The 83,095-nt window shown below is 54.6% G+C and carries 79 protein-coding genes (1 of these 79 running past the window's edge); 20 read left to right on the top strand and 59 right to left on the bottom strand.

The genetic code is table 11. The features are described 5' to 3' along the window. The first annotated feature begins 123 nt into the window (after window positions 1-123). Window positions 124-1,044 carry a ketopantoate reductase family protein gene (locus tag ACT3TY_RS03170; RefSeq protein WP_444627311.1) on the top strand — a complete coding sequence of 307 codons (921 nt, stop codon included), beginning with the start codon at window positions 124-126 and terminating at the stop codon, window positions 1,042-1,044. Between the two features lie 190 nt (window positions 1,045-1,234). Here the strand turns inward: ACT3TY_RS03170 and ACT3TY_RS03165 are convergent, their stop codons facing one another. The 4 genes from ACT3TY_RS03165 to ACT3TY_RS03150 form a co-directional block, all read right to left on the bottom strand. After that, entirely contained in the window at window positions 1,235-1,861 is a 627-nt protein-coding gene (locus tag ACT3TY_RS03165; RefSeq protein WP_444627307.1) for a glutathione S-transferase family protein, read from the bottom strand. A 79-nt stretch (window positions 1,862-1,940) separates the two neighbouring features. Further along, a complete protein-coding gene (gene mmsB, locus ACT3TY_RS03160; protein WP_441677108.1) occupies window positions 1,941-2,843 on the bottom strand; it encodes a 3-hydroxyisobutyrate dehydrogenase in 903 nt (300 codons plus the stop codon). Between the two features lie 153 nt (window positions 2,844-2,996). Beyond that, window positions 2,997-4,112, bottom strand: a complete 1,116-nt coding sequence (locus tag ACT3TY_RS03155) for an enoyl-CoA hydratase/isomerase family protein (protein WP_444627306.1) — start codon at window positions 4,110-4,112, stop codon at window positions 2,997-2,999. Between the two features lie 60 nt (window positions 4,113-4,172). Next, window positions 4,173-5,327 (bottom strand): acyl-CoA dehydrogenase family protein, encoded by a 1,155-nt coding sequence (locus ACT3TY_RS03150; RefSeq protein WP_441677106.1) that lies wholly within the window; start codon window positions 5,325-5,327, stop codon window positions 4,173-4,175. A 239-nt stretch (window positions 5,328-5,566) separates the two neighbouring features. On the opposite strand from ACT3TY_RS03150, the gene ACT3TY_RS03145 reads away from it, so the two are divergent. The 9 genes from ACT3TY_RS03145 to ACT3TY_RS03105 all read left to right on the top strand — a co-directional run bounded on the left by ACT3TY_RS03145 (window position 5,567) and on the right by ACT3TY_RS03105 (window position 15,982). Further along, entirely contained in the window at window positions 5,567-5,998 is a 432-nt protein-coding gene (locus ACT3TY_RS03145; RefSeq protein ID WP_441677105.1) for a MerR family transcriptional regulator, read from the top strand. 134 nt (window positions 5,999-6,132) lie between these two features. Next, on the top strand, window positions 6,133-7,302 hold the full coding sequence (locus tag ACT3TY_RS03140) for an isovaleryl-CoA dehydrogenase (protein WP_441677104.1): 1,170 nt from the start codon (window positions 6,133-6,135) through the stop codon (window positions 7,300-7,302). A 9-nt stretch (window positions 7,303-7,311) separates the two neighbouring features. Continuing rightward, window positions 7,312-8,919 (top strand): carboxyl transferase domain-containing protein, encoded by a 1,608-nt coding sequence (locus tag ACT3TY_RS03135; RefSeq protein ID WP_441677103.1) that lies wholly within the window; start codon window positions 7,312-7,314, stop codon window positions 8,917-8,919. Window positions 8,920-8,930: 11 nt separating this feature from the next. Next, the gene (locus tag ACT3TY_RS03130) at window positions 8,931-9,755 is read left to right on the top strand and encodes an enoyl-CoA hydratase/isomerase family protein (RefSeq protein WP_441677102.1); all 825 of its coding nucleotides are present in this window, start codon (window positions 8,931-8,933) and stop codon (window positions 9,753-9,755) included. Then, window positions 9,752-11,842 carry an acetyl/propionyl/methylcrotonyl-CoA carboxylase subunit alpha gene (locus ACT3TY_RS03125; protein ID WP_441677101.1) on the top strand — a complete coding sequence of 697 codons (2,091 nt, stop codon included), beginning with the start codon at window positions 9,752-9,754 and terminating at the stop codon, window positions 11,840-11,842. Before ACT3TY_RS03130 ends, ACT3TY_RS03125 begins: the two co-directional genes overlap by 4 nt. An 11-nt stretch (window positions 11,843-11,853) precedes the next feature. After that, entirely contained in the window at window positions 11,854-12,777 is a 924-nt protein-coding gene (locus ACT3TY_RS03120) for a hydroxymethylglutaryl-CoA lyase (protein WP_441677100.1), read from the top strand. 53 nt (window positions 12,778-12,830) lie between these two features. Further along, the gene (locus tag ACT3TY_RS03115) at window positions 12,831-14,555 is read left to right on the top strand and encodes an AMP-binding protein (protein WP_441677099.1); all 1,725 of its coding nucleotides are present in this window, start codon (window positions 12,831-12,833) and stop codon (window positions 14,553-14,555) included. A gap of 2 nt (window positions 14,556-14,557) precedes the next feature. Continuing rightward, a complete protein-coding gene (locus ACT3TY_RS03110) occupies window positions 14,558-15,376 on the top strand; it encodes a class I SAM-dependent methyltransferase (RefSeq protein WP_444627310.1) in 819 nt (272 codons plus the stop codon). 33 nt (window positions 15,377-15,409) lie between these two features. Next, on the top strand, window positions 15,410-15,982 hold the full coding sequence (locus tag ACT3TY_RS03105; RefSeq protein WP_192526406.1) for a hypothetical protein: 573 nt from the start codon (window positions 15,410-15,412) through the stop codon (window positions 15,980-15,982). Between the two features lie 32 nt (window positions 15,983-16,014). Here the strand turns inward: ACT3TY_RS03105 and ACT3TY_RS03100 are convergent, their stop codons facing one another. Continuing rightward, a complete protein-coding gene (locus tag ACT3TY_RS03100) occupies window positions 16,015-17,901 on the bottom strand; it encodes a monovalent cation:proton antiporter-2 (CPA2) family protein (protein ID WP_444627305.1) in 1,887 nt (628 codons plus the stop codon). A 225-nt stretch (window positions 17,902-18,126) separates the two neighbouring features. Here ACT3TY_RS03100 and ACT3TY_RS03095 point away from each other — a divergent pair, with 225 nt between their 5' ends. From ACT3TY_RS03095 to ACT3TY_RS03085, 3 genes are read left to right on the top strand one after another with little or no spacing between them, the layout of a single operon-like run. Beyond that, the gene (locus tag ACT3TY_RS03095) at window positions 18,127-18,399 is read left to right on the top strand and encodes a Trp family transcriptional regulator (RefSeq protein ID WP_441677097.1); all 273 of its coding nucleotides are present in this window, start codon (window positions 18,127-18,129) and stop codon (window positions 18,397-18,399) included. Between the two features lie 3 nt (window positions 18,400-18,402). Beyond that, complete coding sequence (locus ACT3TY_RS03090) at window positions 18,403-19,815, top strand: anthranilate synthase component I family protein (protein ID WP_441677096.1); 1,413 nt, start codon at window positions 18,403-18,405, stop codon at window positions 19,813-19,815. Beyond that, window positions 19,812-20,471 (top strand): anthranilate synthase component II, encoded by a 660-nt coding sequence (locus ACT3TY_RS03085; protein WP_441677095.1) that lies wholly within the window; start codon window positions 19,812-19,814, stop codon window positions 20,469-20,471. Before ACT3TY_RS03090 ends, ACT3TY_RS03085 begins: the two co-directional genes overlap by 4 nt. A 77-nt stretch (window positions 20,472-20,548) precedes the next feature. On the opposite strand, the gene ACT3TY_RS03080 is transcribed toward ACT3TY_RS03085, so the two are convergent. From ACT3TY_RS03080 to cysM, 8 genes are all read right to left on the bottom strand, one after another. Beyond that, window positions 20,549-20,863 carry a hypothetical protein gene (locus ACT3TY_RS03080; protein ID WP_441677094.1) on the bottom strand — a complete coding sequence of 105 codons (315 nt, stop codon included), beginning with the start codon at window positions 20,861-20,863 and terminating at the stop codon, window positions 20,549-20,551. A 162-nt stretch (window positions 20,864-21,025) separates the two neighbouring features. After that, window positions 21,026-22,060 carry a 23S rRNA pseudouridine(2604) synthase RluF gene (gene rluF, locus ACT3TY_RS03075; protein WP_441677093.1) on the bottom strand — a complete coding sequence of 345 codons (1,035 nt, stop codon included), beginning with the start codon at window positions 22,058-22,060 and terminating at the stop codon, window positions 21,026-21,028. Window positions 22,061-22,096: 36 nt separating this feature from the next. Next, window positions 22,097-22,642 (bottom strand): DUF924 family protein, encoded by a 546-nt coding sequence (locus ACT3TY_RS03070; RefSeq protein ID WP_441677092.1) that lies wholly within the window; start codon window positions 22,640-22,642, stop codon window positions 22,097-22,099. Window positions 22,643-22,716: 74 nt separating this feature from the next. Then, window positions 22,717-25,365: a phosphoenolpyruvate carboxylase gene (ppc, locus tag ACT3TY_RS03065; protein WP_172116416.1), complete on the bottom strand. Its 2,649-nt coding sequence runs from the start codon at window positions 25,363-25,365 to the stop codon at window positions 22,717-22,719. 51 nt (window positions 25,366-25,416) lie between these two features. Next, window positions 25,417-26,238 (bottom strand): nucleoside triphosphate pyrophosphohydrolase, encoded by an 822-nt coding sequence (gene mazG, locus ACT3TY_RS03060; RefSeq protein ID WP_441677091.1) that lies wholly within the window; start codon window positions 26,236-26,238, stop codon window positions 25,417-25,419. A gap of 14 nt (window positions 26,239-26,252) precedes the next feature. Beyond that, a complete protein-coding gene (relA, locus tag ACT3TY_RS03055) occupies window positions 26,253-28,514 on the bottom strand; it encodes a GTP diphosphokinase (RefSeq protein ID WP_444627304.1) in 2,262 nt (753 codons plus the stop codon). A gap of 68 nt (window positions 28,515-28,582) precedes the next feature. Continuing rightward, the gene (rlmD, locus tag ACT3TY_RS03050) at window positions 28,583-29,977 is read right to left on the bottom strand and encodes a 23S rRNA (uracil(1939)-C(5))-methyltransferase RlmD (protein WP_444627303.1); all 1,395 of its coding nucleotides are present in this window, start codon (window positions 29,975-29,977) and stop codon (window positions 28,583-28,585) included. After that, window positions 29,978-30,874: a cysteine synthase CysM gene (cysM, locus tag ACT3TY_RS03045; RefSeq protein ID WP_444627302.1), complete on the bottom strand. Its 897-nt coding sequence runs from the start codon at window positions 30,872-30,874 to the stop codon at window positions 29,978-29,980. It lies immediately after the preceding gene. A 91-nt stretch (window positions 30,875-30,965) separates the two neighbouring features. Between cysM and ACT3TY_RS03040 the strand changes: the two genes are divergently transcribed. Further along, window positions 30,966-33,686: an ATP-binding protein gene (locus ACT3TY_RS03040; protein WP_444627301.1), complete on the top strand. Its 2,721-nt coding sequence runs from the start codon at window positions 30,966-30,968 to the stop codon at window positions 33,684-33,686. Here ACT3TY_RS03040 and acpS read toward each other — a convergent pair. From acpS to rpoE, 12 genes are all read right to left on the bottom strand, one after another. Beyond that, window positions 33,670-34,047, bottom strand: coding sequence for a holo-ACP synthase (gene acpS, locus ACT3TY_RS03035; RefSeq protein WP_193053713.1), 378 nt, complete (start codon window positions 34,045-34,047; stop codon window positions 33,670-33,672). The two genes, ACT3TY_RS03040 and acpS, sit on opposite strands and share 17 nt — an antisense overlap. A gap of 3 nt (window positions 34,048-34,050) precedes the next feature. Then, a complete protein-coding gene (pdxJ, locus tag ACT3TY_RS03030; RefSeq protein WP_172116409.1) occupies window positions 34,051-34,887 on the bottom strand; it encodes a pyridoxine 5'-phosphate synthase in 837 nt (278 codons plus the stop codon). Between the two features lie 35 nt (window positions 34,888-34,922). Continuing rightward, on the bottom strand, window positions 34,923-35,615 hold the full coding sequence (recO, locus tag ACT3TY_RS03025) for a DNA repair protein RecO (protein ID WP_444627300.1): 693 nt from the start codon (window positions 35,613-35,615) through the stop codon (window positions 34,923-34,925). An 8-nt stretch (window positions 35,616-35,623) separates the two neighbouring features. After that, window positions 35,624-36,523 carry a GTPase Era gene (gene era, locus ACT3TY_RS03020; RefSeq protein ID WP_172116407.1) on the bottom strand — a complete coding sequence of 300 codons (900 nt, stop codon included), beginning with the start codon at window positions 36,521-36,523 and terminating at the stop codon, window positions 35,624-35,626. Beyond that, on the bottom strand, window positions 36,520-37,212 hold the full coding sequence (gene rnc / locus ACT3TY_RS03015; protein ID WP_087109215.1) for a ribonuclease III: 693 nt from the start codon (window positions 37,210-37,212) through the stop codon (window positions 36,520-36,522). The genes era and rnc overlap by 4 nt, the downstream gene beginning before the upstream one ends. A gap of 65 nt (window positions 37,213-37,277) precedes the next feature. Beyond that, on the bottom strand, window positions 37,278-38,081 hold the full coding sequence (lepB, locus tag ACT3TY_RS03010) for a signal peptidase I (protein ID WP_172116406.1): 804 nt from the start codon (window positions 38,079-38,081) through the stop codon (window positions 37,278-37,280). A 14-nt stretch (window positions 38,082-38,095) separates the two neighbouring features. Further along, window positions 38,096-39,913: a translation elongation factor 4 gene (gene lepA, locus ACT3TY_RS03005; RefSeq protein ID WP_172116405.1), complete on the bottom strand. Its 1,818-nt coding sequence runs from the start codon at window positions 39,911-39,913 to the stop codon at window positions 38,096-38,098. Between the two features lie 194 nt (window positions 39,914-40,107). Then, window positions 40,108-41,523, bottom strand: a complete 1,416-nt coding sequence (locus ACT3TY_RS03000) for a DegQ family serine endoprotease (protein ID WP_444627299.1) — start codon at window positions 41,521-41,523, stop codon at window positions 40,108-40,110. A gap of 66 nt (window positions 41,524-41,589) precedes the next feature. Further along, complete coding sequence (locus tag ACT3TY_RS02995) at window positions 41,590-42,033, bottom strand: SoxR reducing system RseC family protein (protein ID WP_441677083.1); 444 nt, start codon at window positions 42,031-42,033, stop codon at window positions 41,590-41,592. 67 nt (window positions 42,034-42,100) lie between these two features. Then, window positions 42,101-43,048, bottom strand: a complete 948-nt coding sequence (locus ACT3TY_RS02990) for a MucB/RseB C-terminal domain-containing protein (RefSeq protein ID WP_441677082.1) — start codon at window positions 43,046-43,048, stop codon at window positions 42,101-42,103. 166 nt (window positions 43,049-43,214) lie between these two features. Beyond that, window positions 43,215-43,949 (bottom strand): sigma-E factor negative regulatory protein, encoded by a 735-nt coding sequence (locus ACT3TY_RS02985; RefSeq protein ID WP_442353359.1) that lies wholly within the window; start codon window positions 43,947-43,949, stop codon window positions 43,215-43,217. 356 nt (window positions 43,950-44,305) lie between these two features. Then, window positions 44,306-44,905: an RNA polymerase sigma factor RpoE gene (gene rpoE / locus ACT3TY_RS02980; RefSeq protein ID WP_172116400.1), complete on the bottom strand. Its 600-nt coding sequence runs from the start codon at window positions 44,903-44,905 to the stop codon at window positions 44,306-44,308. Between the two features lie 330 nt (window positions 44,906-45,235). Between rpoE and ACT3TY_RS02975 the strand changes: the two genes are divergently transcribed. Next, entirely contained in the window at window positions 45,236-46,312 is a 1,077-nt protein-coding gene (locus ACT3TY_RS02975; protein ID WP_444627298.1) for a 3-deoxy-7-phosphoheptulonate synthase, read from the top strand. A gap of 70 nt (window positions 46,313-46,382) precedes the next feature. Here the strand turns inward: ACT3TY_RS02975 and dinG are convergent, their stop codons facing one another. Beyond that, window positions 46,383-48,512 carry an ATP-dependent DNA helicase DinG gene (gene dinG / locus ACT3TY_RS02970; RefSeq protein WP_444627297.1) on the bottom strand — a complete coding sequence of 710 codons (2,130 nt, stop codon included), beginning with the start codon at window positions 48,510-48,512 and terminating at the stop codon, window positions 46,383-46,385. Window positions 48,513-48,517: 5 nt separating this feature from the next. After that, complete coding sequence (rhlB, locus tag ACT3TY_RS02965; protein WP_444627296.1) at window positions 48,518-49,792, bottom strand: ATP-dependent RNA helicase RhlB; 1,275 nt, start codon at window positions 49,790-49,792, stop codon at window positions 48,518-48,520. 145 nt (window positions 49,793-49,937) lie between these two features. Here rhlB and ACT3TY_RS02960 point away from each other — a divergent pair, with 145 nt between their 5' ends. Further along, window positions 49,938-50,186 (top strand): hypothetical protein, encoded by a 249-nt coding sequence (locus ACT3TY_RS02960; protein ID WP_172116396.1) that lies wholly within the window; start codon window positions 49,938-49,940, stop codon window positions 50,184-50,186. Continuing rightward, the gene (gene xthA / locus ACT3TY_RS02955; RefSeq protein ID WP_444627295.1) at window positions 50,186-51,025 is read left to right on the top strand and encodes an exodeoxyribonuclease III; all 840 of its coding nucleotides are present in this window, start codon (window positions 50,186-50,188) and stop codon (window positions 51,023-51,025) included. The genes ACT3TY_RS02960 and xthA overlap by 1 nt, the downstream gene beginning before the upstream one ends. Here the strand turns inward: xthA and ACT3TY_RS02950 are convergent. From ACT3TY_RS02950 to ACT3TY_RS02885, 14 genes are all read right to left on the bottom strand, one after another. Further along, a complete protein-coding gene (locus ACT3TY_RS02950) occupies window positions 51,018-52,082 on the bottom strand; it encodes a hypothetical protein (RefSeq protein WP_444627294.1) in 1,065 nt (354 codons plus the stop codon). The two genes, xthA and ACT3TY_RS02950, sit on opposite strands and share 8 nt — an antisense overlap. A gap of 4 nt (window positions 52,083-52,086) precedes the next feature. Beyond that, window positions 52,087-52,845 carry an energy transducer TonB gene (locus tag ACT3TY_RS02945; RefSeq protein WP_444627293.1) on the bottom strand — a complete coding sequence of 253 codons (759 nt, stop codon included), beginning with the start codon at window positions 52,843-52,845 and terminating at the stop codon, window positions 52,087-52,089. Next, window positions 52,842-53,249, bottom strand: coding sequence for an ExbD/TolR family protein (locus tag ACT3TY_RS02940; protein ID WP_172116392.1), 408 nt, complete (start codon window positions 53,247-53,249; stop codon window positions 52,842-52,844). Before ACT3TY_RS02940 ends, ACT3TY_RS02945 begins: the two co-directional genes overlap by 4 nt. After that, window positions 53,242-53,784: a MotA/TolQ/ExbB proton channel family protein gene (locus ACT3TY_RS02935; RefSeq protein WP_444627292.1), complete on the bottom strand. Its 543-nt coding sequence runs from the start codon at window positions 53,782-53,784 to the stop codon at window positions 53,242-53,244. The genes ACT3TY_RS02940 and ACT3TY_RS02935 overlap by 8 nt, the downstream gene beginning before the upstream one ends. 1 nt (window position 53,785) lies before the next feature. After that, entirely contained in the window at window positions 53,786-55,150 is a 1,365-nt protein-coding gene (locus ACT3TY_RS02930) for a MotA/TolQ/ExbB proton channel family protein (RefSeq protein ID WP_441677075.1), read from the bottom strand. Further along, on the bottom strand, window positions 55,147-55,932 hold the full coding sequence (locus tag ACT3TY_RS02925; RefSeq protein ID WP_441677074.1) for a DUF3450 family protein: 786 nt from the start codon (window positions 55,930-55,932) through the stop codon (window positions 55,147-55,149). The genes ACT3TY_RS02930 and ACT3TY_RS02925 overlap by 4 nt, the downstream gene beginning before the upstream one ends. A gap of 271 nt (window positions 55,933-56,203) precedes the next feature. Further along, window positions 56,204-56,617 carry an NUDIX hydrolase gene (locus ACT3TY_RS02920; protein ID WP_192526379.1) on the bottom strand — a complete coding sequence of 138 codons (414 nt, stop codon included), beginning with the start codon at window positions 56,615-56,617 and terminating at the stop codon, window positions 56,204-56,206. 38 nt (window positions 56,618-56,655) lie between these two features. Beyond that, window positions 56,656-57,627: a class 1b ribonucleoside-diphosphate reductase subunit beta gene (gene nrdF, locus ACT3TY_RS02915; RefSeq protein WP_087109253.1), complete on the bottom strand. Its 972-nt coding sequence runs from the start codon at window positions 57,625-57,627 to the stop codon at window positions 56,656-56,658. An 85-nt stretch (window positions 57,628-57,712) separates the two neighbouring features. After that, window positions 57,713-59,896, bottom strand: a complete 2,184-nt coding sequence (gene nrdE, locus ACT3TY_RS02910) for a class 1b ribonucleoside-diphosphate reductase subunit alpha (protein ID WP_253926942.1) — start codon at window positions 59,894-59,896, stop codon at window positions 57,713-57,715. Then, window positions 59,878-60,315: a class Ib ribonucleoside-diphosphate reductase assembly flavoprotein NrdI gene (gene nrdI / locus ACT3TY_RS02905; protein WP_172116387.1), complete on the bottom strand. Its 438-nt coding sequence runs from the start codon at window positions 60,313-60,315 to the stop codon at window positions 59,878-59,880. The genes nrdE and nrdI overlap by 19 nt, the downstream gene beginning before the upstream one ends. A gap of 7 nt (window positions 60,316-60,322) precedes the next feature. Further along, window positions 60,323-60,544 carry a glutaredoxin-like protein NrdH gene (nrdH, locus tag ACT3TY_RS02900; protein ID WP_087109257.1) on the bottom strand — a complete coding sequence of 74 codons (222 nt, stop codon included), beginning with the start codon at window positions 60,542-60,544 and terminating at the stop codon, window positions 60,323-60,325. A gap of 252 nt (window positions 60,545-60,796) precedes the next feature. Next, on the bottom strand, window positions 60,797-61,408 hold the full coding sequence (locus ACT3TY_RS02895; RefSeq protein WP_172116386.1) for a superoxide dismutase: 612 nt from the start codon (window positions 61,406-61,408) through the stop codon (window positions 60,797-60,799). A gap of 200 nt (window positions 61,409-61,608) precedes the next feature. Next, a complete protein-coding gene (locus ACT3TY_RS02890; RefSeq protein WP_444627291.1) occupies window positions 61,609-62,541 on the bottom strand; it encodes an electron transfer flavoprotein subunit alpha/FixB family protein in 933 nt (310 codons plus the stop codon). A gap of 56 nt (window positions 62,542-62,597) precedes the next feature. Beyond that, on the bottom strand, window positions 62,598-63,347 hold the full coding sequence (locus ACT3TY_RS02885; RefSeq protein WP_172116384.1) for an electron transfer flavoprotein subunit beta/FixA family protein: 750 nt from the start codon (window positions 63,345-63,347) through the stop codon (window positions 62,598-62,600). 392 nt (window positions 63,348-63,739) lie between these two features. On the opposite strand from ACT3TY_RS02885, the gene ACT3TY_RS02880 reads away from it, so the two are divergent. Continuing rightward, window positions 63,740-65,404 carry an electron transfer flavoprotein-ubiquinone oxidoreductase gene (locus ACT3TY_RS02880; protein WP_172116383.1) on the top strand — a complete coding sequence of 555 codons (1,665 nt, stop codon included), beginning with the start codon at window positions 63,740-63,742 and terminating at the stop codon, window positions 65,402-65,404. 47 nt (window positions 65,405-65,451) lie between these two features. Here the strand turns inward: ACT3TY_RS02880 and ACT3TY_RS02875 are convergent, their stop codons facing one another. From ACT3TY_RS02875 to ACT3TY_RS02805, 15 genes are all read right to left on the bottom strand, one after another. Beyond that, window positions 65,452-67,659 carry an ATP-dependent helicase gene (locus ACT3TY_RS02875; protein ID WP_444627290.1) on the bottom strand — a complete coding sequence of 736 codons (2,208 nt, stop codon included), beginning with the start codon at window positions 67,657-67,659 and terminating at the stop codon, window positions 65,452-65,454. Beyond that, complete coding sequence (locus ACT3TY_RS02870; protein WP_444627289.1) at window positions 67,656-68,240, bottom strand: DUF1285 domain-containing protein; 585 nt, start codon at window positions 68,238-68,240, stop codon at window positions 67,656-67,658. Before ACT3TY_RS02870 ends, ACT3TY_RS02875 begins: the two co-directional genes overlap by 4 nt. A 25-nt stretch (window positions 68,241-68,265) precedes the next feature. Next, complete coding sequence (locus ACT3TY_RS02865; RefSeq protein WP_441677069.1) at window positions 68,266-69,105, bottom strand: TatD family hydrolase; 840 nt, start codon at window positions 69,103-69,105, stop codon at window positions 68,266-68,268. 45 nt (window positions 69,106-69,150) lie between these two features. Next, window positions 69,151-69,483: a PilZ domain-containing protein gene (locus tag ACT3TY_RS02860; RefSeq protein WP_193053761.1), complete on the bottom strand. Its 333-nt coding sequence runs from the start codon at window positions 69,481-69,483 to the stop codon at window positions 69,151-69,153. A gap of 90 nt (window positions 69,484-69,573) precedes the next feature. Continuing rightward, window positions 69,574-70,560: a DNA polymerase III subunit delta' gene (locus ACT3TY_RS02855; RefSeq protein WP_444627288.1), complete on the bottom strand. Its 987-nt coding sequence runs from the start codon at window positions 70,558-70,560 to the stop codon at window positions 69,574-69,576. Beyond that, window positions 70,551-71,204 carry a dTMP kinase gene (tmk, locus tag ACT3TY_RS02850; RefSeq protein WP_444627287.1) on the bottom strand — a complete coding sequence of 218 codons (654 nt, stop codon included), beginning with the start codon at window positions 71,202-71,204 and terminating at the stop codon, window positions 70,551-70,553. The genes ACT3TY_RS02855 and tmk overlap by 10 nt, the downstream gene beginning before the upstream one ends. Before the next feature lie 63 nt (window positions 71,205-71,267). Beyond that, window positions 71,268-72,272, bottom strand: coding sequence for an endolytic transglycosylase MltG (gene mltG, locus ACT3TY_RS02845; protein ID WP_444627286.1), 1,005 nt, complete (start codon window positions 72,270-72,272; stop codon window positions 71,268-71,270). Window positions 72,273-72,281: 9 nt separating this feature from the next. Continuing rightward, window positions 72,282-73,109, bottom strand: coding sequence for an aminodeoxychorismate lyase (pabC, locus tag ACT3TY_RS02840; RefSeq protein ID WP_444627285.1), 828 nt, complete (start codon window positions 73,107-73,109; stop codon window positions 72,282-72,284). A 6-nt stretch (window positions 73,110-73,115) separates the two neighbouring features. After that, window positions 73,116-74,354, bottom strand: a complete 1,239-nt coding sequence (gene fabF, locus ACT3TY_RS02835) for a beta-ketoacyl-ACP synthase II (RefSeq protein ID WP_444627284.1) — start codon at window positions 74,352-74,354, stop codon at window positions 73,116-73,118. Between the two features lie 191 nt (window positions 74,355-74,545). Beyond that, the gene (gene acpP, locus ACT3TY_RS02830; protein WP_008956801.1) at window positions 74,546-74,779 is read right to left on the bottom strand and encodes an acyl carrier protein; all 234 of its coding nucleotides are present in this window, start codon (window positions 74,777-74,779) and stop codon (window positions 74,546-74,548) included. A 124-nt stretch (window positions 74,780-74,903) separates the two neighbouring features. Beyond that, window positions 74,904-75,647 carry a 3-oxoacyl-ACP reductase FabG gene (gene fabG, locus ACT3TY_RS02825; RefSeq protein WP_193056301.1) on the bottom strand — a complete coding sequence of 248 codons (744 nt, stop codon included), beginning with the start codon at window positions 75,645-75,647 and terminating at the stop codon, window positions 74,904-74,906. 68 nt (window positions 75,648-75,715) lie between these two features. Next, on the bottom strand, window positions 75,716-76,675 hold the full coding sequence (gene fabD / locus ACT3TY_RS02820; RefSeq protein ID WP_444627283.1) for an ACP S-malonyltransferase: 960 nt from the start codon (window positions 76,673-76,675) through the stop codon (window positions 75,716-75,718). Window positions 76,676-76,871: 196 nt separating this feature from the next. Then, window positions 76,872-77,891, bottom strand: coding sequence for a phosphate acyltransferase PlsX (gene plsX / locus ACT3TY_RS02815; RefSeq protein WP_444627282.1), 1,020 nt, complete (start codon window positions 77,889-77,891; stop codon window positions 76,872-76,874). Window positions 77,892-77,934: 43 nt separating this feature from the next. Continuing rightward, entirely contained in the window at window positions 77,935-78,105 is a 171-nt protein-coding gene (gene rpmF, locus ACT3TY_RS02810) for a 50S ribosomal protein L32 (protein ID WP_087109291.1), read from the bottom strand. 36 nt (window positions 78,106-78,141) lie between these two features. Beyond that, window positions 78,142-78,672, bottom strand: a complete 531-nt coding sequence (locus ACT3TY_RS02805) for a YceD family protein (RefSeq protein ID WP_087109293.1) — start codon at window positions 78,670-78,672, stop codon at window positions 78,142-78,144. Window positions 78,673-78,840: 168 nt separating this feature from the next. Here ACT3TY_RS02805 and ACT3TY_RS02800 point away from each other — a divergent pair, with 168 nt between their 5' ends. Next, window positions 78,841-79,440: a Maf family protein gene (locus ACT3TY_RS02800; RefSeq protein WP_172116369.1), complete on the top strand. Its 600-nt coding sequence runs from the start codon at window positions 78,841-78,843 to the stop codon at window positions 79,438-79,440. Between the two features lie 8 nt (window positions 79,441-79,448). Here ACT3TY_RS02800 and sppA read toward each other — a convergent pair whose 3' ends face one another. From sppA to ACT3TY_RS02785, 3 genes are all read right to left on the bottom strand, one after another. Continuing rightward, window positions 79,449-80,573, bottom strand: a complete 1,125-nt coding sequence (sppA, locus tag ACT3TY_RS02795) for a signal peptide peptidase SppA (RefSeq protein ID WP_444627281.1) — start codon at window positions 80,571-80,573, stop codon at window positions 79,449-79,451. A gap of 63 nt (window positions 80,574-80,636) precedes the next feature. Next, window positions 80,637-81,287, bottom strand: coding sequence for an HAD family hydrolase (locus ACT3TY_RS02790; RefSeq protein ID WP_172116367.1), 651 nt, complete (start codon window positions 81,285-81,287; stop codon window positions 80,637-80,639). A 32-nt stretch (window positions 81,288-81,319) separates the two neighbouring features. Next, window positions 81,320-82,261 (bottom strand): RluA family pseudouridine synthase, encoded by a 942-nt coding sequence (locus ACT3TY_RS02785; RefSeq protein ID WP_087109302.1) that lies wholly within the window; start codon window positions 82,259-82,261, stop codon window positions 81,320-81,322. A gap of 673 nt (window positions 82,262-82,934) precedes the next feature. On the opposite strand from ACT3TY_RS02785, the gene rne reads away from it, so the two are divergent. Continuing rightward, a protein-coding gene (gene rne, locus ACT3TY_RS02780; RefSeq protein ID WP_441677063.1) for a ribonuclease E crosses the window boundary here: on the top strand, window positions 82,935-83,095 show its beginning. Its footprint extends 3,055 nt past the window's final position; only the first 161 of its 3,216 coding nucleotides appear in the window; its start codon is at window positions 82,935-82,937; its stop codon lies off the right edge, out of view.

Below are 83,095 nucleotides of genomic sequence, written 5' to 3'. Positions count from 1 at the left end.
GCAGATTGCACGCCCTCACGTCACTAGAAATTAGCCTTACATACCATCACTTTTACTCGCCTTCATTTCCTTACAACAAAAAGGGTAAGCTGAACAGCAACACCGCCCCTGAGTACGCACTTGATGACCTCACACTGGATACTAGGCCCAGGCGCCATCGGTCGCCTGTTAGCCCATTCGCTCTCTCCTCTTGCTGACGTCACCTTAGTCGGCCGCCGTGCGCTACCTGAGCAGCAAACAATAACCACATCCGAAGGCGAGGTGCGTAGCCAGCATTTAAACGTGGTAACCACCTCGCAACTAGTAGCCAAGGCGCCAGCGCCGCCTGCTTTTTTACATATCACTACCAAGGCGATGGCTGCTGAAGCAGCGTTGGAAAGCGTGGCGGGCGTTATTTCCGCAACTACCCCACTGGTGTTGTGGCAGAACGGTTTTTTGGCTCAGCCGAGGCTGACTGAACGTTGGCAGGGGCCGGTGTTGTGTGCGACTACGACGGAAGGTGCTTATCTAACCGGTGATGATGACGTGGTGCATGCGGGGCGTGGGCATACGTTTGTGGGGGATCTGGAGAATCGCTACGGTGCGTTGGCACAGCAGTTAGCGCATCAGCTAAGCCAAGCGGGGCTTGCGGCTACGGCGGTGGATGATATTCGCAGCCGCCTATGGCAGAAGCTGGCGGTGAATGCGGCGATTAATCCGTTGGTGGCGTTAAATGGGATTCGTAATGGCGAGTTGCGTGGCGCCGCTTACGCAGGCCGCGTTGAGGCGGTTGTTGAGGAAGTGGCGGCGATTATGTTGGCCGAAGGTATTCAAGCGCCCAGCGGGGGGAGCGGTTTGGACGCGTGGTTGGCGTTGGTGTGGAATGTTATTGAGAAGACGGCGAATAACAAGGCATCGATGTTGCAGGATGTGGAGGCCAGGCGGCTTACCGAGCGTGGTGCGATTTTGGGGCCGCTGATTGAGAGTGGCGAACGGTATGGGGTGGGTTGTGAAGTGTTGCTCGGGTTGGATCGTGAGTTGGCGGTGTTGGAGGCGGGGTTTTAGGCTTGCTCAGGCTTGGGGCGGCTGCGCCGCCCTTTCGCGCCGGGCCGCCGCTGCGGGTGCCGCGTTTCTCGCTGCGCTCGCTACTTGTTACCACGCGCTACACGTTTGAAATTTCAAATATTTCAGATTTTGTAGCGCGGTGTAAGCGTTAGCGCACCCGCGAAGGGTGCGGCTATTCGTATGAGGCGGTTTAGGTAACCGGGATCATCACCACATCGCGGAACACGGGGCGCTCGGTTAGCTGCTGATACCAGCGTTCCAAACGGGGGCGCGGTTGCCAAGTGAGGCCGATGTTCCATAGGTTATAAACGAAGGGCGCAACGGCAATGTCGCCCAGGCCAAACGCTTCGCCTGAAAACCATGCCTGGTTGGCGAGTGCGTTATCCAGCAGTTCAAACAGCTTTTCACAGGCTTGCATGCCTGCTTCAATGGCGGCGTTATCGCGCTGCGCTTCGGGCGTTCTCACATAGCCCATTAAAATTACTCGGTGCGCAGGGGAAAGCGTGCTGTTGGCCCAGTCCATCCATTTTTCTGCCTGGGCGCGCTTGGCAGGCTGCTCAATCCACAGCTTCCCTTGGCCATACTGCGCCGCCAGGTAGCGGATGATGGTGTTGGATTCCCACAATAGGCAGTCGGTGGCATCGTCCTTGAGTAACGGCACCAACCCATTGGGGTTCATGGCCTGGTATTCGGGCGTGTTGTTGACCCCGAACTGGAGCCCCGCCTGAATTTGTTCAAACGGTAGTTCCAGCTCGTTAAGCACCCAGCGCACTTTTTTAACATTGGTAGAGTTATCGCGGCCCCAAAGCGTAATCATAACGTTCCTTATTGGTTGGTTTTTTAAGAGTTTACCTGATCATGCCATGAGATAAAGGTAGCTTGGGTGTGGGGCGGCTTCACCCTTCACCCTCTTTATCCTGATAGAACTGTATCAGGCTTGAGAAGTCGAGCTGGCCGTTGCCGTTTGCCTTGTGCTGAGTAAACAGCGTGCGGGCGGCGGAACCCATGGGCACGGGGGAAGCGCTTTGCTGGCTGATATCCATGGCAAGGCCCAGGTCTTTCATCATCAGGTCCACCAGGAACCCGCCCTGATACGCGTTGGCAGCGGGCACATTCTCCATAACGCCTGGGTAGGGGTTGTAAACATTGAGCACCCAGTTGCCGCCGGAGCTTTTTCGCATAATGTCAGAAAGCACCGCAGGGTCGAGGCCATTTTTGACGCCCATGTTGATCGCTTCGCAGGTACCCGCCATCAACACCGAAAGCAGCATGTTGTTACACGCCTTGGCCACTTGCCCTGCCCCATGGTCGCCCGCGTGGAAAATGTTTCTGCCCATTACGCCTAGCACAGGCGTCACTTTTTCAAACTGGGCCTTTGACCCGCCGACAATAAACGTCAGCGTGCCCGCCAGCGCACCGCTCACCCCACCCGATACCGGAGCATCGACAAAGTCGATCCCCCGCTGTTCGCCAATGGCCGCAACGCTGCGCGCCGTGTCGGCATCAATGGTGGAGCAGTCAATCACCAAAGCGCCTGGTTTGATCACCTCGAACAACGCCTCATCGCCATCAACGTAAAGTGCCTTCACGTGCTTGCCTGCAGGCAACATGGAGATAACAAAGTCAGCCTCGGCGGCGGCTTCACGCGCCGAGCCTGCCACTTCACAGCCGTGATCTTTAGCGGCTTCAAGCGCTTGTTTAGAAAGGTCATACGCACGCACGGTATGCCCCTCTTTCGCCAGGTTAGCCGCCATCGGGCCGCCCATATTGCCTAAACCAATAAATGCCACAGTAGCCATAACGATTGTCCTTGTTGTTAATAACAAACGGTTAATAACAAACAGTTAATAAAAGCAGCTAATAACAAACGGCGAGTAACGAGCTACTGGTAATAACCGTTGATCATGAAATGTTGGCAGTGACCGTTTTAACACCCCGGCGGTACGGCTTATTTACTTCAGGTCCGCAAGCGGGCTATCGGGCCACGGTGATGCTAACAGCGCATCCATAAAGTGATCTTCCACTTCCCCTACCGCTGCATACGTCCAGCCTGGCAAGCCATCTTTATCCACCAGTAATGCGCGCACGCCTTCGGGAAACTCCCGGTGGCGACAGCACTGCACAGAAAGCGCCAGCTCTGCCTGGAACACCTCGGCAAGCGACATGTGCTTGGCACGCGTTAGCTGCTCATGGATAAGCCGAATGGAGACCGGACTACCATGCGCCAGCGTCTTTTGTGCTTTGCTAAACCATTTATCCTCACTTTCTACCGCCAGTACGGCGGCCACCCTTTGCTCGACGGTATCGTGGTCCATCAGCTCGCGAATTAATGGCGCGAAGTGTCGTATGGGTGTTTCCAGCGCGGTAAACTCTGCTTTAGAGGCTTGTTCAAGCTCGCGCAGCGCTTGATTGACCACGCCGTGGGCATCGGTCTTTTCACCGCTTCCCCAAGTGGCACTGGTTAGTTGCTGAAGCAATTCTTCCCGGCGATGGCTGGCAATGCCACGGTCGGCAAGGCCCAGGTAAAGGGCATCTGATGCATTGATCTGCGCACCGGTCATGGCCAGAAAACGCCCCATACCGTTCGGCAGGCGGTTTAAAAACCAGCTGGCACCCACATCCGGATAAAGGCCAATCGTCACTTCCGGCATGGCCAGCCGGGAGGTTTCAGTGACCACGCGATGGCTACTGGCGCTGAGCAGGCCCATACCGCCGCCCATTACAATGCCGCTGCCCCAGCAAATAATTGGTTTGCGATAAGTGTGTAGCCGGTAATCCAGGCGGTACTCTCTTTCAAAAAAGCGCTCGGGAAAGCTCGGGTCAGCTTCCCCGTTAATCGCTTTATACAGCGTGACCACATCACCACCGGCGCAAAAGGCTTTTTCACCAGCGCTATCCAGCAGGATGGCGACAACCCGCTCGTCCGCCTCCCAGGCATCCAGCTGCGGCAGAATGGCGTCGATCATGCCCAGCGTTAACGCGTTGAGCGAACGCTCAGCGTTAAGCTTGATTTCAACCACCGTGTGGCCATCCTGGGTGGCGTGTTCGGTAAACAGTACGCTACTCATTCAGCATCCTTACGTATCGGCTCGAATGGCGACCGCGATCATGTCGGCAACCCTGTTTTTTTACAGCTCAGCGGCACCTTCGGCGAGTACCCGGCGCGAAATGATCAGGCGCATGATTTCATTGGTGCCTTCCAGAATGCGGTGTACGCGGGTATCGCGCACATAGCGTTCCATGGGGTACTCCTTAATGTAGCCATTGCCGCCATAAAGCTGTAGCGCCTCATCACACACTTTAAAGCCTACATCGGTGGCAAAGCGCTTGGCCATGGCGCAGTAGGTGGTAGCGTCAGCATGACCGGCATCCAGTTTGGCAGCGGCCATTCTCACCAGTTGGCGGGCGGCTACCAGCTCGGTGACCATATCCGCCAGGCGAAATTGTAACGCTTGAAAATCCGCTAAACGCTTGCCGAACTGCTGGCGTTCCAGCAGATAGTCACGCGCTTTATTCAGCGCCTGCTGGGCGGTGCCAATAGAACAGGTGGCGATATTAATTCGCCCGCCGTCCAGCCCCTTCATGGCAATTTTAAAGCCGTCGCCTTCGTTACCCAGCAGATGATTCGCAGGCACGCGCACGTCTTCAAAGGTAATCATTCGGGTGGGCTGGCTGTTCCAACCCATCTTGTCTTCCTTGCGCCCATAGCTGATGCCTTCGGCCTTGGCATCTACTGCAAATGCCGAGACTCCACCCGCGCCTTCGCTACCGGTACGCGCCATCACCACCAGAAAATCAGTGCTGCCCGCGCCAGAAATAAATATTTTGCTGCCGTTGAGTACATACACATCGCCCTCACGCCTGGCCGAGGTTTTAAGCGAGGCCGCATTGGAGCCCGCATTGGGTTCTGTTAAACAGTACGAACCCAGAAGCTCACCAGTTGCAAGCTTTGCGCCCCACTGCTTAACCGCCTCTGGCTGGCCGAAGTCCGCGAGCATCCAGGTCACCATGTTATGGATGGTGAGATACGCCGTGGTGGAGGTACAGCCCATTGAAAGCTGCTCGAAGATAATGCTGGCATCCAGCCGTGAGAGACCAAGCCCGCCCACGCTTTCCGGCGCGTAAAGCGAGCAGAAGCCCAGCTCGCCAGCCTTACGAATAACGTCTACGGGAAAAATAGCTTCGGCGTCCCATTGTGCAGCATGGGGCTCAAGCTCATTTTGGGCGAAGGCTCGCGCCAACTCGGCAAAGGCTACCTGGTCTTCACTCAACTCAAAGTTCATGGCCAATCTCCGCTGAAAAGCCTTTGTCACCCCTCGCTGCCACGCATTACCCAATGGCGCCAGCATCGGCTGATCAAATTTATTTGTTAACGTGTACGTCAACTTATCGCCTAAATTATCGCTGTGCAACCACTCTGCTAGCGTTAACCCTACAATAGAGACTTTACGTTAACGTAAACTTGTTTTAGCCTCAGGGTAAGCGCTTCGTAAAAGCAAACCTTTAAAAAAAGAGAACGACGATGAGCAAAACCTACTCGATCAGCGACCTAGCCAACGAGTTTGATATCACCACGCGCAGCATTCGCTTTTATGAAGATCAGGAGCTGCTTTACCCAGCACGGCGGGGCCAAACGCGTATTTACAGCAGCCAGGACCGCGTACGGCTTAAATTGACCTTACGAGGTAAACGGTTAGGGCTTTCACTGGCGGAGATTCGTGAGCTGTTTGAGCTGTGGGATGAAACCCGCACAGGGAGTGAAAAGCAGCTTTTACTGATGCTGAACAAAATCAGCGAACGACGGGCCGCTCTTGAGCAACAAATGAAAGATATCGCCATGATGCAGCTGGAGCTTGAGAACGCCGAAATTCGCTGCCGCCAAGCGTTAGATGAGCTTCATGACAAAGAGGCGTTTGACGAAAAACACACCGAAGCGCCCTCGCCCACCTCCTGACGTTTCATAAACTCTGCCCCGTCGTACCAGACTGGCTCATCATACAAACGCTAGCGGCGCCTCATTACCTACTCAACAACTATTTTCAATAAACGATTTCTAATAAACGATCTCTAATAAACAGGTGATTGACCATGCATTCTCTCTACTCAGAACTGAATTTCGGTCTTGATGACGAAATGAACATGCTGCGCGAGCAGGTCAATGCCTTCGCCGCCAACGAAATTGCCCCGCGCGCTGCGGAAATCGACCGTAATAATGAATTCCCCAACGACTTATGGAAGAAGTTTGGCGACATGGGCCTTTTAGGCATCACTGTGTCTGAAGAGGATGGCGGCAGCGGCATGGGCTACCTTGCCCACTGTATCGCCATGGAAGAGATCTCCCGGGCGAGCGCCTCTGTCGCGCTGTCTTACGGCGCGCACTCTAACCTGTGTGTGAACCAGATCAAGCGCAACGCCTCCGCCGAACAGAAAGCCAAGTATCTGCCCAAATTGATCAGCGGCGAGCACGTTGGCGCGCTTGCCATGTCCGAACCCGGCGCTGGCTCCGATGTGGTTTCCATGCAGCTGCGGGCTAAAAAAGTCGGCGATAACTACATTTTAAACGGCAACAAAATGTGGATCACCAACGGCCCCGATGCCGATGTGCTGGTGGTCTACGCCAAGACGGATCCAGACGCTGGGTCCAAAGGCATTACCACTTTCCTGATCGAAAAAGGCATGCCGGGGTTCTCCACGGCGCAAAAGCTCGACAAGCTGGGCATGCGCGGCTCCAACACCTGCGAGTTGGTGTTTCAGGATTGCGAGGTCCCCGCTGAAAACGTGCTGGGTGAAGAAGGCAAAGGTGTGCGCGTACTGATGAGCGGGCTGGACTACGAGCGCACCGTGCTGGCTGCCGGGCCGGTCGGCATTATGCAGGCTGCCATGGATGTCGTAATGCCGTATATCCATGAGCGCAAACAGTTTAATCAGTCGATCGGTGAGTTCCAGCTGGTGCAGGGCAAAATCGCGGATATGTACACCACGCTGAACGCCTGCCGCGCCTACCTGTATGCCGTCGCGGCCGCGTGTGATCGCGACCAGACCTCGCGCAAGGATGCCGCTGGCGTCATTCTCTACTGTGCCGAGAAAGCCACTCAGGTAGCGCTGGATTCCATTCAGTTGTTGGGCGGTAACGGTTATATCAATGAATACCCCACCGGGCGCCTGCTGCGCGATGCGAAGCTGTATGAAATCGGCGCGGGCACCAGTGAAATTCGGCGGATGTTGATTGGCCGCGAACTCTTCACCGAAAGCCAGTAGAGGCGCGCCATGAGCATTCTCAGCACTCAAATTAATCCGCGTAGCGATCTCTTTCAGACCAATGAGCAGTCGATGCGCGGCGTGGTTACCCAGCTGCATGAACTCACCGCTGCCGTTGCCCAGGGTGGCGGCGTTAAATCTCGTGAGCGCCATGAGAGCCGTGGCAAACTGTTTGTGCGTGATCGCATCGATCACCTGATCGACGAAGGCTCGCCTTTCCTAGAATTTTCAGCGCTTGCCGCCCACAAGGTGTATGAAAGCGACGTACCAGCCGCCGGTGTGGTGACTGGCATTGGGCGCGTTTCGGGCGTTGAATGCGTGATTGTGGCCAACGATGCCACAGTAAAAGGCGGCACCTACTTTCCGCTGACGGTAAAAAAACATATTCGCGCTCAGGAAATCGCCCGCAAGCATCGCCTGCCGTGTCTTTATCTGGTCGATTCTGGCGGTGCCTTTCTACCCCGTCAGGATGAAGTCTTCCCTGACCGCGACCACTTCGGACGCATTTTTTACAACCAGGCCACCCTGTCGGCCGAAGGCATTCCGCAAATTGCCGTGGTGATGGGTTCCTGCACGGCAGGCGGCGCGTATGTGCCCGCCATGGCCGACGAATCGATCATCGTTAAAGAGCAAGGCACCATCTTTCTGGGCGGCCCGCCGCTGGTCAAAGCGGCCACCGGTGAAAGCATCAGCGCCGAGGCGTTGGGTGGTGCGGACGTGCATGCCAAAGTCAGTGGTGTGGCAGACCATTATGCCGAAAACGATATGCATGCCCTGCAGCTTGCCCGGGCCTGTGTTTCGCGCCTGAACTGGCAAAAGCGCGGCAAGCTTGCCATGCAGGCACCCGAGCCACCCAAGCTCGACCCGCTGGAGCTTTACGGCATTGTGGGCACCGACCTTAAAAAGCCCTTTGATGTTCGCGAAGTTATCGGGCGCATTGTCGACGGCTCTGATTTTGATGAGTTCAAACGCTACTACGGCGACACCTTAGTCACCGGGTTTGCGCATATTCATGGCCATCCGGTGGGTATTGTGGCCAATAACGGTGTGCTGTTTTCAGAGAGCGCCGTCAAAGGCGCCCACTTTATTGAGCTGTGCGCCCAGCGCAAGATTCCGCTGGTTTTCCTGCAGAACATCACCGGCTTTATGGTGGGTTCCAGGTACGAGCATGAAGGTATCGCCAAGCACGGCGCCAAGCTGGTCACCGCCGTGGCGTGCGCTAAGGTGCCCAAGTTCACCGTGCTGATTGGCGGAAGCTTCGGGGCGGGCAACTACGGTATGTGCGGCCGCGCTTATGACCCTAACCTGCTATTCATGTGGCCCAACGCGCGTATTTCCGTGATGGGTGGCGAGCAGGCCGCCGGTGTACTGGCCCAGGTTAAGCGCGAGCAGTATGAGCGCGAAGGCAGCGAATGGACTAAAGAGGCCGAAGAAGCGTTCAAGCAGCCCACCCGCGAACAGTATGAGCACCAGGGCCACCCTTACTACGCCAGTGCCCGGCTATGGGATGACGGCGTGATCGACCCGCTACAAACCCGCGATGTACTGGGTTTAGCGCTGGCCGCGGCCATGAATGCTGAGATTGAAGAGACACGCTTCGGCGTGTTCCGGATGTAAGGGGCTCTATCATGACGAATTCAACGTTAACTATTGATGCAAGCGTTGCCCGCTTAACCCTTAATCGCCCCGACGTTCATAACGCCTTTGATGACCAGCTGATTGCCGAGCTGAACGCACACCTTGACCAGCTTCAACCGCTGATTGAAAGCGGAGAGGTTCGCGTGGTGGTGCTGGGTTCTGAAGGCAACAGCTTCTCAGCGGGCGCGGATTTGAACTGGATGAAGTGCATGGTCGATTACGACTTTGAAGACAATCTGGCCGATTCGCGCAAACTCGCCGCCCTAATGCACAGCCTGGATACGCTGCCCTGCCCCACGCTGTGCCGGGTTCAGGGTGCAGCCTTTGGCGGCGCCGTAGGCTTGGCCGCCTGCTGCGATATCGTTATTGCCTCCGATAAAGCCAGGTTCTGCCTTTCAGAAGTCAAGATTGGCCTCTCGCCTGCGGTCATTAGCCCCTATGTACACCGCGCACTCGGCGCGCGTCAGATGCGCCGTTACGGGTTGAGCGCTGAAGTCATTGATGCGCCCACCGCACTCAGTCTGGGCCTGGCCCATCAGGTCGTTGAACACGGCGCACTGGATAGCGCGGTAGATGCCATGCTGGAAACCCTGCTCGCCGGTTCACCGCAGGCGCAGCAGGCTACCAAAGCGCTGCTACAAACGGTCAGCCAGTCGCCTGATTCTGACGCCACGCGCGAACAAACCTGCCAGGTGATTGCCAAGCTGCGGGTTAGCCAGGAAGGCCAGGAAGGTCTGGCTGGATTTTTTGAAAAGCGTCGCCCCGCCTGGGCCGAAACGCCTCTATCCGGCCATGCCAAGGAGCGCCGCTCATGAGCCACCTAACGTCGTCTGAACCTAACGTGCGTACCACGCCCTTTGACACGTTGCTGATCGCCAACCGGGGTGAAATTGCCTGCCGGGTAATGCGCACCGCACGCCGCATGGGGCTTAAAACCGTTGCCGTGTATTCTGATGCCGATGCCAACGCCCGCCATGTGCGTGAAGCCGATGAAGCCATTCGTATTGGCCCCGCCGCTGCGAGGGAAAGCTATTTAAATATCGAAGCGGTGATTGACGCCGCCAAGCGCACCGGCAGTGGCGCCATTCACCCTGGCTACGGCTTTCTTTCGGAAAACGGCGCCTTTGTAAAAGCGCTCGAAGAAGCGGGCATTACCTTTATCGGGCCACCCGCGTCAGCCATTGCCGCCATGGGGGATAAATCGGCCGCCAAAGCGCGCATGGCCAATGCCAATGTACCGCTGGTGCCGGGCTACCACGGCGATAATCAGGATGATAATTTACTCCGGGCCGAGGCTGATAACATCGGTTACCCGGTCATGCTCAAAGCCAGCGCCGGTGGTGGTGGCAAAGGTATGCGCGTGGTCGAAAACAGCGAGGCCTTCCAAGCGGCGCTGGAAGGCTGTCGCCGCGAGTCTAAAGCTGCCTTCGGCGATGATCGTATGCTGATAGAAAAATATCTGGTGCAGCCACGCCACGTGGAAGTACAGGTGTTTTGTGATCGCCAGGGCCACGGCGTGTACCTGTTCGAGCGCGACTGCAGCGTTCAACGCCGCCACCAAAAAGTCCTCGAAGAAGCCCCAGCCCCCGGCATGACGCCGGAACTACGCACAGCGATGGGTAATGCTGCTGTGCGTGCCGCTCAGGAAATTGGCTATGTGGGCGCAGGCACGGTTGAGTTTCTATTGGATGCTTCGCCAGGCCAAGGCGAGGCGTTCTACTTTATGGAGATGAACACTCGTCTGCAGGTCGAGCACCCGGTGACGGAAATGATCACCGGCCAGGATCTGGTCGAGTGGCAGCTGCGCGTGGCGATGGGTGAATCGCTGCCTAGCACACAGGAAGATTTAACGATCACCGGGCATAGCTTTGAAGCACGCCTTTATGCCGAAGATCCTGACCAGGGCTTTTTACCCGCCACGGGCCAGTTGACTCGCTTTGCGCTCGATTTAGCGGGCACCGACTTAAAGGCTGAGCAGGTGCGCCTGGATAGCGGTGTGGAAAGCGGTGATACGGTTTCCATGCACTACGACCCCATGCTTGCCAAGCTGATTGTGCATGGCAGTGACCGGGATGCCGCCCTGGCTACGCTTAACCGTGCGCTAGCGGCGCTTGATATACAGGGGGTGGTCACCAACCGGGCTTTTTTGCAGCGCCTAGCGACTCACCCCGCGTTTAAGAACGTAGAGCTGGATACGCGGTTTATCGAGCGCCACGAGGCTACCCTGTTTGCCGCGCACCACTACCAGCCTGAAGAGTATGCCAGCGCCGCGTTACTGGCGTTACACCAGCTGGCTCAGGAGTGCGAAAGCAACTCGCCCTGGGATCGTCATGATGGATTTCGGCTTAACGCGCCGCGCACGGTGCGTATTGCCTTGCATGATCCCAAGCACTCTCAAGCGCCCGAGGATGCAAGCCCCTTAGTGGTAGTAGAAGGCAAGCGACACCCGGGCGACTCAGAGTGGCACCTAACCATTAATGGCCACGCCGTTAATGGGCAAACCTTTAGCGCCAGCCTTCAACCGCTTACCGGCAATGCCGTGGCAATTACCCTTAACGGGCATCGCCGCCGCCTGCAGGCCCAGCGCGATGGCAATGTGTTAATCATGGTCGACCCGCAGGGCGAAACCCGCCTTTACTGGCAGCGCATCGATGCGATTGATCACGGCCAGCATGAAGTGCAGGCAAGCTTTACCGCCCCCATGCATGGCACGGTGGTAGCGCTATTGGTTGAAGCCGGGACGAGCGTTGAAAAAGGCATTCCCCTGATGGTTATGGAAGCCATGAAGATGGAACACACCATAACCGCGCCGACTAACGGCCGCGTGGAAGGCTTCCGCTTTCAGGCAGGCGATACCGTTAGCCAAGGCGATGTATTACTCGACTTCGCCCTTGGCGAATAAGGAGCTTTACCATGGCACTGCGCCCATCCAGCCTCCCCCAGCGCGTACGCCTGTTCGAAATGGCCCCCCGAGACGGCCTGCAAAACGAGCCGGGGGCCATGGTGCCTACCGCAACTAAAATCGAGCTGATTGAGCGGCTTGCCAATGCCGGTATCCACCATATTGAAGCGGCAAGCTTTGTATCGCCCAAATGGGTGCCGCAAATGGGCGATGCGGCCGACGTAATGCACGGCATTAAGCGCACTCCCGGCGTGGTTTACTCGGCCCTTACCCCTAACCTCAAGGGGCTTGAAAATGCGCTGGCTGCAGGTGTTGATGAAGTCGCGGTATTTGGCGCGGCCTCTGAGGCGTTTTCGCAGAAGAACATCAACTGCTCGATTGCTGAATCCCTTGAGCGCTTCGAGCCTGTGCTCAAGCGTGCCCAGGAAGCCAATGTGCGTGTGCGCGGCTACGTTTCCTGCGTGCTGGGCTGCCCTTATGAAGGCGATATTCCTGCTGAGAAAGTCGCTCAGGTGGCCAAGGCCCTTTATGACATGGGCTGCTATGAAATTTCCCTCGGCGACACCATCGGGGTGGGTACGCCGCTGGCGGCCAAACGAATGATTGAAGCCGTATCCGTGCAGGTGCCGATCGATCAACTGGCGGCACATTTTCACGACACCTACGGTATGGCTATTGCCAACCTTTACGCGGTGATGGAAGAAGGCATTAGCGTGATTGATGCCGCGACCGGCGGTTTGGGCGGATGCCCTTATGCCAAAGGTGCCTCCGGCAACGTCGCCACTGAAGACGTGCTCTACCTGTTGGAAGGTTTAGGCATTGAAACGGGGATTGATTTGCAGGCCGTGCTGGATACCGGCAACTGGATTACCCAGGCCCTGGGCCGCAAGCCGACCTCAAACGTTGCCCTGGCCAGAGGCGGACACTCAACCTAACGCCAATCAGCGCGGCCTGTTCGATCAGACAATAAAAAATACGGAGAGACATCATGGCGCTACATGACCCCAGCCTATCTACCCAAGCCCTGCCCAGCTATGCCAGCAGTACCGCTGACAAACCGCTGATTGGCATGACTATCGGCGATAAATTTGACCAAATCGCCGCGCAATATCCCGATAACGACGCTCTGATTGTGCTGCACCAGAACATTCATTGGCGATATCGCGAGCTTCACGAAGAGGTGAACCGCTGCGCCCGCGCGTTGCTTGCCATTGGCGTGAAGTGTGGTGATCGGGTCGGTATGTGGGCGCCTAACTGCAGCGAGTGGACATTAACCCAGTTCGCCACAGCCAAAATCGGCGCTATTTTAGTCAACATCAACCCGGCCTACCGCACTCATGAACTTGAGTACGCGCTTAACCAATCCGGCGCGCGTTTTTTGGTCAGCGCGGATAGCTTTAAAAACTCTAATTATCGCGACATGCTCTATGAACTGGCGCCGGAGCTTAAAACCAGTACGGAAGGCGCGCTTAAATCGCTAAAACTGCCCCAGCTTGAGTGCGTGATTAACTTAAGCGCCGACAAGCATCCCGGCACGTGGCGCTGGTCAGATTTGATGCTGGAGTCGGCCAAGGTTAGCCAAACCGACGTCAACGACCTGCAAAGCACGCTTCAGTTTGATGACCCGATCAATATTCAATACACCTCGGGCACCACTGGCTTTCCTAAAGGGGCCACGCTTTCCCACCACAATATTCTTAATAACGGCTTTTTTGTGGCCGAAAGCATGGGTTTTACCAGCGAAGATCGCTTGGTCATCCCGGTGCCGCTTTATCACTGCTTCGGCATGGTCATGGGCAACCTGGGCTGTATGACCCATGGCGCGGCGATGATTTACCCCGATGAAGGCTTTGACCCCGGTAAAGTACTCAAAGCCGTACACGAGCAAAAAGCCACTGCGCTTTATGGCGTGCCCACCATGTTTATCGCCGAGCTGGACCACCCCGAGTTTGCCAGCACCGACCTCTCCTCACTGCGTACCGGCATCATGGCAGGCTCGATTTGCCCGGCCGAAATCATGAAACAAGTCATCAACAAGATGAACATGAAGGGCGTACAGATCGCCTACGGAATGACTGAAACCAGCCCGGTCTCTACCCAAACGGGTGCCAATGACACTATTGAAAAGCGGGTTTCCACCGTGGGCCGTACCCAGCCGCACCTGGAAAGCAAAATCGTTGATCCCGGCAATGGTGCCATCTTACCTCGCGGTGAAATCGGCGAGCTGTGTACCCGGGGCTATAGCGTCATGCTTAAATACTGGAACAACGAGCAAGCTACGCGTGAGGCCATCGACGAATCCGGCTGGATGCATACCGGCGACCTGGCCACCATGGATGAAGAGGGTTATATCCAGATCGTAGGGCGCATTAAAGACATGGTGATTCGCGGGGGCGAAAACGTCTACCCCAAAGAAATCGAAGAGTTTCTGTATACCCACCCGGCGATTTCCGATGTGCAGGTCACCGGCGTACCCGACAAAAAGTATGGTGAGGAGTTGGTTGCCTGGGTAAAACCCAACGCCACGGCGGATGAGATTAGCGGTGAAGATCTGCGTGAGTTTTGTAAAGGCAAGATCACCCACTTCAAGATCCCCCGCTACTTTAAATTCGTCGATGAATTCCCCATGACCGTGACCGGCAAAATCCAGAAATTCAAGATGCGCGAAATCTCGATTCAGGAATTGGGGTTGGGCGACGAGTCATCATTGTGACAATGTCTTTAGCGGCGCATTATCAGCAAGGGCTACGCGATGCCGAGGTGCTAGCGCAGATTCAACACCATTACCCTGCGGGGCCTACTCTGCATCAGTTAGCACCGCTGGACCAACTTCATATAGGCGGCGTAACGGCCTCCGCCCGGCTGCTCGCCCTGCTGGACCCGGCCCTTCATCTACGGGTATTGGATATTGGCGCGGGGCTGGGAGGATTAATGCGCCAAGGGTCGGCGTTAGGTTTTCACATGACCGGCTTGGACATCACCCACCGTTTTAACACACTTAATAAAACGCTTAGCACGCTGACATCTTCTCAGAGCGCCTCGCTAAATTGGGTAACCGGTGATGCTTGCGCCCTTCCCTTTGCCGATAACAGCTTTGATGCGCTTGTGTTTCAGCACAGCCTGCTGAACATGCCCAACGTTAACGAGGCACTTACCGAGAGCTACCGTGTACTGCGCCCCGGTGGGCAGTTGGTAATGCACGAAGTCGTTAGCGGCCAAAATGCAGAGGCCTTGCGCTACCCTATTCCCTGGGCGGCAACGCCCGTTCACTCCTGCCTGCTTAGCCATGAAGCGCTCATTGAACAATTAAGCTGCTGTGGTTTTATTGTCGAGCATAACGTTGACTGGAGTGATAGAGCGCTTGAGTGGCGTGAACGCCAGCGAATAAAGGAGCAAACGACTCAGGCATCTGCCTTGTCTCCCCAATGGATCTTTGGTGAGCGCTTTATGGAAATGGGCAGAAATCTGGTGTTTAACCTCCAAAACCACGCAATTAATTTGGTAGAAGTTAAAGCCTCTTGCTATGCTGGTTGAGATAACAATCAAGACCAAGGATGAGGAACATCAATGAAACGCTTGACTGGGGTACTCCTGTACAGCGTTGTTGGTTCAACCCTACCTTTACTCACCGCTGCCGCCAATGATACGTTGCCGGTGATCGCGTATGCCTCACCCAACAGTGAACTCCTGCAACTGGACAATGGTGTGGTGCTGGAAGGCAGCGACTTAAGCAGCCTGGACACCTACACGTCAGGCTTTCGAGTGACCGCTGGTTTTAGCCCTTGGCAACTCCCTCAATTGGATATTGGCGCTGAAATCGCCTACCGCGAAAGCGAAGAAGTCCCGATTGCCTCCAGCATGTCGCCAATGATTATGGATACGCTTAGTTTAGGCGGTGCCATTGTAGCGGGCGTACGTATGGGCGCTTTTAGCATGTACGCTAAATCTGGCCTGACCGAGTGGCGCGGCGACACCCATGAGCTTCAGGGTGCAGACGAAGGCGGCACTGCTTGGCTTCAAGGCTTTGGTGCCACCATGACGCTTAACCAGATGGTCACGCGCTTGGAATATGAGCGCGTAGATGCGCCGACGTTAAGCCACCTCAATCAACTCAGCGCCTCGCTGCATTTGCCGTTTTAGTCGTTACCTCTCAGTACGTTTGCGTTATTAACCTACCGCTGGTCTTCTACAGGTGCTGTCCAAACCGGCACATCCTCACGTTTGGGTTCCTGCCAGTCTTGTTGCATAGCACTATTAAGTGACTCCTCCAATTTCATAAATAGCTCACCATAACGCGGGCTAAAGCTGATGCCGCCTTCGATCTCTTTCCAAGCCTCAAATAGCTCGTCTTCATGGGCTTCTTCATTTTGTACAAATGACCAGGTCATTTGCTTGGCCCGCATGGGATGTACGCCCATGGCCGATAGTGCATGGCCACCAAGCTCCAATGCGGAATGATACGTTTCACTCACCACATCATCGGCCCCGGCTTCACGCAGTTGATAACCATGCCCACGGTCAAAGGCGCGTGCCAGCACCCACACGTTGGGATAATAGTGTTTTACGTGTTGAATCATCTGTACAGCACGCTCACGATCATCAATGGCGACCACCAAAAGGCGGGTGCTTTCAATGCCCGCCCTTTCCAAGAGATCAGAACGGCTGGCATCGCCAAAGTAGCTTTTAATATTGATTCGACGAGAGTTTTCGATCTGCTCCAGCTCAAGGTCAAGCACTACCATCGGGATATTATTGGCCCGCAGCAGGCGGCAGATGATTTGCCCAAAGCGTCCTACTCCCGCAATGATAACGGGCGCCTGTTCCTCAATGGCATCGGCGTCTCGGCCCTCTTTTGCAACCAGATAATGCGGCAGCACCAAGCGGTCATAAGCAATAAACAGAAGCGGCGTTAAAAACATTGAAAGTGCGACGACCAGTGAGAGTATCTGCGCGGTGTCTGCCGGTATCACGCTGCTTTGTACGCTGTAGGTCAGCAGTACAAACCCAAACTCGCCCGCTTGGGCCAGGCTTAGCGCAAAGAGCCAAAAGTTGCTTCCCTTGATCTTAAACAACCAGGCAAGCGCCAATAACACGACCGCTTTAACAACAATAACTGCAATACCCAACGACACGACGGTGGCCCACTCGGCCGCCAGCACATCGAAATTAATGCCCGCACCAACAGTGATGAAGAATAGCCCCAGCAGTAAACCTTTAAAGGGCTCGATATTGGCTTCCAGCTCATGCTTAAACTCACTGTTGGCAAGCACGACACCGGCCAAAAATGCCCCCAGTGCTGGCGATAAATTCACTAGGCTCATAAGTGCTGCAATACCGATAACCACCATCAGCGCCGTGGCGGTAAATACTTCGCGAAGCCCTGCGCCCACCACATAACGAAAGAGCAACGGCCCCAGGTAGTACCCACCAAGTATCACCGCAGCAATGGAGCCGACCACCACGAGCGCATGGGTCCAGCCAGTCAGGTGCGCGACCAAATTGAAGCTACCATGGTCGGGCTCACCACCTGGTGCCCCCATTAATTCGGGCAGAGCTAAAAGCGGAATAAGCGCCAACATGGGAATAACCGCTATATCCTGAAAAAGCAAAACCGAGAACGCGCTACGCCCGCCCTCGGTTTTCGCCAGGCCTTTTTCATTGAGGGTTTGCAACACAATAGCGGTAGAAGAGATCGCAAAAATCAACCCGACGGTTAGCGCGGTTTGCCATACCAGGCCTAACCACCAGGCAATCAGCGTACCTGCCGCTGCGGTAATGATTACTTGCAAGCCACCAAGGCCGACCAGGCGAACCCGCATCGCCCAAAGGCTTTTGGGGTCAAGCTCCATACCGACCAGAAACAGCATCATGACTACACCAATCTCGGCAAAGTGCTGAATGGTGTTGGTTTCCTGCCCAACCAAGCCAAATACCGGGCCAATGGTAACCCCGGCGATAAGATAGCCCAACACTGACCCCAAACCCAGCCGCTTGGCCAGTGGCACCGCAATGACTGCCGCCAAAAGGTAGATAAATGCTTGAATAAAATAGGCCGTCATACCGCACTCCTTAAACAAGATATCGTTATATTAGACGATGAGCGCCCGTTAATGCTTCGCACTTGATATGCCAGTACCCTGCCCTTGCTGCACCAAATTACTCGTAGGGCTATTCCATCGAACGACTTGCTCTTTGAGTGACTTGCCCCTCGAACGACTTGACTTCTTCGCCAACCAATATATCGTACTAGTACGCTAGTACGGCATTCAACTATTGGTGCGCGCATGTCTATATCCCGTTCTACCGATGATGTTTACCAAACTGAATTGATTAATTTCCTTGTGGCCATTGATAGCTCTGAGGCCATGAATGAAGCACTTGAAAGCCTTCTGACGCCTGCAGAGTACCAGGAAATCAGCAAACGCCTGCAGATTTTTAATTTACTGCGTGATGGCGTACCACACCGCAAAATTGCTGAATTGCTGGGAGTCGGCATTGCGACGGTTTCTCGCGGCTCGCGCGCGCTAGGTACTTCTCACTCATTACTGGATCGCTGAATCATGACTATCCACGCTCAATCAGATGCTGGCCCGCGTCCGTTTACTCTGTCGCGTAAGCCCCACTACGTAACGCTTGCCGCAGACTGTGACTTTTTTGGCCTATTCAAAAAAATAGAGAAGCAGTTCAATACCTGTTACATGCTTGAATCGCTGGGTGAAGACAGCCACATCGCCCGTCATTCAATCATTGGATTTGATCCTGAATATACCATTTACGCGAATGGCCAAACGCTGACCATCGAGGATCGTGCCGGCAAGGCCGAGCACTACCCAAGCGATAATCCTTATGAATTACTGCGCAGCCTGATCCCGCAAAATATTATTTCGCGCAAGTATGCCGGCGGGCTAAGCGGCTATTTAGGCTACGATGCGATGCAGTATTTCGAGCCTACGCTTTCCTTAAAAGCCAATGATGACTTCGATACGTTTCGCTTTGGGCTTTATAAAGATGGGCTTATCCTCGATAAGATGACCGGCGAGGTAACCTACTTCTATTACGACCATAGCCGCTCTGATTTCCTGCAAACGCTTATCGACGCTGAGGATATCGAGAGCGACGACCTGAAAATTACCGCGCTTGGCGACACCATGAGCCAAGCAGAACACGCCGCAGCGGTCGCCAAGGTCAAGCAGGATATTATCGACGGCAAGGTGTTCCAGTGTGAAGTCGGGTTTAAAAAGCGCTTTCGTATCGAGGGCGATACGGTCGCTCTGTACGACCAGCTGCGCACGATTAACCCTTCTCCTCAGATGTACTACATGAAGTTTGGTGGTCAGAAGCTGATCGGTGCAAGTCCCGAGCTTCTCTTCCGCTTGCGCCAGGGTGAAATGGAAACTTTCCCGCTGGCAGGCACCACCACCCGAGGCCAAACGCCCCAGGAAGATACTCAGCTGGCCCGTACCCTGCTTAACGATCCTAAAGAGATTGCCGAGCACAATATGATCGTTGATCTACATCGCAATGATATTGGTCGGGTTGCCCAGTTTGGCACCGTAAAAGTGCGCAGCCTGATGGACATTAAGCGCTTTAGCCATGTTCAGCATATTTCCAGCGAAATCGTCGGCATTATTGCCGAGGGCGAAGACATGTTTAGCGCCTTGGCCAGCAACTTCCCTGCGGGCACGCTTACCGGTGCGCCCAAAATTGAAGCCATGAAAATTATCGATGACTTGGAAAACGATGGCCGAGGCCCTTACGGCGGCGCGGTTGGCCAGTTTTCGTTTAACGGTGACTGCACTTTTGCGATCCCGATTCGTACCGTGTTTGTCAACGGCGAGCGGGCCTATGTGCAGACCTGTGGTGGCAACGTGTTTGATAGTAACGCCGCCGATGAGTATGAAGAAATACGCCGTAAATTTGCCGGCACGCGTAAAGCCTTAGCCCCCTTTATGGATTCGGAGAGCCTGGCATGAAAGTGTTAATCATCGATAACTACGATTCGTTCACCTACAACCTGTACCAATTTATTGGCGAGATTCTCACCACAGAAAAAAACCGTGGCGCGGTCAATGATTTTGAGATTGTGGTAAAGCGCAACGACCAGATTCAATTTACCGATATTGTGGCGATGGCGCCGGACCGTATTATTATTTCGCCGGGGCCTGGCTCGCCAGACGACCCACGCTACTTCGGCGTCTGCGCAGAGGTCATCAAAGAGCTGGGGAAGACCACACCGCTGTTAGGTGTCTGCCTCGGGATGCAGGGGATTGTTCATGTGTTTGGCGGCCAAGTGGTGAAAGCACCGCTCCCCATGCACGGCAAGATCAGTCCCGTTACGCATACTCAGCAGTCGGTATTTAAAGGCGTGCCGGACCAGCTTGAGGTGATGCGCTACCACTCGCTAATTGCTGATGCAGGCTCGCTACCCGAGTGCCTGGAAGTGACCGCTGCGGTGGGTAGCCTGAAGGCGGCCCACTTTGAACAGCGAGAGCACTGGGAAGCCGCTGGGGAGTTCGAGCTGATGGGCGTCAAACACCGCGACTATCCGATCCACGGCATTCAGTTTCACCCCGAATCCTTTGCCACCGAAGGGGGTAAAGAGCTGATTGCCAACTTCTTGCTGGCATAATTCATCTTAAAATACGCCACAAAAAAAGCGGGAGGCCGTTTAATGACGTCTCCCGCTTTTTAATGTTGGCGAGTGGTTTAACGCCCCTTACCTTCATCGCCTAATGTAAATGAGGGCGGATCACTGGCTGGAAAGGTGTCATCAACCGTGTCGTCCACCCCTCCTTCCGTCCAGTCGCCATTGACGTTTTCAGCAGAGTAAACCGTGTAATTTTCAGCCAGTATCCATTGACCATCACACTCTTTCAGGTCATGCCGTTCGACCCAGATACGGCTTCCCCCTGCCTTGAGTATCTCAACTTTTGTTTCAGCACTATCATCTGAAACCGTGCCTAGCGCACTACCGTCCTGGGTATAAACGGTGGCATCTTGAAGATTATGCTCTGCCATCATAAGGTCCTCCAATGATATCCAAGTATCAATACCTTAGTTGGCACTTTCACGAAGGGACAAGGTGTTTTCAGCAACTTTACCTTATCGCAATTTTTTGATTCCCAAGTCTCCTTCGCTTATTTTGAATGTTTCCTGGCTAATCCATGCAAGCGCTTAAAAAGCCTAGCGTTTCGTTTTGGGGCGCGGCGCTTTTCCTCGCGCGGCTGGTTTACCTGCCCCGGGCTGTCCTTTACCGAAAGACTTACTACTACGCTTGCCTTGGGCTGCAGGTTTGCCCCCTGCTGCGGTTTTTGCGTTAGGGTGAGCTTTGGAAGTACCGGGCTTGCCCTTGGTGTTTGAGCGCGATTTACTGCCCGCCGCTTTGCCAGCGCTATCGGATTTTGCCCCCGTTCCCGGTTTTCCCTTACGTGGACGTTGCCCAGTAGGTGCCCGAGGCTTGGCTTTCGGCTTAGCCGGTTTAGGAGGCGCTGCACTACTGTCAGCGCTCTCCGTCAGGGCAATGATGGTCTCCACCTCTTTGGGCGTTAAATCACGCCAGTCACCCAGTGCCAACCCCTTCAAAGACACATTCATGATCCGCGTGCGTATTAATTGGGTAACGTCATAACCGAAGTATTCGCACATCCGGCGTATCTGACGATTTAACCCCTGTACTAGCGTGACAGTGAACACAAAAGTGGACACTTTCTTCACTTGGCACTTCTTGGTGACCTGGCCAAGAATCGGCACACCCTTTTGCATCCCCTCAACAAATTCCTCCGTAATCGGCTTGTTAACCGTTACCTGGTACTCTTTTTCGTGATTGTTGTTGGCACGGAGAATTTTATTAACCAGATCCCCATTATTGGTTAAAAAGATCAGCCCTTGAGAGTCTTTATCCAGCCGACCAATGGGGAAAATACGTGCCCCATGCTTTACAAACTCAACAATATTGTCTTTTTCACTCGATTCAGTCGTGCTCACAATACCGACAGGCTTATTGAGCGCAATCAGAATAAAGTCTTCTTCCTCCTGGGGCTCAATTTCCTGACCATTCACCTTTACACGATCACCAGCCATTACCTGGTCACCGGTTGTCGCACGACGGCCATTGATCCAGACATTGCCCTGCTCTACATAGCGGTCTGCCTCACGGCGCGAGCAAAGGCCGCTTTCACTAATATACTTATTGATTCGAGTCGATTTTCGTAATGACATAACACGCCGTAAGGCTAAAAGTGGATAAAAGCGCCGCTAGAAAGAGGAGCCAGGCTGTTCTAGAAAGGCGACTTCTTCATCGCTGGACGTTCTCCCCAATAGCATATTGCGATGAGGGTAACGACCAAAGCGGTCAATAATCGCCTTATGACGAACTTCAAAATCAAGATTGTTTTCAAGCCCAGGCTGGTCGAACAGCACCATTGCCTGGGCATGAATCGTTTTCGATTCACTATGCATATAGGGCATATATAAAAAGCTGCGCTCTTCAGGCGTTAACGCCATGTCGGCACCTGCTGCCACGGCTTCCTGGGCGAGAGCAAGCGCGAGCGCATCAAACGCAAACGCGCGGGCATTATCGCGGTACATATTGCGCGAAAACTGATCAAGCACAATAATTTCGGCCAGACGCCCCTGCGGTGTATCCCGCCATGTATAACATTCGCACTGGGCAACATGGCCGTGCAGCTCTCCAAAACGCGCCATGATAGCGGCGTCCATCTCGGCGTCTTTCTTAAACCACTGCGCCGGGGTTAGTTCATTAAACCAGAACTGCAACACCGCTTGAGCATCCAAATTCATTGCCGCCTCCTAAGAACATACATAAATGCCGCCAGCCGTACTGGCGGTATACGCACTTCTAATGTTGCCGCTAATTAACCCGTATTGCGCAGCCCCGCCGAGATACCTGCCATGGTCACCATTAGCGCCCGGGAAAGGTCGCCGCTGATCGCACCATCGGCGTCGCGGTTACGCTGTAAAAGCTCAGCCTGCAACCCGTGCAGCGGGTCAATGTAGGGGTTACGTACATCAATGGCCTGGCGGATCAGTGGCGTCTTCTCAAGCAACTCATCCTGCTCGAGTATTTCCAGCACCACGTTTTCCAACCGCTCAAAACGCTCGCGAAGCTTTTTGCCCAGGGCTTTTAAGGATGGCTCATCCACTAGCCGGTGCTCATAGTAAGCCGCAATGGCCACATCGGCTTTGGCCAGTAACATTTCCAACATATCCAGATAAGTGCCAAAAAATGGCCATTGATCGCGCATGTCCTGGAGCAGCTCGCGTCCGCCGGGCTCTTCCAGGCGCTGCAGGAACGCTTCGCCACTGCCTAGCCATGCGGGCAGCATTAGGCGAATTTGGGTCCAGGCGAAAATCCACGGAATCGCACGCAGCGTTTCAACGCCACCGTCCTGGCGCCGCTTGGTGGGGCGTGACCCCAGCGGCAACCTACCGAGCGCCCCCTCTGGCGTTACCGCACGGAAGTAAGGCACAAAGTCAGGGTCCTCGCGCACCACGCCCACGTAACCGACGTGCGCAATGTGGGCGAGCTTATCCATCTCTTCGCGCCAGCGGGGGTCAGGCGCCGGTGGCGGTAGCAAGGTAGCCTCAAGCACCGCGCAAGCGTAAATCTCCATTGACCGCAGCGCGATATCCGGCTGGCCAAACTTGAAGCGAATCATTTCTCCCTGCTCGGTCACCCGCAAACTGCCGTTTACCGAGCCCGGCGGCTGCGACAAGATCGCTGCGTGAGCGGGGCCGCCCCCACGACCGACGGTGCCGCCGCGGCCGTGGAACAGGGTCAGGTCAACACCGTGTTTTTCACACACATTCACCAGCGCTTCCTGAGCCCGATACTGCGCCCAGGCCGCCGCCAGTTGCCCGGCATCCTTGGCAGAGTCGGAGTAGCCGATCATGATTTCCTGGCGGTCATTAATCAGTGCTCGGTAACCAGGCAGCGACAGGAGCTGTTCGATAACCGCACCCGCGTGATCCAGGTCGTTGAGGGTTTCAAACAGGGGTGCAATGGGCAGCGTGACTTGGCCACCCACCTCTTTCATTAACAGCGCAACGGTCAACACATCTGACGGTTCGCCCGCCATGGAAATAATGTAGGTACCCAGTGCCTCTGAATGCTCCTGGGCGATGACCTTAAAGGTATCCAGCACTTCACGACACTCGGCAGAACACTCCCAACGGCGCGGGATCAGGGGTCGACTAGACGCCAGCTCTTCCAGTAGGAATGCCTGGCGCTGAGCTTCGTTCCACTCCTGGTAGTGCCCCAGGCCTAATGTGCTGGTGAGTTCTTCGATCACTTGGGCGTGGCGGCTGGCTTCTTGACGTAAATCCAGCTTGGTCAGCGTGACTCCAAACACGGCGACGCGGCGCAACGTATCGAGCAAGGCGCCATTGGCAATGGTGTCCAAACCCACATCGCATAAAGAGCGGTAGCAAGCCAGCAGCGGCGCATAAAGTTGGTCGCGGGTTTCAATAATCGGCCCGCCGTCGTAATTGCGGCCATCCAGCTTCGCCTTGGCCCAGTCCCGGGTTGCTTCCACCTTGGCTAAAAGGCGTTTAAGCAGTTCGCGGTACGGCTCGGCGACATCGCCCACTTCCGCTTTTAGTGCGCTATTGGCCTTCCACATGGAAAGCTCGGTTTTAAGCTGTTCCAGGTCGCGTAGGTAAAGGTCTGCGGCCATCCAGCGCCCCAGAAGTAGCACTTCCCGGGTGATCCGTGAAGTAACATTAGGGTTGCCGTCCCGGTCGCCTCCCATCCATGAAGCATAGCGAATGGGTGCGGCATCCAGCGGAAGGCGCTCACCGGCAGTATCCAGCAGTAAATTATCCAGATCACGATGGAAGTCAGGCACGGCTTGCCATAGCGAGTTCTCGATAACCGCAAACCCCCATTTGGCTTCATCAACCGGGGTTGGCCGCTCATGGCGAATTTCATCGGTATGCCATGCCTGGCTAATCAGTTCTTCTAACCGCCCGTGAGCGCGCTTACCGCGCTCAGGATAGTCGCCAGAACCTTCGATGGCGGTTAGGCACTCATCAATTGCGTCGTATTTTTGGATTAGCGTACGGCGAATAACTTCTGTCGGATGGGCAGTAAGCACCAGCTCCACCCGCATATTGGCGAGTGTTTCGACCAGCTTACGCGGTGAATTACCTGCCAGTTGGGCCCGCTCAAGCAGCCCGTTGAGAGTCGGCTGGGTGCCGGGTTTGTAGTCTTCTACACGGCGAAAACGTGCGCGATAGTGCTGCTCGGCAATATTGGCAAGATTCAAGAACTGGTTAAAAGCACGTGTAACGGGTAGCAGGTCACGCTCAGGTAACTGGCGTAAATACTCAATAAGTGCGCGCTGCTGGAGTGAGTCACCTTGACGACCTTGCTTGGCATGCGCTCGGATCGTCTCAATTTTATCTACAAATGCCTGTCCCAGGTCGTCCGCTATGGTGCGTCCCAGACTATCTCCTAAAATGCGTACGTTATCGCGCAGCGATTCGTGCAGGTCGTGACTCATTGGCAAGGCCTCCTAGCGGGGTCGCGTCATTATTAATGATCAATTTATGCTTTATTCTTGATGTTTAGCCGCCTGCCAGTGAGCTTCCATCTCGTCCAGCGAGGCTTCCGTTATCGGTCGATGGGCCGCGTTTAAGGCATGCTCAACATAGCGAAAACGGCGTTCAAATTTACGATTGGTACCGCGCAAGCACTGTTCAGGATCAGCACCTAGGCTGCGGGCTAAATTGGTGACCGCAAACAATAAATCACCGACTTCTTCCTGAGCATGGCGTGTATCTCCTGTCGCCAGTGCTTCTTCTACCTCATCCAGCTCTTCACGGATTTTATCCAGAACGCCCTGCGTATCAGGCCAATCAAAACCTGCCCGGGCCGCGCGCTTTGAAAGCTTGTTCGCACGGCTTAACGCGGGCAACGTACAAGGTACGTCATCAAGTACCGAAGGCGCCTCAATGACACGTTGGGCGCGCTCTTCCGCCTTAAGTGACTCCCAGCGCTGATTAATCTGTTGGGTCTGTAGCGCTTCAGCGCTAACACCTGGCGGCCTACGCGAGCCAAGCGTACCCTCCGGAAACACATGCGGGTGCCTGCGCAGCATTTTAGTCGTCAACGTATGTACGATATCGTGAAAATCAAAGCGCTGCTCTTCTGCACCAAACTGAGCGTAATAGATGACTTGGAAGAGTAAATCACCAAGCTCCCCCGGCAGCTCATCAAAGGCTCGCCGCTCAATGGCATCGGCAACCTCGTAGGCTTCTTCCAGCGTATGGGGAACGATGCTGTCCCAGCCTTGCTTAATATCCCACGGGCACCCTTGCTCGGGGTCGCGCAGTACCTGCATTAATGTCAGCAGGTCATCCAGATCATAGCGCATCAAGCCGCTCCATATTAGGCACCTTTTTCAGGGTCTGCGTTTCGCAGGCGGCGCACTTCGGTCACATTGGGCAGTTGCTGAATACGTGAGAAGAGCCGCCCCAAAGATTCAAGTCCATCCACTTCTAACGTAATCCTCAGGCGAGCGATGCCTTCGTTGGTATCCGTTAGCGTATTCACCGCCAGCACATTGACTTTCTCATTGCCTAGAAGGCCCGTCACATCGCGCAGGAGGCCCGAGCGGTCCCAGGCCTGGATTTCGATAGTGACCGGATAACGCGTATGAGCGCGCTCGCCCCACTCTACTTCAATGATACGTTGGGGCTCTTCCATACGCAGTTGGAGGATATTGTTGCAGTCCTGACGGTGTACGGTAACCCCTCGCCCTTGGGTGATAAACCCCACAATCGGCTCGCCCGGAACGGGGCGGCAGCAGTTAGCCATGCTGGTTTTAAGATTGCCCACGCCAAGCACGGTAATGTCACTTTTAGAGGGTTTGCTCGGCTGCTTGCGCGGTTTGGCAAGTAAACGTTCCAGCTGTTCCTGATCGTCAGTCTCGCCAAATAACTGCTGGGCCTGGTGTAGTACCTGCCCAATACGCAGGTCGCCTGCCCCGATAGCGGCATACATATCATCAGCGTTTTGATAATTAACCGCGTCGGCCAATTTGGGGAGATCCAACTGGTCGACATCAAGACGGCGCATTTCTCGCTCAAAAAGTACCCGGCCCTCTTCCAGGTTTTGGCCTCTGGCCTGATGCTTAAACCATGCCTGAATTTTGGCGCGCGCTCGTGACGTGCGCACATAGCCAAGATTAGGATTGAGCCAGTCGCGGCTTGGCCCGGCTTTGGTGGCGGTAAGAATTTCCACCTGCTGGCCCGTTTTAAGCTCATAGGTCAGCGGAACAATGCGCCCGTTAATTTTGGCGCCCCGGCAGCGGTGGCCAATTTCGGTATGAACCCGATACGCAAAATCAATCGGAGTGGCAATACGCGGCAAGTCGATCACATGACCGTCAGGCGTAAAGACATAGTTGCGGTCGGGGGCCACGTCACTTGAAAGCCCTTCGCGCAGATCACCAAAATCACCCACTTCGTCCTGCCACTCAAGCACTTGACGCAGCCAGGCAATTTTTTCTTCGTAGCTACGGCTTTTCGCGTTGGTATCGTGCCCTTTATAACGCCAGTGGGCACATACCCCGAGTTCTGCGTCGTCATGCATGGCGAACGTCCGGATTTGAATTTCGAGGACTTTATTCTCAGGCCCGACCACTGCGGTATGAAGCGATTGATAGCCGTTCTTTTTAGGGTTGGCGATATAGTCGTCAAATTCGTCTGGAACATGGTGCCAGCGCGAATGCACAATGCCTAATACGGTGTAGCAGTCGGTGACTTCTGGCACCAAAATACGCACCGCACGAACGTCGTGTACATCAGAAAAATCGATCCCTTTGCGCTTCATTTTACGCCAGATCGAGTAAATATGTTTGGCTCGGCCACTCACGTCATGATGGGTAATATGCTGAGCTTCCATCAACGTTTTAATCGTTTCGACCACGTCGCGGATATAGTGCTCTCTATCCAGGCGCTTCTCAGCAAGCAGCTTGGCGATCGCCTTGTACTCATCTTCGTGCAAATAGCGAAACGACAGGTCTTCAAGTTCCCACTTGATTTGCCCCACCCCTAAGCGATGCGCGAGAGGCGCATAAATGTCGGCGACTTCGCGGGCTACCTGCAGACATTTTTCAAGCGGAGCATCCTTGACCTGACGCAGCGCACAGGTGCGCTCGGCGATTTTAATAAGCGCAACGCGAACATCGCTCACCATGTTGACCAGCATTTTACGCAGGTTTTCCTGCTGATTATGCTGGGCCATACCGTGGTTGGGAGCGAGTGGATAGCTGATGGCGGCCATTTGCAGGACGCCATCAATTAACCTGGCAACCTCACTGCCAAATCGCTTGGAAACGGCCTCCAGACTCAACAGACCTTCGCGCACGGCGCGATAGAGCACTGCCGCTTCCAGGGTCGCCTGGTCAAGCGTTAGATCTGCCAAAATGTCTGCCATTTCAAGCCCCATACGAAAGCTTGAACCAGGAGATAACCATTCACGATGAGTACGAGGCGCCTCACGTTCGAGTTGCTCTGCCAGTTCGCAGGCTTCAATAAGGCGCTCAGGATCACTTAGACGCACATCTTCTTGCAGGCGCGTTAACCATTGTTGTATGTCTACCCTGCCGCTATCCATTAGCGGCTGGTCTTCACGCACTTTCACCATGACTCTTACTCATCCCTTCAGGGTATTCATCTTGACGGCGAATACCGTGGCTTGATGCGATAGGCGGACTAGCCTTCGTACTCGAAAAGCATAAGCGATTCCATATGTGCAGTGTGCAGGAACATATCCGCCACTGCTACTTGCTTAATACGATAGCCTGCACGAACCAGATGCGCCGCATCACGGGCAAGCGTTGCCGGGTCACACGACACATACGCAAGCCTGGGTACAGGATAACGGCCCAGTGCCTTGCACACTGTTTCTGCACCGTTACGCGGTGGGTCCAGCACCAGTGCGTCCAAGTGCTGCTGAGTTTTCAACAAGGCTTCAACCGCTGTGCTATCGCTTAAATCAGCCTGTTGAGCACTTACCTCTAGCCGGTTACGCGCTGCATTACTGCTGATGCGCGCCACCATTGAAGCGCTGCCTTCAACGGCATGTACTTTGGCACCGCTTGAGGCGATGGGCAGGCTAAAGTTACCCATTCCGGCAAACAGGTCCATAACATGCTGGCCAGGCGCAGGAGCCAGCCATTTCACCACGTGCGCCACCATTTGTTGATTGACGTCAGCATTGACCTGTAAAAAATCACCGGGAGCAAAGGTGAGCGTGAGCGGTGGTTGGCCTTCTATCTGCAGGGTCTCTTCCAGCACCGGTTCAGCGCTGTACCAGTGTAGGCAGGCAGACTCGCGGCCCAGCCACGCGCCAAGCGCAACCCCTTGCTGCCTGGCAAATGCCTGCCAGCGCTCGGCATCCAGCGCATGTGCTTTCAACTGGCGAACCAACAGCACGCATTCCGACGCAGTCGCCAAGAGTTCGATGTGGCCCACCAGACGCGGCGCCTCAAGCGTTGCTAACAAGGCCCTCAAGGGAGGCAAAAGCGCTTGCAAGGGCTCCACCAATACGTGGCACTGATGAATATCGACTAACCGATGACTATGGGCTGCGCGAAACCCCAGCAGCACGTTACCCTGCCCATCTATTTTTACGCCGAGTCGCGCTCGGCGGCGATAGTGCTCCGTACTGCCATGAAGCAGATGGGGAGTGCCAAGCTCAATACCCTGGCGAGCAAACAGCTCGCACAGTACGTCTTGTTTATGCGTGCGCTGCGCCTCAATCGCCATATGTTGCAATTGGCAACCACCGCACTGGCCAAAATAAACGCAGGGGGGCTCAACGCGCTGTTGCGAACGGTCCAGCAGCGCTTTTACATGCGCTTCATCAAAACGTTTGCGGTTGACATGCACGGCAGCGTCAACACGCTCGCCGGGAAGCGCCCGGTCAATAAACACGGTTTTACCTGTGGCGTCATGCGCAACTCCCCGGCCATCATGCGCCAATCGCTCAACCACCAGCGCATCACTAGTATCAGAAGCGCTTGTTGACTTAGCAGCGGGCTTGCGTACCAGCCCTGACTTGCCTGATGCAGCGCGCGATGGACGCCGCTTACCCAGCATGGCCATTTATAGCTCCGGGCCGAATAGGCCCATTGAGAGGTAACGATCCCCCCGATCACACACAACAAACACGATGACCGCGTTTTCGACCTGTTCCGCAATACGCAACGCACCCGCCAGGCTGCCGCCCGATGAAACACCCGCCAGAATCCCCTCTTCACGGGCCAAACGGCGCATGTTGCTTTCAGCCTCTTGCTGGCTAACATCCAGCGTAATATCTACCCGCGGAGCTTCAAAAATCTCGGGCAGGTACGCCTGCGGCCAACGGCGAATACCGGGAATGCTGGCGCCATCGGAGGGCTGCAAGCCGACAATCTGAATAGCGCCGTTCTGCTCTTTAAGGTAGCGAGATACGCCCATGATAGTGCCGGTGGTGCCCATGGAGCTTACAAAATGGGTAACCTCCCCCTGGGTTTGCTGCCATATTTCAGGCCCCGTTGTACGGTAGTGCGCCAAGGGATTGTCCGGATTGGAAAACTGGTTCAGCGGCTTGCCTTCGCCCCGTTCAATCATGGCATCGGCAATATCCCGGGCCTCCTCCATACCACCGGCCTTACTGGCAGAAATCAGCGTGGCGCCGTAAGCCACCATGGCCTGCTTACGCTCCTCGGAGGCATTTTCAGGCATCACCAGGACCATGGTGTAGCCTTTGATAGCCGCCGCCATGGCGAGCGCAATACCGGTATTTCCCGAGGTTGCCTCGATCAGGGTATCGCCTGGCTTTATTTCTCCACGCGCTTCCGCTTCATTCAACATCGAAAGCGCGGGACGATCCTTTACCGAACCAGCGGGATTGTTGCCTTCAAGCTTCGCCAACAGCGTATTGTTGCGCCCAGCAGTGATCCGCTTCAAACGCACCAAGGGAGTGTTGCCAACCACATCCTCTAGCATGGGATAATTCATCACACGTTCCTTATCATTACCGTTATGCTGCATTATATCGGTGCTGTCGTACGCTGGACAGGCAACCACATTGAATCAACGAGTTTCTTCCATGTCTTTAAACACGCGTTTGCTGTTCGCGCTACTCGGCTTTCCGCTTCTGGTGTACGCCATGATGGCTATTTTGCTCATGGTGCAAAGTGATACGGCTGAACGTGCGGCGCTTCACGAGCGACTTAAAGATGCCGGTGAGCTATTAACCCCCAGTTTCCAGCTCGCCATGGCAGACGCAGACTTTCAGCGTATGGAAAGGCTTTCTCGACGGCTGTTGGACCGCTATGGGCTTAGTTCTGTCAGCCTCTTCGATGAGCAAGGTAACCGTTTGTTCGTGCTAGGCCGCTCCACCCCGCCTCAGCTACGTTTAACAGCGCCCAGCGCTCCCCTGATAGAAGAAGAAGAGCATATTTGGCGACTTCTAGTCCCTCTTGATAGCGTGCTCCCCAACATAAACCCGACCGGGGTGGGCTGGCTTGAAGCCGAGGCAAACGCCCGCCCTTTGACGCTTGAACGTTACAAACTGTTGGCCAGTTTAAGCCTGGGCGGCATGCTATTAGGGCTACTGCTTTTTCTGGGTGCCTTTGCTGTCAGTCGGTATATTTCCCGGCCTATTGAAGAAGCTAACCAGGCCTTATATCGCTTATCTCGTGGCGACTATCGGCTGCATTTAACGCCTGCACGGCCAAGCGAACTTCGCCAACTAGCCGTTCATGTGAATAGCCTGGCTGAGCACTTTCAGCAGTCGCAGCGCGATATGCAGACCCAGATTGAGCAAGCGACCAGCGAATTGCAGGAATCAATGGAAACCATTGAAGAGCAAAATATCAAGCTCGACCTGGCCCACCGCAGCGCGCTCCGTGCGAATGCCGTTAAATCCGAATTTTTAGCCAATATGAGCCATGAGATACGCACGCCACTCAATGGCATTATCGGTTTTTGCCGGTTACTGAGCCGCTCCAGGTTGGATAACCGCCAACAGGGGTGGTTAGAGCACGTTCACCGTGCCTGCGACAACCTGCTAATGCTCGTCAATGACGTGCTCGATTTTTCCAAGCTTGAAGCAAATCGTCTCACACTTGAAGAAGTCGACATTGATATTGTATCGCTTTTGGATGAAGTAATTGGCCTGCATGCGCCTGAGGCGCAACGTAAACATCTGCACCTGGTGGCAATGATTTACGATGATGTGCCTACGCCGCTTAGCGGCGACCCGCTGCGTATTCATCAGGTGCTTAGTAACCTGGTCGGCAATGCACTCAAGTTTACCCACGAAGGCGACGTTATTGTTCGTGTGATGCTCGACACCCAGGAAGGCCAGCACGTGGTACTGCGTATCAGTGTTAGTGATACCGGCATTGGTTTGAGTGAAGAGCATCAAAAACAGCTTTTTAGCGCTTTTTCCCAGGCAAAACCCAGCCATTCACGCCAATTTGGCGGTAGCGGGCTGGGCTTATCGATTTGCCGCCAGTTGATTGAGCGAATGGGCGGCACTATCAGCGTGGAAAGCGAGGTAGGCCACGGCTCAACGTTCTCCTTTACCCTTCCACTTTTGGCTAACCAAAGCGGCGAACGCCCCGCAGAGCTTACTCTGAAAAGCCCGGTCGTACGTCTTTATGAAACCCATACGCCTACTCGCAATACGCTTGAGTACTTGCTAGAGCGCTGGGGGGCTATTCCCGTCGCCTTTACCGCTAATGAGCCCGAAGACCTACTGATGTTATGCCTGGATCAAGACGAGTTCGAAATAGAGAGGAGAGACTACTGGCGAGATTTGATTGAGCAAGCCGCCTGCCCCGTATTGATTCTGGCAAACACCACCAGCTATGACTTACCGCCTTGGGAGCTTCCTCATGGCGGGGAAATGCTCTGCAAACCTTTCACTCGCGCTCAGCTGGTCACGACATTGCGCCATTTACTGCAGCCTGCAGATAAAGAAATAGCGTCCGCTCAATCAAAAGCGCCTCCGCCTACGGACCCTTCCGTCATTGATATTTTGATTGTTGACGACAATGCCTCCAACCGTGAACTGCTTAAGGCGCTGCTTGAAACGGATCAACTGCGTATTACGCTTGCCGATAGCGGGCATGAAGCGCTTGCCTTGGCAGTTAATTACACGGCTGACATGGTGCTAATGGATATTCGTATGCCGGGTATGGACGGCGTTGAAACCAGTCAGGCACTGCGCCGTATCAATAATCACTGGTCACGCTGCCCTATTATTGCGGTAACCGCTCATGCTTTAAGCAGTGAACGTCAGCAGTGGCTGGCGGCTGGGTTGGATGATGTACTGATAAAACCTGTTGATGAGGCGCAGCTACAACAGCTGTTGCTGCGTTTTTTGGCCGTCCCCCCTTCTCTGCCTACCGTGACATCAACGGCAGCCTTGCAACGAAAAGGCACTACTGAATTTGCCAGTGAAGCACTCGCGGCCGTCGATTTAACCATGGGCACACAGCTTGCGGGCGGCAAAGAGAGCGTTGCCTATGCACAGCTTATACGCCTGATTGACAGCCTGGATGAAACAGAAACGCAAATGCGTGCCGCCTATGCCCAGAAAAACCTGGCGATGCTACTTGACTGGGTGCATGGGCTCAATGGAGCAAGCCGTTACTGCGGCGCACCTGAGCTAGCCCTATTGGTAGAAACCCTTGAGACGCGGTTACGCACCAGCGGGCTCAGTCATGTGGAGAGCCTCCTGGAAGCGTTGTACACCGCAATGGCACGCTTGCGTACTCATCGAAGCAGGCTGGCCGATGGGTCTAACGCTCCAGAATGACAAAGGCAACCGCGTACTCCGCTTCATCACTTAGCGTGATATGGCTGGTCGTCGCGCCGGATGCCTGCATTAGCCGCTTGGCCTCATGGCTCAACTGCAAGAAGGGCTTCCCCAAGGGGTCATTAACCACTTGGATGTCCCCCCACTGCATGCCGCCTCGAAGGCCAAGCCCTAGTGCTTTTACAAACGCCTCTTTAGCGGCAAATCTTTTCGCCAAGTAAGCCACCGGTTCGCCTTTTTGCTGCCATATCGCGTATTCGTCAGTTCCCAAAATACGCTGGGCAAAACGTGGCCCATGACGCTCAACTGCCCGGGTAAAACGCGCTACCCGGGCAATATCGGAACCAATCCCCACAATCATCTGTTAGTGACCACAGCAGTCATGATGACCATGCGTATGCTCATCTGCATGCTCATGGCTATGTTCATGATCGTGAGCATCTAAAGCCGCCATCAACCCCGCTTCCTGGCCTGCAATAATAAGCCGCTTCATTTCCTGAACAGCCTCTTTGAGGCCAACAAACAGCGCGCGAGCAATAATGGCGTGTCCGATATTCAGCTCATTCACCCCAGGTAGTGCGGCTATCGCTTCTGCATTATGGTAATGAAGGCCATGCCCAGCGTTAACCACCAGCCCCAGGGAAACGGCCTGAGTCGCTGCTGCGGTTAAGCGCTGATACTCAGCATTTGCGGCGTCACTCCCCAGCTTCTCTTCTGCATAAGCACCGGTATGCAGTTCAATCGTTGGGGCACCAGCGCGATGAGCCGCATCAATTTGCGCTTCATCAGGGTCAATAAACAGCGATACGTCGCAGCCTGCGTTTTTCAGCCGCTCGCACGCTTTGGCAACCGCATCAAAACTACCGACCACATCCAGACCGCCCTCTGTGGTAAGTTCTTCGCGTTTTTCAGGTACCAGGCATACGTGTGCTGGGCGCACCTCTTCAGCCAACGCGAGCATCTCTTCGGTCACTGCCATCTCTAAATTCATACGGGTATTCAACACGTCCGCCAACAGCCTGACATCGCGAAGCTGTATATGGCGGCGGTCTTCGCGTAAATGCACCGTAATGCCATCTGCGCCCGCTTCTTCAGCCAACAAAGCAGCCTGTACCGGGTCCGGGTAGCGGGTACCACGTGCCTGACGCAGCGTGGCGATATGGTCGATATTAACGCCCAGTAGAATACGCGGAGGATGCATAACTATCTCCATTCCAAAAAAGTCATAAGCATGAACTATGGCTGACGCCGGCGGGCCAGTGCCATCATTAGCTCCCGAGAGCGCAGCGCAGCAGACCCCAAATGCGGTGCTAGTGCCGCCCGCATGACTGACTTAAGAACGCTTGCAAGCCCCGCATGTTGCCAGTCACCCTGCTCAATATAACGCAATGCGCGCCCTTCAAGCCCCTGCTCTGCGGGAAGAAAAGCACGGCTTTGTGCATCAAACCGATAGCGGGCTTGCGGGTCCAGCACGTTATTATCTGGCGTACAAAAACGCGGGGTAGCTTCAAGCGCATCCAGCAATGCCCACTCATACCGCCGCAAGGCAAGAGCGCGCCTGGAAGGCATTGGCAGCGCTTCAAGCAGCGCCGTATAGAAGGCAAAAACATCGGGCGCAGCGAGTTCCAGGGGCAGCAGTCGGGTGGCGATTTCATTCGCGTAAAGACCGCATAGGAGCCCCTCTCCTGCCAGTAATGCCGTTTGTCCACGCGACTCCATCAAGGTGAGGCGCTTCAAATCGCGTTCGCCGCGCCAGCTAACAAACAGCGGCGTAAACGGCTGTAGTCGTTGACGCGACTTGGACCCCGGCCGCTGCCCTCCGTGGGCAACGGCGCGGATACGGCCATTATTAAGCGTCAGTAAATCAACTAACGCGCTGGTTTCACGGTAGGGTTTACGATGCAGTAAAAAAGCGGGTTCCGCTGACATTGCGACACTCAATCGAGGTCGTAACCCAGGCTTTTCAGGGCACGCTCGTCATCGGACCAACCGCGCTTCACCTTGACCCACATATTAAGCATGACCTTGGTACCCAGCACGCGCTCCATATCCAGGCGCGCCTCGCGGCCGATGCTCTTGATCCGGTCACCGTTTTCGCCGATCAGGATGACTTTCTGCCCTTGGCGTTCCACCAGAATCAGCGCGCTGATATGCGTGACGCGCCCGGCTTCGCGGAACTCTTCAATCTCAACGGTCATCTGGTAGGGCAACTCGTCACCCAACTGACGCATGACTTTTTCACGCACCAGCTCAGCGGCCATAAAGCGCAGGCTCTTGTCGGTAATCTGGTCTTCCGGAAAGAAGTGCACGCTTTCTGGCAGGTGTTTAGCCACTTCCTCTTCCAGCGTTTCTACCTGGGTGCCGTGCTTGGCTGAAATAGGCACAACGGCTGCAAACTCACGCCGCGCGCCCACTTCAGCAAGCCAGGGTAGTAAGTCGCCCTTATCCTGTAGACGATCCACCTTATTGACGGCCAGAATAACCGGTGCCTTAACATGCTCAAGACGCTTGAGCACGGCCTGGTCTTCGTCAGTCCAGCGGGTGCGATCAATAATAAAGACCACACAGTCAACATCACGAAGTGCTTGGGTAGCCGCCTGATTCATAAAGCGGTTGATGGCTTTATTACGGTCTTTGGACATGATGTGCATGCCCGGTGTATCCACGTAAATAAACTGCGTATCTTCAACCGTTTTAATACCCATTACCTGATGGCGCGTGGTTTGCGGACGCCGCGAGGTAATCGAGATTTTTTGCCCCAGAATACGATTCATGAGGGTTGATTTGCCTACGTTAGGCCGTCCAACAATGGCCACAAAGCCGCAGGATTGGCTCATGATTTGTCTCCTGGTTTTTTCTCAAGGTACGAAAGCGCTTCTTCTGCCGCTTGCTGTTCAGCATGGCGGCGACTAGGGCCTTTACCGGTGGTATGCTTGCTTAGTAGCTCAATGTAGCACTCCACGGTAAAGGTCTGGGCATGCGCCTCGCCCTTTACAGAGACCACTTCATAGCGCGGCAGCGCTGACTGACGCGACTGCAAAAACTCTTGTAAGCGTGTTTTAGGATCTTTCTGGGTATCTTGTAACGAGATATTCTCTAGACGCTCGGCGTACCAGGAAAGCACGCGTTCCCGGACAACATCCATGCCGGCGTCCAGGTAAATGGCACCAATTATCGCTTCAACCGCATCGGCGAGAATCGACTCACGGCGATGCCCTCCGCTTTTCATTTCCCCCGACCCCAAGCGCAAGCATTCTCCAAAGGTCATTTCACGGGCGAGCTCAGCAAGTGTTTGGCCTTTCACCAAACGCGCGCGAAGGCGCGATAACTGCCCTTCCCGCGCTTGAGGGAAACGTTGAAACAAGGCTTCTGCGATAACGAAATTAACAATTGAATCACCCAGAAACTCCAGGCGCTCATTGTTACGACCACCGTAGCTTCGGTGCGTCATGGCCAGTTCCAAGAGCGTCTCGTCGCCAAAGGTATGGCCGATTCGTCGGCAAAAAGCGTTTAAAGGATTACTCACAAGGCTCCTACGTCATTGACGTTAACTATTAGTGACATGACTAACCAGGGCTGACATAAACTTATTCATTCAATGCGTCGCACCGTATTAAAGCTGGGCAACCCGCCGTCCCAATGCATCCAAACAGCAAATGCACGACCCACGATATTCTCTTCCGGCACAAACCCCCAGTAACGGCTATCGTTGGAGTGATCGCGATTATCGCCCATCATGAAGTAGTGACCTTCAGGCACTTCAACTTCGCGCATTTGCGGTCCTGGGTCGCGGGGGTTGTTGTAGATAGTATGGCGCACGCTACCCAACTGCTCTTCTAATAATAGCTCTTGTGGCGAGGCATCGGGGCCTTCTTCCAATAACGTTTTAGTGACCAGTTCGCCGTTCACATAAAGCTGTTTATCTTCGTAGCGAATACGGTCGCCCGGAAGGCCTACCACCCGTTTGATAAAGTTGACCGATGGCTCATCCGGGAAGCGAAACACCATCACATCGCCACGCTCAGGCTCACCAACCTCCAAAATACGGTTGTGAACCACCGGCAAACGCAAGCCGTAGGCAAACTTGTTCACCAGGATAAAATCGCCTACTTCCAGCGTAGGCCGCATTGAACCCGATGGAATTTGAAACGGTTCGACAATAAAACTGCGTACTACCAATACCACCAGAAGTACCGGGAAAAAAGAGCGCGCATAATCGACCGGCCAAGGCTCTTTTAAAAGTTTTTCCTGTGTTGGTGCGTCGATGTTCCCAGCAGCGGCTTCCTCTGCTTTCGCCAACCGCTCACGACGCTTAGGCCGCAGCCAAATCACATCGATAAAATAAACGACCCCTGAAATTACAACGGCCAGTACCAGCAGTAATGAAAAATCCATAAAGGAAACCTTCCCTAGTCGTTAACCTTGAGCACAGCGAGGAAGGCATCCTGGGGAATTTCAACGCGCCCCACCTGCTTCATCCGTTTTTTACCGGCTTTCTGTTTTTCCAGTAGTTTTTTCTTACGGCTTACATCACCGCCATAACATTTTGCCGTTACGTTTTTACGCAGGGCTTTTACGGTAGAGCGCGCCACTACCTGACCACCGATAGCGGCCTGAATGGCCACGTCAAACATCTGGCGCGGAATCAGCTCTTTCATTTTTTCGACCAGCAGCCGGCCGCGGCTATGGGCATGATCACGGTGAATAATCACCGCGAGGGCATCTACCTTTTCGCTATTGATCAGCACGTCCAGGCGCACCAACTTGGCCGCTTCGAAACGCTCGAAATTGTACTCAAGCGACGCGTAACCGCGTGAGATGGATTTCAGGCGGTCGAAGAAATCCATGACCACTTCCGACATCGGCAACTCATAGGCTAACTGAATCTGGTTACCCAGGAACTGCATGTCTTTCTGGGTACCGCGGCGCTGCTCACACTCGGTAATGACGTTACCCACAAACTCCTGAGGCACCAGAATACTGGCCCTCACGATGGGCTCACGCATCTCATCCACGTCTGCCATATCCGGCAGTTTGGAGGGGTTGGAGATGTAAGTGACATCACCATTCTTCATCGCAAGCTCGTATACCACGGTAGGTGCCGTGGTAATCAGGTCAATATTGTATTCGCGCTCAAGCCGCTCCTGGATAATCTCCATGTGGAGCGTGCCCAGGAAACCGACGCGAAAACCAAAGCCCAGAGCATCCGAGTTTTCCGGTTCATACTCTAAAGAGGCATCGTTAAGCGCGAGCTTTTCAAGCGCATCCCGGAAGTCTTCGTAGTCATCAGCACTGACGGGGAACATCCCGGCATACACCTGAGGTTTCACCTTCTGAAAACCAGGCAGACGCGGCACGTCGGGCGTTTTGGTATGCGTGATAGTGTCACCCACCGGCGCACCGTGAATCTCTTTAATGCCTGCGACAATAAAGCCCACCTCACCCGCGCGCAGGATATTGGTCTCTTTGCGCAACGGAGTAAAAATGCCCACTTCAGTGGCGTTCCAGTCGCGGCCCGTTGACTTGATACGGATCTTGTCGCCCTTGCGCAGCGTGCCATCAAACAAGCGCACCAGCGAGACTACGCCCAGATAGTTATCAAACCAGGAGTCAATGATCAATGCTTGCAGGGGGGCATTCCGGTCACCTTTAGGCGGCGGAATATCACGCACCAAACGTTCAAGCAGTCCTTCAATGCCGATACCGCTTTTGGCGGACACCTGACAAGCGTCTGTGGCGTCGAGACCAATGATTTCCTCAACCTCTTGCGCCACCTTGTCCGGGTCGGCTTGGGGTAAATCGATTTTATTGAGGACCGGCAATACTTCCAGGCCCTGCTCGATGGCGGTATAGCAGTTAGCCACCGACTGCGCCTCAACTCCTTGGCCCGCATCTACGACCAGCAGCGCCCCTTCGCAGGCATACAGTGAGCGCGATACTTCATAGGAGAAATCCACGTGGCCTGGCGTATCGATGAAATTAAGCTGATACACCTCGCCATCGGCCGCAGTGTAATCGAGCGTCACCGATTGCGCTTTAATGGTGATACCACGCTCGCGCTCAATGTCCATGGAGTCGAGCACTTGCTCTTTAAGCTCACGCTGGGTCAATCCACCGCAGGTTTGGATCAAGCGATCAGAGAGCGTTGATTTCCCGTGATCGATATGAGCGATAATTGAGAAGTTTCTTATGTTCTTTAAATTACTGCTAGAAACGTCGTGGGACATCGAGAGTGGTCTGCCTTAGTGGTACGTAAGCGGCTTTATTACCAGCCGCCTCGAGAGTTTAAAGCCCGAAAACAGCTGGCATGTTGGCCACTTTGCCTATTTCCGTTAAAAAGATAAGCGCTATTGTAGCGATATGTGGGGGATAGGAACAGCAGTCCGGCGAGAACCGCCGGACTGGGTAGGCAGAGAAGGTCTTATTCCAGGCGTAAAGCTAAAAACAGTGAGCGACCCTCACGGTAAACACGTACTGGAATTGCCCGATCACTGGGTAGCTGTTCAACAATGTCTAGCAACTCATCCGGAGAAGATACGCTGCGGTGATCAACACTTACCAGTACATCGCCAACATGGAGGCCCGCTTGAGCGGCAACGCTATCCGGCTCAATCTGACGCACTGCAACGCCCCCCTCAATATTTAGGCGCTCACGCATCGCGTCATCCAACTCGGCAACCGAAATGCCCAAACGCACCTGATTGTTGCTTTCATCACCCTGCGTGGCTGCTTCGGAATCGGGCCAATGCCCCAGCGCTACCGTCTCCGCTACCTCTTCGCCATCGCGCATTAAGGTAAGCTCCACATCACTTCCAGGCGTAACACGGCCAATTAAGCGCGGCAGCGTGCTTGAGCGATCAACCTCTTCGCCATTGACGCCAGTAATCACGTCGCCAGCACGCAAGCCGCCTTGCGCCGCAGGGCCTTCCGGGTCAAGGTCAGCAATGAGCGCCCCACTTGCGTTTTCCATACCAAAGGATTCGGCCAAATCCTGAGATACAGGTTGAATCATGACGCCTAGCCAACCGCGATCAACGCGTCCCTCTTCACGCAGTTGATCAGCAACGTCCATGGCGACATTAATGGGTATCGCAAATGAAAGCCCCATAAAGCCACCGCTACGGGTAAAGATTTGCGAGTTAATCCCGACGACTTCTCCGTCAAGGTTAAACAGCGGCCCACCGGAATTACCTGGGTTGATCGCCACATCCGTTTGAATAAAAGGAACGTAGGCATCACGCGGCAATGTGCGATTAATCGCGCTAATAATGCCTGCAGTGACGGAATGATCAAACCCGAACGGAGAGCCAATCGCGGCCACCCACTCACCCACTTTAAGATCGTCAGAATTGCCAAGATTCAAGACCGGTAATTCAGAGGCATCAATTTTTAAAAGTGCAACGTCGGTCTGAGCATCGCTGCCGACCAACTCAGCGGAAAGCTCTCGATGGTCATTCAAGCGCACCAATATCTCGTCAGCATCCTGGACAACGTGGGCGTTAGTCATGATATAGCCATCATCGCTAATCACGAACCCAGACCCCAGCGACTGACGCTCTTCACCACGCCCTTGTCCGCCGCTGCCTGGCGGGGTTGGAAAACTATCGCCAAAAAAATGCCGGAAAATCTCAGGTATCTCTTGCCCGCCGAACCCACCCACTGAAGGGCCACTACTGCGTTGCACGGTACGGCTGGTTGAAATATTGACAACGCCTGGCGCGGCCTCTTCAACCAACTCTGTGAAATCGGGTAAATTATAGGCATAGGCATTTTGGCCTATCATCAATAATGTGGCCATGCATAGCCATAATGCGGAAGGAAGAACCAAGCGCTTCATGTAAGAGCTCCTAATAAAGCAGACATCAAACGAAGGAAGTGCAACTCACCATGAGATGCAGGACGCCTAACTGACCAATTGAGGGCGAAAGCGTTCCGTTCGCCCGCTAAGCATTTTTTTTAAAGTCACACATCCAATGAACAACGTCATAAAAAAACTGGCGGGTGCCCACCACTCAGCCCCGCCTAACGCTGCAACCCCTCCTGATAACATTAGCGCAACCAATAACGGCAGCGCATAGACAAGCAAGGCTAACAGGGTAATATCGGAACGGCCAAGAGTAAGCGTTACGCTTGTGCCAAGCGGGTAGTGTTCGCAAAGTTGGGAGGCATAAGGGGTTTTGACTTCAATACGCTGGTGCTGCTGACGCGCCAACACGCCCATGCCACATCCACGGCCCTGGGCACACTGCTGACAACTCTCTTTAACCGACACATCGACTAACAGCCCACGCGGGGTGTAGCCAACAACGCGACCGGCACGCAGCAAGGCATCTCTTTCAGATTTCATCTACGCATTAATACCTTGGCTGGACTGATTGAGCTGGAGAACATGCGCACAATGTACATAAGAAAATTTAGTCAAACTCAACCGATTGAACAATACGCTGAAGCATTGAAGGGGGAACTTCACCAATACCGACGAGCTGCCAGTACTGCTCGCCTTCAGCATATTCGTCAACCGCTATCGACGAAACACCAATTTGGTGGACGCCGCGATTCAAATCTTGCGGCCCCGCTTGAGGCTCGGCAAAAATGCTAATGGTGGCCAAACCGTCGCTATACAAACGCTGATGCGCCTCGTCACCTTGGGAGAATGTCGGCTGAGCGACAAACCCTTCGGGCAGCCATGAAGGCTGCCAAGCGGGTTCTGTGCTGACGGGCAACGCATCAATGACAACCTGACCTGTATAGCGCTCGGGCTCATTTAATTGTGTTATTTGAAAGGTTTCTAAAATACGACCCGTTGAATCACTTAACACGTGTTTTAACAATAAGCCGGTTGCATTATCCAACCACCACTCATGGGTATAACGCTGCTGGTCATGCGGCTCAAATCGAAGCGTTGCCGCCTCGCGCCCAGCGACTCGGACGTCTTCATCCAGCGAAATATCGTAAAACTGAGAAGCGTGGTCAACCCACCCTTCCAGAGAAGGGAACGCGCCGTTTTCGCTTTTTTCTGACCAAGCCAGCTGTCCTACGCGGGAGCGACGCTCGACGCTTACAGAGGGGCCATCAAGCTGTTGAACAACTTGCTGGCGAACACCATCCTGAATGCGATGAGAAAGCGCTAGCGTGCGCACATCAATGGCATTAATCACCACGGCCCGCGCTTGAAACGTATAACAATGGCTCGCCTGTAAACTTCTTTCCAGCCACACCTGAACATTGCCAGATGCATTTTCAGAGGGCACATCCGCACACATGCCCCGTTCATCAGTTTGTGCATAGAGCTGTAAAGGCAACAGGCTAATGCTCAATAACGCAGCAGAAGCCATCCACCTGTTTCGCCAGGTCACCATCATGCGGGTTTATTCCCTTATCTCTCGGTAGCCACTCTTAGCCTGCTGTTACCTGCCATCTTTCAAATACCTATCTCGAAACCAAGGCATTTTCCCGAGTTATACCTTACGAATACGTGTTTAAAATTCGTATTCAGGTGCCTCACTCCGGAAACATTGTCATAACATGTTAGCGTTGGCCTAGTGGTTCAGTGACAGAAGAACGCATCAATGGCATCCAGCTTTCGCCATTGCCATAAGCGGCACCCTGAGAATGCTGCTCCAGATACGACTGCAGAAGCCTGATCTGATCAACATCAATAGTGGTACCTTGCTGTGCGGGAGCACTTTGAGCCACGGCGGCTGAAGCGAAACCCGTTTCGCTTACGTTCATTAGCCCGTTTTGCGCTTGACCATTAACCCGAAAAGGCGTTGGTTCAAACATCGGCATACTGGCAGAGGTCATTGACGCTGGCTGCGAGGCGGCAAGGTTGACAGGCTGAACCTGACCCGCTGCACCTCCGCCCGTCGAGGACGTTGCCGCAATAGTGTTGCCTGGCTCAATACTTTCACCGTCAGCACCAAAGAACTGAACACCAGTAATCACCATAAGTGATACCGCTGCTGCAACACCGGCGCCGCGGGCAAAAGAGATGTTACTTGACCGAGCAGGGGTTGACGCTGGGGCGTCAGCCATCATCGGAGCAGGTTCATCCTGTAAACGCGCCATAATACCGGCGGAAAGGTCGGCGCTCACATCAACACTCCGCTCACGCTGCATCATGCTACGAGCCAAGTGATAACGTCGCCACGTATCTGCCGCATCAGTATCATTTGGCAGTGCCTTCAACACTCGGCGTAGTTCCAGCTCATCACTTTCGCTATCCATTAATGCTGAAAGCGATTCCCGTGTGTTTTGACTCATACTTCACACCCTCACACTGTGTTAAATGAAGCCTTACCGCAGCACGGCAAATAAGCAGCGACCGCTGTAACAACTCCACTGGCCAAGATCTGATAACAACTCGCTTAGTGCAACGCACCTCGCATGATGCTGCCTCATTCTTTGGTACATCAGCCGCTTGATGCGACATGGTAGTTCTAAAGCGTCACGGCTGCTTGTTCTCATCCGTTCAACGGAAGCAACTGATGAGTATGACGCTTTGCCTGCCAGACAGTTCACAAAAAAAGGAAAAACGTAATTTTCTGTGTCCTGACCGTTATCTGCAACTTCTACCTGCAACTTCCAGCAGCACTGTGTTTATTCAGTTCTATCGACCACTATTCGTCGCGACTGTTCCGTGCAGTCGTCACTAACGGTCGAATGTGTTCATCCACCGCTTCACGCGCGCGAAAAATCCGCGAACGCACAGTCCCCACTGGGCACTGCATTACCTGAGCAATATCTTCGTAGGCAAGGCCATCCAGTTCGCGCAGCGTAATGGCCGTACGTAGATCGTCCGGTAGCTTTTCAATCGCCTCAAAAACGGCGGCTTCAAGTTGATCACGTGCAATAGCAGCTTCTGGCGACTCGGCATCTGCCAATCGGCCACTCTGGTCGACAAGCTCTGCATCCACAATGTCCAGGTCGCTACCAGGTGGCCGTCGGCCCCGAGATACCAGATGGTTTTTAGCCGTATTGATAGCAATGCGATACATCCAAGTATAGAAAGCACTTTCAGCACGAAACTTACCGAGCGCTCGATAGGCTTTGATAAACGCTTCCTGGGCCACGTCCTGGACCTCAGAGTGATCGTGTACGTAGCGACCGATCAAACCAATAATTTTATGCTGGTATTTTTTTACCAGCAGATCAAACGCGCGCGTATCACCTTTTTGGGCACGTTCGACAAGCTGTTGATCCGTTTCCCGAGTGCCCATTCACACGCCCCTCCAGCTCGTACGACATGCGTCGAGCCCTATTTCTGTCACCCCTTTTGATCGGGCCTTCACAGCAAGCAGCATAGCGTCCCTTGGGCATTAATTAATGACAATGATGACAGCGGCGACCAATTATGCCGCTGTGTTTATGATTCATAACGCTAAGTGTTACGCGTTCTGTACGAGGCATCAAGCGCTTACACACTACTTGCAAAATCTTGAAGCTGACACTGCTCAACGCTTTCAAGTTCCTCAAGAATTGATTTTTACCACCCTGACACGCCATAGTAGGCGTTATTTTTCGCTCACTGCGCACGCATAGGTAGCTAGATGTCAGAACAACAGGTCCATAACCTTAACGTCCTCGCCCAGGATGTCCTCACCACGCCCGACGCACTCAAGCGGGCGGTTCCTCTTACCGATACCGCTGAACGTACGGTCATTGAAGGGCGTCAAACGATTCAGAATATTCTGGATGGTAAAGATCCACGCCTGTTAGTTGTCGTCGGCCCCTGCTCTATCCACGATGTAGACGCAGCGCTGGATTACGCCCGCCGCTTGCGCAAACTGGCCGACCAGGTCAGCGATAGTCTTTATATCGTGATGCGCGTGTATTTTGAAAAGCCTCGCACAACGGTCGGCTGGAAAGGCCTTATCAACGACCCGCACCTCAACGACTCCTTTGAGATTGATGAAGGCCTGCATATTGCGCGCAAGCTGCTGGTCGACCTGGCGGACATTGGTTTGCCGCTGGCGACCGAAGCACTCGACCCCATTTCGCCTCAATATCTGCAAGACTGTATCAGTTGGTCAGCGATTGGTGCACGTACCACTGAGTCACAAACGCACCGCGAAATGGCCTCAGGCCTCTCCTCACCGGTCGGTTTTAAAAACGGTACCGATGGCAGCCTGGATGTCGCGATCAATGCGCTGCAGTCCGTGGCGAGCCCGCATAATTTCCTGGGCATTAACCCAGCCGGTCAAGTAGCCATTATTCGCACCCGGGGTAACGCATACGGCCACGTCGTTCTACGGGGCGGTAACGGCAAGCCCAATTACGACAGTGTTAGCGTGACGCTGGCTGAAAAAGAGCTTAAAAAAGCCAACCTTTCTGCCAATATCATGATCGACTGTTCTCACGCCAACTCTAATAAAGACGCGGCTTTACAGCCGTTGGTACTGGAGAACGTGACCAACCAGATTCTTGAAGGCAACACCTCTATCATCGGCCTGATGGTGGAATCCAATATCGGCTGGGGCAATCAAAAAGTCCCCGCGGACCTAAGCCAACTGCAGTACGGTGTTTCCATTACGGATGCCTGTATCGATTGGGATACGACGGTAGAAACGTTTACCCGCATGAACAACAAGCTGGCACCGGTACTTGCCAAGCGCATTGCGCAGTAACCCGACCGCACGCACATCCCCCGCTATGGCGTCAGCCATAGCGGGGGGGGGGCAGATGATTACAGGTGGCTTATGGGTGAATCTCGCGCCTGAACGGTGGTAAAGCATCCAGTAGCGCCTGACCGTAGCGCCGGGTAATCACACGCTTGTCCAACAACGTAATGACCCCCTGGTCGCTCTCTTTACGAATCAGCCGCCCACAGGCCTGCACCAGTTTAATCGAGGCATCCGGCACGCTAATACGCATAAACGAGTTCCCGCCCTGGCTCTCGATCCACTCGGCAAGCGTCGCCCCTACCGGGTCATCCGGCACTGAAAACGGCAGCCGCGTGATCACCACGTGGGTCAAATAGTCACCAGGCAGATCAATCCCTTCAGCAAAACTGGCTAGCCCAAAAATAATACTGCCTTTGCCCTTGTCGGCCGCCGCGCGGTGCCGCTCAATTAACTCTCTTTTGGGCAACGCATCCTGGGCAAGCACCCGCTCTCTGATGGCCGCTGGCAGGCTTTTCTCTACCGCGCGAAGCTGCGCACGAGAAGAAAACAGCACCAGGGCCGCCTCCTTCTCGGTCAATTGCGTGACAAACTGGGCGATCGCATTTTCATGTGCATCGCGATCACCCGGGTCCGTCGCCTCCTTTGGCACACGCAGCACCGCATTGGCATAATCAAACGGGCTGGGCAACGCCTGGTAGCGGTACCGATTAGCCAACCCGGCACGCTCCTGAATGCGTTCAAATCGACCCAGTGCAGTCAGCGTTGCCGAGGTGACCACTGCGCCATGGCAGCGCCCCCACAAATGCTTGGCAAGTGTATGGGCCGCTGATACAGGGCTTGCAGAAAACTCAATCTCGGGCTCACCCGCCACCCGACTTAGCGTAAGCCACCGAGCACTTGGCGGCGCGTTAGGGGCATCCTTTTCACTAAACGCTTGCCATAAGGCGTGGGCTTCCAGGGCGCGGCCATGCAGCAGAGCGACCAGTGGCAACCAGCTTTCCGCTTGCTCGCGATCAAGCCCGGTCTGCTTATCAGGATCAAGGCTTTCACGCAGAATCTCGCTGATGCTTTCCAGACAGCGCGAGAGCGTGGCAAACATCACCAGTAGCTGCTGCGCCTGTTCACGCAGCGCATCAGGCACCTGGCCTTTTTCAAACCGCGATTGCAGTGTGTTTTCTTCATCGGACAGCCCATTGGGCCGCCCCGCCAGCTGGTGCCCTACGCTAAACACATCGCCTAGCACAGGTTCCAAGCCATGGATGGCCTCGGGCAGGCTTGCCAGTAAGCGCGCGATGGTGGTCTGCACCGCCAACGCCTGATTCAGGTCGGTCAAACTGCTTTTAAGCGTGTTTAACCAACGCACACAGCCGTGTACGGCAAACCGATGGGCGAAATGCGAAAGCGCCTTATCAGGCAGGTGATGGCCTTCATCAAAGACAAAAATGCAGTCGGCAGGATCGGGCAAAATCGCCCCACCTCCCAGCGCCAAATCCGCCAGCACCAGGTCATGGTTGGCAACGATGACATCCGCATTTTCAAGATCACGACGCGAGCGAAAAAAGGCACAGGCGCCAAAGTGGCCACAGCGCCTACCGGTGCATTGGCGGTGGTCTACTGTTAGCCGCCGCCAGTGGGCATCATCAATGGTGGTGGGCCAGTTATCGCGGTCGCCCTCCCACTTACCCTGCCCATAGGCGTCCGTCATATCAGTGGCAAGCACGGTAAAATCGCTACTTTCGGTTTGCAGCGACTGCTCGAATAGCGAAAGCGTCGGGTTAGGCTCAGCGCCTTCCATTACCTGGTCCAGCTTGGCCACACACACATACCGGCCGCGACCTTTCGCCAACGCGTAGCGAAAGGCAATGCCACTATGGCTGGCAAGCGCGGGCAAGTCTTGATTCAGCACTTGCTCTTGCAAGGCAACCGTAGCGGTCGAAATGACCAGCCGCTTACCACGCGCTTTCGCAATAGGTAATGCAGCGATCAGATACGCCAGCGTTTTGCCGGTACCGGTGCCTGCCTCCAGCACACAGACATGACTGTCGCTGGTGCGCTTGCCTTCGCTATCGCTTTCGATGTCCCCTAACGTGCGGGCAATCTCAGCAATCATCAGGCGCTGCCCGTAGCGTGGCGTCAGCTCAAGCTTTTCCACCACGCGACGATAAGCGTCCTGAATATCGCTTTTTAGGGCATCATCAAGCATGTGCTTTACAGCATACCTTCCGGCGGATGTTCGCAGGGCAGTTTGCCGTTGATATAGCGTTCGATCTCAGGCAATGAGAAGGCATCTTCTTCGCCCACAAAGCTGATGGAAACGCCTTTGGCGCCTGCACGACCGGTACGACCAATACGGTGAACGTAGTCTTCCGGGTCTTCAGGCAGCGTGTAGTTGATGACGTGGCTTACGTCTTCAATGTGAATTCCGCGGCCTGCCACATCCGTAGCAACCAACACTTGAATATCACCTTCGCGGAAACGCTCAAGCGTAGTGATGCGCTGGTTTTGCGGTACGTCACCCGACAGCATGGCCGCACTGATACCGGCTTTTTTCAGCAGGTCATCCAGCTTACGAACCAAATCGCGGCGATTACCGAATACCATCACACGCTCAAAGCTCTCTTGCTCAAGCAGGTTTACCAGCAGGCGCTGCTTATCGTCGTCCGAGACGAGATAAACACGCTGGTCAATATCCGCCTGGTTTTCAACCGTGACTTCAATCTCAACGTGGGCTGGGTTAACCGTCCACTGATTGGCCAGATTGAGAATATCGTCGGTAAAGGTGGCAGAAAACAGGAACGTCTGGCGCTCTTCTGTCTTCGGCGTGTAGCGAATAATACGCTTCACGTCAGGAATAAAGCCCATCGACAGCATACGGTCGGCTTCATCCAATACCAGCACTTCCACTTCAGAAAGGTCGATATCGCGCTTTTGATGGAAGTCCAGCAAGCGGCCTGGCGTTGCGACCAGGATATCAATCTTTTTGCCCAGACTTTCGCGCTGCTTTTGATAGTCCATCCCACCAACAACGCTGGCCACGTTCAACTGCGTAAAGCGAGCAAGCGCCTTGGCGTCTTTTTCGATTTGCAGGGCCAACTCACGCGTAGGCGCAATAATCAGCGCTCGCGGCGCACCGGGCTTTTGACCATTAGGTGCAGGCTCTTCAAGGAAGTACGCCATTACCGAGATCAAAAATGCAGCCGTCTTGCCGGTACCGGTTTGCGCTTTACCCACTATATCGCCACCCAGCAGCGTTGCACGTAGCGCTTCAGCCTGGATCGGTGTGCAGTATTCAAACCCTTGGGCATGAATGGCGCGCATCAACGGTAGCGGCAGATCAAAGTCATGAAAGCGCCATTTGCCAGCCACGGCAGGCACCTGAAACTGACGAAGATCCCAGCTAGACTGGCGGCGACGCGGTTTCCGACGGCGACGTTTCGGCTTGCGGTTCTGGGCCGATGCTATGGTCTGTTCCGACTCGCTCATAGGCTATGTATCTGTCCATTACTGTGAATGTTAGGCATCACGAAGCGCGTATTGTATCAGGGGTTGGCGCTAAGAGCGCGTCCTGCTGTCGAAGGTAGGCCAGAGCCTGTTAGAATATGGCTTAATTCGACATAAGGAGCGCGACATGACGCGTAAGAAAAAAACACGTTCTTTGGCTGACAAGGTGACGATTCGCACCGGGCGCCGCAAAGACTATAAACAGTGGCGCCATGATAACCCCGACCAGGTGACCTCTTCACGCCGTTTTGTCGCCAAAAAGCAGCAGCAGCGTAAACTGCAGGCAGAGCGCAAGCTGGCGCGCCAACAGGAGGGCCAAAGTATCGCCATCCATCCTGACAAAGAGGCGGATCATACGCCAGAGGATAAATCGTAATGCGATTGGTTTCTTTCAACATCAACGGCATCCGCGCTCGGCTTCATCAGTTGCAGGCCTTGATTGATACCCAGCAGCCTGACGTTATAGGCCTGCAGGAAACCAAAGTACAGGACAGCGAGTTCCCCCTGGCCGATGTAGAGGCTATGGGCTATCACGTCTATTACCATGGGCAAAAAGGCCACTATGGGGTGGCGTTAATGTGCCGCCAAAAGCCCCAGGACATCTTTTATGGCTTTCCCGATGATGGCGAAGAAGCGCAGCGGCGCATGATTGGCGTACGCTTGCTGGCTGACGACGGCGAATCAGTCACCGTTTGGAACGGCTACTTCCCACAGGGTGAAAACGTTAGCCATCCGACGAAATTTCCCCATAAAGCGCACTTTTACCGCCAACTCACAAGTCTGCTCAACGAACATTACCGTGCGGACGAGCGTCTAGCGATTATGGGTGATTTTAACATTTCACCTGAAGATCAGGATATCGGTATTGGCGAGGCAAGCCGCAAGCGCTGGCTGCGTGAAGGCAAAGCAAGTTTTCAGCCGATTGAGCGCGAATGGCTGGCGGGCATCAAAGCCTGGGGACTAACCGACAGCTATCGCCTTTGCTACCCAGAGAACAATGAATGGTTCAGTTGGTTTGATTATCGCTCCAAAGGCTTTGACCGCGAGCCCAAACGTGGCCTACGGATCGACTATATTCTGGTAACACAGCCACTTGCCGACTGCATTCAGGCAGCAGGGATCGATTATGAGCTGCGCGCGATGGAACGCCCCTCCGACCATGCACCGACCTGGAGCGATTTTGCGATTACGCTCAGTCCTTCTGACGTTAATTGAAATTGGCCAGCCATTGGCTGGCTTCTTCATCGCCCAACTCAGCTGCCTGAAAAAGTGCCTGCTCGGCCTGCTCTTCATTTCCCCAGGCATAAGCCAACTGCCCATATTGGCGCCAGTCCTTGGCCGCTTGGGTATATTCAGCCAATGCCTGCCAGGCACTTAGCGCATTCTCGACGTGCCTGGCCTGCTGCCAGGACGTGGCGAGCAAGCGTAACGAGTGCTCATCTCGCTCAAGCTCCCCCTTCGCCAAGGCATTTTCCACATGTTCAGCGGCCCGCGCAGGCGTTCCTCCACTTCGATGTAACTGAACCAGTAGCCAAAAGTCATCCTTTGATTCCAGCTTACCCAACTGCCACGCCATTTCCCACAAGCCAGCGGCGACGCCTGGCTGGCCTGCCTGCTGGGCAAGCCCCGCTGCCTGCTGCCACGCGTCTCTATCGCTTTGTGGGCCCAGACCTTCAACCAACCAGCCAAGCGCCTGTTCGCTTTGCCCTGAATGTCGTAGTACGGCAAGCGCCAGCGCTTGCTGGCTCTCATCAAGCGCTTGTGTTTGCTCAACGGCCTGATTCAGCTGCTCAGCGGCAGCATCCCACTGCGCCTCTTGCGCCATCAAACGCACCAACTGCCATAGCGCGGCGATATCCTGCTCGCTCTCTAGCCATTCGCTCAATAAATCAATGGCCTGCTCATTTTGCCCCGCCACACGCCGCAGCGACGCTTCTTCACGCAACCAACGCGCTGCCTGCTCTGTACCCACACCGCTGGTCTGACGCGCCAATGCGAGATGATCAGCGGCCTGAGCAGGCTTTTCCTGGCGAGCCAAAGCGCTTGCCGCCAGCTGATGGTAGAGCGCACTGGCCCAACGGTCAGAAACATTTCCTCCAGCCAATCGATTCGCCTGGGCGGTGGCGCGTTCAGCCACAGTCTCAAACGCACCACTTTGCAACTGCTCTTGCTGCGTTTTCAAATCACGAATGATGTCACCCGAAAGCGGTGTATCGGCCTGGGCGGCAGAAGCCCAAACACTGAACATTAGAATCCATGCTAAACGCTGCATTCCGCTACCTCAATTGAAACTCTATGCGCTGTGTGGCACGCCGGATCTGCTGGCTGCTGGCAAACTGCCACTGCCCAATAGCCTTTTGGGCGGCGTCATCAAATACACGCCGTGGCTGAGAATTCGTTACTCGAACGGAGGACCGGTCAACGCTACCATCGCGACGAATAATAAATTCCACCTCAACGAACCCTTCCATACCTCTGCGCTGCGCGCGCGGTGGATAATTAGGGTTAACACGATTGGTAGGCGCTACCTGCCCGACACTTACTGGCTCGTTGGAAGGCAGCGCTTCGGCTACCGGGGCCGCTTCACGCTGAGCGGGTGCCTCCGTGGGCGTTGCTACTGGCGCTGCTTCCGTCGGCGGCTCTGGGGACGGCTCAGGTGCAGGTTCCGGCTGCGGTGCGGGCTGAGGCTCGGGCGCTATTTCCGTTAACTCCGGCAGCTCATCATCCATCTCCACCGGCTCGACGGGTACGTCAGGTAGCTCTACATCAGGCAGCGTAATAGCACTATCGGTTACCGGAGGCGGCTCGGGTGTCGGCATGGGCGGCGGCGCCTGCTGAGGCGTGGCTTGCGCAGGCTGTGGCGCTGGCGCCTCTTGCTCAGGCGCCACTTCTGGCGCTTCCACCATATTCATGGTCATGGTCATTATCGGCGTTTCAGGCTCGCTTTCTGGCGGCGTTACCAGTAGCGCCAGCAGCCAAAATAGACCCACTGCCAGCGTAATTCCCACCAGAAAGGACACCGCATGACGCATCATGGCGCACTCCGGCTCGCAGCGACGGCCACCTGCTCTACCCCAGCCTCTTTAAGGCGATCCATAACTTCAATGAGCAACCCGGTCGTCGATGCCCGGTCCGCCTGGATCACGGCAGACCCTTGCTCGGTCAACATACCGGCCACTTCCCGCCCTACGTGATGGACATCCACTGGCTTACCGTCCACCCAGACAGCACCTTCAGGCGTAATAGCCACCAGCACCTGCGCTTCCGGGCGTGGACTCGCCGCACTCGATTCCGGGCGTTCAATCTCGATACCGCTCTCTTTAATGAAGCTGGTCGTTACGATAAAGAAGATCAGCATAATGAACACCACATCGAGCATGGGCGTCAGGTTGACTTCATTGCTTTCTGCGTTTGCGTCCATTGAACGGCGTCTACGCATCACTCTCCTCCAAGGCACGTGCCAGCCGGTCATGCAACCGCTGATCTTCTCGACGAATCACATGCTCTAAACGACTAATAAACAGAAGCCCTACGACCGCAATCGCCATGCCGGTTAACGTTGGCAGCGTTGCACGCGCCACGCCATCGGCCATCGCGCGCGCCTGATGCGTGTCACTCATCGAAAGGCTATCAAATACGGTAATCATGCCGGTAACAGTACCCAGCAGGCCTAGCAAGGGGCAGAACGCGACCAGCAGCTTTAACCAGGGCAGCGGACGACGAAGCCTGGCCACTAGTGCTTCTGTCCACACGTGGCGTAGCGTGCGCGCGCTCCAGCTGCGGTGGTCGCGGCGCTCCGCCCAGCGACGAATCAACTGCCGGCGGGCGGAACGCCAGGTAATGCGGTAGTACCACCAGCGCTCTATCGCCATGCCGAATACCAGCACCGCGACCAACGCTAGCACGACCAGAACCGCACCACCGGCATCGACTAACCGCTCTACCGGTTCAAGCCAGAGAGGTAGCGTGGGCATATCAATTCACCGACGTAGCATGAGCAGTAGATTGAGCTTCCAAATGATCCGCCAAGGTCGCACTCGCCTCGCCTTCAATCACCTGGCTTAGGTGACGGCTGCGGCTTGAAAGCGCCGTTTGCGCAAACAGCAAAGGCACCGCCGTAATGAGGCCCAGCACCGTGGTGACCAATGCCTGGCTAATCCCTCCTGCCATGAGCTGCGGATCGCCGGTGCCAAACACGGTAATCGCCTGAAACGTTACAATCATGCCGGTCACCGTACCTAACAACCCCAGCAGCGGTGCAATAGCAGCCAATAGCTTAACAATGGGCTGACCCCGCTCAATGCGCGGCAACTCTGCCAGTACCGCTTCATCCAAACGTGCTTCTAACGCTTCAGGGGTTTGGTGCTTATCCATCTCTTTAAAGCGAAGCAACACGCGGCCTAGTGGGTTATTCGACTGCAACTGATTAAGCGACTGACGTTGGCGGCGCACGCGAAGACTCTGTAGCACCAAGTAGGCATATTGCCCCAGCGCCACCAGCAGACCCAACACCCCCAGCACGACGATGACATAACCGACGTACCCGCCCTGCTGGAAACGCTCCCACAGGCTAGGACGTTGAGAAAGCGCCTGTAAAACGGGGCCTTGAGTGGGGTCAATCAGGAATTCCCTGCTTTCTCCCTGATGGTAAGCCGCGAGCACACTTTGAATTTCGTCTGGCGTACGCGGCGCTTCGGCCAAATGACTGACGTCACCTTCTTGCTGAAGTAGTGCATTTTCCGTAAACGCGGCGAAGTCACCCAATCGAACCACGTTACGGGGCGCGATCGTGCCGCTGGAATCCGCGACCGGAAGCTCCAAACGTTCAACCTGCCCGGTTTTTGCAGCCAGCGTTGCCAAACTGTCGACCACGTTTTCTAGCTGACGACGTTCAAGCACTTCCGCGTTATCCAGGCGAGGCGGCAGTATCTCTTCTTGCAAGGTTAACCAGCTATCTTCACCCAATGCGTTGCGCACTTCGGTACTGTGTCGCGCAAGGTTTGCCAACAAGCCGGAAAGCGCTTCACCCTGTTCGTTCTGGCGCTCGGTTAACTCACTGGCCTGCTCAGCCTGCTCGGTTTGCTGGGCTTGCAGCGCCTCACGCTGCTCCTCGGCTGACTGGTGGGCGGCGCGAGCCTCTTCAAGCGCTGCATTTAACGCTTGCTGATCTTCCAAAAAGCGCGCCAAGCGCTCCTGGTCACGCGCCTCAGCGGCCTGGCGTGCTTCGCGTAGCGATGAAACAGGCTCACTTTGCGCCGAGACGCCGAAACTGACGGCGACAAGCCCCACCAACAAACCAGCACTTACCAGGCGTTGCAGACGTTGACGATTGACGCTCATGGCTGACCTCCCTGCTGTTCTGCAACGGTAATGGATAGCGGCAACCTCAATAGATCCGGCGTGCGCTGGTCAGCGGCGATGCGCAGACCATTGCGGACTTCGCGCCGTGCTCGCTCATCCAACGGTAGCCATTCATGGTTGGCGGCATCCCAAACACCGCCTTCCCGAGCGTCTGGCGTCAGGTAGTAAAATCCAATTCTACCGACGCGTAGATAATCTACTTCCCGAGCATTGCCTTCAGGGCTTTGCAAACGTCCGCGCCAGTTATCAATGTCACGGCCGTATTCAAGCTCTACTCGCCATGCTTCTAATAAGCCGTTGATCCGCTCAACGGTATTGCTGCTCTGCGCCTCATCAGAGTGCACGACTCGAGCCAAGCGCTCATCGCGCAAGAACGGCATATCCTGCTCAATCCAGCGCGTTAGCTGTGCTTGCATATCCTGCTCGATAAGCGGTAGCGCCGCGCGTGTCTCTTCCAGAGTATTCAGTGCAGTACTTAAACGCTGCTGACGTTCGGCTTCTTCTACCAAACGCGCACTTAGCGACGCGTTTGTGGCCTCCATTTGGCGAGTCTCACGCTCTAGCCGACGTAACTCTTCTAGCGCGCCCCGGGTCTCTTCATCGGCTGCATCAATTTGCTGCTGCAGGGCCACCTGGGTTTGTTGGGCTTCTACGCTCTGGGCCGCCTGGCCCGCTGTTTCATCGCTTGCCATTAGCCCACCGCTGACTAGCACGAAGGCTAAGCAACACGTACGCACGGCAAAGAAAGACCTGTTCAGCACGTCGACTCTCCATTACTGCCTAGCGAGCTTTACCATTAGCCACACTAGAAACCAATTAAGTATAAGAACGATTTGCGTTTAAATTCTACGCGTTAGCCTACCACCATCTCAATAAATGACAATATTTATCATTAACATTAAGACGTTTTTTGCTTTATTTTGGGTATAAAAAAGGGCGCCAAATGGCGCCCCGCTTATAATGGTGATGCTTGATGTCTTAAACGTTCAACATGACACATGTCTTTATGGCTCAGTCTTTATGGCACGGCCTTTATGACACAGTCTTTATGACATAGCCTTTGGTTAGCGGCGCGAGTGGAAGCTCCCACGCCTGCTCACGGCTTACCCATTTGGCTTCAGCGATTTCAGCGGCCGCCTCTACCGGCTCATCAATCACCAGCCCATAGAGCTGCGCTTCAATCGTCATGCCAGGCTCATTCGCCGCCGGGGCCTTCTGTACGCCCAAAGGAAGCAGCCGGTCTTCAGTGACATGCAAACCGAGCTCTTCTTTAAGCTCACGACATAGTGCTGCCAGTGCCGTTTCACCCGGGTCGATCTTACCGCCCGGCTGCATAAAGAAAGCGGTGCCCTGTTTACGCACCAGCAGCAGTCGACCATCAAGGTCACTTACAACGGCCGCTGCGATTTTCAGTACACTGGCCGTGTTTGGCGTTACATCTGGCATGGCCCTTCCCTCTTTTTACCGCTTACCGGATGAGACTATTAAAACTCCCAGTCATCATCTTCAGTGGCAATGGCTTTGCCAATAACGTACGAGGAGCCAGAGCCTGAGAAGAAGTCGTGGTTTTCATTCGCGCTGGGCGACAGAGCCGCCATAATCGTCGGGTCAACGTCGGTCACGCTACTGGGGAACAGCGGCTCATAGCCCAGGTTCATCAGCGCTTTGTTGGCGTTATAATGAAGAAATTTCTTCACATCTTCCGACAGCCCCACTTCGTCATACAGTGACTCGGTGTAGCGCACTTCATTATCATACAGCTCAAGAAGCAGCTCATACGCGTAATCCTTGACTTCCTGCTGACGCTCGGGCGTGGCTTCTGCCAAGGCTTGCTGGAATTTGTAGCCAATGTAGTAACCGTGTACCGCTTCATCGCGAATAATCAAACGAATAAGATCAGCGGTGTTGGTTAGCTTGGCGTGGCTGGACCAGTACATGGGCAGATAGAAGCCCGAATAGAACAAAAAGGACTCCAAAAACACGCTGGCCACCTGGCGCATCAACGGGTCATCAGAGCGATAGCGCTCCAGAATCAGTTCTGACTTAGCCTGGAGCGTGGGATTCTCTTCACTCCACCGGAAGGCATCATCCACATCGCGCGTGGCGCATAGCGTCGAGAAAATCGAGCTGTACGAGCGCGCATGCACCGACTCCATAAACGCAATATTGGTGTATACCGCCTCTTCATGGGGTGTGCGAGCATTTTCCATTAGCACCGGAGCACCAATGCTGCTTTGGATCGTATCCAGCAGCGTCAGGCCTGTAAACACGCGAATGGTTAGCTGCTTTTCCTGCTGGGTCAGTGTGTTCCACGATTGAATATCGTTGGAAAGCGGCACTTTTTCCGGCAGCCAAAAGTTACTGGTCAGGCGATTCCATACTTCAAGATCCTTGTCATCCTGAAGACGGTTCCAGTTGATCGCATTCACCCGCGATAAGCGTTGCGTGGTAGTCATGAAATAACTCTCATTAAAAGCGCCGTATTACATACGGCGCACAAGTACAGAATATCAAATGCTGGCAATTTGCCAGGCACGGGCATTAAAGCGTGCAGGAAACACAGCCTTCCACTTCAGTACCTTCCAGCGCGCTTTGGCGCAGACGAATGTAATAGAGCGTTTTAATACCTTTTCGCCACGCGTAAATCTGCGCCTTATTGATATCACGCGTTGTCGCAGTGTCCGGGAAGAACAGCGTCAATGAGAGCCCCTGATCAACGTGCTTGGAAGCCTCAGCGTAGGTATCAATAATCTTCTCAGGGCCAATTTCATAAGCGTCCTGGAAGTAATCAAACGTGGACTCGCTCAAGAACGGCGCAGGGTAATAAGCACGCCCCAGCTTGCCTTCTTTACGAATCTCGATCCTGGCCGCTACCGGGTGGATACTTGAGGTCGAGTGGTTAATATAGGAAATAGAGCCCGTGGGCGGCACCGCCTGCAAGTTGCGATTATAAAGGCCGTGGGCCATTACCGAGGCCTTGAGCTCCTGCCAGTCCTGCTGAGTAGGCAGCGTGATGTCGCTACGCTCGAACAGGCCGCGTACTTTATCGGTGCGTGGCAGCCACTCCTGGTCGGTATATTTATCGAAGAACTCGCCCGTTGCATATTTGGAGTCTTCAAAGCCTGCAAACGTATCATTATGCTCAATCGCCAAGCGGTTCGACGCGCGGATGGCATGAAAGGCGATGCAGTAGAAATACAGGTTGGTAAAGTCCAACCCCTCTTCAGAGCCATAATAAATGTGTTCGCGAGCCAGGTAACCGTGCAGGTTCATCTGACCAAGACCAATAGCGCGTGACTTGGCATTACCTTCGGCAATAGAGGGTACGCTACGTAGATTGCTCATTTCTGAAACTGCGGTTAACCCGCGAATGGCGATCTCAACGCTTTCGCCAATATTGCCGGCGTCCATTACCTTGGCGATGTTCATTGATCCCAGGTTACAGGAGATATCCTGCCCCATTTGGCGATAGCCAAGATCATCGTCGTATTCGGTAGGTGTATTGACCTGTAGAATTTCCGAGCACAGGTTACTCATATTGATACGACCAGCAATCGGGTTCGCCCGGTTGACCGTATCTTCAAACATGATGTACGGATAGCCCGACTCAAACTGCAGCTCTGCCAGTGTCTGGAAGAACGCCCGCGCATTGATTTTGTGCTTACGGATACGCGCGTCCGCAACCATCTCATGGTATTTCTCGGTAACGCTGACGTCGCCAAACGGGACGCCATAAACGCGCTCAACGTCGTAAGGCGAGAACAGGTACATATCGTCATTACGCTTGGCAAGCTCAAACGTAATATCCGGAATCGTCACGCCCAGCGACAACGTTTTAATGCGGATTTTCTCGTCAGCATTTTCACGCTTGGTATCCAAAAAGCTCAGGATATCGGGGTGGTGCGCATTCAGATAAACCGCGCCAGCGCCTTGGCGAGCACCCAGCTGGTTCGCATAGGAGAAGGCGTCTTCCAAGAGTTTCATGATCGGGATAATGCCCGACGACTGATTCTCAATACGCTTGATGGGCGCGCCGGACTCACGGATATTGCTCAACAAAAAGGCAACACCGCCGCCCCGCTTGGAAAGCTGTAGCGCTGAGTTAATCGAGCGACCGATCGACTCCATATTGTCTTCAATACGCAGCAAGAAGCACGATACCAACTCACCACGCTGCTGCTTGCCGCAGTTCAGGAAGGTAGGCGTCGCTGGCTGGAAACGACCACTGATTATTTCATCAACCAAGGATTTTGCCAGCGCTTCATCGCCGCGCGCTAGGGTCAGTGCCACCATGCATACGCGGTCTTCATAGCGCTCAAGGTAGCGCTTACCGTCGAACGTTTTTAGCGTATAGCTGGTGTAGTACTTGAAGGCACCTAAAAAGCTTGGAAAACGGAATTTGTAGGCATACGCCTGCTCAAACAACGCTTTAACAAAAGCGAAGCTGTATTGGCCGAGCATCTCCGCTTCGTAATAGCCCTCTTCCATCAGGTAATCGAGCTTTTCTTCCAGCGAGTGGAAAAAGACGGTGTTCTGGTTAACGTGTTGCAGGAAGTACTGACGTGCTGCTTCACGGTCTTTATCCAGCTGTAGCTCACCGTTGGCACCGTACAAATTAAGCATCGCGTTTAGCGCGTGGTAATCCAAAGTACGCGCTTCGGAAGCTCCCGTAGCCGGCCGTTTGGGTTCAGCCTGGTTTTTCGTGACTAGGTTTGTCGTTTCCAAAACTCTTCTACTCCTTTGCGAACCTTGGCCACGTCATCGTCGGTGCCAAATAATTCAAATCGATACAGCAATGGCACACGGCACTTTTCTGCAATAACGCGCCCTGCCAGGCCATACGCATCGCCAAAATTAGTGTTACCGGCAGCAATGACGCCGCGAATAAAGCGTCTATTCTGCTCATCGTTAAGAAAGCGAATAACTTGCCCTGGCACCGCACCTTTTGCCTCGCCGCCCCCGTAGGTGGGCGTGATTAATATATAAGGTGCTGTGGCATGTAGCGTCGGTTCATCACGCCCTAGCGGAAGGCGCTGTGCGGCCAGACCAAGTTTTTGTACAAAACGATGAGTGTTACCTGATTTGGTGGAGAAATAAATTAGGCTGCCGACCTGGGGTGTTGCAGCGGCGGCGTCCACCAACATAGCAATTTTACGCCAACGCTTGGATACGGTCCGGGCGGAAACCCGACCAGTGATCATCACCAGCAACGACCACTGGAAGCTGGCGGTAGCCAAGGGCTTCTACTTCTTGCTGGGCACCTGACTCAGCGGTGATATCGATAACGGTATACGCTAGACCCTGTTTATCCAGAGCACGGTAGGTAGCAGTACACTGAACACAAGCAGGCTTGCTATAAATCTGGATTGCCATGGTCATTTTCCCCTTTTCATAGCGGTATTTTTCGGGCAGAGCATATCTAGTACCTCCCCCTCTCTGAAGACATCACGCATACTATATATAGACCATGGGAAAATCAATTCAAGCATATATAGTATTTTTTCATCCACAGGTTATTGACAGCTCATGCCCAGCCTACGGTCTGGAAACAAAAAAACCGCCCCACAGAGGGGGCGGCATTGTGCAGGCGCCAGCGGCTGGCATCCTGCCCGACATAGCGCTAAATTAAGCGATAGCAGCCTGGTAGCGACGCTCTACATCTTCCCAGTTAACGACGTCAAAGAACGCAGCAACGTAGTCAGGACGCTTGTTCTGATACTTCAGGTAGTAGGCGTGCTCCCATACATCCAGGCCGAGCAGCGGCGTGTTGCCGTGCATCAGCGGGTTATCCTGGTTCAGCGTATTTTCAACAACCAGCTTTTTTGCGGGAGTCACGGAGAGCCATGCCCAGCCGCTACCAAAACGACCTACGGCTGCCTTTTTGAACTCTTCCTTGAAGGAGTCCAGGCCGCCTAGTTCGCTATCAATAGCGTTGGCAACATCGCCCTGAGGCTGACCACCACCGTTCGGCGACATCATTTGCCAGAACATGGAGTGGTTGGCATGGCCACCGCCGTTGTTAATAACTGCTTGGCGCTTGGCTTCCGGCACACGGTCCAGGTTTGAGACGAGCTCTTCAATCGCAACGTCCTCAAGACCTGTGCCCTCAAGTGCAGCGTTGAGGTTATTGACGTACGTTTGGTGGTGACGCGAGTGGTGAATTTCCATGGTCATCGCATCAATATGCGGCTCGAGTGCGTCATAAGCGTACGGCAGTTCGGGAAGTGTATGTGCCATATTATCATCTCCTTGAGTGGCTTGCGTTGCGTTCATCATGATAGGTGTGGTCAGCCCACACCTTTTTCAACCGCTTTGGCGGCACTTTCTCACATTGCCCGTACTTTAGCCAACTACGGGCAGTTTATCTAATTTACTCTCCTAAAAAAGCCGGCTTTTAATAAGCCGGCTTGGGTAAACCAAGTCAATCCAGAAACGCCTTACAGCTTGCTCTCAAGTTCAGGCAGAATCTCGAACAAATCGCCTACCAGACCATAGTCCGCTACTTGAAAGATCGGTGCTTCGTCGTCTTTATTAATCGCGACAATGACCTTGGAGTCTTTCATGCCCGCCAAATGCTGAATGGCGCCCGAAATACCTACGGCAATATAGAGATCAGGTGCCACGATCTTGCCGGTTTGCCCGACCTGCATGTCGTTAGGAACAAAGCCTGCATCTACCGCTGCCCGTGAAGCGCCTACGGCCGCCCCCAGCTTGTCGGCGATACCGTCCAGCAGCTTGAAGTTCTCGCCATTGCCCATGCCACGGCCGCCTGAAATAACCACTTTGGCGCCACCCAGTTCGGGTCGGTCGGACTGTGCAAGTTCTTCTTTAACAAAGCTTGACTGGGTATTTTCAACCACCACATCGACCGCTTCTAGCGTAGCGCTGCCGCTGCCGCTGCTGGCAACGGCATCAAACGCGCTGGAGCGTACGGTAATTACTTTCAGCGCATCATCACTTTTCACGGTGGCGATGGCGTTCCCCGCATAAATGGGACGCAGGAAGGTGTCAGCGCTCTCAATGCCAATGACGTCGGAAAGCTGGCTAACATCTTTCAGGGCAGCCAAACGCGGCAACACATTTTTACCGGTTGTGGAGGCGCTCGCCAGCACATGAGTGTAACCACTGGCTAACTCCACCAGCAGCGCGCCCATGGGCTCAGCCAGTTGGTAAGCGTAAACAGCATTATCTGCAACCCGCACCTTGCTGACGCCATCAAGCTTGGCGGCTGCTTCAGCGGCAGCCTGGACGCCCTCTCCAGCCACCAGAACGTCAATATCGCCACCGATGGCTTTGGCGGCAGCTACCACGTGAGCGGTGGCGCTGGCGAGTTGGCCGTCATTGATATCGGCAAGTACCAAAATGCTCATTAGATCAGCTCCTTTCAAAGCACTTATCTTGAAGAACTTATCTCAAAGAACTTTTCTTAAAGAACTTTGGCTTCGTTTTTTAGTTTATCGATCAATTCATCCACCGACGCAACCTTAATACCGCCTTTACGTTCTGCCGGGGACTCGACTTTCAAAAGGCTTACCCTGGATGCCACCTCAATGCCGTAATCGGCAGGGGTTTTGACGTCCATCGGTTTCTTTTTGGCCTTCATGATATCCGGCAGCTTGGCGTAGCGTGGCTCGTTCAAGCGCAAATCGGTTGTCACAATGGCAGGCAGCGTCAGCGCAATGGTCTGCAAGCCGCCATCGATTTCACGGGTAACGTTAACCGTATCACCATCAATGGCCACTTCTGAGGCGAACGTGCCTTGCGGCAAGTTGGTTAAGGCAGCCAGCATCTGGCCCGTCTGGTTATTGTCGGTGTCGATCGCCTGCTTACCCAGGATGACCAAGCCGGGCTGCTCTTCGTCAACCACCTTGGCCAGCAACTTGGCAACTGCTAGCGACTCAACTCGCTCGTCGGTTTCGATGTGAATAGCGCGGTCAGCACCCAGCGCCAGCGCGGTACGCAGCTGTTCCTGGGCGGCTTTGGGGCCAACGGTGACGGCCACTACTTCAGTCGCAACGCCCTTCTCTTTTAGGCGCACTGCCTCTTCCACCGCAATTTCGCAGAAGGGATTCATGGCCATTTTGACATTGGTAAGATCAACGTCAGAGTGATCTGCTTTGACGCGGATTTTGACGTTATAGTCGATGACGCGTTTAACCGCGACGAGTACTTTCATAGGTTCCTCGCTTGGCTGGTGGCAAAAGCCGTTAACCAAAGTCGGCACCCGCCCAGCGGACACCGCTTATAAAAGAGTCAGCCTCGCCATACGCGATGACGATGCCGAAGAGATTCATGCAAGCGTTTGATAGGCACGCAGTTACAAAACCTTGTTAATTTGCCACAGCCTGCCCAATGGCAACAATACCCATTCGCTACCGCTATAGTCGAACAATCACCAAACAGGGCTACGTTTGGGCCACTGAGCATGAAACGCGCTTTTAGCATCGTAGGCGTGACCTGACCACGGTATTATGCCTATCATGGAGCATAACCAGAAGCAAACGACCGTTTTATATTAAGGCCGTGTTTTTATAAGGCACTGCACTTATGAGAATAAGGAGAGACCAGGTGGAAAATGTTGAACGCGACGTCATGGACTTTGATGTAGTGATTGTAGGCGCGGGTCCTTCTGGGCTTGCCGCTGCCTGCCGCCTGATGCAGCAAGCAAATGAAGCCGAACAAGAGCTGACCGTTTGTGTCGTGGAAAAAGGCTCTGAAGTCGGTGCGCACATTTTATCTGGCGCGGTGTTTGAACCACGGGCGCTCAATGAGCTCTTTCCCGACTGGCAAGAGCGTGGCGCCCCTTTGAACACTCCCGCCATTCGCGATGATGTTTACCTGCTCAAAGATGCCCAAAAGGCACAGAAGCTGCCCAATTCATTGGTCCCCAAAAGCATGCACAATACCGGCGGTGATCAAACGCGCTACGTGGTCAGTGCTGGTAATCTGTGCCGTTGGCTTGCCGAGCAAGCTGAAGCGCTGGGTGTTGAAATTTTCCCCGGCTTCGCCGCCCAGGACGTCATTATTGAAGAAGATGCCGTACGCGGCATTTTGATAGGTGACATGGGCGTCGCCGCTGACGGCACACCGAAAGATGGCTATATGCCGGGTATGGAGCTGCGTGCCAAATACACGCTGTTTGCTGAAGGCGCGCGTGGTCATTTAGGCAAACGCTTAATCAAGCATTTTTCCCTTGACGCCGGGCGCGACCCGCAACACTACGGCATTGGCCTAAAAGAGCTCTGGGACGTTCCCGCTGACAAGCATGAACCCGGGCTTGTGGTTCACGGTTCTGGCTGGCCGCTGGATAAAGATACCTCTGGGGGCTGGTTCCTGTATCACGCTGAAAACCAGCAGGTGGTGGTTGGCCTGATTATGGATCTTTCCTATCAGAACCCTTGGCTTTCGCCGTTTGATGAATTTCAGCGCATGAAGCATCACCCGGCGCTTAGCCAATATCTGGAAGGCGGTAAGCGTGTAGCTTACGGCGCCCGAGCGCTCACCAAAGGGGGCTTTAACTGCCTGCCTAAAATGACGTTTGCAGGCGGCCTACTGATTGGCTGTGATGCAGGAACCCTTAATTTCTCCAAAATCAAAGGCCTGCATACCGCCATGAAGTCAGGCCTGGTGGCCGCTGAAAGCGTTTTTGAAGCCCTAAAAGCGGGTGATGAAGGCGCGCAAGAACTCACTAGCTTTACCCAAAAGTGGGAAGCCAGCTGGGCTTACGAAGAGCTTAAAGAGAGCGCAAGCTTTGGACCCGCCATGCATAAGTACGGCACCGTGGGTGGCGGCGCTTACAACTTTGTTAATCAGTTGCTGGGCAACAAGCTGCCCAATGTTCACGACACGACCACTGATTACGGCGCTCTAAAACCGGCGGCTGAGTTTGAAAAAATCAACTATCCCAAGCCGGACGGAAAGCTCTCTTTTGATAAGTCGTCTTCGGTGTTTCTCTCCAACACCAATCACGAAGAGGACCAGCCGTGCCACCTGCACCTGGACGATCCTGACATTCCGATTAAGCACAACTTACCCAAGTATGCCGAGCCGGCCCAGCGTTACTGCCCTGCAGGCGTGTATGAAGTGGTAGAGGATGATGCTGGGCAGCCACGTTTTCAGATCAACTTCCAGAACTGCGTGCACTGCAAAACCTGTGACATTAAGGACCCGGCCCAGAATATTACCTGGGTAGCGCCTGAAGGCGGCGGCGGGCCCAACTATCCCAATATGTAAGCTGTAAACAGCAGGCGCCAAACAGAGCCACTTGCACCGCCTAACCGTTAGGCGGATTGCACAGGTGGCTCTAATCGCTCAATGGGTGCACGGCGAGCAATTAAACGTCGCCTGCCTGCTTGAACAAAACGCACATCAATGACCGGGTCAGAGGGATTACCTTCTACCGAGGCAATCTCTCCCTCACCAAAAACGGCGTGATGCAGCCGCTGTCCGGGGTAAAAGTGCTCCCCTGGCGCATAAGCGGCTTGGGGCTCCTTCACCTCGGGCGCCGTTAACGTAATATCGTCACGCCCTAACCGCTCAAGATAGCGTTGTACAATCGCTGGCGAAGCCGCCCGTAACACAGCGCTTGTGGGCTCGCTCTTCGCCAGGCACTCAGCAACCTGCATGCTGTCTTGCCATGCGCTTTCAGCAATAAAGCGACTTGGACGATGCGAGCCACCATCGTGCATAACCAGAAGCTGCTCTTCTGCGCGAGTAATCGCGACATAAAAGAGTCGGCGTTCTTCTTCAAGGCGCTCATCGCTTAGCGGCGTATCCCGGCTATAATGCGGGAAGTCTTCCTCATTGACGCCAGCGACGACCACAAGCGGCCACTCCAACCCTTTGGCACCATGCACGGTTGAAATCAGGACACCCCCGGCCTGGTTTTCAACCGGACGCTCTAATAACGCTATAAAGGCGTCCGGATCAGGCACGCCTTGAGCCTGTTCGATCAGCACATCCAAAAGGCGGACGTCCTCCTCGCCTTTATCCCGCCGGGCTGCGGCACGCTTTAGCGTTTTTTCAGCGTCGATGCTTTCCACCACATGGCTAAGTAATTTAGCGGATGGCCATGCACGTAGCCGGGGAAGCTCACACAATAACGCCCAGCGTTTTTTTAACGTACGCCGTTGAAGCGGCTTTAGCTCAGTAAGCACGGGGTCATGCCGTTCTGGCCACTCTTGCGTAGTGGCCAACTGGTAGGCCAAGCGCTGTAGCCGTTCCCGCGCGACAAAAGGCGTTGGCTGAGAGAGCAGTAACAGCAAGTGTTCTGGGTCGTGGAGAAGCTCAGGACGGCGAGATAGCTTTAAGTAACCCACTAACGCCTGCACCAACGGTAAGCGAAAAACAAAACGATCTTCACGCAGTAAGCGAAAGGGGATGCCGGCCTGCAATAACGCCAGCTGGAACGGTACGGAAAGTGCCCAACTGCGCACTAACAGGCTGACCTGGTGAAAAGCGCGCCCCTGCGCACTCCAATCCATCAAGGTATCCAGCAGGACAGCACTTCCCTGCCCGACCGATACCCGCGTATGCGGATTATTTGCCGCCGCCAAACAGAGCTGATCGGGGCGTCGTTGATTGGCAACAATCGCATGATTCGCGGTTAACGCCAGCGCATGCCCATGGCGAAACGTCGTTGATAGTGGGTAATCGGTGGGCCGCCCGAAGGTCGCGGTAAAATCCTCCAGCATGGTGTCCGGCCGCGCACCACGCCACTCGTAAATGCACTGATTAGCATCCCCTACCGCCATAACCGCCGCCGTGCTACCCGCCAATACCGCAAGGAGGCGTTGCTGCGCCGCGTTGATATCCTGATACTCATCAATAATGACGTGGTCCAAAAAGCCTTCCACGCGCTGGCGTAGCGTAGCGTCAGCTTCCAGCGCCTGGAGCGGCCGATACAGCAAATCGGCGTAGGTCATAAGACCTTCATCCGCGAGCATTCGCTCTGCTTCGTTAAACGCGCTGGGGAAGTAATCAGTGTCCGGCTCGTAGTTAAGCCGCTCATAAAGTGCTTGAGGTTCGGCCATTTCTGCTTTGACCAGATTACAAAAATGCGCCAGCGCCTCCAGGCGCTCGCCCTCAATGGCCGCATCGCGCCGCTCAACGCTTTCACGCAGCACATGTAAACTGGCCTGGCGAAGCAAGCGCTCCAACTGCCAGTCAGCCGACAGCAATCGGCGTGGTGCCAGCACTCCCCAACGGCACAGACTTTGGGTTAATCGATGCCCCAGCGAGTGAAAAGTACGCACCGCAGGCAGCGCCTGCCCGGAGGGGGACATGCTTACCAAGCGTTGATGAAAATCATCCCGTGCTGAGCGGTTAAACATCAGTATCAGCATCCGCTTGGGCGCAACCCCACCGGCCAGCAGATGCAGCACTCGGGCTGCCATGGTGGTGGTTTTACCCGCACCGGCGACTGCCGCTACTCTGGCATGGCCGTTTTCATGATGGACAACAGCGTGTTGTTCTGCGGTTAACTTCACAAAGCCTCACTCGGTGCGCCATTATCGCCGCCAGCGGCGTCCTCAGCATCCACACAGCCGAGTGGAAACCACTCACCGGCACTCCACACACCGACTTCACACTGGCCATTAGCCAGTATTTTCATACTTGCTGCATCAACCAGTTGATAAAACACATGGCGATGTAATCGGGCGGATAACCCATACCGGACAGCAATTTCCGGCAGCATCTCGCCACCTTGAGTCTCGCTGAACGCTAGAGGGTGTGTCGCGTCAAGGCGCACGACATCTTCAAACTGGGTCGTAAACCACCAGGCATCCTCATGAAAGTCGGCCTCAACAGCCACAAAAGGCAAATCGTCCACCTGGAGACACCAGCGCTCAACAGGCGTCACCAGGCAGTAGCCTTCCGGGTCGTGGCGCAACAGCGAGGATAGCAAACGCGCAACATCAGGGCGGGCAAACGGCTGCCCTTCGTGTAACCAGGTGCCGTCTGCTTGAATCACAATATTGATATCGCCAGACAGCGCTGGCTGCCATTGATCCACAGGCGGAATAGTGGCCACACTTTGACACTGCTGCAGGAGTCGATCAATATTCATTGCATCCGCCTTGCGCTAATACCGCTTAACGTGAAGACACGAGCCCAGACTGCGCCAGGGCCTGTTTAACATGCGCAGGCGCATCGGGCACGGCTGCTTTAAACAGCTGAAAGAAGTTGGCCGTCGTTTGCATGGCCACTTCATCGACGCTGATGCCCCGCGCTTTGGCGATGCACTCTGCCACCTCAACAACCCACGCAGGTTCGTTGGGTTTGCCACGGTAAGGCACAGGGGCCAAGTAAGGACTATCGGTTTCAATAAGCAGACGATCCAGCGGCAGTTGGCGGGCCAATTCACGCAGCGACGCCGCGTTATTAAAGGTAATAATACCGGACAACGAAATATAGAAGCCAAGCCGCACCGCTTCACGCGCCATGTCCAAGTCTTCCGTAAAGCAGTGGAGCACACCACCGACGCGTGGATCGCTATATTCTCGCAACAAGGCAAGCGTGTCTTCCTTGGCTTCCCGGGTATGCACGATAACGGGCAACTCAAGCTCGCGGGCAGCGATCAAGTGCTGCTTAAAGCGCTCATACTGCACCGCAACCGGCACGCTTTCCCGATAGTGATAATCTAGCCCGGTTTCACCAATGGCAATGGCGCCGTACTGCTCTGCGGCTTCTTGAATATCACTCGCCACTGGCTCTTGCACAGGCGTATGCAGCGGATGAAGGCCCGCAGAAATAGCGACGTCGCTATGCTCACGAGCAATCGCAGCGAGCCCTGGCATATCCTCAAGGCTCACTGAAATCGCCAAAAACTGGCTAACGTTTGCAGCTCTAGCCGCGTTTAGCGTGGCGGCGATATCACCACCATGCGTGTGCTCCGACAAACGATCCAAATGACAGTGCGAATCAACAAACATGAACGTCTCATCAACCAAAAAGAGAAATAAAAAGGCGGGATAACGCTAAAGCGTCAATGAAGGAGCCGTATGATCATCAGCTTCCAGCAGCATTTCGATGTGCTCGCGCAGAGCGCTATCCTTAAAGCTAAAGTGAACGCCAATTCCCGCAACGCGCTGACTACTTATCTCGTCAGGCGATACCCATACGACATCACCCAAAACCGTCAGGCGCTCACACTCACCTGGCAACGTGAGCAATAAAGTGACCTGATCACCCAGCGCATAGGGCGTTTTAGTCGGTACAAATAGACCTCCACGCTCCAAAAACGGCATATAAGCTGAAAATAGCGTAGACGCATCAGGCACGGTGAGGGCAAGGGCTTTTTGAATACTCATATCAACCTCGCTCGCCGGTAAATCCATGACCACCATCGTAACGACATGACTAGAAGGTGATGGTTGAAATCCATAGCCAACGCAATAGCGCTATGAGCGCAGCAGCGCTGCCCAACGCACTAGCCATGCTTCAAGCACCAGTTGCGGGTTTGGATTGGCTCCAACCGCTAACAGGCGCCGCTGTTCTCGGGCGTAATCCAGCAAACGAAACCAATCCTGCGCACGGCCGTTTTTGACCGCTTGGCGGTAAAGGGGTTCTAAATCGGGATTGTGCAGTACGCTTGCTTCACCTGAAATACCCAAGCGAATTAAGTCTTCAAGCCATGCGATACCGTACCACAAGATAGCGTCAATCGCTTGGCGGTCCAGCCGTGCAGCCTCCGATACCGGCTCAGCGCCCCGCACCAGTTGCTCAAAGCAGTCATGAATCTGGTGGCGCAATGCCCGCTCTTCAGGCGAAGCTAATTCAGCCGCCAAAAGCGGCAAACCACCCGACACCTGCCACCAAAAATACGCCTCTTCCTCACCGCCCAACTGTTCGATTAACCAGTTGCGACACGCAGTAAAAGGCACACTGGGAAACGACCACTGCTGGCACCGGGAACGAATAGTCGCCAACATCCGAGATGGCACATCAGAAAGCAGAATAAACAGCGTTTTAGCGCCAGGCTCTTCCAGGCTTTTAAGCAACGCATTGGCCGCGGCGATATTCATGCTCTCGGCCGGTGAAAGAACAATCACGCGATAACCGCCCTGTTGGGCGGTCTGTGAGACAAACCGATTAACCTCGCGAATAGGGTCAATACGTATCTGGCGCTTGCCTTCTTCCGGCGAAACCCGCAACAGGTCCGGATGATAACCCGACGCCAGCATGGAACAGCTATGACACTGGCCGCATGCCAGCACATTCGGGCTTGCGCACAACATGCGGGCAATTAGCGCCTCTGCCAGCTGCTGCTTACCCACACCGTGAGCGCCACTTAACAAAATGGCATGGGGCATACGCCCCTCATCTGACAGCCGCACTAGCTGCTGCCATGTGGCCTCATGCCAAGGCAGTAGACCACTTAACGCCATAGCGCTATCCGTTCGGCGAGCACATCCTGAATATCGGCTTGTACGCTAACCAGCGACTGATGGGCATTAATGAGCGCAAAGCGCTTAGGCTCAGCGCTGGCACGCTCCAGGTAGGCGTCACGGACGGCTTGAAAGAACTCGCCCCGCTCTTGCTCAAAGCGGTCACGCTGCTCATTTTGACTGTTAAGCCGTGACTCCAGGCGCGACTGCGCCGCCGTTAACGGCATATCAAGCAGTAACGTCAGATCTGGCGTTAGCCCCTTCTGCACAAAGGCTTCAAGCTGAGCAATGCGTTCAACCGACATACCCCGCCCGCCGCCCTGGTAGGCAAAGGTCGCGTCAGTAAAGCGGTCGCATACCACCCATGCACCGCGCTCCAATGCAGGCACTATTTTTTCGGCCAGATGCTGCGCTCGCGCGGCAAACATGAGTAACAGCTCAGCATCGGCGTGCAATGGCTCCTGGGGAGCAGGGTCCAGCAGTAGCGCGCGGACCGCCTCGGCCCGCGGCGTCCCCCCCGGTTCGCGGGTGCTCACCACGTCAAGGCCTTGCGCTTCCAGCGATGCGACCACAAAAGCCATATTGGTGGATTTACCTACGCCCTCACCGCCTTCAAGCGTAATAAAGCGTCCCCGCTTGGTCATTGCCATCCCTTAATCAACGCGTGCATCGTTGAGATTAACTTCATGAAAAACCGACACTTTGGTTCAGCGGTTGCGAATATAGCGATTAACTGCATTATTGTGCTCACGCAGCGTACGCGAAAAGTGGTGTGTGCCGTCCCCCTTGGATACGAAATAGAGCGTCTCGCCTGGCAGAGGATCAACCGCTGCTTCAAGCGACGCTCGCCCCGGCATGGCAATTGGCGTGGGCGGCATGCCATCAATCACATAGGTATTGTAAGGCGTGGCTTCACGCAGATCGGCATAGGTAATGCGCCCTTGATACCGGTCGCCCATACCGTAAATCACGGTCGGATCAGTTTGTAGGCGCATGCCCTGCTCCGTCCGGCGCTTAAAGACACCGGCGATCTCACGCCGCTCTTCAGGCGCGCCTGTTTCACGCTCAATCAGCGATGCCATAATAAGCGCCTCATAAGGCGTCTCAATGGTCAGGTCATCCGAGCGTGCGGCCCATACTTCTTCTAAAATGTTTTCCATCCGCACCAACGCTTGGCGCAAAATATCGACGTCACTCATACCCAGGTGGTAGCGGTACGTATCGGGGAAAAACCAGCCTTCTGGAAAGGTGCCTTCTCTATCCAGCAAGGTCATTATTTCTTCATCGCTCAACTCCGCCGTGCGATGTTCCAGCTTGGGCGCGTTATTGAGTAGGTCGCGTAGTTGACTGAATGAGCGTCCTTCTGGAAGCGTCAGCGGATACGTCACCACGCGGTTACTGCCTAACAGCGCCAGCATTTCCAACCCGTTCATGCCAGGCGTTAACTCATATTCGCCCACACGAAGACGGGGAATACGTTCGGGCTGAACCCGAGCCAATACTTGAAAAGCCCAGGCATCCTCAAGAATTCCTTGCGCCTCCAACTGCGCAACCACCTGATTAAAGCCTGCTCCAGCAGGCACCTGATATAAAACAGGGGCTTCTAAAGCAAGAGGAGCTTCTAATCGGCTTTGCCAATAAAAATAGCTGCCTGCGACGCCAATGACGCCCAATACCAGCATAATCCCAACAGCGGCCAGTAACCGTTTCAACGTATCACCTCAACAAAATAGGTCAGGGCTTGCGGTATAAGTTGACGCATAGCCAAGCAGGCGATGCGCCCGTGTTTGGAACTTATCGGGCTGATTAATCGGCCAACGCTGCAGACAAACCGCATCTTCAGACAATAACGTCGCCACTGGCCATACGCCCTGTACGGAGTTCGCCACCCAAGCACGCTCAACGGCGGGTAAGGCTTCAAGGGTGAGATTGGCTTCGCGCACAGCGCCTTCAGCAATTAACGCGGCACGCAATGTACCGGCCACGCCACACGTATCGAGTGGCGGCGTAAACAGCTCACCGTGTTGCTGCCAAAACAGGTTCATGCTGGTCGCCTCGACCAACTGCCCCTGAGCGTCCGCCAGCAAACCTTCGGCAATCGACACATCCTGCCACTCTTGTCGGGCCATTACATTTTCGAGGCGGTTTAAATGCTTGATACCAGCCAAAGCCGGTTGGTGAGCCAAGCGTATGCGGCAGGTACGCACCGTTACGCCGCTTTTCCAGCGCTCAACCATAGGGGCGAAAGAAGCCCGCCGACTTAGTAAACGGGGTGTTGGTGTATCAGGTAATGCATACCCCCTTCCACCACTACCCCGCGTCACAATCAGTTTTAATACTTCAAGCGGTGCCGTGGCGTTTCCCTGCCAAGTGGCATCAATCGCCTCTTGGCAGGGAACCGGAATACCGAGCCGCTGACACCCCTTCACCAACCGCGCTACGTGGTATGCCCACAGCACCGGTTTACCGTTACGTAGCAGCACCGTTTCGAACACGCCGTCCCCATACGCCAGCCCGCGATCATCAAACGGCACCTGAGGCAGGGTCATCTTGCGTTATACCTTTTTAAACAACAGCGAGCCGTTGGTGCCGCCAAACCCAAACGAGTTGGACAAGGCAACATCAATACGCATGTTACGCGCCGTGTGCGGCACATAGTCCAAGTTGCAGCCTTCCTGGGGGTTATCCAGATTAATCGTTGGCGGTGCCACCTGATCACGAATGGCCAGAATGCTAAACACCGCTTCAACAGCGCCAGCAGCTCCTAACAAATGGCCAATCATGGATTTGGTAGAACTTACCGCCACATCCTGAGCAGCGCTGCCCATTACCCGTTCAACAGCCCGGCTTTCGGCCAGGTCGCCAGCGGCCGTAGAGGTTCCATGCGCGTTAATATAGTGCACTTCGGCAGGGTCCATTTGAGCATCTTTAATCGCATTGCTCATGGAGAGCGCAGCCCCGCGACCATCTTCAGGCGGTGCCGTCATGTGATAGGCATCATCACTCATGCCAAACCCGACAAGCTCGGCATAGATATTCGCGCCACGTGCTTTGGCATGCTCGTACTCTTCAAGTACCAGTACACCGGCACCATCAGAAAGTACAAAACCGTCGCGATCTTTATCCCACGGGCGGCTTGCCGCTTCGGGATTATCATTACGCGTTGAAAGCGCTCGGGCGGCAGAGAAGCCTCCCAGGCCAAGTGGCGTCGTTGCCATTTCAGCACCACCACAGACCATGATATCCGCATCCCCATAGGCAATCGTGCGTGCACTATAGCCAATGTTGTGCGTACCGCTGGTACATGCGGTGGTAATAGCGATGTTAGGCCCTTGAAAGCCATGTTGAATCGCCAAATTTCCCGAGATCATATTGATGATAGAGCCCGGCACGAAAAAAGGTGATACGCGACGAGCGCCGCCCTTGTTAAGCGCATTGTGGTTATGCTCGATCATGGGCAGGCCACCAATACCTGACCCCATGGCTACCCCAATACGCGGTGCATTCTCTTCTGTACAGGTAATGCCAGCATCCTGAATTGCCTGCGCGCCAGCCGCCATGCCGTACTGAATGAACAGGTCCATCTTGCGGGCTTCTTTGGGATTCAGATAAGGGCTAATATCAAAATTCTTAACCGAACCACCAAAGCGTGTATTGAAGCTACTTGTATCAAAGTGCTCAATGGGCGCTATGCCGCTCTTACCAGCCGTAATATTCGCCCATGTTTCATCCACGTTATTGCCCACTGGGGTCACCAGGCCTAACCCAGTTACCACTACCCTTCTTCGTGCCATTAGCTTTCCTCCAGGCATCCATGGTGACTCGACCCATCCGGGTCATTTTCAGTAGAAATCAGATGACTAGTATAACGGAGATTGAACGTTATGTTCACGGTGAAGCACAAAGCAAAAAAGCCGCCCTTTAAAAGGGCGGCTTTTAAGGGGGGTGCTAGCACCACACCCTCGTTTGATGCATCAACTTGCCCTTACTGGTGGGCGTTTACGTAGTCGATGGCTTCCTGAACTGTGGTAATTTTTTCCGCTTCTTCATCAGGAATTTCAGTATCGAACTCCTCTTCCAAAGCCATTACCAGCTCAACAGTGTCAAGCGAGTCAGCACCCAGGTCTTCAGTGAAAGAAGAGCTGTTCTGGATGTCTTCTTCTTTAACGTTCAGGCGCTCTGCTACAACTTTCTTAACGCGCTCTTCAATAGTACTCATTAACGTACTCCAGTCGTTCACATTAGCCGTTTTGGATAACCAGCTATTTGGAAACCGCAAGCCAAAAGCTGCGGGGTAGTTTATAGACGCCCTTAGGCAGACGCAACCGCTAAGCCTAAGGCCATCAACGCATATTCATGCCGCCGTTTACATGCAGGGTCTCACCGGTAATGTAACTTGCAGCATCACTGGTAAGAAAACCGACAGCGGCAGCTATCTCTTCCGGACCGCCCAGGCGAGCCAACGGAATTTGCTTCAGCAGCATTTCATGCTGCGCTTCCGGCAACGCTTGTGTCATATCGGTCGCGATAAAGCCAGGCGCCACTGCGTTAACCGTAATGGCACGTGAAGCCACCTCTCGCGCCAACGCACGGCTGAACCCTTCCATACCCGCTTTTGCAGCTGCATAGTTAGCCTGACCCAGGTTACCCATGGTCGCCACTACAGAGCTGATGGATACGATACGCCCAAAACGCGCCTTGGTCATGCCTCGCAGGCACGCCTTGCTTACACGATAGACGGACTTGAGATTGGTATCCATCACCGAATCCCACTCATCCTCTTTCATGCGCATCAATAAATTATCACGCGTAATACCGGCGTTATTAACTAAAATTGTCGGCGCACCAAAGCGCTCCGTGATGACCTTAAGCACGTCATCAATGCTTGCCTGGTCCGTCACATTAAGGCAAAGGCCAGCACCCTCAATGCCGTTTTGCTGCAAATCGGCATCAATTTTTTGTGCCCCGGACTCACTGGTCGCGGTTCCGATCACGATACGGCCCTGACGGCCCAGCTCGTGAGCAATCGCTCGACCAATACCACGACTGGCACCAGTAACAAGCGCAACTCGGCGTTCTTGCGTCATAATTTTTTGCCTTTAACTATTGGCTTTTTAACCACGTAAATAAGCAAGGATAGCGAAATTTCAGCGAACTAGGCGTCACTAGCCTGCGCTTCACGTGCCAGTTCAAGCGCCACATCCAGGCTATCAGGATCATTAACTGCCAACCCTTTAGCGCCACGGACAATACGCTTGTTAAGCCCTGTCAGCACTTTACCTGGGCCACACTCAATAAACACATTAACAGACTGAGCAGCCATGGCTTCAACGCATGCCGCCCAACGCACCGGCTGATAAAGCTGCTCGATCAACCGCGTACGCAGCGTATCAATGTCGGCATGCGCCTGCGCATCTACGTTTTGAATAACCGTGTAACGTGGCGCTCGAAATTCGACACTTTCCATAGCGGCGGCCAAACGCTCGGCAGCTGGACGCATCAGTTCACAATGCGAAGGCACCGAAACCGGCAGCGCCATTGCACGCTTGGCACCCGCCTCCTGACACGCCACAATCGCCCGCTCAACCGCAGCGGCACTTCCGGCAATTACGACCTGGCCCGGCGAATTATAATTAACGGCCGAAACAATATCCCCCTGCGCAGCACTGGCGCAAGCGGCTTCAACCGCACTATCTTCCAAGCCGAGAATAGCCGCCATACCGCCCTCACCGACCGGTACAGCGTCCTGCATGGCTTCGCCGCGAAGGCGAACCAGCTGAACGCCTTCAGCAAAACTCATCACACCCGCACACACCATGGCGCTATATTCACCCAGGCTGTGCCCGGCCATGACAGTAGGCCGAGGCCCTTCAAGCTCCTGCCACACCCGCCAAATTGCAACACTAGCAGAAAGCAGCGCAGGCTGCGTGCAAGCGGTCGCGTTTAGCGCGGCCTCGGGGCCTTCCTGGACGACTTTCCACAAGTCGTAACCAAGTGCATCCGAAGCTTCCTCAAATGTTGTTCCCACTACACTATAGCGTTCGGCTAGCTCACGCAGCATTCCAAGCTGCTGAGAGCCTTGCCCGGGAAAAATGAGGGCAAGGGGTTGAGACATGTCGTTCACCTTTGCTCTTTAGGCATTTGCTCATTTGAGCGATAAGCGTGGCTATGGCTACATCCTGCTGTCACCCATAGCCCGCAAAATAAGTTCTAACCTTTTATTATCGAGCACTTTACCTAGTAGCACTCTGCGCCCATAACCTACACCATGGCGTACACATAAGCGCCTTCCTTAATAACTGAAAATGGTATTAACGGCGCTCCCAACGCCCTGCCATACGCGCGGGTAGATTATGCTCCACCTCATGTACAGCACGCTGGATCGCATAATAAAAACCCTCTGCTTGGGTACCACCATGGCTTTTCACCACGATGCCCTTCAAACCAAGCAGGCTTGCTCCATTGTAGCGCACAGGGTTTAATTCTTGCTTTAGATAGCGCAACACAGGCTTGGCCAGTAGGCTTGCCAAACGACCGCTTAGGCGCGATTCAAACGCCATCTGGACACGCTCAACCAGCATACGAGTCAAACCTTCGCTTGCTTTGAGTACGGCATTCCCGACAAAGCCATCACACACCACCACATCAAGCTTGCCTTCAAAAAGATCACCACCTTCGGCATACCCCTGATAGGCAAAGGCGGACGCATCAGGATATTCGCGCAGAAGCCGGTCTGCTTCGCGCACATTCGCACTCCCCTTGGTAGCTTCCGCCCCCACATTAAGCAGCGCGACACGGGGCAGGCTTACATTATCAACGCACTGCGCCATGGCAGCACCCATGACGGCAAAATCAACCAACCGGTGCGCGGGCGAATCCACGTTCGCACCCAAATCCAGTAAATAGCAGCGGCGGCCATAACGGGCCGGAATCGCAGTACTAATGGCAGGCCGTGAAATACCTTTAAGCGTTCCCAGCTCACGACGAGCAAGCGCGACCAACGCAGCCGTATTGCCCGCACTTACGCCAGCGACTGACTCGCCCAGCCGAAGACTCCGCAACATACACGCCATACTGCTTGCCTGGCCATGACGAAGCGCCCAGGCAGCACTGGAGGCCTGAGAGATGCTTAAAGGGGCATCACTAACCGCTAAACGTGACGCTGCCGCAGCCAGAGGCTGCGGCAAGCGTGAAAGCTCAGCAATAATATGCTGACGCGGACCAAACAGAGTCAATTCAAGACCAGGATGTTCAATCACTGCTCTTGCAGAGCCTTCGACAACCGCATGGGAGCCTTGATCGCCTCCCATCACATCAATCGCTAGGCGCATGCAGCACCCACTCTATTTGGCCGCTTAACAAGATAGTTAAGGCTTATACCTCAACCACCTTGCGACCACGGTAGAAACCATCTGCAGCGACATGGTGACGCAGGTGCGTCGTACCGGTTTCTTTGTCCTGAGACAGCGTCGGCGCGCTCAGCGCGTCGTGACTACGACGCATACCGCGCTTGGAACGAGTCTTACGGTTCTTTTGAACTGCCATGGGTGTTTACTCCAGGGTGTGTAGGGTAAATAACGCTTACTTTTTGCCCTTTAAGGCATTAAGCACTGCGAAAGGGTTCGTGGCCGGCGTCGCTTCTTCTGACGTGCCGTCTGTCTTGCTGACCAGCTGCTCCGCCGAGACATGGCATTCGGTCTCATCGTGATAGACCACCTGCGGCAGACTGAGGATAAGTTCATCCTCCACTACCGTTAGTAGATCCAGCTGTTCTTTTTCCACCAGCACCGGTTCATGACTGGCAGGCAGCTCGGCGGCCAAGGCCTCGTCACTGATCATTCCAAGCAGGAAGTCACTGGACACGTCTTGGCTCAGCGGCACCAGGCAACGACGACATGGCAATGCCAGTGTCGCTTGCAAATGGCCACGAATTTCACGACGACCTTGGGCATCCACACCAAACTCAAGGACAACATGACAGTCGCCCGTTTGGTCACCTGCCTCTTCGGCAAGCCGTGGCAACGAATTCAGTGCCACTACGCCTTCTAGTCGTTCGCGGCGGGCTGCAAGCTTATAAGGCTCAACCCGGCTGGGGAGTTGTGAGGTCAACATAGGCGCGCAATGATAGGCACTCCCCCCGCTGGTGTCAAAGCTTCAACTCAATTCTTCATGGTTTATCGCACATTTCCCCATGACTTATCGCCCACACCCGCAAATTAGGCACGCCCGCTGGCTTTCGCTACACTCCCCTTTTATTCCAAATCGCTTAGGAGAAATGGCGTGCCGCTTACTCAAAACGCATCGCTGGTGCTGGGCTCAAGCTCGCGCTGGCGACGAGAGCTGTTGGAACGCTTACAGCTTCCCTATCAGTGCTATTCGCCTGATATTGACGAAACACCTCGTGCCAATGAGTCCCCCAGGGCACTTGTACATCGTTTAGCGCTCAGCAAAGCCAACGCCGTGGCGCCCCACTTCCCCAATCACTACATCATCGGCTCAGACCAGGTAGCACTCTTTGAAGGCGACATACTGGGCAAGCCTCACACCCAGGAACGCGCCTGCGCCAACCTGGCGCGTTTTTCAGGTCAGCGCGTTACTTTTTTAACCGGGTTAGCGCTGCTTGATACCCAAAGGCAACGCCACTACACCCACATAGAGCCTTTCGACGTTATCTTTCGGCAGCTGACCACACGCGAAATTGAGCGCTACGTCACCCTTGAGCAGCCACTGGACAGCGCTGGCAGCTTTCGAATGGAAGGACTGGGCATCACGCTATTTGAGGCGCTAGAAGGGCGTGATCCGAACGCCCTGATTGGGCTTCCGCTTATTGCGCTGTGTAATATGCTACGCCAAGTGGGCATGGACCCACTTGACGGTTAAGCTCGAGCTTATTGTGCCTGATAGCGTAGCGGCGAGTGAGCCGCTTTAAGGCCAAGCACCTCCGCCGCCACTTGGGAAAAGCGTCGCGTCAACCGATCGAACGGGTCAAGGCGCGGCGTATAATCTTCCCAACTCGCCTCCCCCACCTGATCGCGCGCCACTTCTTCAAGGCTTGCCAGTTGGTCCACCAGGCCAAGCTCAAGCGCCTGCTCGCCACTCCAGATAAGCCCAGAGAATATATCAGGCTGGTCGCTTAGCCGATCGCCTCGCCCAGCACGAACGTCATTCATAAATTGCTGATGTGTTTGCGTCAACACACTCTGCCAGAATGCCTGCGCCTCTTCATCAAGCGGCTGAAACGGGTCCAAAAATGCCTTGTTCTCGCCCGCCGTTAACACACGGCGCTCCACGCCTATCTGGCTGATCGCATCCTGAAAGCCAAACCCTGCATAAATAACCCCAATCGAGCCCACCAGGCTTGCCGGTGAAGCAATGATTTCATCGGCTGCCGAGGCGATATAATACGCCCCACTCGCACCGATATCCTCGATAACCGCCAGAATCGGCTTATCACCCTGTTCGCGCAGGCGCATGATTTCCGCATAAATACGCTGCGATTGAACCGGGCTGCCACCAGGGCTATCAATATGCAGCACAACGGCTTCGGTATTATCTGATTCCCAGGCGCGATTTAATCCCTGAATGATACGCTCGGCATTCGCTGGAGCATCACTGGCAATAACACCATTAACGTCTACGATGCCCAAGTGACGCTGCAGGGTAGACGCATCGCCCGTTGCGGCCCAAAAAGCGTTATATACAACAGTCGCGACGAACGCCAGTACCAAAAAGAGCGTCATAAAACGGAAAAACAACTTCCAACGCCGTGTACGACGCTGCTCCGTTAACACGCCGCCAATCCAGCGATCCATCATTTCAACCTGGGCCAAGCGCTGCCGCTCACGCAGCGTTTCAGCATCATCGCCTGCCGCCCCCACCGCAGCAGCCTCATCTTTATAAGCCGCCACGTCAGGACCCTGCGTCCAGCGATCCTGACTTGAACGATCAGGCGTAGGGTTGTCCTCAGGCTGTTGGTATCCGCTGGCATCACTGCGGCGCCAATCATCACTCATATAGCATCCTTTTTTGAGTTTAGGGACGCCAGATGATGGACCATCCACCCAACGTCGCATCCTCTATCCATGCAGCCAGCCAAAAAGATCTTCAACGTTATGAGCGACCCACTTGGGCTGGCTTGCCGCTAGCCGCGCTGGCGTATGAACACCGTACGTTACTGCCACACGATCCATGCCGATGGCCCGCGCCATTTCCAGGTCATATTCCGTATCGCCTACCATCACTGCACGCTCCACGGGAACGTCAAGTTCTAGAAGCAACTCATTCAGCATTTGTGGGTGTGGCTTTGAACGTGTTTCATCTGCAGTGCGACTAGCATGAAACCAGCCCCCACTTCCCGTTTCAGTGAAAACCCGATCAAGGCCACGGCGGCTTTTACCCGTGGCAACGGCCAAACGCTGCTGTTCGCGCTCGCGAAGTCGCGCTACGTGCGCCTCGACCCCATTAAAAAACGGCATGGGCGTTGTGTTTCCATGCACAAACTGATGTGCATAGCGCTGACGCAAGCGTTCAGCCTGAGCAGGACCGATGCCCGGACACAGCGTGGCGATGGCTTCAGGGAGCCCCAGGCCGATAATATCTCTAATGGCCGCGACGTCCAGCTCGCCCCACTCAGCCTCCTGGGCCGCTGCCTGCATACAGGCAACAATTTTCGACACCGAATCCATCAGGGTGCCGTCCCAATCAAAAATAATCAGCTCGTAACGCATTACCGCCCCTTATTACTTCACTGCCCGTACATTTATTGCCGAGCACGCTTGAGCACGTCTTCCAGAACTTCTGGCAACGGCGCCTTAACGGTCACTGGGCGGCCGTTGGTAGGTTCCGGAAACGTTAGCGAGCGGGCATGCAGAAACAGACGACTAACGCCTAGCTGTTTCGTCAAGTGCGCACTTTCACGTGTCGAGTACTTATCATCCCCAAGCAGCGCATGCCCCGCATGAGTCGCATGAACGCGAATTTGATGTGTTCGCCCGGTCACCGGCTCGGCTTCAATCAGCGTGGCTTTCTCAAAGGTTTCAACAACCGCAAAATGGGTGCGCGATACCTTGCCGTTTGGATCTACCCGCACTCTACGCTCACCGTTGCCTGCGTCGAATCGGTCAAGACGCGCACTTTCATAGGTTTTACGTGCAGGCCAGCGACCGCTCACAAGCGCCAGATAACGCTTGTCCATGCCATGTTTTTTTAACGACTCGTTAAGTGTCACCAAGGCATCACGAGACTTTGCCAGCAACAAGCAGCCAGAGGTATCGCGATCAAGCCGATGAACAAGCTCCAAAAAGCTCAAATCATCCCGCACCTGACGCAGTGCTTCAATCAACCCGATTTTAACCCCGCTCCCCCCATGCACCGCCAAGCCAGAAGGCTTATTAAGCACCATCCAGTCAGGGCCTTCCATAATGACGCTACCTACTAACACGTCACGCAAATTATCGCTGACTTCCTTCACCGCCTCACGCGGCGCCAAACGTAATGGCGGCACCCGGACCAGGTCACCCGCCTGGAGACGGTAGTCCACCTTGACGCGCTTTTTATTAACCCGCACTTCACCTTTACGCACGATGCGGTATATCAATGCTCTAGGAGCACCTTTCAGGCGAGTCATCAAAAAATTGTCAATTCTTTGACCTGCCTGTTCAGGGGCGATATCCACCCACTGTACTTCACGCCCTTCGGCCATTGCCGCGCACTCCTGCTGTGTCTCTATGATGCCAGGCTAAAAACGGCATTCTAACGTAGACCCAAGGGCATTGCGTCAATTGCTGGTAGTTGTCTTTACTGTTATATTCCAAATCGTTCACTACTAAGCGTGGGCAGCTTGTCGAGTATTACAGTTTTCACAAGTGCTACTACCACGTTTAGCTAAAAGCGCCTGCCCGACTAACACGCAGGCCTGAGCACAAGAAGCGGCGCCAGTGTACGCATTGCCCGAATCTTAACGTATTAAAATGCAGTCACTCTGTCGCCCGTATGATGTCGACAGATTTGCTAACGCTTAGCCCAAAACGGCAAGCGAATGCTGAATAAAACGCCACGCCCAGAACTGCCCCGTCTTTTCGTCACAAGGCGCTGGTCACTTCTGGGCGACAAGTTCAACGCTGTGCCGACGGCCGGCGTTGACGAATCGATGAATGCTAGGTGTAGGCGGTGTCAGCAGGGCCGGATGGACGTGACAGCCACCGAAACACGTCCTGCCTCCGCCACGTACTCAACCTGTCAGCCGGGTCGGTTAAAACCTTCCTGGCTTGCCGCGTCAGCATAACCATGCGCCGAGCACAAGCACGCAGCACCCACCGATTCGTCTACGTCACTCCTTAGACGGTCCGTCGGCGCGCAACGCTATGCGAGACAACATGAAACGGATGCTTATCAATGCGACCCAACCCGAAGAGCTTCGGGTCGCGCTGGTTGATGGACAACGCCTGTACGATTTGGATATTGAATCAGGTGCACGAGAGCAGAAAAAAGCCAATATTTACCGCGGCAAAATTACCCGCGTGGAACCCTCCCTTGA

The sequence above is a fragment of the Halomonas sp. AOP22-C1-8 genome, assembly GCF_052378905.1.
In the GTDB taxonomy this organism is placed as follows: domain Bacteria; phylum Pseudomonadota; class Gammaproteobacteria; order Pseudomonadales; family Halomonadaceae; genus Vreelandella; species Vreelandella citrativorans.
Note: the sequence above shows the minus strand (reverse complement) of the source record. Positions and strands in the feature narration are given on the sequence as shown.

Coding starts and splice junctions, on each gene's coding strand:
- ACT3TY_RS03165 (WP_444627307.1), bottom strand. CDS start 1,861: ATGATTACGCTTTGGGGCCGCGATAACTCTACCAATGTTAAAAAAGTG.
- mmsB (WP_441677108.1), bottom strand. CDS start 2,843: ATGGCTACTGTGGCATTTATTGGTTTAGGCAATATGGGCGGCCCGATG.
- fabG (WP_193056301.1), bottom strand. CDS start 75,647: ATGACGCAAGAACGCCGAGTTGCGCTTGTTACTGGTGCCAGTCGTGGT.
- tmk (WP_444627287.1), bottom strand. CDS start 71,204: ATGACCAAGCGGGGACGCTTTATTACGCTTGAAGGCGGTGAGGGCGTA.
- ACT3TY_RS02920 (WP_192526379.1), bottom strand. CDS start 56,617: ATGCCAGATGTAACGCCAAACACGGCCAGTGTACTGAAAATCGCAGCG.
- ACT3TY_RS03115 (WP_441677099.1), top strand. CDS start 12,831: ATGGCGCTACATGACCCCAGCCTATCTACCCAAGCCCTGCCCAGCTAT.
- lepA (WP_172116405.1), bottom strand. CDS start 39,913: ATGTCCCACGACGTTTCTAGCAGTAATTTAAAGAACATAAGAAACTTC.
- ACT3TY_RS03125 (WP_441677101.1), top strand. CDS start 9,752: ATGAGCCACCTAACGTCGTCTGAACCTAACGTGCGTACCACGCCCTTT.
- rluF (WP_441677093.1), bottom strand. CDS start 22,060: ATGTCATTACGAAAATCGACTCGAATCAATAAGTATATTAGTGAAAGC.
- relA (WP_444627304.1), bottom strand. CDS start 28,514: ATGGTGAAAGTGCGTGAAGACCAGCCGCTAATGGATAGCGGCAGGGTA.
- plsX (WP_444627282.1), bottom strand. CDS start 77,891: ATGCGCCTAGCGATTGATGTGATGGGAGGCGATCAAGGCTCCCATGCG.
- dinG (WP_444627297.1), bottom strand. CDS start 48,512: ATGCTTGATGATGCCCTAAAAAGCGATATTCAGGACGCTTATCGTCGC.
- ACT3TY_RS02995 (WP_441677083.1), bottom strand. CDS start 42,033: ATGAAATCTGAAAGAGATGCCTTGCTGCGTGCCGGTCGCGTTGTTGGC.
- ACT3TY_RS03155 (WP_444627306.1), bottom strand. CDS start 4,112: ATGAGTAGCGTACTGTTTACCGAACACGCCACCCAGGATGGCCACACG.
- xthA (WP_444627295.1), top strand. CDS start 50,186: ATGCGATTGGTTTCTTTCAACATCAACGGCATCCGCGCTCGGCTTCAT.
- ACT3TY_RS03130 (WP_441677102.1), top strand. CDS start 8,931: ATGACGAATTCAACGTTAACTATTGATGCAAGCGTTGCCCGCTTAACC.
- ACT3TY_RS02785 (WP_087109302.1), bottom strand. CDS start 82,261: ATGGCCGAAGGGCGTGAAGTACAGTGGGTGGATATCGCCCCTGAACAG.
- mazG (WP_441677091.1), bottom strand. CDS start 26,238: ATGCGCTATGATCTGGATGACCTGCTGACATTAATGCAGGTACTGCGC.
- era (WP_172116407.1), bottom strand. CDS start 36,523: ATGAGCCAATCCTGCGGCTTTGTGGCCATTGTTGGACGGCCTAACGTA.
- ACT3TY_RS02990 (WP_441677082.1), bottom strand. CDS start 43,048: ATGATGGTGACCTGGCGAAACAGGTGGATGGCTTCTGCTGCGTTATTG.
- ACT3TY_RS03170 (WP_444627311.1), top strand. CDS start 124: ATGACCTCACACTGGATACTAGGCCCAGGCGCCATCGGTCGCCTGTTA.
- ACT3TY_RS02950 (WP_444627294.1), bottom strand. CDS start 52,082: ATGCAGCGTTTAGCATGGATTCTAATGTTCAGTGTTTGGGCTTCTGCC.
- pabC (WP_444627285.1), bottom strand. CDS start 73,109: ATGACCCTGCCTCAGGTGCCGTTTGATGATCGCGGGCTGGCGTATGGG.
- ACT3TY_RS02870 (WP_444627289.1), bottom strand. CDS start 68,240: ATGAATATTGATCGACTCCTGCAGCAGTGTCAAAGTGTGGCCACTATT.
- ACT3TY_RS03135 (WP_441677103.1), top strand. CDS start 7,312: ATGAGCATTCTCAGCACTCAAATTAATCCGCGTAGCGATCTCTTTCAG.
- ACT3TY_RS02985 (WP_442353359.1), bottom strand. CDS start 43,949: ATGAGTCAAAACACACGGGAATCGCTTTCAGCATTAATGGATAGCGAA.
- fabF (WP_444627284.1), bottom strand. CDS start 74,354: ATGGCACGAAGAAGGGTAGTGGTAACTGGGTTAGGCCTGGTGACCCCA.
- ACT3TY_RS02895 (WP_172116386.1), bottom strand. CDS start 61,408: ATGGCACATACACTTCCCGAACTGCCGTACGCTTATGACGCACTCGAG.
- ACT3TY_RS02885 (WP_172116384.1), bottom strand. CDS start 63,347: ATGAAAGTACTCGTCGCGGTTAAACGCGTCATCGACTATAACGTCAAA.
- recO (WP_444627300.1), bottom strand. CDS start 35,615: ATGTCAGCGGAACCCGCTTTTTTACTGCATCGTAAACCCTACCGTGAA.
- ppc (WP_172116416.1), bottom strand. CDS start 25,365: ATGAGTCACGACCTGCACGAATCGCTGCGCGATAACGTACGCATTTTA.
- ACT3TY_RS03110 (WP_444627310.1), top strand. CDS start 14,558: ATGTCTTTAGCGGCGCATTATCAGCAAGGGCTACGCGATGCCGAGGTG.
- ACT3TY_RS03080 (WP_441677094.1), bottom strand. CDS start 20,863: ATGATGGCAGAGCATAATCTTCAAGATGCCACCGTTTATACCCAGGAC.
- sppA (WP_444627281.1), bottom strand. CDS start 80,573: ATGAGTGATGATTGGCGCCGCAGTGATGCCAGCGGATACCAACAGCCT.
- ACT3TY_RS03095 (WP_441677097.1), top strand. CDS start 18,127: ATGTCTATATCCCGTTCTACCGATGATGTTTACCAAACTGAATTGATT.
- nrdI (WP_172116387.1), bottom strand. CDS start 60,315: ATGTTGGTGGACGCCGCCGCTGCAACACCCCAGGTCGGCAGCCTAATT.
- ACT3TY_RS02940 (WP_172116392.1), bottom strand. CDS start 53,249: ATGCGTAGACGCCGTTCAATGGACGCAAACGCAGAAAGCAATGAAGTC.
- ACT3TY_RS03070 (WP_441677092.1), bottom strand. CDS start 22,642: ATGAATTTGGATGCTCAAGCGGTGTTGCAGTTCTGGTTTAATGAACTA.
- ACT3TY_RS03090 (WP_441677096.1), top strand. CDS start 18,403: ATGACTATCCACGCTCAATCAGATGCTGGCCCGCGTCCGTTTACTCTG.
- ACT3TY_RS02790 (WP_172116367.1), bottom strand. CDS start 81,287: ATGCGTTACGAGCTGATTATTTTTGATTGGGACGGCACCCTGATGGAT.
- ACT3TY_RS02935 (WP_444627292.1), bottom strand. CDS start 53,784: ATGCCCACGCTACCTCTCTGGCTTGAACCGGTAGAGCGGTTAGTCGAT.
- ACT3TY_RS03100 (WP_444627305.1), bottom strand. CDS start 17,901: ATGACGGCCTATTTTATTCAAGCATTTATCTACCTTTTGGCGGCAGTC.
- ACT3TY_RS03085 (WP_441677095.1), top strand. CDS start 19,812: ATGAAAGTGTTAATCATCGATAACTACGATTCGTTCACCTACAACCTG.
- nrdH (WP_087109257.1), bottom strand. CDS start 60,544: ATGGCAATCCAGATTTATAGCAAGCCTGCTTGTGTTCAGTGTACTGCT.
- ACT3TY_RS03105 (WP_192526406.1), top strand. CDS start 15,410: ATGAAACGCTTGACTGGGGTACTCCTGTACAGCGTTGTTGGTTCAACC.
- rlmD (WP_444627303.1), bottom strand. CDS start 29,977: ATGGCCATGCTGGGTAAGCGGCGTCCATCGCGCGCTGCATCAGGCAAG.
- lepB (WP_172116406.1), bottom strand. CDS start 38,081: ATGGATTTTTCATTACTGCTGGTACTGGCCGTTGTAATTTCAGGGGTC.
- ACT3TY_RS02960 (WP_172116396.1), top strand. CDS start 49,938: ATGACGCGTAAGAAAAAAACACGTTCTTTGGCTGACAAGGTGACGATT.
- ACT3TY_RS02930 (WP_441677075.1), bottom strand. CDS start 55,150: ATGAGCGTCAATCGTCAACGTCTGCAACGCCTGGTAAGTGCTGGTTTG.
- rpoE (WP_172116400.1), bottom strand. CDS start 44,905: ATGGGCACTCGGGAAACGGATCAACAGCTTGTCGAACGTGCCCAAAAA.
- ACT3TY_RS02975 (WP_444627298.1), top strand. CDS start 45,236: ATGTCAGAACAACAGGTCCATAACCTTAACGTCCTCGCCCAGGATGTC.
- ACT3TY_RS03145 (WP_441677105.1), top strand. CDS start 5,567: ATGAGCAAAACCTACTCGATCAGCGACCTAGCCAACGAGTTTGATATC.
- ACT3TY_RS03000 (WP_444627299.1), bottom strand. CDS start 41,523: ATGAAGCGCTTGGTTCTTCCTTCCGCATTATGGCTATGCATGGCCACA.
- ACT3TY_RS03150 (WP_441677106.1), bottom strand. CDS start 5,327: ATGAACTTTGAGTTGAGTGAAGACCAGGTAGCCTTTGCCGAGTTGGCG.
- ACT3TY_RS03140 (WP_441677104.1), top strand. CDS start 6,133: ATGCATTCTCTCTACTCAGAACTGAATTTCGGTCTTGATGACGAAATG.
- ACT3TY_RS02890 (WP_444627291.1), bottom strand. CDS start 62,541: ATGAGCATTTTGGTACTTGCCGATATCAATGACGGCCAACTCGCCAGC.
- ACT3TY_RS02805 (WP_087109293.1), bottom strand. CDS start 78,672: ATGTTGACCTCACAACTCCCCAGCCGGGTTGAGCCTTATAAGCTTGCA.
- ACT3TY_RS02865 (WP_441677069.1), bottom strand. CDS start 69,105: ATGTTTGTTGATTCGCACTGTCATTTGGATCGTTTGTCGGAGCACACG.
- fabD (WP_444627283.1), bottom strand. CDS start 76,675: ATGTCTCAACCCCTTGCCCTCATTTTTCCCGGGCAAGGCTCTCAGCAG.
- cysM (WP_444627302.1), bottom strand. CDS start 30,874: ATGAATTATCCCATGCTAGAGGATGTGGTTGGCAACACTCCCTTGGTG.
- rhlB (WP_444627296.1), bottom strand. CDS start 49,792: ATGAGCGAGTCGGAACAGACCATAGCATCGGCCCAGAACCGCAAGCCG.
- ACT3TY_RS03120 (WP_441677100.1), top strand. CDS start 11,854: ATGGCACTGCGCCCATCCAGCCTCCCCCAGCGCGTACGCCTGTTCGAA.
- acpP (WP_008956801.1), bottom strand. CDS start 74,779: ATGAGTACTATTGAAGAGCGCGTTAAGAAAGTTGTAGCAGAGCGCCTG.
- ACT3TY_RS02860 (WP_193053761.1), bottom strand. CDS start 69,483: ATGAGTATTCAAAAAGCCCTTGCCCTCACCGTGCCTGATGCGTCTACG.
- acpS (WP_193053713.1), bottom strand. CDS start 34,047: ATGATTGTGGGGATTGGTTCCGATATTGCCCGGGTAGCGCGTTTTACC.
- ACT3TY_RS02945 (WP_444627293.1), bottom strand. CDS start 52,845: ATGATGCGTCATGCGGTGTCCTTTCTGGTGGGAATTACGCTGGCAGTG.
- ACT3TY_RS02855 (WP_444627288.1), bottom strand. CDS start 70,560: ATGGCGTTAAGTGGTCTACTGCCTTGGCATGAGGCCACATGGCAGCAG.
- nrdF (WP_087109253.1), bottom strand. CDS start 57,627: ATGACTACCACGCAACGCTTATCGCGGGTGAATGCGATCAACTGGAAC.
- rpmF (WP_087109291.1), bottom strand. CDS start 78,105: ATGGCAGTTCAAAAGAACCGTAAGACTCGTTCCAAGCGCGGTATGCGT.
- pdxJ (WP_172116409.1), bottom strand. CDS start 34,887: ATGCATCCTCCGCGTATTCTACTGGGCGTTAATATCGACCATATCGCC.
- ACT3TY_RS03040 (WP_444627301.1), top strand. CDS start 30,966: ATGTCTTTAAACACGCGTTTGCTGTTCGCGCTACTCGGCTTTCCGCTT.